Annotated in this window: 93 protein-coding genes, 2 tRNA genes, 7 pseudogenes and 1 riboswitch; of the genes and pseudogenes, 42 read left to right on the forward strand and 60 right to left on the reverse strand. The window is 70.9% G+C overall.

Annotated elements, in window-relative coordinates; translation table 11 throughout:
- Positions 1–77 precede the first annotated feature (77 nt).
- The 4 genes and pseudogenes from ACGF8B_RS12275 to ACGF8B_RS12290 all read right to left on the reverse strand — a co-directional run bounded on the left by ACGF8B_RS12275 (position 78) and on the right by ACGF8B_RS12290 (position 3,470).
- A complete protein-coding gene (locus tag ACGF8B_RS12275; RefSeq protein ID WP_392737254.1) occupies positions 78–911 on the reverse strand; it encodes an MFS transporter in 834 nt (277 codons plus the stop codon).
- Positions 912–1,341: 430 nt separating this feature from the next.
- Positions 1,342–2,243 (reverse strand): annotated as a pseudogene (locus ACGF8B_RS12280) (transposase family protein).
- 192 nt (positions 2,244–2,435) lie between these two features.
- Positions 2,436–2,834, reverse strand: coding sequence for a hypothetical protein (locus ACGF8B_RS12285; RefSeq protein WP_392737256.1), 399 nt, complete (start codon positions 2,832–2,834; stop codon positions 2,436–2,438).
- Positions 2,835–2,933: 99 nt separating this feature from the next.
- A complete protein-coding gene (locus tag ACGF8B_RS12290) occupies positions 2,934–3,470 on the reverse strand; it encodes a hypothetical protein (protein WP_392737258.1) in 537 nt (178 codons plus the stop codon).
- 415 nt (positions 3,471–3,885) lie between these two features.
- Here ACGF8B_RS12290 and ACGF8B_RS12295 point away from each other — a divergent pair.
- Positions 3,886–4,620 (forward strand): annotated as a pseudogene (locus ACGF8B_RS12295) (tyrosine-type recombinase/integrase); the annotation flags it as partial.
- Between the two features lie 110 nt (positions 4,621–4,730).
- Here ACGF8B_RS12295 and ACGF8B_RS12300 read toward each other — a convergent pair.
- Together ACGF8B_RS12300 and ACGF8B_RS12305 are read right to left on the reverse strand one after the other, a co-directional pair.
- Positions 4,731–4,804: transfer RNA gene (locus tag ACGF8B_RS12300), tRNA-Pro, on the reverse strand.
- 49 nt (positions 4,805–4,853) lie between these two features.
- Positions 4,854–7,487, reverse strand: a pseudogene (locus ACGF8B_RS12305) (ATP-binding protein).
- 108 nt (positions 7,488–7,595) lie between these two features.
- On the opposite strand from ACGF8B_RS12305, the gene ACGF8B_RS12310 reads away from it, so the two are divergent.
- Together ACGF8B_RS12310 and ACGF8B_RS12315 are read left to right on the forward strand one after the other, a co-directional pair.
- Positions 7,596–8,129: a DUF309 domain-containing protein gene (locus tag ACGF8B_RS12310; protein ID WP_392737260.1), complete on the forward strand. Its 534-nt coding sequence runs from the start codon at positions 7,596–7,598 to the stop codon at positions 8,127–8,129.
- A 280-nt stretch (positions 8,130–8,409) separates the two neighbouring features.
- Positions 8,410–8,892, forward strand: coding sequence for a hypothetical protein (locus ACGF8B_RS12315; RefSeq protein WP_392737262.1), 483 nt, complete (start codon positions 8,410–8,412; stop codon positions 8,890–8,892).
- 7 nt (positions 8,893–8,899) lie between these two features.
- On the opposite strand, the gene ACGF8B_RS12320 is transcribed toward ACGF8B_RS12315, so the two are convergent.
- The 3 genes from ACGF8B_RS12320 to ACGF8B_RS12330 are packed head-to-tail and all read right to left on the reverse strand — an operon-like array spanning position 8,900 to position 13,009.
- A complete protein-coding gene (locus ACGF8B_RS12320) occupies positions 8,900–10,135 on the reverse strand; it encodes an NAD(P)/FAD-dependent oxidoreductase (RefSeq protein ID WP_392737264.1) in 1,236 nt (411 codons plus the stop codon).
- Positions 10,132–11,556, reverse strand: coding sequence for an NAD(P)/FAD-dependent oxidoreductase (locus ACGF8B_RS12325; RefSeq protein ID WP_392737436.1), 1,425 nt, complete (start codon positions 11,554–11,556; stop codon positions 10,132–10,134). Before ACGF8B_RS12325 ends, ACGF8B_RS12320 begins: the two co-directional genes overlap by 4 nt.
- 19 nt (positions 11,557–11,575) lie before the next feature.
- Entirely contained in the window at positions 11,576–13,009 is a 1,434-nt protein-coding gene (locus ACGF8B_RS12330; RefSeq protein ID WP_392737266.1) for an FGGY family carbohydrate kinase, read from the reverse strand.
- A gap of 443 nt (positions 13,010–13,452) precedes the next feature.
- Here ACGF8B_RS12330 and ACGF8B_RS12335 point away from each other — a divergent pair, with 443 nt between their 5' ends.
- Together ACGF8B_RS12335 and ACGF8B_RS12340 are read left to right on the forward strand one after the other, a co-directional pair.
- On the forward strand, positions 13,453–14,460 hold the full coding sequence (locus tag ACGF8B_RS12335) for a hypothetical protein (protein WP_392737268.1): 1,008 nt from the start codon (positions 13,453–13,455) through the stop codon (positions 14,458–14,460).
- A 140-nt stretch (positions 14,461–14,600) separates the two neighbouring features.
- Entirely contained in the window at positions 14,601–16,130 is a 1,530-nt protein-coding gene (locus tag ACGF8B_RS12340) for an amino acid permease (RefSeq protein WP_392737270.1), read from the forward strand.
- A gap of 102 nt (positions 16,131–16,232) precedes the next feature.
- On the opposite strand, the gene ACGF8B_RS12345 is transcribed toward ACGF8B_RS12340, so the two are convergent.
- The 3 genes from ACGF8B_RS12345 to ACGF8B_RS12355 are packed head-to-tail and all read right to left on the reverse strand — an operon-like array spanning position 16,233 to position 20,043.
- A complete protein-coding gene (locus tag ACGF8B_RS12345; protein WP_392737272.1) occupies positions 16,233–17,540 on the reverse strand; it encodes an MFS transporter in 1,308 nt (435 codons plus the stop codon).
- Positions 17,513–18,118, reverse strand: a complete 606-nt coding sequence (locus ACGF8B_RS12350; RefSeq protein WP_392737274.1) for a DUF5825 family protein — start codon at positions 18,116–18,118, stop codon at positions 17,513–17,515. Before ACGF8B_RS12350 ends, ACGF8B_RS12345 begins: the two co-directional genes overlap by 28 nt.
- Positions 18,115–20,043, reverse strand: coding sequence for a RiPP maturation radical SAM C-methyltransferase (locus ACGF8B_RS12355; RefSeq protein ID WP_392737275.1), 1,929 nt, complete (start codon positions 20,041–20,043; stop codon positions 18,115–18,117). The genes ACGF8B_RS12350 and ACGF8B_RS12355 overlap by 4 nt, the downstream gene beginning before the upstream one ends.
- Positions 20,044–20,414: 371 nt before the next feature.
- On the opposite strand from ACGF8B_RS12355, the gene ACGF8B_RS12360 reads away from it, so the two are divergent.
- From ACGF8B_RS12360 to ACGF8B_RS12385, 6 genes are all read left to right on the forward strand, one after another.
- Entirely contained in the window at positions 20,415–21,575 is a 1,161-nt protein-coding gene (locus ACGF8B_RS12360; protein ID WP_392737277.1) for a substrate-binding domain-containing protein, read from the forward strand.
- A gap of 103 nt (positions 21,576–21,678) precedes the next feature.
- Entirely contained in the window at positions 21,679–23,040 is a 1,362-nt protein-coding gene (locus tag ACGF8B_RS12365) for an ABC transporter substrate-binding protein (protein ID WP_392737279.1), read from the forward strand.
- A gap of 87 nt (positions 23,041–23,127) precedes the next feature.
- Entirely contained in the window at positions 23,128–24,147 is a 1,020-nt protein-coding gene (locus tag ACGF8B_RS12370; protein WP_392737281.1) for a carbohydrate ABC transporter permease, read from the forward strand.
- The gene (locus ACGF8B_RS12375) at positions 24,144–25,016 is read left to right on the forward strand and encodes a carbohydrate ABC transporter permease (RefSeq protein ID WP_392737283.1); all 873 of its coding nucleotides are present in this window, start codon (positions 24,144–24,146) and stop codon (positions 25,014–25,016) included. The genes ACGF8B_RS12370 and ACGF8B_RS12375 overlap by 4 nt, the downstream gene beginning before the upstream one ends.
- Before the next feature lie 41 nt (positions 25,017–25,057).
- Positions 25,058–26,107, forward strand: a complete 1,050-nt coding sequence (locus ACGF8B_RS12380; protein ID WP_392737285.1) for a hydroxyacid dehydrogenase — start codon at positions 25,058–25,060, stop codon at positions 26,105–26,107.
- A complete protein-coding gene (locus ACGF8B_RS12385; RefSeq protein ID WP_392737287.1) occupies positions 26,104–28,005 on the forward strand; it encodes a DUF2264 domain-containing protein in 1,902 nt (633 codons plus the stop codon). Before ACGF8B_RS12380 ends, ACGF8B_RS12385 begins: the two co-directional genes overlap by 4 nt.
- 69 nt (positions 28,006–28,074) lie before the next feature.
- On the opposite strand, the gene ACGF8B_RS12390 is transcribed toward ACGF8B_RS12385, so the two are convergent.
- The 6 genes from ACGF8B_RS12390 to ACGF8B_RS12415 form a co-directional block, all read right to left on the reverse strand.
- Positions 28,075–28,707, reverse strand: coding sequence for a lactate utilization protein C (locus ACGF8B_RS12390; protein WP_392737289.1), 633 nt, complete (start codon positions 28,705–28,707; stop codon positions 28,075–28,077).
- Positions 28,704–30,248 carry a lactate utilization protein B gene (locus ACGF8B_RS12395; protein ID WP_392737291.1) on the reverse strand — a complete coding sequence of 515 codons (1,545 nt, stop codon included), beginning with the start codon at positions 30,246–30,248 and terminating at the stop codon, positions 28,704–28,706. The genes ACGF8B_RS12390 and ACGF8B_RS12395 overlap by 4 nt, the downstream gene beginning before the upstream one ends.
- The gene (locus ACGF8B_RS12400) at positions 30,245–31,012 is read right to left on the reverse strand and encodes a (Fe-S)-binding protein (RefSeq protein WP_392737293.1); all 768 of its coding nucleotides are present in this window, start codon (positions 31,010–31,012) and stop codon (positions 30,245–30,247) included. Before ACGF8B_RS12400 ends, ACGF8B_RS12395 begins: the two co-directional genes overlap by 4 nt.
- A 178-nt stretch (positions 31,013–31,190) precedes the next feature.
- Positions 31,191–31,937, reverse strand: a complete 747-nt coding sequence (locus ACGF8B_RS12405) for a FadR/GntR family transcriptional regulator (protein ID WP_392737295.1) — start codon at positions 31,935–31,937, stop codon at positions 31,191–31,193.
- A 155-nt stretch (positions 31,938–32,092) separates the two neighbouring features.
- Entirely contained in the window at positions 32,093–33,139 is a 1,047-nt protein-coding gene (locus ACGF8B_RS12410) for a S66 peptidase family protein (protein WP_392737297.1), read from the reverse strand.
- A 93-nt stretch (positions 33,140–33,232) separates the two neighbouring features.
- Positions 33,233–34,012, reverse strand: coding sequence for a crotonase/enoyl-CoA hydratase family protein (locus ACGF8B_RS12415; protein WP_392737298.1), 780 nt, complete (start codon positions 34,010–34,012; stop codon positions 33,233–33,235).
- A gap of 119 nt (positions 34,013–34,131) precedes the next feature.
- Here ACGF8B_RS12415 and ACGF8B_RS12420 point away from each other — a divergent pair, with 119 nt between their 5' ends.
- Positions 34,132–35,010 (forward strand): DUF2510 domain-containing protein, encoded by an 879-nt coding sequence (locus ACGF8B_RS12420; RefSeq protein WP_392737438.1) that lies wholly within the window; start codon positions 34,132–34,134, stop codon positions 35,008–35,010.
- Between the two features lie 129 nt (positions 35,011–35,139).
- Positions 35,140–35,466 (forward strand): hypothetical protein, encoded by a 327-nt coding sequence (locus ACGF8B_RS12425; RefSeq protein ID WP_392737300.1) that lies wholly within the window; start codon positions 35,140–35,142, stop codon positions 35,464–35,466.
- Positions 35,467–35,501: 35 nt separating this feature from the next.
- Here ACGF8B_RS12425 and ACGF8B_RS12430 read toward each other — a convergent pair whose 3' ends face one another.
- Positions 35,502–36,134: a class I SAM-dependent methyltransferase gene (locus tag ACGF8B_RS12430; protein ID WP_392737301.1), complete on the reverse strand. Its 633-nt coding sequence runs from the start codon at positions 36,132–36,134 to the stop codon at positions 35,502–35,504.
- Positions 36,135–36,602: 468 nt separating this feature from the next.
- Between ACGF8B_RS12430 and fusA the strand changes: the two genes are divergently transcribed.
- A complete protein-coding gene (gene fusA / locus ACGF8B_RS12435) occupies positions 36,603–38,699 on the forward strand; it encodes an elongation factor G (RefSeq protein ID WP_392737303.1) in 2,097 nt (698 codons plus the stop codon).
- Between the two features lie 57 nt (positions 38,700–38,756).
- On the opposite strand, the gene ACGF8B_RS12440 is transcribed toward fusA, so the two are convergent.
- The 6 genes from ACGF8B_RS12440 to ACGF8B_RS12465 all read right to left on the reverse strand — a co-directional run bounded on the left by ACGF8B_RS12440 (position 38,757) and on the right by ACGF8B_RS12465 (position 46,802).
- The gene (locus ACGF8B_RS12440) at positions 38,757–41,402 is read right to left on the reverse strand and encodes an ABC transporter substrate-binding protein (protein ID WP_392737305.1); all 2,646 of its coding nucleotides are present in this window, start codon (positions 41,400–41,402) and stop codon (positions 38,757–38,759) included.
- A 178-nt stretch (positions 41,403–41,580) separates the two neighbouring features.
- On the reverse strand, positions 41,581–42,363 hold the full coding sequence (locus ACGF8B_RS12445) for an ABC transporter ATP-binding protein (protein ID WP_392737307.1): 783 nt from the start codon (positions 42,361–42,363) through the stop codon (positions 41,581–41,583).
- A complete protein-coding gene (locus ACGF8B_RS12450) occupies positions 42,360–43,343 on the reverse strand; it encodes an ABC transporter ATP-binding protein (RefSeq protein ID WP_392737309.1) in 984 nt (327 codons plus the stop codon). Before ACGF8B_RS12450 ends, ACGF8B_RS12445 begins: the two co-directional genes overlap by 4 nt.
- A 5-nt stretch (positions 43,344–43,348) precedes the next feature.
- Positions 43,349–44,218 (reverse strand): ABC transporter permease, encoded by an 870-nt coding sequence (locus ACGF8B_RS12455; protein WP_392737311.1) that lies wholly within the window; start codon positions 44,216–44,218, stop codon positions 43,349–43,351.
- A complete protein-coding gene (locus tag ACGF8B_RS12460) occupies positions 44,215–45,168 on the reverse strand; it encodes an ABC transporter permease (protein WP_392737313.1) in 954 nt (317 codons plus the stop codon). Before ACGF8B_RS12460 ends, ACGF8B_RS12455 begins: the two co-directional genes overlap by 4 nt.
- Positions 45,165–46,802 carry an ABC transporter substrate-binding protein gene (locus tag ACGF8B_RS12465; RefSeq protein WP_392737314.1) on the reverse strand — a complete coding sequence of 546 codons (1,638 nt, stop codon included), beginning with the start codon at positions 46,800–46,802 and terminating at the stop codon, positions 45,165–45,167. Before ACGF8B_RS12465 ends, ACGF8B_RS12460 begins: the two co-directional genes overlap by 4 nt.
- 141 nt (positions 46,803–46,943) lie before the next feature.
- On the opposite strand from ACGF8B_RS12465, the gene ACGF8B_RS12470 reads away from it, so the two are divergent.
- Positions 46,944–48,065 carry a LacI family DNA-binding transcriptional regulator gene (locus ACGF8B_RS12470; protein ID WP_392737316.1) on the forward strand — a complete coding sequence of 374 codons (1,122 nt, stop codon included), beginning with the start codon at positions 46,944–46,946 and terminating at the stop codon, positions 48,063–48,065.
- Here ACGF8B_RS12470 and ACGF8B_RS12475 read toward each other — a convergent pair.
- On the reverse strand, positions 48,032–49,666 hold the full coding sequence (locus tag ACGF8B_RS12475) for an amidohydrolase (RefSeq protein WP_392737318.1): 1,635 nt from the start codon (positions 49,664–49,666) through the stop codon (positions 48,032–48,034). The two genes, ACGF8B_RS12470 and ACGF8B_RS12475, sit on opposite strands and share 34 nt — an antisense overlap.
- 101 nt (positions 49,667–49,767) lie before the next feature.
- On the opposite strand from ACGF8B_RS12475, the gene ACGF8B_RS12480 reads away from it, so the two are divergent.
- Both ACGF8B_RS12480 and ACGF8B_RS12485 read left to right on the forward strand, forming a co-directional pair.
- On the forward strand, positions 49,768–50,472 hold the full coding sequence (locus ACGF8B_RS12480; protein ID WP_392737319.1) for a TetR/AcrR family transcriptional regulator: 705 nt from the start codon (positions 49,768–49,770) through the stop codon (positions 50,470–50,472).
- 154 nt (positions 50,473–50,626) lie between these two features.
- Positions 50,627–52,015 (forward strand): NAD(P)/FAD-dependent oxidoreductase, encoded by a 1,389-nt coding sequence (locus tag ACGF8B_RS12485; RefSeq protein ID WP_392737321.1) that lies wholly within the window; start codon positions 50,627–50,629, stop codon positions 52,013–52,015.
- Positions 52,016–52,123: 108 nt separating this feature from the next.
- Here the strand turns inward: ACGF8B_RS12485 and ACGF8B_RS12490 are convergent, their stop codons facing one another.
- From ACGF8B_RS12490 to ACGF8B_RS12505, 4 genes are all read right to left on the reverse strand, one after another.
- A complete protein-coding gene (locus tag ACGF8B_RS12490; RefSeq protein ID WP_392737323.1) occupies positions 52,124–53,632 on the reverse strand; it encodes a DUF4246 domain-containing protein in 1,509 nt (502 codons plus the stop codon).
- Positions 53,629–53,916 carry a hypothetical protein gene (locus ACGF8B_RS12495; RefSeq protein WP_392737324.1) on the reverse strand — a complete coding sequence of 96 codons (288 nt, stop codon included), beginning with the start codon at positions 53,914–53,916 and terminating at the stop codon, positions 53,629–53,631. The genes ACGF8B_RS12490 and ACGF8B_RS12495 overlap by 4 nt, the downstream gene beginning before the upstream one ends.
- Positions 53,913–54,086, reverse strand: a complete 174-nt coding sequence (locus tag ACGF8B_RS12500) for a hypothetical protein (protein ID WP_392737326.1) — start codon at positions 54,084–54,086, stop codon at positions 53,913–53,915. The genes ACGF8B_RS12495 and ACGF8B_RS12500 overlap by 4 nt, the downstream gene beginning before the upstream one ends.
- Before the next feature lie 76 nt (positions 54,087–54,162).
- On the reverse strand, positions 54,163–56,460 hold the full coding sequence (locus ACGF8B_RS12505) for an ATP-binding cassette domain-containing protein (protein ID WP_392737328.1): 2,298 nt from the start codon (positions 56,458–56,460) through the stop codon (positions 54,163–54,165).
- Between the two features lie 465 nt (positions 56,461–56,925).
- Here ACGF8B_RS12505 and ACGF8B_RS12510 point away from each other — a divergent pair, with 465 nt between their 5' ends.
- The 3 genes from ACGF8B_RS12510 to ACGF8B_RS12520 all read left to right on the forward strand — a co-directional run bounded on the left by ACGF8B_RS12510 (position 56,926) and on the right by ACGF8B_RS12520 (position 59,032).
- Positions 56,926–57,384: a MarR family winged helix-turn-helix transcriptional regulator gene (locus ACGF8B_RS12510; protein ID WP_392737330.1), complete on the forward strand. Its 459-nt coding sequence runs from the start codon at positions 56,926–56,928 to the stop codon at positions 57,382–57,384.
- Between the two features lie 400 nt (positions 57,385–57,784).
- On the forward strand, positions 57,785–58,483 hold the full coding sequence (locus tag ACGF8B_RS12515) for a hypothetical protein (protein WP_392737332.1): 699 nt from the start codon (positions 57,785–57,787) through the stop codon (positions 58,481–58,483).
- 27 nt (positions 58,484–58,510) lie between these two features.
- A complete protein-coding gene (locus tag ACGF8B_RS12520; RefSeq protein WP_392737333.1) occupies positions 58,511–59,032 on the forward strand; it encodes a hypothetical protein in 522 nt (173 codons plus the stop codon).
- 525 nt (positions 59,033–59,557) lie between these two features.
- Here ACGF8B_RS12520 and ACGF8B_RS12525 read toward each other — a convergent pair.
- The 5 genes and pseudogenes from ACGF8B_RS12525 to ACGF8B_RS12545 all read right to left on the reverse strand — a co-directional run bounded on the left by ACGF8B_RS12525 (position 59,558) and on the right by ACGF8B_RS12545 (position 63,104).
- Positions 59,558–60,550 (reverse strand): Dyp-type peroxidase domain-containing protein, encoded by a 993-nt coding sequence (locus tag ACGF8B_RS12525; RefSeq protein ID WP_392737335.1) that lies wholly within the window; start codon positions 60,548–60,550, stop codon positions 59,558–59,560.
- Positions 60,551–60,948: 398 nt separating this feature from the next.
- Positions 60,949–61,395 carry a DUF3710 domain-containing protein gene (locus ACGF8B_RS12530; RefSeq protein ID WP_392737337.1) on the reverse strand — a complete coding sequence of 149 codons (447 nt, stop codon included), beginning with the start codon at positions 61,393–61,395 and terminating at the stop codon, positions 60,949–60,951.
- 236 nt (positions 61,396–61,631) lie between these two features.
- Positions 61,632–61,976 carry a hypothetical protein gene (locus ACGF8B_RS12535; RefSeq protein ID WP_392737338.1) on the reverse strand — a complete coding sequence of 115 codons (345 nt, stop codon included), beginning with the start codon at positions 61,974–61,976 and terminating at the stop codon, positions 61,632–61,634.
- A 262-nt stretch (positions 61,977–62,238) separates the two neighbouring features.
- Positions 62,239–62,323: pseudogene (locus tag ACGF8B_RS12540) on the reverse strand (hypothetical protein); the annotation flags it as partial.
- 163 nt (positions 62,324–62,486) lie between these two features.
- Positions 62,487–63,104 (reverse strand): TetR/AcrR family transcriptional regulator, encoded by a 618-nt coding sequence (locus tag ACGF8B_RS12545; protein ID WP_392737339.1) that lies wholly within the window; start codon positions 63,102–63,104, stop codon positions 62,487–62,489.
- Positions 63,105–63,171: 67 nt separating this feature from the next.
- Between ACGF8B_RS12545 and ACGF8B_RS12550 the strand changes: the two genes are divergently transcribed.
- Both ACGF8B_RS12550 and ACGF8B_RS12555 read left to right on the forward strand, forming a co-directional pair.
- Positions 63,172–64,434 carry a beta-ketoacyl-[acyl-carrier-protein] synthase family protein gene (locus ACGF8B_RS12550; protein WP_392737440.1) on the forward strand — a complete coding sequence of 421 codons (1,263 nt, stop codon included), beginning with the start codon at positions 63,172–63,174 and terminating at the stop codon, positions 64,432–64,434.
- Positions 64,431–65,432, forward strand: a pseudogene (locus ACGF8B_RS12555) (IS481 family transposase). Before ACGF8B_RS12550 ends, ACGF8B_RS12555 begins: the two are co-directional and overlap by 4 nt.
- A 217-nt stretch (positions 65,433–65,649) precedes the next feature.
- Here the strand turns inward: ACGF8B_RS12555 and ACGF8B_RS12560 are convergent.
- A pseudogene (locus tag ACGF8B_RS12560) lies at positions 65,650–65,715 on the reverse strand (hypothetical protein); the annotation flags it as partial.
- 574 nt (positions 65,716–66,289) lie between these two features.
- Positions 66,290–67,042, reverse strand: a complete 753-nt coding sequence (locus ACGF8B_RS12565) for a hypothetical protein (protein WP_392737341.1) — start codon at positions 67,040–67,042, stop codon at positions 66,290–66,292.
- A gap of 258 nt (positions 67,043–67,300) precedes the next feature.
- On the opposite strand from ACGF8B_RS12565, the pseudogene ACGF8B_RS12570 reads away from it, so the two are divergent.
- Positions 67,301–67,777 (forward strand): annotated as a pseudogene (locus tag ACGF8B_RS12570) (tyrosine-type recombinase/integrase); the annotation flags it as partial.
- Positions 67,778–67,887: 110 nt separating this feature from the next.
- Here the strand turns inward: ACGF8B_RS12570 and ACGF8B_RS12575 are convergent.
- Positions 67,888–67,961 (reverse strand) — tRNA-Pro (locus ACGF8B_RS12575).
- Positions 67,962–68,087: 126 nt separating this feature from the next.
- Between ACGF8B_RS12575 and ACGF8B_RS12580 the strand changes: the two genes are divergently transcribed.
- Both ACGF8B_RS12580 and ACGF8B_RS12585 read left to right on the forward strand, forming a co-directional pair.
- Positions 68,088–68,789, forward strand: a complete 702-nt coding sequence (locus ACGF8B_RS12580; protein WP_392737343.1) for a transketolase — start codon at positions 68,088–68,090, stop codon at positions 68,787–68,789.
- A gap of 54 nt (positions 68,790–68,843) precedes the next feature.
- Complete coding sequence (locus tag ACGF8B_RS12585; protein WP_392737344.1) at positions 68,844–69,746, forward strand: transketolase family protein; 903 nt, start codon at positions 68,844–68,846, stop codon at positions 69,744–69,746.
- A 498-nt stretch (positions 69,747–70,244) separates the two neighbouring features.
- Here the strand turns inward: ACGF8B_RS12585 and ACGF8B_RS12590 are convergent, their stop codons facing one another.
- From ACGF8B_RS12590 to ACGF8B_RS12610, 5 genes are all read right to left on the reverse strand, one after another.
- Positions 70,245–72,461 (reverse strand): right-handed parallel beta-helix repeat-containing protein, encoded by a 2,217-nt coding sequence (locus ACGF8B_RS12590; protein WP_392737346.1) that lies wholly within the window; start codon positions 72,459–72,461, stop codon positions 70,245–70,247.
- On the reverse strand, positions 72,458–73,924 hold the full coding sequence (locus ACGF8B_RS12595; protein ID WP_392737348.1) for a M1 family metallopeptidase: 1,467 nt from the start codon (positions 73,922–73,924) through the stop codon (positions 72,458–72,460). Before ACGF8B_RS12595 ends, ACGF8B_RS12590 begins: the two co-directional genes overlap by 4 nt.
- Positions 73,921–75,594, reverse strand: a complete 1,674-nt coding sequence (locus ACGF8B_RS12600) for an extracellular solute-binding protein (protein WP_392737350.1) — start codon at positions 75,592–75,594, stop codon at positions 73,921–73,923. Before ACGF8B_RS12600 ends, ACGF8B_RS12595 begins: the two co-directional genes overlap by 4 nt.
- A gap of 59 nt (positions 75,595–75,653) precedes the next feature.
- Positions 75,654–76,514, reverse strand: coding sequence for a carbohydrate ABC transporter permease (locus ACGF8B_RS12605; protein WP_124720602.1), 861 nt, complete (start codon positions 76,512–76,514; stop codon positions 75,654–75,656).
- An 82-nt stretch (positions 76,515–76,596) separates the two neighbouring features.
- Positions 76,597–77,610 carry an ABC transporter permease gene (locus tag ACGF8B_RS12610; protein ID WP_392737352.1) on the reverse strand — a complete coding sequence of 338 codons (1,014 nt, stop codon included), beginning with the start codon at positions 77,608–77,610 and terminating at the stop codon, positions 76,597–76,599.
- Positions 77,611–77,949: 339 nt separating this feature from the next.
- On the opposite strand from ACGF8B_RS12610, the gene ACGF8B_RS12615 reads away from it, so the two are divergent.
- From ACGF8B_RS12615 to ACGF8B_RS12635, 5 genes are all read left to right on the forward strand, one after another.
- The gene (locus ACGF8B_RS12615) at positions 77,950–78,936 is read left to right on the forward strand and encodes a hydroxyacid dehydrogenase (protein ID WP_392737354.1); all 987 of its coding nucleotides are present in this window, start codon (positions 77,950–77,952) and stop codon (positions 78,934–78,936) included.
- 148 nt (positions 78,937–79,084) lie between these two features.
- Positions 79,085–80,179, forward strand: a complete 1,095-nt coding sequence (locus ACGF8B_RS12620) for a LacI family DNA-binding transcriptional regulator (RefSeq protein ID WP_392737356.1) — start codon at positions 79,085–79,087, stop codon at positions 80,177–80,179.
- Between the two features lie 156 nt (positions 80,180–80,335).
- On the forward strand, positions 80,336–81,736 hold the full coding sequence (locus tag ACGF8B_RS12625; RefSeq protein ID WP_392737358.1) for a M60 family metallopeptidase: 1,401 nt from the start codon (positions 80,336–80,338) through the stop codon (positions 81,734–81,736).
- 23 nt (positions 81,737–81,759) lie between these two features.
- On the forward strand, positions 81,760–84,204 hold the full coding sequence (locus ACGF8B_RS12630; protein ID WP_392737359.1) for a polysaccharide lyase 8 family protein: 2,445 nt from the start codon (positions 81,760–81,762) through the stop codon (positions 84,202–84,204).
- Between the two features lie 36 nt (positions 84,205–84,240).
- On the forward strand, positions 84,241–86,151 hold the full coding sequence (locus ACGF8B_RS12635) for a DUF2264 domain-containing protein (RefSeq protein WP_392737361.1): 1,911 nt from the start codon (positions 84,241–84,243) through the stop codon (positions 86,149–86,151).
- Here ACGF8B_RS12635 and ACGF8B_RS12640 read toward each other — a convergent pair whose 3' ends face one another.
- From ACGF8B_RS12640 to ACGF8B_RS12670, 7 genes are all read right to left on the reverse strand, one after another.
- On the reverse strand, positions 86,152–86,715 hold the full coding sequence (locus ACGF8B_RS12640; RefSeq protein WP_342279766.1) for a GAF domain-containing protein: 564 nt from the start codon (positions 86,713–86,715) through the stop codon (positions 86,152–86,154).
- Between the two features lie 20 nt (positions 86,716–86,735).
- Complete coding sequence (locus tag ACGF8B_RS12645; RefSeq protein ID WP_392737442.1) at positions 86,736–87,329, reverse strand: ATP/GTP-binding protein; 594 nt, start codon at positions 87,327–87,329, stop codon at positions 86,736–86,738.
- A gap of 316 nt (positions 87,330–87,645) precedes the next feature.
- Positions 87,646–88,017, reverse strand: a complete 372-nt coding sequence (locus ACGF8B_RS12650; protein WP_124720608.1) for a DUF742 domain-containing protein — start codon at positions 88,015–88,017, stop codon at positions 87,646–87,648.
- A 2-nt stretch (positions 88,018–88,019) separates the two neighbouring features.
- Complete coding sequence (locus tag ACGF8B_RS12655) at positions 88,020–88,454, reverse strand: roadblock/LC7 domain-containing protein (protein WP_392737363.1); 435 nt, start codon at positions 88,452–88,454, stop codon at positions 88,020–88,022.
- 7 nt (positions 88,455–88,461) lie between these two features.
- Positions 88,462–90,456, reverse strand: coding sequence for an ATP-binding protein (locus ACGF8B_RS12660; RefSeq protein WP_392737365.1), 1,995 nt, complete (start codon positions 90,454–90,456; stop codon positions 88,462–88,464).
- Positions 90,457–90,890: 434 nt separating this feature from the next.
- Positions 90,891–92,138, reverse strand: coding sequence for an MBL fold metallo-hydrolase (locus ACGF8B_RS12665; RefSeq protein ID WP_392737367.1), 1,248 nt, complete (start codon positions 92,136–92,138; stop codon positions 90,891–90,893).
- A gap of 98 nt (positions 92,139–92,236) precedes the next feature.
- Complete coding sequence (locus tag ACGF8B_RS12670) at positions 92,237–92,677, reverse strand: PPOX class F420-dependent oxidoreductase (RefSeq protein ID WP_392737369.1); 441 nt, start codon at positions 92,675–92,677, stop codon at positions 92,237–92,239.
- 161 nt (positions 92,678–92,838) lie between these two features.
- Between ACGF8B_RS12670 and ACGF8B_RS12675 the strand changes: the two genes are divergently transcribed.
- From ACGF8B_RS12675 to ACGF8B_RS12695, 5 genes are all read left to right on the forward strand, one after another.
- Positions 92,839–93,402, forward strand: coding sequence for a carboxymuconolactone decarboxylase family protein (locus ACGF8B_RS12675; protein ID WP_392737371.1), 564 nt, complete (start codon positions 92,839–92,841; stop codon positions 93,400–93,402).
- Positions 93,403–93,562: 160 nt separating this feature from the next.
- Positions 93,563–93,808 (forward strand): hypothetical protein, encoded by a 246-nt coding sequence (locus tag ACGF8B_RS12680; protein WP_392737372.1) that lies wholly within the window; start codon positions 93,563–93,565, stop codon positions 93,806–93,808.
- Positions 93,809–93,873: 65 nt separating this feature from the next.
- Positions 93,874–94,071, forward strand: a complete 198-nt coding sequence (locus ACGF8B_RS12685) for a hypothetical protein (RefSeq protein ID WP_392737374.1) — start codon at positions 93,874–93,876, stop codon at positions 94,069–94,071.
- A gap of 14 nt (positions 94,072–94,085) precedes the next feature.
- Positions 94,086–94,697 (forward strand): hypothetical protein, encoded by a 612-nt coding sequence (locus ACGF8B_RS12690; RefSeq protein ID WP_392737376.1) that lies wholly within the window; start codon positions 94,086–94,088, stop codon positions 94,695–94,697.
- Between the two features lie 135 nt (positions 94,698–94,832).
- The gene (locus tag ACGF8B_RS12695; RefSeq protein WP_259932004.1) at positions 94,833–95,423 is read left to right on the forward strand and encodes a TetR/AcrR family transcriptional regulator; all 591 of its coding nucleotides are present in this window, start codon (positions 94,833–94,835) and stop codon (positions 95,421–95,423) included.
- Positions 95,424–95,502: 79 nt separating this feature from the next.
- Here ACGF8B_RS12695 and ACGF8B_RS12700 read toward each other — a convergent pair whose 3' ends face one another.
- Together ACGF8B_RS12700 and ACGF8B_RS12705 are read right to left on the reverse strand one after the other, a co-directional pair.
- Positions 95,503–96,504 carry a DUF6745 domain-containing protein gene (locus ACGF8B_RS12700; protein ID WP_392737378.1) on the reverse strand — a complete coding sequence of 334 codons (1,002 nt, stop codon included), beginning with the start codon at positions 96,502–96,504 and terminating at the stop codon, positions 95,503–95,505.
- A 126-nt stretch (positions 96,505–96,630) separates the two neighbouring features.
- On the reverse strand, positions 96,631–96,957 hold the full coding sequence (locus ACGF8B_RS12705) for a hypothetical protein (protein ID WP_392737379.1): 327 nt from the start codon (positions 96,955–96,957) through the stop codon (positions 96,631–96,633).
- Positions 96,958–97,149: 192 nt separating this feature from the next.
- Here ACGF8B_RS12705 and ACGF8B_RS12710 point away from each other — a divergent pair, with 192 nt between their 5' ends.
- The 6 genes from ACGF8B_RS12710 to ACGF8B_RS12735 all read left to right on the forward strand — a co-directional run bounded on the left by ACGF8B_RS12710 (position 97,150) and on the right by ACGF8B_RS12735 (position 103,409).
- On the forward strand, positions 97,150–98,106 hold the full coding sequence (locus ACGF8B_RS12710; protein ID WP_392737381.1) for an STM4015 family protein: 957 nt from the start codon (positions 97,150–97,152) through the stop codon (positions 98,104–98,106).
- A 6-nt stretch (positions 98,107–98,112) separates the two neighbouring features.
- Positions 98,113–99,084: an STM4015 family protein gene (locus ACGF8B_RS12715; RefSeq protein ID WP_392737382.1), complete on the forward strand. Its 972-nt coding sequence runs from the start codon at positions 98,113–98,115 to the stop codon at positions 99,082–99,084.
- A complete protein-coding gene (locus ACGF8B_RS12720) occupies positions 99,065–100,219 on the forward strand; it encodes an STM4014 family protein (protein ID WP_392737384.1) in 1,155 nt (384 codons plus the stop codon). Before ACGF8B_RS12715 ends, ACGF8B_RS12720 begins: the two co-directional genes overlap by 20 nt.
- A 127-nt stretch (positions 100,220–100,346) precedes the next feature.
- A complete protein-coding gene (locus ACGF8B_RS12725) occupies positions 100,347–101,162 on the forward strand; it encodes an STM4013/SEN3800 family hydrolase (RefSeq protein WP_392737444.1) in 816 nt (271 codons plus the stop codon).
- Complete coding sequence (locus ACGF8B_RS12730) at positions 101,159–102,523, forward strand: STM4012 family radical SAM protein (RefSeq protein WP_392737386.1); 1,365 nt, start codon at positions 101,159–101,161, stop codon at positions 102,521–102,523. Before ACGF8B_RS12725 ends, ACGF8B_RS12730 begins: the two co-directional genes overlap by 4 nt.
- A 7-nt stretch (positions 102,524–102,530) precedes the next feature.
- On the forward strand, positions 102,531–103,409 hold the full coding sequence (locus ACGF8B_RS12735) for an STM4011 family radical SAM protein (RefSeq protein ID WP_392737387.1): 879 nt from the start codon (positions 102,531–102,533) through the stop codon (positions 103,407–103,409).
- Positions 103,410–103,662: 253 nt separating this feature from the next.
- On the opposite strand, the gene ACGF8B_RS12740 is transcribed toward ACGF8B_RS12735, so the two are convergent.
- From ACGF8B_RS12740 to ACGF8B_RS12750, 3 genes are all read right to left on the reverse strand, one after another.
- Positions 103,663–104,508, reverse strand: a complete 846-nt coding sequence (locus ACGF8B_RS12740) for an SGNH/GDSL hydrolase family protein (RefSeq protein ID WP_392737389.1) — start codon at positions 104,506–104,508, stop codon at positions 103,663–103,665.
- A gap of 188 nt (positions 104,509–104,696) precedes the next feature.
- Positions 104,697–105,638: a peptidoglycan DD-metalloendopeptidase family protein gene (locus tag ACGF8B_RS12745; protein ID WP_392737391.1), complete on the reverse strand. Its 942-nt coding sequence runs from the start codon at positions 105,636–105,638 to the stop codon at positions 104,697–104,699.
- A 3-nt stretch (positions 105,639–105,641) separates the two neighbouring features.
- Positions 105,642–105,798, reverse strand: a riboswitch (cyclic di-AMP (ydaO/yuaA leader).
- A gap of 295 nt (positions 105,799–106,093) precedes the next feature.
- The gene (locus ACGF8B_RS12750) at positions 106,094–108,190 is read right to left on the reverse strand and encodes an alpha-galactosidase (protein ID WP_392737392.1); all 2,097 of its coding nucleotides are present in this window, start codon (positions 108,188–108,190) and stop codon (positions 106,094–106,096) included.
- A gap of 225 nt (positions 108,191–108,415) precedes the next feature.
- On the opposite strand from ACGF8B_RS12750, the gene ACGF8B_RS12755 reads away from it, so the two are divergent.
- A complete protein-coding gene (locus tag ACGF8B_RS12755) occupies positions 108,416–109,231 on the forward strand; it encodes a tyrosine-protein phosphatase (protein ID WP_392737394.1) in 816 nt (271 codons plus the stop codon).
- A gap of 235 nt (positions 109,232–109,466) precedes the next feature.
- Here the strand turns inward: ACGF8B_RS12755 and ACGF8B_RS12760 are convergent, their stop codons facing one another.
- From ACGF8B_RS12760 to ACGF8B_RS12780, 5 genes are all read right to left on the reverse strand, one after another.
- Positions 109,467–109,634: a DUF6126 family protein gene (locus tag ACGF8B_RS12760; RefSeq protein ID WP_164495316.1), complete on the reverse strand. Its 168-nt coding sequence runs from the start codon at positions 109,632–109,634 to the stop codon at positions 109,467–109,469.
- A 33-nt stretch (positions 109,635–109,667) separates the two neighbouring features.
- Positions 109,668–110,276 (reverse strand): helix-turn-helix domain-containing protein, encoded by a 609-nt coding sequence (locus ACGF8B_RS12765; protein WP_392737395.1) that lies wholly within the window; start codon positions 110,274–110,276, stop codon positions 109,668–109,670.
- 90 nt (positions 110,277–110,366) lie between these two features.
- A complete protein-coding gene (locus tag ACGF8B_RS12770) occupies positions 110,367–111,764 on the reverse strand; it encodes an aspartate aminotransferase family protein (protein ID WP_392737397.1) in 1,398 nt (465 codons plus the stop codon).
- On the reverse strand, positions 111,761–113,662 hold the full coding sequence (gene dxs, locus ACGF8B_RS12775) for a 1-deoxy-D-xylulose-5-phosphate synthase (protein WP_392737399.1): 1,902 nt from the start codon (positions 113,660–113,662) through the stop codon (positions 111,761–111,763). The genes ACGF8B_RS12770 and dxs overlap by 4 nt, the downstream gene beginning before the upstream one ends.
- Positions 113,663–113,688: 26 nt before the next feature.
- Positions 113,689–113,943: flavodoxin-dependent (E)-4-hydroxy-3-methylbut-2-enyl-diphosphate synthase (locus tag ACGF8B_RS12780; RefSeq protein WP_392737400.1), on the reverse strand; the 255-nt coding region annotated here is incomplete at its 5' end.

Consider the following 113,943-nt stretch of genomic DNA (forward strand, 5'->3'; position numbering starts at 1 on the left):
GGCCCCCCCCCCCCCCCCGGGGGGGGGGGGGGGGCCCCCCGGGGGGCGCCCCCCCCCCCCCCCGGGGGGCACGAAGGTCACCCGGTCTGTTCCTGCAGGTCCGCTGCGGGAGCCGGCGCGGGCATGCGCCAGGCCACGACCGCACCGGTCACGAGCCCCACGGCGGCCAGCAGGGTGGCGACCAGGAACGGATCGAGGGAGTGCAGGGTCGGAGCGAACCCGATCCCGACGCAGACTGCCACCCCGGCCAGCGCGCCAGGGGCCACCCATGCGGGCGTTCCGGGTTCACCGGCCTCGACCACACCGAAGATGAACAGCAGCGGGCAGGCGGTCAGCAACAGCGCGCCGAGAAGGTCCAGCCGTGGGGCGTCCTTGGCCACGGGCCGGTCCCCCTCGACCAGGAAGACAGCGGCCAACAGCACGACCAGGACGAACGGAACCGAGACCAGGAAGATCCACCGCCACCCCAGGTGGGCGGTGACGATTCCGGACAGGACGAATCCGAGCACGAGACCGCAGCTGGCCACCGCCGCCCACACGCTCAGGGCCCGCGACCGACGCGGACCTTCGGGGAACATCAGCACGATGGCGGCCATCGCAGCGGGCAGCGCGATGGCCTCACCGGCGCCCTGCAACAGGCGCGCGACCACCAACAGGGAAAACGTAGGGGCCAGGCCCGCCAGCAGCGACGCGGCGCCGAACAGGCCGGTGCCGAGCAGCAGCACGCGCCGCCGCCCGAGCAGATCGCCCAGCCGGCCACCGAGCATCAGCCCCCCACCACCGGTGACCGTGTACCCGACCACAACCCACGTCAGAGCGTGCCCGTCAACACCGAAGTCGGCGCCGATCGAGGGCAGAGCGATGTTGACCACGGTCACGTCGACCGCAATGAAGAACTGCAGCATGGACACCGCGCACAGCACCAACCATGCACGTGCAGAGGACGGGCTGTGCCCGCGTGAAGAAAGGATGCCTGAGAACATCAGGTGCTCCGTCGCTCAGAGGAAGCTCTGAGCAGCACGAACGTGCCGCTCCGGTCCGATCACGAAGCGGCTGGACATCCAGAAAGAGAGTGAGTCGAGCGCCCCGCCGCTAGCGGGACGTCCTGATCACTGCGGCGCAAGCGGCCGCGCACGAAGCAGCAGACATGCCGTGAACGCTACCAGGGAGGAGGCACCCGGATCAGGCATCCGCCTGATGCCTCATGCCCCCACTTGTAGGCCCGTTCGCCAGAGCTTCCTGGGCACGGGGATCTCGTCGTCGCGGAGCACCTATCCGCGCGATCTCTAACGAGTTGGTGCGCGATAGCGGGTGAGGCGTTTTCCCTGGTCGCGGCCGATTTCAGGCTGCAGTAGTTCGGGCGGAGACGAGGCCGGCGATGGCCTGGTAGGTGGCGGGCAGCGTCTCGCGTCGGTGAGTCCAGCGGATCAGTTGTTTCCAGCGTTTGTGATCGGCGAGGGCGTGCTCGACGGTGATGCGTTTCGAGGAGTGCCGGTGGCGGGCCAGTAGGCGGGCTTCAAGGACCTCGGGTGGGCTGATCTTGTTGCCCTTCCTCGGCGGAGTGACGGCCCGGCCGGGGTGATCGCGGCGGAGCCCGAGATAGCCGTCGTCCAGCAGAACCTCGACATCGCGAAAGTGCTGGAAGCAGATACCGATGCCTTCGTTGCGCGCGGCGGTCGCATCATGCATCCGACCAGGCCGCAGAGCATCGGTCCATAAGGTGCAGCCCTGTTGGTCGGCGATGACAGTGGCCTTCATCGTGTTCAGTTTCTTCCTGCCGGAGACGAACGCTCGTCGTCCGCCGCGGCCGGCAGGCGGCCGGCGGACCTGGATCTCGGTGGCGTCCAGACGCAGCTCGACGCCCTCGGCCCGGGCATAGGCGAAGACATCAGTCAGTGTCCGAAGACGCAGGCCAGGGCGGTCGGGAACCGCGCACCCCCGCTCGGCAAGGAGGGTGCGTATCTCCCCGATCGCGCGGGTGATGGTGGAGCGGTCCACACCGTAGAGCAGTCCTAGGGCAGCGTGCGGCAGATGAATGAGGGTCGCCGTCAACCGGTCGATGAACACCAGTTGATGCCGGGCGCCCGCACCAGCTGCCCGCCGCCGGGACCCGCCACGTGCCGCGTGACGGCGGCCTTCGACACCGGCCAGCCATGGTTCGGCCAACTCCTGGACCAGGCAGGCGAGATGACGCTGAGAGATCCCGTGAACACTCGACGCAAGAGAACCGACCGCTTGACCATGATCGCCACACCCGGTGACCGTCTGACCAGACCTTCCGTCACCGTCAGACATCGGAGCCTGACGTGAAGCCGGTGCAGCCCGGACGCACGGTATCCCTCCGTTCCGGATACCGCGCGCCGGTGCGCGTGGCACCGTGGGGCGCCGCCCGGCATCCGTTGCAGCGGCAACCGCCCCGCCGCAGACGATCGTGCTCAGCTGCACGATCCGTACGGTGCACGCGCTCCGGAACTGCTCGGCAGCGCACGAACGTTTGACGGCTCGGCCAAGACATCGCGAAGCCGCTCGATCTCCATCCTCTGGGCAGCGATCTGCGACAGAGCCCGCTCCCGGAAGTCAGTGAGCCCATCGATCTGCGAGTCGCGCTCGGCGAGGCGCTTCTTCAGCCCGGAGACTTGTTCCTTGAGGCGCTCGATCTGTGCCGCCCGCGGGTCCGGAATCACGCCCGTTTCCCGAAGCCCGGCCAGCCGTCGCTCGAACTCATCCGCCAGGTGTTGGTAGGGGCCGAGCCGCGGCGAGCCGTCGCGGTTCTTCTTGGGGTAGAAGCCGGTGCGGGCAACCCGGCCTGGGTCGCGAGGGTCTTGATGTCGCACTTGCCGCCCGAGGGAACGTCACCGGCGAGGAGCCGGCCCATGACGTGCCGAATGGCCGTCTCGTTGTTCCGCCGGGTCTCGTCGCTGATGCGGGCCATGTCATGCCCCGGTTCCGGAGAGGGCATCGATCTCGGCCAGCGCCCTTTCGTCGCACGCGAGTTCCGTCCTCAGCCGAGCCTTCTCCGTCCGCTGTGCGCGTCCGATGGTGGCGATGAAGAGCTTCTTGCTTTCGGCGCTGGCCGCCCACACGGAACGGTGCCCGGCATGGTGGGTGGCCTGGGGGCACCGCGCTGAATCGCACATGCCGATCAAGGGCTCTGTCGCCCCGCGGGCGTGGGCCCCTGCGAGCTTGAGGCACAGCGCCTTGGACGGATCGAGGAACCAACAGTAGTTCGCCGGCCCCAGGCGCAGGGACTGGGCCGGCTTGGCGAGCAGGTTCGTCACCTCCTGGTCGCTGCGTTTGATGTTCGGCGCCCCGGAGGAATCCAGCTGTTCGTCGACGAACGCGAAGAAAGCCAGGAGGTCACCGGCGCCGGGCCCGGCCGGCTGGATACCGTTCTGGTAGTCGTGGAATGCGTCCAGGGCGACGCGCATCTTGTGCTCTCGCTCCTCTTGGCCGAACTCGGCCATCAGCACCGACTGGGCCCCACCGGGGCGGTCCTCCGGTGGAGTCGGGTATTGGAACTGTCCGAATGCTCTGGGCACGATGAGCCCTTGGCATGACCGTCAGGGCGTGTGAAGCAGCCGGGCCTCTCAACCTCACGTGAGATGCAGCCGTCGCTATGGCAGATCTTCTTGTGGAGGGTCCAGAGCATGGTTGCGGGCAAGTGCAATCGCATGTCCCGTCCCACGAGCTCGCATCTGAGGGCGCGGATACCCTTCACGTTCCGTCCGGTATCTCAGTATCCGGTAGATGTCCTCAACTGTGAGGATTTCAGGTGCCTCTGGATCGCCGAAGGCAAGCACGTCGATGAGTTGTTGAGTGAAGATCGGCATGCCTCCGCCGTCAACGAATGACGCACTACTCGCTCCAGCGGAGGCGAGAAGGTAGGTACTGAAGGTGAACCCTGCCCGGGTGACTGGCTGGCAGAAACTCTACAAGCAGGCCGAGGACGAACTCCTCGACTCGCGCGCGCTGACTCTGCCCCACTGGGAGACGCTCGTCGCACTGGCCGACGCACTCGTGGCCGCCTCCCACGACCAGTACCGCGGCTGGGGAGACGCGGTCATCTTCGCCGCGTGCACCGCCGCACGGATCGGAGAGATCTCAGGCTGCCGCGTCGGAGACATCGACACCACCCAGTGGATCTGGACCGTGCGGCGTCAGACCACGCCCGCGCCCGGTGCGCTGACCGATAAAGGCACCAAGGGTGAGCGGGCCCGCAAGGTTCCTATCGTCGAGGAGATCCGCCCCCTCGTCGCCCAGCGCGTCCTGTCTGCCGGCCCCAATCCGGCCGCCCGCCTGTTCACGGGCCCGTGAGGCGGACGTATCTCCACCGCCGTCCTGCGCGACGCGACCCACTGGGACGACGTGGTCACCAATCTCGGCTACGAGCATCTGCGCCGCCATGACCTCCGGCACACCGGACTGACCTGGTTCGCCGACGCCGGGGTCCAAGTACACGTCCTCCGCAGAATCGCCGGCCACGGTTCGCCGACCACCACCCAGCGCTACCTGCACCCGGACGTTCACAAGATCACGGCCGCCGGGGCGGCGCTCTCGGCCCACTTCAACGTGCTGCGCGCACCGCGCTCGCTGCCGAGCCCCATCGCCATGACTCGCTGACCCGGTCAAGGGCGCCGGACCTCCAACCGGTCCCCAACTGGTCCCCGAAAATGATCAAGGGCCGGTTTCGGATTGCTCCGAAACCGGCCCTGATCTGCGACTGTCTCCAGTCGGGACGACAGGATTTGAACCTGCGACCCCTTGACCCCCAGTCAAGTGCGCTACCAAGCTGCGCCACGTCCCGATGCGGTTCCCCCGGTGTTCCCCGGCGGGCTCGCAGGACAAACATTACCTCACTCCGAGGACCGGATCGACGCCCGTGCCTGGTGGGCGCGGTTTGCCAGGGACTCCGCACCGCATGCGGTGGCCAGTTTGTGGGCCCGGGCCAGTTCGCGCGGTGAGCGGATCGCGATGCCGTAGTCGACGAGGGCCAGCGCGTGTTCGTACGCGGACGGGGATGCCTCCAGGTGGCGGACCGACTCGGCCAGCAGGTGGGTGGCGTCCTCGGGGGCGGCGAACAGGGCGACACAGCGCAGGGCCTCACCGATCGCGGTGTCCGTACCGAAGCGCTCGGCGTGCACCCGGGCCGTGGCGGCGAGTTGGGCGGCGCGGGCCGGGTCCTCCTCGGCCAGGGCCCGGGCCAGGTCGCCGGCCCAGGGTGCCCACACGCCGTTGAACCTGCCCCGGGGTTCGAGGGCCTGGCCGGCCGCTTCGAGTTCGACGACGGCTTCCTTCGTACGGCCTTCGGCCAGCAGCAGCCGACCGCGTACGCACGGGCCGTCGGGCAGCACCATCGCGCTCGGGTAGGGCGCGCCGAAGGCGTAGCGGTCGGCGATCTCGCGGGCCTCGGTGACCCGGCCGCGGGCGACCAGGGTGTCGATGAGCAGGCAGGCCGCGTCCCAGTGGACCGGAAGTCCGCTGCCGACGCGGTCGGCGAGGCGCAGTCCTTCGCGCAGGAAGCCCTCGGCCTCGGCGAGACGTCCGCGTCGGCGGTGGACCAGTCCGAGCAGGGTGTGCGCGAACGCGAGGTGCGCGCCGCTCCAGCCGGAGATCTCGAAGGCGCGGACGGCCTCGCCGAAGAGCTGCTCGGCCCGGTCGAGCTGGTCGGTGAAGGCGTAGGTGATGCCGACGAGGGTCGGCAGTTCGAAGCCCCACTCCGAGTCGGTCCAGCCCAGGCCCCGGGCGGGGTGGCCGTCGACCAGGGCGCGTTCGCAGAGGTCGACGATCAGCTGGGAGTTCTCGCCGCGCAGCATGGCGTCGAAGGCGCGGAGCGTGAGCAGGGCGCGCTCGGCGTTGTCGCGGCCCTGCAGATGGTCGGCGTTCCGGGCGAGGCGGCCGGATCGGCCGGGCCCGTCCTCCTCGCCCGCCTGCATGCCCTCCCAGAGGAAGTGGGCCGCCTGGAGCCGCATCAGGCCGGGGCCCGGGGCGGTGCGGGCGGCCTCCGCGGCGAGGGCGCTCGCCGCTTCCTTGAGCTGGTTGTTGTGCGAGTGCGCGGCCGCGAGCCGGTAGGTGGCGTCGACCCGCTGGTCGACGTCGAGTCCGGGCATGTCGAGGGCGTCGCGCAGGTGCTGGACGGTGGTGGCCGGGGAGCTGAGCAGGGTGGCGCAGCCCAGTTCGTACAGCAGGGTGGCCTTCACGCGTTGGCGCGGTGGTTCCTGCAGGGCGCGTTCGAGGCAGCGGCGGGCGGCTTCCGGGGCGCCGACGGCGAGGTGCTGTTTGGCCGCTTCGCGGAGCTGCTCGACCAGCTCCTGGTCGTCGTCCGGGTGCACTTCGAGCAGGTGGCGGGAGGCCGCCGCGGGGCCGAGCCCCGCGCGGGTGATCGCCCAGGCGGCGCGGCCGTGCATGGCGGTGCGGGTGGCCGGCGGGATGGACCGGTACACCGCGCTCGCGATGAGCGGGTGGACGAACTCCAGCGGATCGAAGCCGGTGACGATACGGGCCTCGCGCAGCCGCGCCGTGCAGTCGGCGGCCTCCGCGGAGCTCATGCCGGCCAGGGTGGCGGCGAGGTCCTGGGAGATGTCGGTGCCGAGGACGGCGGCGGCCCAGGCGAACCGGTTGGCATTGGTGCCGAGTCGTTCGAGCCGGGCCACGAGGCCGCTGCCGCGGGCCGAGGCGCCGAGCTCGCGCAGCAGTCCGGCCGACTCCTCCAGCGGTGCCAGTTCGCGGTCCTGGACCTTGGCGACGAGTTCGACGGCCTCTTAGGGATTGCCGCCGGTGACGGCCCAGACCTCGCGGCAGAACGGGTCGTCGGCGTGTTCACCGAGGGCCGCGCGGACCAGTTCCGCGGTGGCGTCGGGGGTGAGTGCGCGCAGCGCGACCCGGACCTGGGAGGGGTGGGAGCTGCCCGGTCCGCTCTCCTTCTGCCGCGCGGCCAGCTCCTCCGGCCGGTGTGCCTGGACCACCAGGACGGGCAGTTCACCGAGGCGGGCGGTGAACGAGGCGAGCCAGGCGAGGGATTCGCCGTCCGCCCAGTGCGCGTCGTCGATGATGAGCAGGAGCGGACGGTGGCTCAGCCGGGACGCGAGCCGGGCCACGACGAAGTCGAGGCCGTCGCGGACACCCTGCGGGTCGGGCTGCGGGCCGGTCGGCTCGGCCAGTCCGAGGGCGGGTGCGGCGATCTCGTACCAGGACCCGAACAGGGCCCGCACCTCGTCGGGCGGAAACCGGTCGAGCGCGGGTTGCAGGAGTTGGCGCACGACGTGGAACGGGACGGAGGTGACCGTTTCGCCGCCTCTCGCGGACCAGACGGTGCAGCGGTCGGCGGCGATCGTCTGGATCTCGGCGAGCAGCGCGGTCTTGCCGATGCCTGCCTCGCCGCTGAAGATCAGCAGCCCGCCGACGGCCTGGGCGCCGCAAAGGGCGTCCACGGCTTGTGTGGCGGCGGCGAGTTCCGGTTCGCGCTCGTACAGCGGCCGGGACGGCTTCATGCCTACCCTCCCCAGGGTGGTACGGATGGCTTTCGACACTAGTCGTGTCCGGGGGTCCACGGACAGTGGTTCGGACAGTTCGCCGCAGGTGCGGGGCACAATCATGGCGTGGAAGAGACTGGCAGGGACCGCGACATCGAGGGGCGTGCGCGCAACGCCCGCCCGCGCGACGGGCTGGGACGCCCCCTTCCCTACGGGGCTCCGGGGGTCGAACGGCAGCCGGAGGGGGTGGTGCGTACCCCGCGGGAGACGGTGCGCGAGGCGCAGCGGCTGCTGGACGCGGGAAAGCCGTTCCATGCGCACGAGGTGTTCGAGGACGCGTGGAAGTCGGGCCCGGTGGCGGAGCGGGAGTTGTGGCGCGGTCTCGCGCAACTGGCCGTGGGGCTGACCCATGCCGCCCGGGGCAACGCGACGGGCGGGGCCCGGCTGCTGCGGCGCGGGGCGGCGGCACTCGCGGAGTTCGCCGGGGCCCGGCCGTACGGGATCGGCGTCGACGGGCTGATCGGCTGGGCCGGGGAGCTGGCGGGGCGGGTGGAGGCGGCTGACAGTGCGGCCGGTGGCGGGGCGGCGCGGGGCGGCGTGCGTGGCAGGCCGGTCGACGCGATCGCCGAGGCGCCGCGTCTGGTGCCCCCGGCGCGCTAAGGGCTGTCCCTCAGTTCCTGGTGGAACAGCGCGCGGCGTCGGATGCGGTGCATCGCAAGGCGGAGGGACGCCCGAATATCTGGATACATGCGGGCGTTCCGACAACGCGGCGAGGTGCCGTGGCTGTCGTCGCACGCCCGCCAGGAATTGCCGGACAGCCCTTAGCCGGATCGTGGCGCCGAGGACCGGAATGCGGCGCGCACCGGAGCGGTGTCATATTGCGCCGCCTGTCACCCGGAGCGGTGAACAGGGTCGCCCGTACCCATTACGATCGCGCGTCATGAGCACTTCTGACCAGGACCAGGCCGTGGGCACCCCGATACCCGTCCCCGAGGCCGGTCCCGAGGCCGGTTCCAAGGCCGGTTCCAAGGCCGAGCACAAGGCCGGGACCCGGACCGAGACCGAAACCGAGAACGAGACTGTCGCGGAGACGGAGACGGAGACGGGAGGAGGGACGGAGAAGGGGGCAGAGACGGAGCCGGCGGCGGACGAGGAGAACGAGGGCCGGAAGCTGACGCCGCGCCAGGCGAGACGGCTGCGGGTGGTTCTCTCCTCGGTCGGCATGGCCGCGATGGCGGTGGTCCTCGCGCTGCGGATCGCCAGCCGGTCGTCCGTCCTGGTGGTCGGGGTGTACGGGCTCGCGCTGATCCTGTGCGGGATCGTGATCGAGCTGAGCCGCAACGGCCGTACCCGGCTCGGCAGTTGGCTGCTGGCCGTCGGCCTGGTCGCGGCGATCGGCTCGGACTGGCTGCTCATTCCCTGACGTACGGTCAACGCACCGAGATCCGTACGGTCCCGCCCTGCGGATCGGCCCGGTCGAGCCAGTCGCCGCGCAGGTGGAACGGGCGGTCCGGGACGGCGGGCAGCAACAGCCGCTGCCGGTGGAGCTCCCGGCCGTCCTGGCGTACGACGAGCAGCGGCGCGGTGAGTGGCCGGTCGGTGCGCAGGGTGAGACGGCCCCGGAGCGGGAGGTCGCCGGCCGGACCGACGAGGTTCGGGGCGATCCACCGCAGCGGGGAGCCGACCGCGATGGCCGGCCGGCCGGTGGGCCATTCTCCGGCTGCCAGGTGGCGGAGCACGGGCGCGGCGACGGCCCGGCCCTCGGCGAGGGCGACGCCCGCGCTCTCCACGCCGTGCAGCAGGTTGCCGACGGCGAAGACTCCGGTGCGGTCCGTGCGGTGGGACGCGTCGTACGCGGGGCCGCGGGTGCCGGGGTCGAGGGTGATGTCGCCGCGCCGGGCCAGTTCGTGATCGGGGATCCAGTCGCCGGTGAAGACGACGGTGTCGCAGCGCAGGGTCGCGGTCCGGCCGTCGTGGTGGCGCACCAGGACTCCGGTGAGCCGTTCCCGGCCGGTCAGGGCGGTGACGGTGGTGCGGCCGAGGACCGGGGCCCGCTCGCCGGTCCGGGCCAGGGTGGCGAGCCGGGGAACCGGCCGGTCACCGACCATGGCGACGACGTCCACGCCCGCGATGCGCAGCGTGTCGGCCGCGGCACGGCCGATGGGCCCGGCGCCGACGACGACGGCCCGGGTGCCGATGCGTTGCCGGTACAGGTGGACGGCCTGCTGGAGCTCGCCGGTGGTGTAGACGCCGGGCGGACGGCTGCCGGGGACCAGGCGGGCGCTGCGCGGGCGTTCGCGGGCGCCGGTGGCCAGGATCACCGCGCGGGCGGTGATCCGTTCGAGGCCGGTGGGTGCGGTGGTGTCCACGGTCAGCGGTCCGGCCCAGCCGGTGACGGTGACACCGGTGCGCAGGACGGCTCCGGCGCGTTCGGCGGCGGCCACGCAGCTCTGGGCGTACGCGGGCCCGGTCGCGCCTCCCCGGCCGATGGTGAGGCCGCCGAATCCGCCGTGCCGGCAGTGGCGGGGGATGCCGCCCGCGACCTGTTCGCGTTCCAGGATCTCGACCCGGCCCGCGCCGGACGCGGCGAGTTCGGCCCCGGCGCCGAGGCCGGCCGGGCCGCCCCCGACGATCAGTACGTCGACGGTCCGCTCACGGCGGGTCATGACCGGGCCTCCTCGAAGAGCGCGCGGACCGCGGCCCCGCAGTAGAACCCCTGGCAGCGGCCGTTCCCGGCTCTCGTCCTGCGCCGCAGACCGCCCGGGGAGTGCGGCGGCACCGGGCCGGCCAGGGCGTCCCTGATCTCGCCCGCGGAGACCCGTTCGCAGTGGCAGACCAGCGTGCCGTACGCGGGATCCGCCGCGATGCGTTCGGCGTCCTGGTACGGGCGCGGGAAGGCCTCGCCGAGGTTGGGCATGGTGACGGGCGGCAGTTCGGACGGAGTGCCGAGGGCGAGGCCCGATTCCCCGAGCAGTTCGACGACGTGTGCGGCGATCGCCATCGAGGCGGTGAGTCCGGTGGAGCGGATGCCGCCGACGGTGATCCACCGCCGCTCCGGCCTGGACCGGATGCGGTAGTCCTCCTGGCCGGTCGCGGCACGGAGTCCGGCGTAGACGGCGGTGACTTCCTCGTCGAGCAGTGCGGGCAGGATGCGGCGGCCCTTCTCGCGGAGCAGGGCGATCGCCTCGGCGGTCGATCCGGTGGCGGTCTTGTCGTCGAGGTCCTCGGCGGTGGGGCCGAGCAGCACATTGCCGAAGACGGTCGGTGCGACCAGTACGCCCTTGCCTGCGGCGGTGGGCACCGGCAGCAGGATGTGGTCGACGAGATCGCGGGCGAGCTTGTCGAAGACGATGAGCTGGCCGCGTCGCGGGGTGACGGTGAAGTCGTCGTGGCCGGGTTCCCGGTCGAGTTCGTCGGCGTGGAGTCCGGCGGCGTTGATCAGGTGGCGGGTGCGCAGCGGTCCCCGGGTGGTGGTGAGGGTGTGGACCTCGTCGTCGCTGTCGATGTGCCGCACCCGGCAGTTGAGGTGCAGATGGACTCCGGCGCGCACGGCCTGGGTGGCGTAGGCCAGTGGGGTGGTCCAGGGGCAGATGATGCTCTCGTCGGGGACTTCGAGCGCGCCGAGGGCGCCCGGTCCCAGGCGGGGTTCGCGGGCACGCAGTTCCGCCGCGTCCAGGAGGCGTGCCGCGTGGTAGCCGTTCCGCTCCGCCTTGGCCGACAGGGCCGGCAGTGCGGCCAGTTGCTCCTCGTCCCAGGCGACGAGCAGGGCTCCCACGCGTTCGACGGGGATGCCGGTCTCGGCAGCGTACGCGCGCAGGCTGTGCTGTCCCTCGCGTACGAGCCGGGCTTCCAGGGAGCCCGGTACGGCGTCGAAACCGGTGTGCAGGATGGCCGTGTTGGCCTTGGAGGTGCCGTTGCCGATGTCGTCGGAGGCGTCCAGGAGTGCGGTGCGCAGCCGGTAGCGGGCCAGTTCGCGGGCGATGGCGGTGCCGACGACGCCCGCGCCGACGACGGTCACGTCGTAGGGCGGGGCACCGGGCGGCTCGGCGGCGGTGAGTTCACCGGCCGTGGTGACCGTGAGGGGCATCGGGTCGCTCTCGTACGTCTCAGGCATGGTCCAGCAGGGTCCGTACGGCGGCCCGGAACCCGGCGAGCCGTTCGGCCGCCTCGTCGGCGCCGATCCGGGGCTCGTACACGGCGGCGGGCTTCCAGTCGGGCAGGGCCTGCCGGACGGGGAGTCGCGGGTCGAGGCCGAGCCGGGCGACGGCTCCGACGCCGAGTGCGGTGACGTCGGGCAGCGCGGACACCTCTACGGGCCGTTGCAGCAGGTCGGCCTGGGTCTGCATGAGGAGTGCGGAGCGGGTCAGGCCGCCGTCGACGCGGAGCGAGGTCAGTGGTGAGCCGAGATCGGTGGCTGCCGCCTCGGTGAGTTCGACCACCTGGGCCGCGATGCCTTCGCACAGGGCGCGCACCAGATGGCCGCGGGTGGTGCCGAGGCCGAGGCCGGTCACCGATCCGCGCAGGTCACCGCGCCACCAGGGGGCGGCGAGGCCGGCGAGTGCCGGTACGAAGGTGACGCCGCCGGAGTCGGGTACGGACGCGCCGACCGGATCGAGGTCGGCCGCGCCGGAGATCATCCCCAGGCCGGTGAGCCAGTCGACGGCGGACGCGGCGGTGTAGACCTGCCCGTCGAGGCAGTAGCTCGTACGGCCGCCGAGCCGCCAGGCGACGCAGCTGACCAGTCCGGTGGAGCCGCGGCGCGGGGCGGGCCCGGTCTGGGCGAGCAGGAAGGCACCCGTTCCGTAGGTGCATTTGGCGTTGCCCGGATCCAGCGCGTTCTGGGCGAGCAGGGCGGCCTGCTGGTCGACGAGCAGTCCGGTCAGCGGGAGTTCGCCGCCGAAGGCGGTCGTCGTGCCGACCGTGCTGTCGCAGTCGACGACGTCGGGCAGGTTCTCGTCACCGAGGCCGAACAATTCCAGGGCCCGGGGCGACCAGCCGGCCCGGTCGAGGTCGAGCAGTTGAGTGCGGCCCGCCGTGGCCACATCGGTGACGAACGCGCCGGTCAGCTGGTGGACGAGCCAGGAGTCGCTGGTGGTGACGACGCCCTCGCGGGTGAGTTCCCGGCGGATCCAGGCCATCTTCGGGGCGGCGAAGTACGGGTCGAGCGGCAGCCCGGTGAGAGCGGTCAACTCCTCGTCGTGCGAGGCGAGTTCGGTACAGATCGAGGCGGCACGCCGGTCCTGCCAGACGATCGCGTCGGTGAGCGGCCGTCCGGTTTCCCGGTCCCAGGCGAGCACCGTCTCGCCCTGGTTGGCGAGGCCGACCGCGACCACGGGTTCGGCGGCTTCCCGTAACGCCCGGCGGCCCGCCTCGACGACCGAGCCGAGCAGTTCGGCGGGGTCGGCCTCGACCGCTCCCCCGGCGCCGTGCCGTGGCCTCACCGGCACGGAAGCGGAACCGATCACACCGCGTTCGGGGCAGATCACCAGAGCCTTCGTCCCCGACGTGCCCTGGTCCACGGCGAGTACCGGGCCTGTCATCGACTCTCCAGCGGTGCGGAAGCTCTGCGGCTTGAACGGAATCGTGATCACTGAACTCGCCGCCCAGAGTGGTGCAGACCACCGCGTACGTCAAGGGCCGTCCGGGACGCGACCGGAACAACCGGTACATCTTTCAACGTCCTGGTGAATCAGCGGACTTGAGTAAGATCCGCGAATCGGTCCGGGGTTCGGAGTGACTGGCCTTACACTCACCGCCGAGCAACAACCGGACGCTTCAGGGCAGTTCGTTTTTCAACAGACTGCTTCACCCCCCACGTCCTTGAGGATTGATGAGACCGACACCCTGCCCCGAGCCCCCGACCACCGGCGCCCAGGCCTTCCGCAGCTGCACGGGCTCCACGCCACCAACGGGTTGCGTGACGTGCTGAGGAGATCTCCCGACCGTCGTGTGCCGACCTGTCGCCCAGGGGCAGGACGAGTCCATGGCCAACAGTGATTTCCGGCCGGTCTACCACCCGGCCGGCCATGACAACGATCTGCGGGTCGCGTTACAGGACTTGCGCACCGGGCGCTGGATGTCCATGCGCAATCTGCTGGAGAGCACGCCGGACTGGACCCTGTGGACCCAGCGCACCCAGGTGCTCGGTGCGGTCGCCGCCGGTTCGGACGCGGTGCAGGCCTGGCTGGCCGAGGACCCCCGGAGCACCGCCGCGGCGGTGATGCACGCGCGGGTCGTCGTCGAACGGGCGGTACGCGCCCACCGCGAGACCCACCACCGGGCCCAGGAGCTGTGGTCGGAGGCCTGGCAGGCGTGCCGGACGGCGGCGAACGCCTCGCCCGCGGACCCGGTGCCCTGGGTGTGCCTGCTCGCCCTGTCCCAGCTGGACGAACACCAGCAGCTGGAGGAGCACCGGCTGCACCCGCCGGGGCCGATGCTCTTCCCCGGCCCGTGGGGACTGCTGGCCGAGGCCGACAAGCGCGATCCGTGCAATCGCGAGGCCTACCACCGGATGCTCCAGTTCGTGTACGCGCGAAAGGCCGGCGGATCGCTCTCGGAGGCCGTCAACTTCGTCCAGTGGGCCGCCTCCGCGGCACCGGACGGCTCCGCGCTGCACGTACTGCCGCTGTATGTGCGGGTCGAGCGCTACCGACGCGAGCAGGGCCACGAGAAGGCCCTCGACCTGCACTGGGTCACCGAGGACGCGGAGCGGGACGCGGCCCGCGCGCTGGAGCTCTGGTTCCGTCGCACACCGCCGCTCTCGCACTCCCTGCTCGATCTCAACCATCTGGCCCACGCCCTGTGGGGAGCCCTTCAATTCGCCGAAGCCGCATCGGTGTTCGAGGAACTCGGCCCCTATTTCACCTCGGTTCCCTGGGCGTACCGCACACGTGGCCGCAAGGGCCCCGGAGACGCGGAGGACGTGTTCCTGCGCGCCCGCGGCCGCTGCCTCTCCGTCTCCCGCGACCCCGGACGGGGGACGCAGCGCTGAGCGACGGCACCGCGGTGCCGCGTCTCCACCCCGCCCCGAACCGATCCCCGTCCGCCCCTTCACATCCGCTCACGGATCACAACCAGCCCACGGATCACGGCCGTCCCACGGCTCACAACCCGCTCACGGAGGTTCTCCCGATGTCCATATCCACCCCGACCCAGTCCGGCGCGGAGGCGACCCCGCCGAAGGACGAGGAGGAGCGGCTGCGCGAACTCGGCTATCAGCCGGTGCTCGCCCGCCGGATGGGGGGCTTCGGCAACTTCGCCATCAGCTTCTCCGTCATCTCGATCCTGTCCGGCTGCATGACCCTGTACGGCTTCGGCATGTCGACCGGTGGTCCGGCGGTGATGCTCTGGGGCTGGGCCGGTGTCGGACTCTTCGTGCTCTGTGTCGGCATGGCGCTCGCCGAGGTCACCAGCGCCTACCCGACCTCGGGAGCGCTGTACTACATGGCCGACCGGCTCGGCGGCCGCAAGTGGGGCTGGTACACCGGCTGGCTGAATCTGCTCGGTCTGCTGGGTGCGATCGCGGGCATCGACTACGGTGCGGCGCTGTTCACCGGCGCGCTGATGAACCTCCAGTGGGGATTCACCCCCACACCGGGCAAGACAATGATCATCTTTGTCTGCATCCTGCTGCTGCACGCCGTGCTGAACCTCTTCGGTGTCCGCCTCGTCAGCGTGCTCAACTCCATCAGCGTGTGGTGGCATCTCGCCGGTGTCGCGGTGATCGTCACCGTGCTGGCGGTCGTGCCCTCGCACCACCAGTCGCCGTCGTTCGTCTTCACCGAGTTCGTCAATGACACCGGCTGGCACAATCCGCTGTACGTGGCGGCGATCGGTCTGCTGCTCGCTCAGTACACCTTCTGCGGTTACGACGCCTCGGCCCACCTGTCGGAGGAGACGTCGAACGCCTCCGTGACGGCGGCCAAGGGCATCGTCCGCGCGATCTGGGTCTCCTGGATCGCCGGCTTCGTGCTGCTGGCCGGGCTGACCTTCGCCATCCAGGACTACGCGGGCACCCAGGAGAGTGCCACCGGGGTGCCACCGGCCCAGATCCTGATCGACGCGCTGGGCACCTCCGGGGCCACCGCGATGCTGCTGATCGTGATCGCGGCGCAGCTGTTCTGCGGCAACGCCGAGGTCGCCGCCGCGAGCCGGATGGTGTTCGCGTTCAGCCGGGACAACGCCCTGCCGGGTTCGGCGCTGTGGCGCAAGGTGAGTGCGCGCACCCAGACGCCGGTCAACGCGGTGTGGCTGTCGGTCGTCGTCGCCGGCCTGCTCGCACTGCCCTCGCTGTACTCCGCCACCGCGTACGGTGCGGTGACCGCGATCAACGTCATCGGCATCACGCCCGCCTACGCGATCCCGATCTTCCTGAAGCTGCGTGCCGGCAGCCGGTTCGAACGCGGGCCGTGGCACCTGGGCGGCTGGAGCAGGCCGATCGGCTGGATCGCCGTGGTGTGGGTCGCGATCGTGACCGTGCTGTTCCTGCTCCCGCAGTCCTCCCCGGTGACGGTCGACTCGATGAACTACGCGTCGATCGCGCTGATCGCGGTGCTGCTCCTGGCCACCGTGTGGTGGTTCGTCGCCCGCCGTTCGTACAGCACTCCTTCGGCGTACGGGAACGCCCGCGAGCAGGCGGAGATCGAGGAAGGCATCGTCTGATCCGGCCCGATTCCCGCCGGCCCTTCCGGAGCCGCCCGCCCGACAGGCGGTGGCCCGGGAGGGCCGCGTGCGTGGTGGAGCCTTCTCCCGCCGCGTACGGCGTTACGGCAGCCAGAGGCAGGCGGCGGCCAGGAGCGCCACCGTCGCCCCGCCGGTGAGCACCGGCACACTGCCCAGCCAGGCGGCGAGCGCACCGCCGCCGAGCGCACCGATCGGCACCGTACCGATGAGCGCGGCCTGCAGGACCCCGGCGACGCGGCCCTGGAGTTCCGGCGGTGTGATCAGCTGCTGGGTGGTGGTCATGGAGATGGCCCAGACCGTGGCCGCGAGACCGAAGACGAACTGGTATGCCAGCAGCGCCGGGAACCCCGGGCCCAGGGATGCGCCCGGGATCAGGAAGATCGCGAGGGCGGCCACCACGGCACAGATCCGGGTCGCCCCGGCCAGCCCGATGGTGGCGGCGAACCGGCCGGCCAGCAGCACTCCGAGTACGGTGGCGACGCTGAACGCGGCGTAGACCGTCCCCAACTGCCAGGCGGGCAGCCCGAGATCACGGGTGGCATAGAGCACGAAGAGCGCGTCGGCGGCTCCGCTGCCGAGATTGAACCCGGCTCCCGCGAGCACCTGCCGGCGCAGCAGCCGCTCACCGCGCACCACTTCGAGTCCGGCACGCAGCGCGGCCGTGCGGGACTCCTTCTCGCGACGGGCCTGCTGGACCGGGGAGTTGAGGGTCACGGGCAGACCGAGGAGCAGCAGCGCCTCGATCCCGTACGCCGCGCAGGCGGCCAGCAGGGCGGTGGAGGCCCCGGTCAGGCCCACCAGGACACCGCCGAGGGCGGGGCCGCCGATCTGCCCGGTGGTACGGGCTCCGGTCAGCGCGGAGTTGGCGGAGAGCAGCTGCTCGGGGTGCACCACCCGGGGCAGTGCCGCCTGGAGGGCGACGGCCAGCATGGAGGTCAGTGCGCCGGACGCGGTCGCCACCAGGTACAGCTGGGGCAGCCCGAGCCGTCCGAGTGCGTCCGCCAGGGGTACGGAGCCGACGACCAGCACCTGAAGAACGGTGAGGAGCACGGTCAGTCCGCGCAGCCGGGCCCGGTCGACCAGTACCCCGGCGAACGGGCTGAGCAGCGCACCGGGGAGGTAGCTCAGCGCCATCAGTGCGGAGGCGCCGAAGGGTCCCGCCCCCAGCCGGGTGACGGCGAGCAGCGCGAGCGCCAGGGTGGTGACCTGCCGCCCGACGGAGCTGGCGATCTGCTCCCCGCACAGCAGCGCGAACGGCCGGTGGCGCAGCAGCGCGCGCCCGGCCCGCCGGGGCTGCCCGGTGCCGGGGGGACGGGTACGGGCGGGAGGGGGCGGCGGGCCGGGCTGCTGCTCCATCCCGTTCAGATGTCGGTGCAGGGGACGGGCCACCGGCGGATGCGTGGCGGCAGGGCCACCGCCCAGCCGTCGGTCACCCGGGCGAGGCGCTCGGCCGCCAGCAGCTCCACCGCTTCCCGGCCGACGGCGTCCAGCGCGGCCACGGCGGTGGGGGCCTGGACGGTGCGGAAGGCGGCGAGCAGATCGGGGTCGTCGATCGTGAAGCGGGCCGCGGCCGTCGGCTCCCGGCGGTCCATGACGGTGACGAAGTCCGGTCCGCGCCGGTGGTAGAGCTGCCCGTAGGCGTGGCGCTCCCGCCATCCGGTGAGCTCCGCCGGCTCGCCGGGCAGGGGGCCGGGGGCCGGGAGGTGGCGCAGCAGACCGGCCGTCCGGGCCACCTCGTGCGCGGGCCCGGTGAACAGCGGGTCGTCGGTCGCCGGAAGCCAGTGCACCACGAGGTCGTGGCTCTGGCACTCGCGCAGGAACCGGACCGCTTCCGCCGCCGGGCGCCCGCCCGCCCCCAGCCGCAGCGGTTCACCGACCGTCACCAGCCGTCCGCGGATCCGGTACGGCACCCACCCGGCCGGCAGGGCGGGCGCGGTGCGGGTCGGGGGTGCGGGCAGGGGGCTCATCCGGTGGCCTTCTCTCCGTTGTCCGGCGTGCCCGATGCCACGCCGACCGTCCCGTCCGGCGTCCGGGCGCGCTCGACCGACCGGACCGGTACGTGCCAGGTGGGCAGCGACACGCAGGAGCGCCCGTCGTCGAAGAGGAGTCCCAGCGTGACCGCTTCGCCGAGCCACGCGTCCAGCTCCGCCCCGGTCGGCCGGTGCCCGTCGGCAGTGAGCAGCCGGTGCAGTGCGCTCCGGGTGCGGCCCGCTTCCAGGTGGCGCAGGGCGGCGGCGTGCCAGCCGGTCAGCCGGTGGGTGCGGGGCGGCCAGCCGTGACGCCGGTCGTGGACGAGGAGCGGCCCGTCGTCGGTGGGCTGTTCCAGGACCAGGGTCGAGGTGGGATGGCCGGTGTACCAGTCGCGGGCCGCGGCCTTCAGCCGCGCCTCGGTCCCGCCGCCGATCCCGGCGGGCGGGGTGTCGAAGAGGTAGACCAGATCGGCCAGTTGGTCCTCGGGCAGGTCGTAGACATGGCGGTACATCCCGGCGGGCCGGCGTTGTGGGAAGCCGAGCGCGGGGTTGGCGAAGTTGGGGCTGAACCGTTCCAGCTGGATGCGGTGGGCGCCGCCGGGCGGCTGGAGGTGGACGAGCGCCGGCATCTGGTCGATGACGGGGGCGTAGTCCTGGTCGGTCTCCCCCGGGAAGCCGTACAGGTAGTTCCAGGAGCAGGTGAGCGAGTGGTTCTCGCACTCGCGCAGGGTCCGGATGTTGCGGGCCCCGCTGACGCCCTTGTCCATGAGGTCCAGAGCCCTGTTGCTGAGGCTCTCGATGCCGGGCTGGATGTGGACCGAGCCGGCTCGGGCGAGCAGTTCCAGCTGCTCGGCGGTGAGGTTGGACTTGACCTCGTAGTGCATGCGCAGGTCCCAGTCGCTGTCGGCGGCGAGCGGGAGGAAGTCCTTGAAGTACGCCATGTCGATGATGTTGTCGACCGTGACGATGTCCAGAATGCGGTGGCGCCGCACCAGTCGGTCGACCTCGTCCCAGAGCCGGTTTCCGGGTTTGGCCCGGAAGGTCATCGCCGAGCCGTTGAGCCCGCAGAAGGTACAGTGGTGCTTCTCGCCCCACCAGCAGCCCCGGGCCCCCTCCACCACCAGTTTCGGGTGGACGTACTCCGCGACCGGGGAGGCGTCGATGGCCCGCTGCCAGAGGTCGTAGTCGGGCGAGGGGATGTCGGCGGGTGCGACGGTGCGCCGGGACTCCTCGTTGGCGCGCGACTCCTGACCGTCCCACCAGCAGAGTCCGGGGACGTCGGCGGGCGCGGTGCCCGCGTCGATGTGGGTGAGCAGGGCGGGCAGAGCGTACTCCCCCTCGCCGCGCACCACATGGTCGACGAAGCGGTGGTTGCGGTGCAGCGCGTGGCCCATCGGGCCGTCGCAGTTGCTTCCGCCGAACACCACGGTCAGTCCGGGGCGGCGTCGTTTGAGCTCCGCCGCGAGCGCCAGCGAGGAGATGTTCTGCATGAACGTGGAGGTGAAGCCCACGACATCGGGGGCGTCGGCGAGTATCGCGCCCGCGCTCTCCTCGACGAACTCCGCCGCGTGGACGCGCATCGCGGTCGCGGTGGAGATGTCGGTCCCGCGCCGTGCGGCGTACTCCTTGAGCTGTGCCACACCCCATTCGGGGTCGTTGTACAGGACGCCGGAGAACACCCAGTCCCCGAGTCCGTCGAAGATCGATTCGCTGCCGACCGCGACATGGTCACCGGGGCGCAACGCCCCCTTCGAGCGTTCCAGCAGGAATTCCGCCCAGCGCAGGGAGCCGTGGAACTCGCGCACCTCGTCGTCCGGCCGGGTCCGGTCCAGCAGCGCGTGCAGCAGTCCCACCTGGAGCGAGGGCAGTTCGATCGGCTGCCAGGGCATGGTCACCAGATGTATTCGCACTGAGCCTCCCACGGCACGGTGACGGACGCCGGGCCGCGCCCGGCGTCCGCCCTTCTCGTCACTGTCCCGCCGAACCGGAGCGTTCCGGTTCAGCGCGTCGGACGTTTCTCGATCGTCTGCCGTTCGCGGTTCTTCGCCTCTTCCTCGCGGACCACGACCTTCTTGATCTCCATGTGCCCCTCCCCTCGGCGTGCGGCCTCAAGTCCGTTGACGTTAGGTCGCGTTGTGACGCAGTGGCAAGGGTGCCCACTGGGGCCCGTGGGGCGTATGTGGCGGTCCGCAGGGCCGGCCGGCCGGAGCCCGATCGCTATGCTGCGTGCCGAGCGCTCACCGGAAGCGCTCAAACGAACAGTGCGCGGCGGTACGGCGAGGGGGCCAGCAGCATGCGGGAGCCGGTTGAACTCAGGCGGCAGCGGATCCTGTCGGTGGTGGAGTCGCGCGGCGCCGTCAAGGTCAGCGCGCTCGCGGCCGAGCTCGATGTCTCGGTGGTCACGGTCCGGCGGGACGTGGAGGAGCTGGCCCGGGACGGGCGGCTGCGCCGCGGGCACGGGGTGGCCCGTCCGGTCCGGGAGCCGGTCCCGACCGCCGCGGTCCCGGCGGCCCGGGGCGAGGAGCCGGGCGGGGACGCCGGGGCGGTCGCCCTGGTCGTCCCGGAGCGGCACACGTACCTGTACGAGACGCTGCACGGCGCCCGCTCCGTCCTGGAGGAGTCCGGGATCCGGATCGCCCTGCACATCGCGCCGCCGTCGGCCGGTGCCGAACGTCCACTGGTGGAAAGGGCGCTCGCGGACGGGGCGCGCGGGCTGCTGATCGCGCCCCGCTGGCGCAGCGCCCGCTCGGAGGAGCTGGACTACGGCTGGCTCGCGAACGTGGGGGTGCCGACCGTGCTGATGGAGCGGCGGCCCCGGCCGGGCAGCGCGCTGCACGCCCTGGACTCCGTCTGTTCCGATCACTGGTACGGGATCCATCTCGCCGTGGACCATCTGGTGTCGCTGGGGCACCGCCGTATCGTGCTGGCCGCCCGGGACGACAGTCCGACGGCACGCAGCATCCGTACCGCGTTCGCCGAGATCGCGGCGGCCCGTCCCGAGGTGGCTCAGTGGTCGGTGGTGCTGAGCTCCCCGCAGGCCGTGCCGGGCCGGGACGCCCCCGCCCCGGCGGAGCCCCGCGGTCCCGCCGGGGCGGGCGACAGCCCCGCCGTGCTCGACCTCGCCGCGCTGCTGCGGGAGCGGGGCGTGACGGGCGCCGTGCTGCACGGCGACGTGGACGCGCTGATGCTGGTGCAGCGGCTGGCGGAGAGCGGTGTCGAGGTACCCCGGGACTGTTCGGTGGTGGCGTACGACGATGTGGTGGCGGCGCTCGGCAGCCCGCCGCTGACGGCGGTGGCGCCGCCGAAGGCGGAGATCGGGCGGGCGGCCGCCGAGCTGCTGCTCCACCGGCTGGCGGGCGGATCGGGCACGAGTGGTCCGGTGCGCCGCACGGAGCTGCTGCCCACGCTGAAGGTACGGGGATCGGCCCAGGAACCGCCCCGCTCCACCGACTGATCGTTTGACCGTTTTAATTTTCTTCTGAGCGATCTATTGACCAAGTAACGATCAGCCGATCAGGATTCCCCGTGAGCCGTTTCAGCAGCCGCGGGAGGCGCACATGCCCGGACGACAGAGCCGTCGATCCGTGCTCGCCACGATCGCCGCCCTGCCGTCGGCAGGTGCGCTCGGCGCCTGCGGCGGCGGGCCCTCGGGGGCGGTTGCCGCGCGCAACACCGGCACCACGGCAGCCGGCGGCGGCCGGCGCCCCACCCGCATCACCTTCTGGTCCGCGCTGCGCGGCAGCCAGGACGTGGTGGACGCGTTCAACCGCACCCACGACACCGTCCAGGTCGACTTCCAGCAGGTCCCGGCGGGCTCGATGGGCGGGTACGCCAAGCTCAGCAACGCCGCCCGGGCGGGCAACGCCCCGGACGTCGCGACGATCGAGTACCCCCAGATCCCCGGCTTCGCCATCGACGGGGTCGCCCGGGACATCACCGGCCTGGTCGGCGACCGGCTGCGCGCCGCGCTGCTGCCGCAGGCCCTCGGCCTGACCACCTTCGACCGGCGGGTCTTCGGCGTGCCGCTGGACGTCGAGCCGATGGTGATACACTACCGCAGCGACCTGTTCGCCGAGTACGGCCTGCCGGTCCCGCGCACCTGGGCGGAGTTCGAGGACGTGGCCCGGACCGTGCGCCGCAAGGCTCCCGGCCGCCGCCTGACGGCCTTCGCCACGGACGGCGCCCCGCAGTTCGCCTCGTTCGCCTGGCAGGCCGGTGCCCAGTGGTTCGACACCCGGGCGGGCGCCTGGAACGTGTCGTTCGCCGACGCGCCGAGCCGCCGCGTCGCCGCGTACTGGCAGCGGCTGATCGACCAGGACCTGGTCGTCGTGAACGCGGTCGACGGCCGGCAGTACGACGCCCAGCTCGGCAGCGGCCAGGTCCTCACCCGGCTCAGCGGTGCCTGGGACGCCGGGGCGCAGATGAACGCCCGGCCCGCGCAGAAGGGGAAGTGGGCCGTCGCGCCGCTGCCCCAGTGGAGCCCGTCCGCCGCCGTGCTCGGCACCCACGGCGGGTCCACCTTCGCGGTCACCTCCGGCAGCAGGCACCCGGAGGCCGCCATGGAGTTCATCGAGTGGCAGGTCTCGCACCCCGACGCGCTGCGCGCCCGGCTCGCCGGCGGCACCAGCAGCCAGTACCCGGCCGTCCCCGGGCTCGTGGCCGTCGGCCGGAAGGCCTTCGACCGCGGCTACTACAACGGGCAGGACATCTACGCGCTCTTCGAGCGGGAGGCGCACAAGATCCGGGACGGCTGGACCTGGGGACCGCGGATGTCCGCCTCTCAGAAGGTGATGCAGGACGGCTTCGCCCGGGTGGGCGGCGGCCGGGGCTCGGTGATCGACGCCGTGCGCGCGACCCAGCGGGGCACCATGCCGGACCTCAGGGCCCTGGGTCTCGCCACCACCGAGCACAGCACCTGATCGTGCCCCGTCCCCTATACCGTCCCCCGTTCCGGCAGCAGTCCTTCCAGCAGCAGCCCTTCCAGCAGCAGAGAGGCAGGTGACACCGTGTCCAGCCACCTCACCACCCCCGCTCCCGCCCCCACGCGTCCGCCCGCGCACCCCTCGGGGACCGCCGGGGAACAACAACCGTCGGCCGCCGGACCGGCGCGCCGCGCCCTCAGGCACGCCAGGCGCCGGGAACTCGGCGCGTGCGGCGCCCTGATGACCCCCTTCTTCATCCTTCTCGTGACGGTCTTCCTGATCCCCGTCGGAACGGCCCTGTGGCTCAGCTTCTTCGGCGCCGACCAGCCCGGTCTCGGCTTCGGCCCGGAGCGCACCGTCTTCGTCGGGCTGCGCAGCTACACCGCCGTGCTGACCGACCCGACGTTCATCGGCGGGCTGGGCACCGTGGTCCTGTACTGCCTGATCTACATCCCGCTGATGGTGACCGGCGCCCTCGCGCTCGCCCTGCTGCTGGACTCCGGGGTGGTACGGCTGCGGTCGTGGGCCCAGCTCGGGCTGTTCCTGCCGCACGCGGTGCCCGGCATCATCGCGGCCGTCATCTGGCTGTACCTGTACACCCCGGGGCTCAGCCCGGTGATCGACCTGCTGGCCGGGGCCGACATCACCGTCGACTTCCTCGGTGTGCACACCGTCCTGCCGTCGATCGTGAACATCGCGCTGTGGAGCAATCTCGGCTACAACATGGTCGTCTTCTACGCGGCCCTCCAGGCCGTGCCGCGCGAGGTGATCGAGGCGTCGGTGGTCGACGGCGCGGGTCCGGTCCGTACCGCGCTCCAGGTGAAGGCGCCGCTGGTGCGTTCGTCGATCGTGATGGTCACGATGTTCACCCTGGTCTTCGCCCTTCAACTGTTCACCGAGCCGATGCTGCTGAGCCAGGCCACACCGATGATCAGCTCTCGGTACTCGCCCAGCATGTACATCTACGACGCGGCGTTCACCCGTAACAACTACGGCCTCGCCGCGGCCGCCTCGGTCGTCCTGCTCGTCTGCACGATCGCGCTCTCCTACGGCGTCACCCGCTGGTCCAACCGTGCGGGGGCACCCGGGGAGGACACCCGGTGAGCGCGCCCTCCACCCGGACCGCCGCCGCGCGGCGGCCCCGGCTCCTCGGCCGCGCCGTCGTCAACCTCGTCGTCGGCGTCTCGGTGCTGTACACACTGCTGCCCGTGCTGTGGCTGGTCCTCGCCGCCTCGAAGGACCGCGACGCGCTGTTCGGCAGCGATGTGCTGTCGCTGGACCACTTCTCCTTCGGACAGAACCTGAAGGACCTGTTCGCGATGGACGGCGGACTGTACGGGCGCTGGTACGGAAACAGCCTGCTGTACGCGGTGCTGGGCGCCGCGGTCGGCGCGATGGTGAGCATCGCCTGCGGGTACGCCTTCGACAAGTACCGCTTCGCGCACAAGGAGAAGCTGTTCGCGCTGGTGCTGGCCGCGGTGATGGTGCCGCAGACCGTGCTCGCGCTGCCGCTGTACCTGATGGCGTCCGGCACCGGCCTCGTCAACACCTTCTGGTCGGTCTTCGTCCCGGTGCTCTTCAACCCGTTCGGGGTCTACCTCGGCCGGATCTTCAGCCGGGGGTACGTGCCGGACGAGGTGCTGGAGGCGGCGCGGCTGGACGGCGCCGGCGAGCTGGCCGCCTACTTCCGGGTCGCCCTGCGGATGCTGGGGCCGGGCCTGGTGACCGTCTTCCTCTTCCAGCTCACGGCGATCTGGAACAACTTCTTCCTGCCGATGGTGATGCTCTCCGACCAGCACCTGTATCCGGTCAGCCTCGGTCTCTACACGTGGAACAGCGCCGCCGTCGTCTCGCCCGAGTACTACCCCGTCGTGATCATGGGTTCGCTCCTCGCGGTCCTGCCGTTGATCCTCGCCTTCGCCCTGCTCCAGCGTTTCTGGAAGTCGGGGCTCACCGCGGGTGCCGTGAAATGACCGGACCACCGCCACCGTCCCGTCCCGCTGCCAGGAGAAAGATGCCCAGGACCAGCCCCGACCTTTCCCGAGCTCGCCCCACCCGGAACCGGCCGCGCACCGCCGTGGCCATGAAGCCGGCCGCCGCGACCGCGCTCCTCGATGCCCGGTCCCTGGCCGCGCTCGACGAGGTCTGCGATCTCGCGGACCTCCCCGCCCTCGACGACTTCGCCACCGACCGGGCCCGCGCCGTACTGGCGGACGTGGAGATCCTGGTCACCGGCTGGGGCTGCCCGCCCCTGGACGCGGCCGCCCTGGCCGCGGCCCCGCGGCTGCGGGCGGTCGTCCACACCGCGGGCAGCGTCCGCGGACACATCACCGAGGAGTGCTGGGACCGCGGTATCGAGGTGTCGTCGGCGGCCGCCGCCAACGCCCTGCCGGTGGCCGAGTACACCGTCGCGATGATCCTGCTCTCCGGCAAACGGGTCCTGGAACGGGCCCGCGAGTACCGCGCGGTGCGCCGCCGCGACAACTGGCTCGCCACGCCCGCCCGGGTCGGGAACCACGGCCGCACCGTCGGCATCCTGTCCGCCTCGATGATCGGCCGGCGCGTCATCGAACTGCTGCGCCCCTACGACCTGCCCGTCCTGCTGCACGATCCGTACGTCACCGACGCGCAGGCCGCGGCGCTCGGTGTGCGGCCGGTCGGCCTCGCGGAACTCTTCGCGCAGAGCGACGTGGTGAGCGTCCACACCCCGCTGCTGCCGTCCACCCGCGGGCTCGTCGACCGTGGGCTGCTCACCTCGATGCGCCCGGACGCCGTGCTGATCAACACAGCGCGGGGCGCCGTGGTGGACCAGGACGCGCTCACCGACGTACTCCGGCAGGACCGGATCCGGGCGATCCTCGACGTCACCGATCCCGATCCACTGCCCACCGCACACCCCCTCTGGGACTGCGACAACGCTCTGATCACCCCGCACCTCGCGGGCTCGCAGGGCAATGAATGGCAACGACTGGTCGGCCTCGCGGTCGGCGAGGTCGACCGCTGGGCCGCGGGCGACGGTTTCGCCCATCCCGTACGACGCGAAAGGCTGGCATTCCTCGCATGACCGCTCCGCATCCGATCTCACCCATCGAACTCCCGGCGGACGACCGGGGGTCGAGCCCGTACACCGGCTACACCCGCGCGCACTGGGAGGCCGCCGCCGACGGGCTGCTCCGGGCCGCCTGGCAGTGGGCCACCCCGGGCGGCGCCCTGCTGGACCTGCCGGGCCGGCCGTCCGCGTCCGGTGTGCGTTCCGACGGTCTGGAGGGCTACGCGCGCACCTTCCTCGCCGCCGCCTTCCGGGTGGCGGGCGCGGAGGGCAAGGACCCGCACGGCTGGCTGGACCGGTACGCCGACGGGCTCGCGGCGGGTACCCGTACCCCCGGCCGTGACGACGCCGAGTCCTGGCCGCTGATCCGCGACCACACGGTCTTCGGCCAGCCCATGGTCGAGTCCGCCTCGGTGGCGATAGGTCTGCGGCTGACCCGGCCGTGGCTCTGGGACCGGCTGGACGCCGGGGTCCAGGACCGGACCGAGGAGTGGCTGCGCGACGCGCTGCGGCACGTCCCCTCCCCCAACAACTGGTACCTCTTCCCCTACTCCGTGGCCGGGTTCCTGGAGTCCGTGGGCCGTGGCGACGCGGAGACGGCACGGGCCAAGCAGCGGGCCCTCGATCTGCTGGAGGGCTGGTACCGGGGCGACGGCTGGTACGCGGACGGCGACGGCCGGGCCTTCGACCACTACAACGGCTGGGCACTGCACCTCTACCCGGTGCTGGACGCGCATCTGTCGGGCGACGCCGGACTGTCCGCGCACTACGGAGCCCGGCTGCGCGAGCACCTGGAGGGCTTCTCGCTGCTGTTCGGCGGCGACGGCGCGCCGATCCACTTCGGCCGCTCGCTGACCTACCGTTTCGCGGCGGCCTCGTCGGTGGCGCTCGGCGCCCTCAGCGGGCACACCCCGCTCACTCCCGGCGCCTCGCGGCGGGTGATCAACGGATCGCTGCGCTACTTCCTGGAGCGGGGCGCGACCGGTACGGACGGGCTGCTGAACCTGGGCTGGCACGGCCCGCACGAGGCTTCGCTGCAGAACTACTCGGCGCCCGCCTCGCCGTACTGGGCGTCCAAGGCCTTCGTCTCGCTGCTCGCCCCGGAAGGCCATCCGCTGTGGACGGCGACCGAGGAGCCCGCGCCGAGCGAGGGCCCCGACCGGGTGCTCGCACTGCCCGCGCCGGGGCTGCTCGTCCAGACCACCCGCGCGGACGGGGTCGTACGGCTGCACAACCACGGCAGTGACCATGTGCGCCCGCACGAGGGCGAGTCGGGTGTGCAGGACGACCCGCTGTACAGCCGCCAGTCGTACTCGACGGTGACCGGCCCCACCTCGCGGGGGAACACGGCGGACAACCACCTGGCCGTGGTCGTCGCCGGGGTCCGCAGCGGTCGCCGGGTCATCCGCGCGCTGGGCGCCGGCGGGGGCGACGGCTGGGGCTGGGCCGCCTCCTGGCACCGCCCGGTGTTCACGTCGGGCTCGCCGATGGTGCCGGGGCTGCGGGTGGAGAGCGTCACCGCGGTGCGCGGGCGGTACGAGCTGCGGGTGCACCGGGTGCTCGGCGCGCCGGACGGGGCGCGGGTGGAGCAGACGGGCTGGGCGACCGGCCGCGACGACGCCCTGACCTCCGAGCTGTACGGCCTGCATGGCTGGGAGTCCCGGGACGAGGTACGGGCTCCGCAGGGCACCGCGTACACGCCCTGGGCGGTGGTGCCCCGGCTGTCCGCGTCCGCGACGGGCTCGGTGGTGCTGGTGGCGCTGGCCTCGCTGACCGCGGAGCCCGACGCGGCGCCGATCGACTCCGTGGTCGACGCGGTGTCGGTGGACGGGGACGCCGTGGAGGTCCGCTGGGCCGAGGACGGGACGACGACGCGTATCGGCTTCGAGCCGGTGACGGTCACGCACGGCTGAGCAACGGGGTGCGCGGCGCGGGGATCCCCCGGTGACCGCCGCGCACCCCGCCCGCCGGGGGGCCGGCCCTCAGGCGTCCGTCCTGATCACCACGGCCAGGGTGCGCGGACCGTGCACGCCCTCCACCCGCTCCAGCTCGATGTCGGAGGTGGCCGAGGGGCCGCTGATCAGCGTCGTCGGCCGCTGCGGCACCAGCCGTGCCACGGCTTCCGGCACACCGGCCTCGACCGTCGACAGATCGACGACGCAGACGTGCAGATCGGGGACCAGGGAAAGCGCCCGCCGGCCCTGGTCGGGCGAGCCGTCCAGGAAGATGGTGCCGGTCTCGGCGCAGCTGACGGCCGAGGCGGTGACGACCCCGTCCAACGCGTCGAGCCGGGGCGCCGGGATGTCGGCGGAGTCCCGCTGGACCTCGCCGTCGTACCCGCCGAGCCAGTCGGCGTCGAGCCCGGCCGGCACGCCGATCCGCCGTGCCCCGCGCTCCCGCAGCACCTCGGTGACGACGTGTGCGGTGCGGTCGGCGGTGCAGGTGTGGACGGTGGCCCGGTAGTCGACGAGCCGGTCGGTGAAGAGGGCCAGGCGTTCGTCGTCGGGGAGGGTGCGGCCGGTGCGGTAGCCGCGCGGGACGGCGATGGCGGGGGCGGGGGCGAGGGAGAGGGCGTCCTTGATCCTGCCCAGCACCGTTTCGCGAGCGGTCGTCACTTCTCCTCCTCGTTCTTCTTCCGGTTCTGCTCGTACTCGCCCGCGGCGGCCCGCATCGTCGCGGTGCCCTCGGCCGATGCCAGCCAGGAGCGGAAGGTCTGCTTCGGCGGGACCTCGGTGTCCCGGCTCTCGCTCCAGCCGTCGAACGGCGGCGGGAGATGCGAGATCTTCCCGTCCCGCCCGCCGATGACGCGGCCGATGCCCGCCCCCTTCTGCGCGGTGGTGAAGAGCTTCGGATGTTTCATGACGGTGGCCGCTGCCTTCATGGCCAGCTTCTCCGCCGTGGTACCGGACTGCTCGGTGTGCTGGTGGCGCAGTTCGACCAGGAGCGACGGAATGTCGATCTTGACCGGGCAGGCGTCGAAACAGGCGCCGCAGAGGCTGGAGGCGTACGGCAGCGAGCTGTTGGGGTCGTTCCTGGCCGCGTGCATCCCGGCGAGCTGCGGGGTGAGGACGGCGCCGATCGGTCCGGGGTACGTCGATCCGTACGCGTGGCCGCCGGCCCGTTCGTACACCGGGCAGACGTTGAGACAGGCCGAGCAGCGGATGCAGTTGAGGGCCTCGCGTCCGATCCGGTCGGCGAGCGCCGCGGTGCGGCCGTTGTCGAGCAGGACCAGATGGAATTCCTGCGGTCCGTCGCCCGGCGTCACCCCGGTCCACATCGAGGTGTACGGGTTCATCCGCTCGCCGGTGGAGGAGCGCGGCAGCAACTGGAGGAACACTTCGAGGTCCTGATGGCGCGGCAGCACCTTCTCGATGCCCATGACGGTGATCAGGGTGTCGGGCATCGTCAGACACATGCGGCCGTTGCCCTCGGACTCCACGACGGCGAGCGTTCCGGTCTCGGCGATGCCGAAGTTCGCCCCGGAGACCGCCACCTTGGTCGTCATGAACTTCTCGCGCAGGTAGGCGCGGGCGGCGGCGGCGAGATGCGCGGGCACGTTGTCCAGGTCCGGGTCCACGCCCGGGATCTCCTTGAGGAAGATCTGCCGGATCTCGTCGCGGTTGCGGTGGATCGCGGGCACCAGGATGTGCGACGGCTTGTCGTGCGCGAGCTGGACGATCAGTTCGGCGAGGTCGGTCTCGTACGGGGTGATGCCGACGGATTCGAGGTGTTCGTTGAGGCCGATCTCCTGGGTGGCCATCGACTTGACCTTGATGACGTCGCTGCTGCCCGTCGCCCTGACCAGCCGGGCGACGATCTCGTTGGCCTCGACGCCGTCGCGCGCCCAGTGGACGGTGCCGCCGCGCTCGGTGACGTTCCGCTCCAGCTGCTCCAGGAGTTCGGGGAGCCGGTTCATGGTGTCGGTCTTGATGGCCGAACCCGCCTCGCGCAGCGCTTCCCAGTCGGGCAGTTCGCCGGTGACGTGGAGGCGTTTGGCGCGGATGGTGCGGGTGGCCCGGCCGAGGTTGCGGCGCAGTTGTTCGTTGCGCAGTTCGTCGTGGGCGGCCTCGGGGAACTTCCGGTCGCCGCGCAGGTTGCCCGTTCCGTACGGGGAGCGGGGCGGGGTCGCTGGCATGCCGAGGAAGGTGCTGCTCATCGGACGGCCTCCGTGGGGACGTACGGCGAGGTGCGGGTGGCGGAGAGGATCTGGGCGAGGTGCAGGGTGCGGGTGCCGGACCTGATGCGGGAGAGGCCGCCGCCGATGTGCATCAGACAGGACGAGTCGCCCGCGGTGCAGACATCGGCCCCGGTGGTGGCGATGTTGCGCATCTTGTCCTGGAGCATCGCGGTCGACGTCTCGGCGTTCTTGACGGCGAAGGTACCGCCGAAGCCGCAGCAGGAGTCGGCTTCGGGGAGTTCGACGAGGTCGATGGAGTCGACGGCGCGGAGCAGCCTCAGCGGCTTGTCGCCGACGCGCAACATGCGCAGGGAGTGACAGGTGGGGTGGTACGTCACCCGGTGCGGGAAGTACGCGCCGACGTCGCCCGCGTCCAGGACGTCCACGAGGAACTCCGACAGCTCGTACGTCTTGGCCTTGACGGTGGCGACGCCCGCTCGCAGCGCCGCGTCCCCGTACCGTTCGGCGACGATCTCGTGCTGATGGCGGACCGAGCCCGCGCACGATCCGGACGGCATCACGACGGCGTCGATCGAGGCGTCGCCGAACTGGTCGGCGAAGTTCCGGACCAGGGGGACGGGTTCGCGCTGGTATCCGGTGTTGACGTGCATCTGACCGCAGCAGGTCTGCCCCGGCGGGAACACCACGTCGTGGCCCAGGCGGGCGAGCAGGACCGCGGTCGATTTCACCGCCTCGGGGAAGAGCGTGTCTCCCAGACAGGTGGCGAAGAGTCCGATGCGCATGGGGGTCTCTCCGATCGCTTCTCCATTTTTATGGTCCGACCATACTAGCCTCGGTCCGGACCATGAGAAATGCACGCCGGGACACACGGGGCCACGAGCTGCCGAGCATGCACCTGACAATCACTTGGCCACGGCCGCACGACTCCGGTCCGTCCGGCCGGAGCCGTGCCTGGACGTGTCAGGAATCCCCTCGCGCCCGCTCGGAATTCTCGTCGACCAGCGTGCCGTGGAGGCTGCGGATGTGCTTCTCGACCAGGTCGGCGGCGCTCGCGCCCTCGCCCGCGCGCACCAGCCTCAGCAACTCGGTGTGCTCGGCGTTGAGCGCGGCGGCCGTGGCCGGCCAGTCCTCGGCCTCCTCCAGCGCGCGCAGGATCAGCGGTCGCACCGACTCACGGACGGCGGAGGTGAGCGTGGAGGTCAGTTCGTTGCCGGAGCTGCGGGCGATGTGCACATGGAACCGGGTGTCCAGATCGTTGAACTCCAGGACCTGAACGCCCGGCTCCGCCATGCGTACGACCAGCGTCTCCGCCTCGTCGAGGTCCTGCGGTGAGGCGTTGCGCGCGGCCGCCTCGAAGCTGGACCGCTCCAGCACGACGCGCGCCTCCAGGACGTCCTCCAGGCTGTAGCTGCCCAGCGCGAAGTGCAGCCGCAGCAGCCGCCCGAGCGCGTCGTCGGGGTGGCGCACGATCCGCGCCCCGGCGTCGGGCCCCCGGCCCGGCTGTGCGACCAGTACGCCGATGGTCTCCAGCACCCGCAGCGCCTCGCGCAGCGCGGACCGGCTGACCCCGAGCACCGGCGCTAGCTCGCGCTCGGGCGGCAGTCGGTCGCCCGCTCGCAGCTCACCGGCGAAGACCCGCTGCTCGATGCTCTGAAGCACCAGCTCATGCGTACGGGACTGCCGTACGGGTTGCCATTCGACGGGCATCCGCCACCCCTTGCCCCGGCCGGAATCGTCCGGTCGCCCTCGTCTCTGCCGCTGGATCTTCAACTATGTCACACACCGCATATGGTCGGACCAAAGACGATCCCTGCCCGGCACTCCCGGCAGGCGTTCGTGGGTCCGGGCCGGGCGAGGCCCGTTCAGTAGGTGACGACGATGCGGCGCCCCACTCCGTCCACCTCGATCCGGCCGCCGAACGGAATGATCTGCTGCGGGTCGGTGTGACCGAGGTCGACATCGAGGACGGCCATGGTCCCGGGGGCGTACTCGTCCAGTGCCCGCAGCACCGCCTTCCGCTGCTCCGTGCGGTACCGCTCCCCCTCCTCGGCGCCGAGCGGCTTCTCGAACGACCAGTTCTTGGCCCGGGCCATGAGGAGGGCGGGGAACTGCCGGAGCAGCCCGCGCTCCCCCATGTTCCGCAGGATCCGGTAGACCTCGTCGGCCGACGGCATCTCCTCGCTCGTTTCGAGGAACAGCACCCGTCCCGCGTATTCGTCCACCGGCCGGATCTCGCGATCGGCCATGAGCAGCCAGGAAAGGATCTCCAGATTCCCGCCCCAACTCGCGCCCCGCACGTTCCGGCCGTCGGCGTTGTGCCAGATCCAGCCGCCGCAGGGCAGCATCGGGGGCTCGGAGTCGAAGGTGCGCGGGTCCTCCCACCGGCCGTTCTCCCCGTTGGACTCCTTGGACGGGGTGAGCTCGAAGTCGCCCCGGGTGAAGAGGGCGGCGCGCAGGGAGTCCGCGGTCAGCGGGTGCATCGCGCCGGGACGCCCCAGTTCGACCATGACCGTTCCGCCGTGGTAGCCGACGATGTCCAGATTCTCCAGGTACACCAACAGGTTCGTGCAGTCGCTGTACCCGAAGAACGGCTTGGGGTTGGCGCGCAGGAGTTCGCGGTCCAGGTGCGGCAGCACGGTGATCTGGTCGTCGCCGCCGATGCTGGAGATCACGGCCTTGATGCCGGGGTCGGCGAACGCCGCGTGGATGTCGGCCGCGCGTTCCTGCGGGGTGGCGCCCATCTTCCGCGTCGTCGGGTACTCCACCGGTTCGAGGCCGAAGTCCTCCCGGAGCCTGCGCAGCCCCAGTTCATGGGGCAGCGGCAGGATGCCGGGAAGACCGGAGGCGGGGGACAGCACGGCGACGCGGTCGCCGGGCCGGGGCTTGTCGGGGTACGTGTGGGTCGACATCCGCCGAGCCTAAGGGCCGGGAGCTGGGGCGTCGCCACGATTTCCCGGCCCGGCCGCCGGAGGACCGGGCGGCAGACACCGCGACGAGGGCCGTCACCCGTCGAAGGATCCGTGGCGGCCCGCGCCGCCCCCGAAACGTTCGACCCCGGCCCGCGTCTCTCCCGCCGTCAGCGGCACCAGGCCGTGCCGGTACTCCTGGGCCAGCGCCTCCGGTTCGCCCAGCCCGTGCTGCTCGCGCACCGAGAGCCGGTCGTGGCGCAGACACAACTGCGGGAAGGCGGCGATCTCGTGGGCGAGCCGCTCCGCCGCGCCGCGTGCCTCGCCCGGTGGCACGATCCGGTTGGCGAGCCCGATGGCGTACGCCTCGGTCGCCGGGACGGGCCGCCCGGTGAGGATCAGGTCCATGGCCCGGCTCTCGCCGATCAGCCTCGGCAGCCGCACCGTTCCCCCGTCCACCAACGGCACACCCCAACGGCGGCAGAACACCCCGAACACCGCGTCGTCCTCCACCACCCGGAGATCGCACCAGAGGGCGAGCTCCAGCCCACCGGCCACGGCGTGGCCGGAGACCGCCGCGATGACGGGCTTGCTCAGGTGCATACGGGTCGGCCCCATCGGCCCGTCGCCGTCGGCCCGGACCTCGTTGCCCCGCTCCGTACCGATGCCCTTCAGGTCGGCACCCGAGCAGAACGTACCGCCCTCGCCCCACAGCACGGCGACGCACGCGTCCGGATCGGCATCGAACTCCCGGAAGGCATCGGCCAGTTGCCGGGCGGTGGGCCCGTCCACGGCATTGCGGACCCCGGGCCGCCCGAGGATCACGGTGAACACCGGCCCATCGCGCTCGATCCGTACCACTGCTTCTTCACTCATCGTTCGGCCTCCCACTTGGACGGCGGACGGGCCCGCCACCTCATCGGTCCGGATCGATCCGGCACAGCTGATTCATGCGATTCTCACGCAGTCGTTCTACGGTGGGGCGCGTGACCCAGATGAGCCCGCCCGGCTGGCACCCAGACCCCGGGTATACAGGAATCGGCCCCGTCCACGAACGCTGGTGGGACGGCACCCGGTGGACCGACCAGCTCCGTGTGCCGCCCGCCGCGGTCCGGCGCCGCCGGATGCGCGTCGCACTGGGCGTCACCGCCGCGGTGGTGGTCCTCGCCGCCGTCGGGGGCGGCGTCTTCCTGCTGTCGGACAAGTCCGGCGACGACAACGAGCGCGCTGCCGCGGCCCCGTCCGCCCCGCCCTCGGACTCGCCCCGTCGTGGTCCGGGCGCGCCGGGAGGCGGCGGCGGGAGCGGTGCCCCCGAGCAGCAGCTGCCGGGGACCGAGGACGGCTACGCCACGGACCTGACCAGCGGGATCAGCCTGCCGGTTCCGGACGGCTGGAAGGGCAGCTCCGGGATCGCCGGCGCGGGTGTGACCACGGGCGACTACCCGTGTCCCGGTGACACGTCCGAGAAGTGTGTGCGCGGCGGGGTGTTCTCCATGCCCGCGAAGGGCCTGAAGCTCGACACCACGACGGCGAAGGACACGGCGGTGAAGGACATCTCCGCCAACGCCACGGAGTCGTACGGCGAGAAGATCTACGGCGGCATCACCTCGCACGAGGAACTCAAGTCCGGCCCGGTGACCGTGGCCGGTGAACAGGGCTACCTGGTGCGCTGGAAGGTGGTGACGAAGAACGGCGACGACGGGTACGTCCAGTCGCTGGCCTTCCCGTCGCCCCGCTCGAAGGACCTGCTGATCGTGGTGCGGTCCGGCTTCGACGTCGATTCCAAGGCGCCCGCGCTCTCCGTCATGGACGACATCACCAAGGGCATCAAGGCCGCGTCGGCAACGGGCTCCGGCCCCGGCACCACGGCGTAGGGCACGGCCCGACCGGGCGAAGGGCCCTGGGCGGCCCGCCTTCGTACACCCGGGTGTGAGTACGAGGGCGGGCCGGGCTGAGTACGTCGACCGATCCACCGGCGGGCGATCGCTGGTCGAATGACGGTCATGCCTTCCGACGCACCGTCCCGCCCCCGCATCCAGCACGTCGCCGGCGCCGGCACGACGCTGGCGCTGTCACTGGCCCCGCTGGTGATCGGCGTGCTGCTCGCCAAGTCCATGGCGGCGGATCCGATGACTCCGGTGAACGCGCTGGTCACCCGGGGCGGGCAGCCCGTACCCATCTCGCCCGCGCAGTGGCGCGGCTGCGGCCGGCAGGTCCTGCGCAGGTGGAAGGGCCCGCTGAAGGCGGGCAGGCATCCCGTCGCTCTGGTGCGGCGGTGCCCCGGGGTCCGGCGTACCCGCCGCCCGGGAGAGCTGCCGGCCGAGCGCTGAGCGAGCGGCGGGCCCGGCGCCCGGGCGGCCGGGTATCAGGCCCGTCGGCAGTGCAGGAACAACTGGGGCTCGGCCACCGCCGCTTCGTACTCCGGAGTGAACAGGGTGCTCTGCTCCCACAGCACCGAGAGGCCGGCCGCGGTGACCAGGTCGGTGAACTCCTCCGGGCCGAAGCTCGTCGCCCGCACGTCGTGCCCCATGAAGACGACGTCGAAGTCCTCCACGTCCAACGGCACCGTGGCGACGACCAGATGACCGCCGGGAACCAGAAGCCGGCCGAGCTTCCGCAGGAGCCGGAACTGGTCGTCGCGGGACATCTGGAGCAGTGAGAAGTACGCGCAGACCGCGTCGAAACTCTCATCCTCCAGGGCGAGTTCACGGATGTCGGCGCATTCGAACCTGGCGTCGGGGACCTGCCGGGCCGCCAGGTCGACCATGCCGGGCGAGACGTCCACCCCCAGCACCTCATGGCCTGCCCCGGTGAGGGTCTGCGCGGTCGGCCGCCCCGTTCCGCTGCCGACGTCCAGGATCCGGCTGTGCGGTGCGAGATCACCCAGCAACCGCTGCAACGAGGCGTGGTGGGCGGCGGATCCGGCGAACGCCCGCTCGTAGTCGGCGCCCAGCGCGTCGAACACCGCGGCGGCAGCGCGGCCCTGGTCTCCGTCCATCGATGTGGTCCCTTCCCCAAGCGCCGTCCCGTGCGGTTCCCCGAGGATCGTTTCATCATTGGCCGGCGCCCACAACGCCGGCCTGCGGGCACCAGGGCCGCGAAATCCGGTTTCCTGCCGCCCGCCCGTTTCCTACACTCATCACGAATCGCGCGCCACAACGGCATGTGACGCGCACCGTGACCAGTGAGGGGAGACCCGCCGTGCGCCACCGCACCGCTGTTGTCGTTCCCTCGTCGCGGTACGAGGTGATCCTGGTGTCTTCGTGCGCCCGGTGCGGGCTGCGCGGCCCGCACCGGTCCCCCGCGACGGACAACTGACCTCGCAGCGCCCGGCGTCGATTCGGCCGGGCGATCACCCGCCGGTGTGACACACCGTCGCGGAGGTCCGTACCCGGCCCGATCGCAGGCCGGTTCGTCCGGGAATCGCGCCCTCCCGTTCCGGAAGAATTCCGAAAGGCCATGGGCCGTGCGTACCGAACTGCACCGTCGACCCACCAGTCCGCCGACCGACGTCCGTAACCTGGGCATCCTCGCCCATGTCGACGCCGGCAAGACCACCGTCACCGAGCGGATCCTCTATCTCACCGGCGCCGTCCACAAACAGGGCGAGGTCCACGACGGGACGACCGTCACCGACTTCGACTCCCAGGAACGCGACCGCGGGATCACCATCTTCGCCGCCGCGGTGAGCTGTTCGTGGGACGGTCACCGGATCAACCTGATCGATACCCCGGGCCATGTCGACTTCTCCGACGAGGTGGAGCGCTCGCTGCGGGTGCTCGACGGCGCGATCGCGGTGTTCGACGCCGTCGCCGGCGTCGAACCGCAGAGCGAGTCGGTGTGGCGGCAGGCCGACCGGCACGGGGTGCCCCGGATCGCCTTCGTCAACAAGCTGGACCGCGCCGGGGCCGACCTCGACACGGCGGTCGCGTCGATCAGGGACCGGCTGCACACCGTCCCACTGGTGGTCCAGCTGCCGATCGGGAGCGAGGACGGCTTCGGCGGAGTGGTGGATCTGCTGCGCATGCGGGCGCTGCTCTGGGCCGACGACGGCGCGTTCGAGGAGGGGCCGGTGCCCGAGGCGCTGCGCGAGGAGGCGCTGCGGCGCAGGCGGCTGCTGGAGGAGACGGCGGCGGAGCTCCATCCGGCGGCGCTGGAGGAGTTCTGTGCGCGGTCCTCGGTCCGTGAGCAGACGCTGCGGGCCGCGCTCCGCGACCTGACCCGTACCGGCGAAGGTGTCGTGGTGCTGTGCGGTTCGGCCTACCGCAACCGCGGCATCGAGCCGCTCCTGGAGGCCGTGGTGGCCTACCTGCCCTCGCCGCTGGACGTGCCGCCGGTGCGCGGCACCCTGGACGGCGCGGTGCAGGAGCGGCCCGCCGATCCGGCGGCGCCGTTCGCCGCCCTGGTGTTCAAGGTGAATTCGACGGCCACCGGCCGGCTGACCTGTCTGCGGGTGTATTCGGGAACGATCCGGAAGGGGGACACGGTGCTGGACGCGGGCGCGCGGCGCCACGAACGCGTCGGGCGGATCCTGCGCGTACAGGCCGGCCGGCACACGGACGTCGACACGGCGGTGGCCGGGGACATCGTCGCGGTGATCGGGCTGAAGGCGGCCCGCGCGGGGGCCACCCTGTGCGCGCCCGCGGCGCCGCTGGTCCTCGAACCGCCCACCGCGGCCGAACCGGTCGTCTCGGTGGCGGTCGAGGCCCGCAGGCGCACGGACACCGAACGCCTGGTGACGGCGCTGGCGCGGCTGGTCGAGGAGGATCCCTCGCTGGTGGTCCGCACCGACCCCGAGACCGGGCAGACGGTGCTGTCGGGAATGGGGGAACTGCATCTGGAGGTCGCGGTGGAGAAGATCCGGCGTGCGCACGAGCTGGAGATCGGTGTCGGCAGGCCGCAGGTGGCGTACCGGGAGACGGTCGTCCGCGGGGTGTCCGGGCTGGTGTACCGGCATGTGAAACAGGACGGTGGCGCCGGGCAGTTCGCTCATGTCGTCATCGACACGGAGCCGTTGGGGTCCACCGGTGACGGCGGTGCGGACGACGGGCCCGGCTTCGTGTTCCGGTCGACCGTCGTCGGTGGCCGGGTGCCGCAGGAGTATGTGCGGGCGGTGGAGGCCGGCTGCCGGGACGCGCTGGCCGAGGGGCCGCTCGGCGGGCATCCGGTGACCGGGCTGCGGGTCACCCTGACCGACGGAGCCACCCACTCCAAGGACTCCTCGGAGATGGCGTTCCGCACGGCCGGCCGGTTCGCGCTCCGTGCGGCGTTGCGGGCGGGCGCGATGGTGCTGCTGGAGCCGGTGGCCGAGGTCACCGTCACCGTGCCCGACGACGCCGTGGGCGGGGTCCTCGGCGATCTGGCCGCGAGACGCGGCCGGGTCTCCGGCTCGACCGCGCGGGCCGGCACCGCGGTGATCACGGCGACCGTGCCGCTGGCCGAGCTGTTCGGCTACGCGACCCGGCTGCGCGGCCGGACCCGGGGCCGGGGAACGTTCACCACCCGCCCCACCGGCTACGCTCCGGCGCCGAACCCGGTCTTCCCCGGGACAGCGGCCGGGTGACGACCGTGCCGGCCCCTCCCGTCCGCGGGCGGGGCCGGTCCGGCCGCACGCGGCGGTCTACGGATGCGCCGGGATCACGCAGTCGTCGTCCCGCGCGGGTGCGCGCCCGGTCGGCCAGGCCACTCCCTCGAACGTCAGCCGCTTCGAGCCGGGTTCGAGATGGACCACGGACAGGGCCTTGTTGTACGGGTTGCCCGCGTTGGTGAGGCAGATCCAGCCGCCGGCTCCGCGCACCCTCAGATCGGCGTTGAGCTTCCCGAGATCCTTGCGGATCCGGTCGGCCGAGGGCACTTCCCGGCCACTGGTGTGGACCGCTCGCGCCAGTGCCCTGGAGGCGGTGAGGACGACGTCGTACGTCACGATGGTGCGCCCGTCGTCGAGGTACACGTCGCCGATGGCCCCGGCCTGGTCCGTGATGCTCTGCCGCAGTGCGTCCATCGCGTCCGCGGCCTCCCTGAGGTACAGCGGCGGCTGCTGTCCCTTGTGCTTCGGGTCCTGCTGCCACTTCCGCAGCTCTATGGACCACGCGTCGGGGTGTGCCGGGGCGGCGTAACGGATGGTGACGGACGGTTTGCCGGATCCGGGGTCGCCCTGGAGCAGGGCGCGGTGCCGGTCGTCGAGGCGCTGGTCGAGAGTGGTGGCGTCGGAGCCGGTGATCACCGTGTACGACTTCTTCTCGCGGCAGTAGGTGGTGGCCAGCTTGTTGACGAAGAGTTTCAGATGGAGGGCGCGGCCCGCGAAGTAGATGACGTGGGCGTTGGAGCGGCAGATGTTTCCCGCGAAGTCCTCGAACTCGTTGGGGGTGACGCCCGCCTCCTCGACGCCCGGGGACTCGAAGCGCATGTCCTGGACCCCGCCCTGTGTCTTGCCCGCTCTGGCCTCGGCGAAGGCGTCCCGCAATGAACGGTTGTAGTCGTCGCCGGGCCGGTCGTCGGTGACCAGGGCGGTCTCCGCCCCGGCGAGAGCGGGGTCGAAGGCGAGAAGTGCGCGGGCCTGGTCCTTCGTGGTGGAGACGGCGCGGGCGAGCCCGGGGAAGGGAACCGTTTCCTTCCCTTCGGGGTTGGAGAAGTCGTCGGCCGTCACCACACTGGCGACAGCCGGGAGCTTCAGCGTGTTGGTCACGTACGCGAGGGCTTCCTTGGTCTTCGTCACGCTGAGGTTGAACCCGACGACGGCCCGCAGATCGGGTTCCTGGCGCTGGAGTTGGTCGACCGTCCTGCGCCATTGCCCGTAGCCCTTGCCCGGGTTGGCGAGGACGAGGCGGACGGGCGGCTTCGCGGAATCCACGCCGTTCGCTCCGGCCTGGGCCAGATAGGCGCCCTGGATCTCGCTGAGGATCTGGCGCCGGACCGCCGGGTTGTCCGACTCCATGGGGATGAGCAGGGCGACGGTGGCGTGCTTCGCCGCGGTGACCGCCTTGTTCTGTTCCGCGATCCGCGCGAAGACCTCGGGCATCCCGTCGTAGCCGGGCATGAACACGCCCCTGCCGTCGGAGACGCCGAGGCACTCCTCGCCGTGCACCTGAAGTCCGGTGCCGCAGCTCTCGGGCTCGCGGAAGAAGCCGTAGTAGGTGCCCAGTCCGGCCGCGGCGAGCGCCAGTGCCGTGGCCACGGCGGTCACCGGCCCCAGGATCCGGCGACCGGGCCGGCGGCCGGGCCGCGGGTCGGGCACGTCGTCCAGGGTGACCTGGACCAGGCGGCTGGGCAGTGGGGTACGGCCGCCCCGGCTCCGTTCCTCGGCGACCCGGACCCGCTCGCCGAAGCGCTCCTCGATCGCCTCCGCGAGGGCGGCCGACGCGGTGGCGGGCTTGGCGCCCTCCGCGGGCGTGGCCCCGCCGGGCTGCGAGGTGGTGACGACCACGGGATACACACGAAGCGCGCGGGACTCCCCGTCGTACGCCTCCATGAGTCTGTCCCGGATGACCCGCCGCACGTCCACGGTGTCCACGTCCGGCAGCAGGAGCACGGGGCGGCGGGCCCGGTTGAGACGGCGGACGGCACCGTAGTGCGCGTCGATGTCGGCGAGCAGGGCCTCGACGAGCAGCAGCTGTTTCGCCGCCGCGGGCTCGCTGCGCAGCCGTTCCAGCTCTTCACAGACGGCCTCGAAGGTGCGCTGCCGGGGAAAGCGCCGGGTGCCGTACCAGCGGACGGTCCGGTGGTGCGGGAACCTGAGTGCGTTGACGACCTTCAGGAGCAGGCCGACCAGTCCCCCGCCCATGCGTTCAGTGACGTACGGGTCGTCCAGGAGGGGGTTCAGCCGGGGGCGCAGCTCGGGCAGGGTCTGCCGGCGTTCCTCGGTGATCGCCTCCCTGATCTGCCGCTTCAGGTCACCGATCCGGCGCGGGTGGGACTGGGTCGCGACGGGCTGCCATTCGTAGAGCGCCGTACGGGCTGCCGCGAAGCGCGGGAACACTATGGGCAGGCCGTGCGCCACCCGGCCGCCGTAGCCGCACCCCTCGGTCATCGCCTGCAGCTGCTCGACGACCAGGCCCTCCTCGCCCCGGCCGGTCGGGACATCGCTCGGATTGTTGACCGGCACGACGCCCCGGTAGTTCCTGAGCAGCGCACCGAGCCACTGCCTGACGGGGGCGGGCGCGCCCTCGACCTGAACGACGAGCGCACCGTATCTGCGCTCGAAGCGCACCCGCTTGCGGGTGAAACGTTCCCTGAAGGTCAACTGCGCCAGGACATCGTCCAGCCCCATCCGTACTCCCGATTTCGGACGGCTAATCGGCGATCACTATAGTGTCAAGTGGGCTGGGGGAAACGGTAGTTGGAGATACGGCTCCGTCAGCCTCCGCGGTCGTTCGGGCCGGCCGGCGGGACCGCGCGCACGACGGTCCCGCACCACGGTGTCGTCGGTCCCCCGCCCGGGCCCGCCCTCAGCGTTCTCCGCCCGGCGGACCGCCGCGCCTGGGCACCGAGCTCAACAGCAGCCGGGTGTACGGGTGTTCCGGTGCGTCGAGCACCCGGTCCACGGGGCCCGACTCCATCACCGCGCCCGACCTGAGTACGAGCACCTCGTCCGCGATGTGCCGGACGACCGCCAGGTCGTGGGTCACGAAGAGATAGCCGATCCCGGCCTCGCCACGGATCTCACGCAGCAGTTCGAGGATCTGGGCCTGGATCGACACGTCGAGCGCGGCGACCGCCTCGTCCAGGATCAGCACCCGGGGCTCCACCGCGAGCGCTCGCGCGATCGCCACGCGCTGGCGCTGCCCGCCGGACAGCCCGCGCGGCAGGGCCGCCGACTCGCGGGACCCCAGCCCGACCTGGTCGAGGAGTTCGGCGACCCGGGCCCGGCGCGCGGTCCCGTCCAGACCGGTGTGGAGCCGCAGCACCTCGTCCAGGCAGCCGCTGACCGTCACCCGCGGATCGAGGGAGAGATAGGGGTCCTGGAAGACCATCTGGACCGACCGCGCCCGGGCGAGCCGTTCGGCGCGGCCGCGGGCACGGGCCAAACGGTCCCGGCCGTCCAGCCGGACCGTGCCGCCGTCCGGGCGCTCCAGGCCCACGAGCATGCGCACCGTCGTCGTCTTGCCGCTGCCGGACTCGCCGACGATCGCGAGCGATCCGCCCGGCGGGAGTGTGAACGACACTCCGTCGACCGCGGTGTGCTGCCCGTACCGCTTGCGCAGCCCCTCGACCACCAGTCCTTTCGTCACAGTGTGATTCCTTCCTCGGCGCGGTGGCACGCGGCCAGGCCCTCGCCGTGCTCGGCCGGTTCGGGCCGTTCCTCGGTGCAGCGCGGCACCGCGTGCGGGCAGCGGGCGGCGAAGGCGCAGCCGGGCGGGTCCTCGGCCAGCGAGAGGGGCCGGCCCGGGATGGGGCGCGGCGCCGGGGCGCCTGCCTCGATGCGTGGGGTGGAGGCGAGGAGTCCCGCCGTGTAGGGGTGGCGGGGCCGGTCGAAGAGCTCGTCGGTGGAGCGGGTCTCGACGATCCGGCCGGCGTACATCACGTACACCCGGTCGCAGATCGCCGAGGCAAGTTCCAGGTCGTGGGTGACGAAGAGCATGCCGGTGCCGCGCTCGGCACGCAGCCGGGCCAGGATCGCGATCACCTCGGCCTGCGTGGTGACGTCCAGCGCGGTGGTGGGTTCGTCGGCGAGGAGCAGGGCCGGCTCGGCGGCGAGGGCCGCGGCGATGACGACCCGCTGGAGCATTCCGCCGGAGAACTGGTGCGGGAAGCGGCGCAGGGCGCCCCGGGGGTCGCGGATGCCGACGGCTTCGAGGAGCTCAAGGGCGCGCGCGGTGGCCCGGTCGGCCGGGGTGCCCGAGGCCCGCAGCCCCTCGGTGAGGAAGTCGCCCACCCTGCGCAGCGGGTTGACGGAGGCGCGCGGGTCCTGGAAGACCATGGCGACCTCGCGGGCCCGCAGCGTGGCCAGTTCCTTCGGGCGCATGCTCAGCACGTCGCGTCCGGAGACCCGGACCTGCCCGCTGGTGCGGGCGCCCCGGGGAAGCAGTCCGAGGACGCTGCGGCAGGCGACCGACTTGCCGGAGCCCGACTCACCGACCAGGCCGACGGTCTCCCCGGGCCGTACGGTCAGGCTCACCCCGTCCAGGAGGGGACGGACCGCCCGGCCGTCCGGGAGCCTCACCCCGAGTCCGTCGATCTCCAGGACGGGCGTGGTCGACGTCGTGGTCATGGCGTTCACCTCTCCCGCCGCGCGATGCGGTCGGCGAGTCCCTCGCCGACGATTCCGAACGCGACGACCGCGAGCACGATGCACGTGGACGGCGCGAGCGTCGGGAGCATCGCGCCCTGCAGGACGGCCCCCTGACCCTCGTTGATCATGGCGCCCCAGTCGGCGGTCGGCGGCTGGACGCCGAAGCCGAGGAAGGACAGTGCCGCGAGGTCCATCAGCGCGTACCCGAAGTTCATCGCGGACTGGGCGAGGACGGTCGGTGCGATGTTCGGCAGGAGGTGGCGGACGCAGACCGTCCAGCCGGACCAGCCCTGCACCACGTACGCCTCGATGTACGGCCGCTCCTTCTCCTGCCGGGCGATGCCGCGCACCAGCCGCCCCACGTACGGGGTGTAGGCGACGGCCATGGCGATGACGGGTGCGGTCATGCCGGAGCCGACGACGGAGACGAGGAGAATGGCGAGCAGCAGTCCCGGGATCGCGAAGACGAGGTCCATCGAGCGCGACAGGATCGCGTCCGCCCAGCCGCCCCGCCAGGCGGCCACCACGCCGAGCAGCATGCCGAGCAGAGTGGAGACGGCGACCACCAGCAGCGGTCCGAGCAGCCCGGTGCGGGCGCCGTGGACGACCCGGGAGAGGATGTCGCGCCCCGACTGGTCGGTGCCCAGGAGGTGGTCGCCGGTGGTGCCGACGAGGCTCGCGGAGAGGTCGAGCGCCTCGGGGTCGTACGGGGCGAGGACGGGTGCGAGCACGGCGACCAGGACGAGCGCGGCGAGCACCGCGACCGAGACCGCGAACAGCGGTCCCTGGCCGAGGAGGCGCAGCCCGCGCAGGCCCGGCCTGCGGTACGGCACCGAGGTGAGGGTGGTGGTCATGAGGAACCTTCCCCGGGAGAGAGACGGGGGTCCATGAGCGGGGCGAGCAGGTCGACCGCGAGGTTGACGAGCACGAAGACCGCCACGCTGAGCAGGGTGATCGCCTGGACCACGGCGAAGTCCTGGGCGGTGACCGACTGCACCAGCAGCGATCCGAGCCCGGGCACGTCGAAGGCGGTCTCGACGATCGAGGTGCTGATGAGCAGTCCGGCGAGCATGGTGCCGCCGACGGTGACGACCGGGCCGAGCGCGTTGCGCAGCACGTGCCGGCGGACCACCGTCCGGCCGGCCACGCCCCGGGCGCGTGCCACCTCGACGTGCTCGCGGCCGAGTTCGTCGAGCATCGCGGAGCGGGTGACCCGGGCCAGCAGGCCCGCGAAGGTCAGGGCGAGGGCGAAGGCCGGAAGGGTGAGCTGGTGGAGCCGGGCTCCCAGCCCCGCCGCGGCGCCGCCGCCCGGCCCGGGGAACCAGCCGAGCTGGACCGAGAAGAGGGAGACGAGCACGATCGCGGTGACGAAGGACGGGGTGGCGGTGGCCACGCCCGTGCCGATCAGCACCGCCCGGTCGAGGAGGCCGGGGCGCAGCGCCGCGAGAATTCCGGCGCTCACCCCGAGGGCTGCGACGAGCAGGGCCGCGTAGCCGACGAGGAGCGCGGTGCCGGGCAGCCGGGAGCCGAGGAGTGCGGTGACGTCCTGGTGGTACTGGGCGGAGCGGCCGAGGTCGCCGCTCAGGACGTCGCCGAGCCACTTGCCGTACTGCGTCACGAGGGGGTCGTCGAGGTGGTGCTCGGCGCGCAGGGCCGCCACGGCCTCGGGGGTGGCGGGGCGGCCGTGGAGCAGGAAGGTCACGGGGTCGCCGGGGGCCAGGTGGATCGTGCCGAAGACCACGAGGGAGGTCACGAACAGCACCGCGGCCATGCCCAGCAGCCGTCCGGCGAGGAAGCGGGTCATTTCTGTGCGGCCCCGATCGTCGCGGCCCACGGGTAGTAGAGCTGGGCGATGCCGGTGGGGGCGCCGGTGATCCGCTTGCCGAGGAAGACCGAGTACGGCGCCTCGTACACGGGGATGATGGGCAGCTCGCGCATGGCGATCTCCTGGAGCTTCGCGGTGAGTTCGGCGCGCCTGCCCGGGTCCGGCTCGGAGTTGGCCCGGTCGAACGCGGCGTCGAAGCCGGCGTCGGACCAGTTGCCGTAGTTCCCGAAGTCACCGGTGCGCAGGTACTGGTAGAACTCCAGCGGGTCCGGCGTGTTGTCGTAACCGTTGGTGATGACCAGGTCGAGCCCCTGACGGGCCTTCGGGTCGACGAAGATGCTGCTGTACGCGTCGGGGGCGACGCTCTTCAGCTCGACGTCCAGGCCGATCTGGCGGCCGGCCGCCTGCACCGCGTTGGCCACCACGCTGATCTCGGGCGCGAGCGAGCTGGTCACGACGGTGATCGAGCGGCCTTCGGCACCGGCCTCCCGGATGAGTTTCCTGGCGCCCTCGATGTCGTGGGCGGGCTCGGGCAGCGTGTCGTACAGGGTGGCGGTCTTCTCCGGGACGAGCGCCCAGGCGCCGCGCGCGGCGGGGGCCTTGGCGGGGACGCCGACGCCGCCGGCCGCCGCCTTGATGATGTTCTTGCGGTCGAGTGCCATGGACAGGGCCTTGCGGACCTTGAGGTCGCCGAGCGGGCCGTGGAAGTCCAGGACGGCGAGGTCCGCGGCCGCGGTGTTGGGGCCGAAGACGACCGAGCCCTTGCCGCTGCTGCGCAGTTGGGCGAGAGAGGTGGAGGGAATCATGTAGCCGCCGTCGGCGGTGCCGGACAGGAAGGCGTTGGAGCGGGCGGACGCGTCCTCGATGAAGGTGAACTTCACGGACCGGGACTTCGGGGCGAGCTTCTTGTCCCAGTACGCCGGGTTCTTGCGCAGTGTGATGCTGTCGCCCTGGGCCCACTTGTCCAGGGCGAAGGGGCCGGTGCAGTTCAGTCGGCCCTTCGGGGTGCCGTAGTCCTTGCCCTCCTCGGCGAGGGAGGCGGCGCTCACGACAGTTCCGGGAGAGGCGGCCATGAGTTCGTGGAAGAGGATGTCGGGCTTGTCCAGGCGGATCGTCACCTCCAGAGGGCCGGTCCTCTCCACGGAGTGGACGTTCTTGAAGGACGAACCCCAGGGGGAGCCGGTGGCCGGATCCATCTGCCGCTTGAGGGAGGCGACGACGTCGTCCGCGGTCATCGTGGTGCCGTCGTGGAACTTCACGCCGGGCCGCAGGGTGTAGACGAGGGTGCGCGGATCGGGCTGCGCCCACTTGACCGCGAGGCCGGGCTCGATCCTCAGGTCGGGGGTGACCCGCAGCAGCTGCTCGCAGACGTTGGCGAGCACGGTGTTCGGCGGGTAGTCGTACGCGAGGGCGTAGTCGAGGGTGTACGGCTCGGCGTACAGGGACCAGGTGAAGGAGTCCAGGGCGCCCCGGGCGGGCGGTGAAGTCGGGGTGACCTCGTAGTCGGCACCGCCGCCGGCGCCGGCCTGGGGCCGGGTGGCGCCGGAGCAGGCGGCGAGGGACGCCGCGAGCACGGCGGTACAGGCGAATGTGATGAATCTGGGCATGCGCATGCAGACCCACCCCTTTACGGGTGTAGTGACGGGCACTGGGGGATGGAGCGAGTATTGATGCGGGAACGTTCCCGCACAAGGCTTGGGCCGACTTTGCGGGAACGGTTTTGCAGAGGTCGGGGGGATGGCAGCATCGCTCCCATGACTGAAGCTCCAGGGCACGGCGGGCCGCCCTCGCCGCAGAAGCGGCAACCACCCCCGCGGCCGGGGCGGACCGCGCCGCCCGCCCCGCGCGTCCGTCTCGTCGATGTGGCACGCGAGGCGGGCCTGTCCAAGACCACCGTCTCGGCGGCGCTCAACGGCACCGGCAGGCTCTCCCCCGAAGTGCGGGAGCGGGCCCGCGAGACCGCGCGTGCGATGGGCTACCGGCCCAACGCCACCGCACGCCAGCTGCGCGCGGGACGGGCCCGGCTGATCGGGTACGTGGTCGGTGAACTGGCCGACACCCCCTGGACCTTCCTGGAGTCGCCGTACTTCGCCCGGCTCACCGGCGCCACCGCCGCCACCGCGCTCGGGCGCGGCTACGCGGTGGTGCTGCTGCCCGCCGGCTCCCTGCAGAGCGAGTGGTCCGCGCTGCCGCTGGACGCCGTGATCGTCGCCGACCCCGTCGCCGACGACCGGATCGTGGACGACCTGCTCGCCGCCCGCATCCCGGTCTTCAGCGACCGGTCCGTGGAGGACCGGCCGGAGGCCCACTGGGTGGACGTCGACGCGGCCGCCGCCGTCCAGCAGACCCTGGACCACTTCCTGGCCCAGGGCGCCCGGCGTCCCGCCCTCGTCGTCCCCGACAGCACCACCCGCTTCCACCGCGAGGTGTTCGCCGCGCACCACGACTGGTGTACGGCACACGGGCTGCCGGAACTGGCCGTGCGCGCCGCGGAACCGGGCAACGGACCGGTCGTCCGGGCCGTCGAGACCGCCCTGACGGCCGGGCCGGAGCGCCCCGACGCCCTGTTGCTGGTCGCCGAGGCCAGCCCGCCCCTCGTTCTGGACACGGCCCGCCGCCTCGGTTTCGACGTCCCCGGCGACCTGCTCCTCGCCTGTGTCAGCGAGGACGAGGCCGCCGTGCACACCGGGCCGCCGGTGACCACGCTCAGCCTGCGTCCCGACGCGGTCGCCGAGGCCGGGATCGAACTCCTGGTGGCCGTTCTGGAGCACGGGCAGAGGGAGACCGGCGGGGTGCTCGTACCGGTCCGCCTGGACGTACGCGCCTCCTCGGTACGGCACCCTCAGCCGCCGTGCACCAGTTCGCCGCCCACATAGGTGCGCTCCACCCGGGCCTCGGCGATCTCCTCCGGGGGTGCCGCCAGGATGTCCCGGTCCAGCACCACGAGGTCGGCCAGGTTGCCGGGCAGGAGACTGCCGGCGTCGTCGAGCCGGTTCACGTGCGAGGAACCGGCGGTGTAGGCGGCGATCGCCGAGAGGAGGTCGACGCGCTGTCCGGGCAGGAATACCCGGTCGTCGTCGGACCCAGGCTCGCGGCGGTTCACGGCGACGTGGATGCCCGCGAGCGGATCCGGGCTGGAGACCGGCCAGTCGCTGCCCGCGGCGAGCGTCGCCCCGGACCGCAGCAGACCACCGAAGGGATACTGCCAGGCGGCGCGTTCGGGGCCCAGGAACGGGATGGTCAGCTCGTCCATCTGCGGCTCGTGCGCCGCCCACAGCGGCTGGATGTTCGCGATGGCACCGAGCGCCGCGAACCGGGGCAGGTCGTCGGGGTGGACGACCTGGAGATGGGCCAGGTGGTGCCGGTTGCCGCGCCGGCCGTTGGCGGCCACGGCGGCCCCGATCGCGTCGAGCGCCTCGCGTACCGCACGGTCACCGAGCGCGTGGAAGTGGACCTGGAAGTCCAGGGCGTCCAGCGCCGTCACATGGCCGCGCAGTGCCTGCGGATCGACGAAGCTCAGCCCGCTGTTCGCCGTGGCGCAGCCGCAGCCGTCCAGGTACGGGGTGGTCAGCGCGGCCGTGAAGTTCTCCGCGATCCCGTCCTGCATGATCTTCACCGACCCGGCCCGGAACCGTCCGTACGTCAACTCCTCGCGACGGCTGACCAGTTCGGGGATCTGCTCGGCACCACGCTCCCGGTCCCACCACAGCGCACCCGACACCCGGGCGGTCAGCGAACCGTCCCGCGCGGCGGCCAGATAGGCCCCCGAGGGGTCCGCCATGCCGTTGAAGGAGCCGAGCAGCGCGTCCTGCCAGCCGGTGATCCCGAGCGAGTGCAGCAGCTTCTGCGCCCGCAGCAGACCCGCGAGCCGGTCCGCCGGGGTGCTCGCCGGCACCAGCCGCGACACCAGGGCCGTGGCGCCCTCCTGGAGCATGCCGCTCGGAAAGCCGTCCGCCTCCCGCTCGATCCGTCCGTCGGCGGGGTCCGGGGTGGCGGCGGACAGGCCCGCCAGTTCGAGGGCCCGGGTGTTGGCCCATGCCCCGTGATGGTCCCGGTTCGCGAGCAGCACCGGCCGGTCCGGCACCACCGAGTCCAGCAGCCGACGGGTCGGCAGCCCGCCCGCGAAGCTCTCCATCGACCAGCCGCCGCCGGTGATCCACTCCCGCTCGGGGTGCGTGTCCGCGTAGTCCCGGATCCGCTCCAGGTACGCACCGGCGTCGACGATCTCGGTCAGATCGCACTCGGCCAGCTCGCTCCCCCCGCCCACCGCGTGGACGTGGGAGTCCTGGAAGCCGGGCAGCAGCAGCTTCCCCGTGAGGTCCACCACCTCCGTTCCGGGCCCGATCAGTTCCCGTACCTCGTCGTGGCCGACGGCCGTGATCCGCTCCCCGCGGACCGCGAGCGAACTCGCCCGGGTACGGGCCGGATCCATGGTGAGGACGGGGCCTTCGGTGAAGACCAGATCGGCGTGGGGCATGCGTCGGCTCCCTTGCGTTCGGATGCGCTGGACGGGTGACGGGCGTCATGGAAGCCCGCCGGCCGTTTACACGTCAATGGCGTTGACGTAAGGTCCCGGCCATGTCCGAACGTGTGGTGCCCGAAGGCCGTAGACAGCGCAGCCGCCCGACCAAACAGGGCGCCGTCCTCTCCGAACGGCTCATCGTCGAGACCGCGTTGCGCCTCGTAGAGCAGCACGGCGCCGGTGCCCTCTCGGTACGGAGACTCGGCGCCGCACTCGGCGCCGACCCCACCGCTCTCTACCGCTACTTCCGCAACACCGACGCGCTGCTCCTCGCCCTCGCCGACGAGCTCATCGGCCGCGCCCAGGAGGGCTGGACGGCCACCGGCGCCTGGCGGGAGGACCTGCGCTCGATGGGGCTGCGCATCCACGCCTCGTATCTCACCCAGCCCCAGGCCGCGCTGCTCGCCGCGCACCGGACCACCGGCCGCCCGCACGAGACCCGGGCCGTCGAGACCATCCTCGGGATCCTTCGCGACGGGGGCTTCCCCGACGCCCTGGCCGTGCGGATCTACCACTCCTTCGTCGACCAGGCGCTCGCCTTCGCCGCACAGGACGCCGCCGCGTCGGCCCGGCCCCCGCTGGCGGCGGCGGACGCCGAGGTCTGGCACGCCGTCTACGGCCGCCTCCCCGCCGACACCCACCCGAACATCGCGGCGACCTATCCCCTGCTGGCCGCCGACATGCGCGACAGCGGCTACCCGTTCGCCCTGGAGCTGACGCTGATGGCCGCGGCGGCTCTGCACCCGGACGCGGGTCGGTAGCGGCCGGAGGGGGCAGGCCCGTGACGGTCCGAAAGGACGGTGGAGCTCGCTTATGTCAACAGCATTGACCTTGTCCGGCGTGTCAGGTTCTCATGGGCGGCACCTCGGAAGGAGCCCCCGCGCCCGGGCTCCTCCACCACGCGAAGGAAGCCCCATGGACCCCCTGCTCTCACTCCGGGACGCCGCTTCGACCCCGTTCTGGCTCGACGATCCACGCAGCCCCGGGGCCACCCCCACCCTCGTCGGTTCCACCACCTGTGACCTGCTGGTCGTCGGCGGCGGCTACACCGGCCTGTGGACCGCCCTGATCGCCAAGGAGCGCGATCCCTCCGCCGATGTCGTCCTCGTCGAGGCCGACCTGGCCGGCGGCGCCGCCTCGGGTCGCAACGGCGGCTTCTGCGAGTCGAGCCTCACCCATGGACTCGCCAATGGGCTCGCCCGCTGGCCCGGCCAGATCGGCACCCTCGAACGCCTCGGCCGCGCGAACCTCAGCGCCATGGAGGACACCCTCGCGCGCCACTCCATCGACTGCGACTGGGAGCGCACCGGCTCCCTCGTCGTCGCCACCGAGCCCCACCAGGTCGCGTGGCTCGCCGAGGAGGCCGAGACGGCCGCCCGGTACGGCTCCACGACCACCGTCCTGGACGCCGACGCCACCCGCGCCGAGATCGACTCCCCGACCTTCCTCGGCGCCGTCTGGAACAAGAGCGACGTCGCCATGGTCAACCCGGCACGGCTCGCCTGGGGCCTGAAGCGCGCTTGCCTCGACCTCGGCGTCCGCATCCACGAGCACACTCCGGCCCTCTCCCTGGACGAGCACGGCGCCGTCGTCTCCGTGCGCACCCCCTTCGGCCGGATCACCACCCACCGGGTCGCCCTCGCCACCAACGCCTACCCCTCCCTGGTCCGCCGCCACCGCATGTACACCGTCCCCGTGTACGACTACGCGCTGATGACCGAGCCGCTCGGCGATCAGCAGCTCACATCGCTGGGCTGGCGCAACCGGCAGGGCTGGGCCGACCCGGCCAACCACTTCCACTACGTGCGGATCTCCGCCGACAACCGGATCCTGTGGGGCGGATACGACGTCGTGCACCACAGCCGGGTCCGCGCCGAGCACGACCGGCGCCCCGAGACGTACGCCACCCTGGCGCGCCAGTTCTTCCGCACCTTCCCGCAGCTGGAGGGCATCCGCTTCAGCCACGCGTGGGGCGGCGCCATCGACACCAGTACCCGCTTCTGCGCCTTCTTCGACACCAGTCACCACGGCAAGGTCGCCTACGCCGCCGGCTTCACCGGACTCGGGGTGGGCGCCACCCGCTTCGGCGCCGAAGTGATGCTGGATCTGCTGGCCGGCGAGTACACCGAACGCACCGCCCTCGACCTCGTACGCCGCAAGCCGCTGCCCTTCCCGCCCGAGCCGGTCCGCTCGCTCGGCATCGGCCTCACCCAGCGCTCCCTCGCCCGCGCCGACCGCAACGAGGGCCGACGCGACCTGTGGCTGCGCACCCTGGACCGCCTCGGCCTGGGCTTCGGCAGCTGACGCCCGCACGCCCCGTTCCGGCAGACGCGAGAGGCCGTTCCCCCATGGTGGGAGAACGGCCTCCTGTTCCTGTTTCCGCCCGGTCGGGACGACGGGGGCGGAAGAGGCTCAGTGCTCGCAGAGAGAGAACTCTCGCTCGTAGAGCTGATCGTTGTGTTCGTCGACGAAGAACTTGCGCTCCCGCATGAGCTGTTCGCGGTAGTTCTGAGCCTGTTCAAGCGTCATGGTCGAGGTCTCGGACCACGGTTGCTGAGGTGGCACATCGGATGTCGAGACGATCCTTTCCAACGGGTCGACCAGGAAGAACGCAAGGATCTTGCGGTGTCCCGGGCGGGTGGGGTCCACGAGGCGGAACGAGCCGACGCGGTGTTGCAGGATGTTCGGGAACGCCAGGCACCGACCCGCCGGCGTCGATGCCGAGCCCAGCATCTGGTTCAGCGCGTCTTCGTCCTCCAGGCCGTAGACCTCACGCAGACCGTTGTCGTCGTTCTGTTCGTAGTGCGGGTCGTCGAGTGCGGCCCGGAAGCTCAGCCGGCTTTCGGTGATGTTCTCGCTGTCCCAGTAGTAGATGCCGGTCGAGACGATCCGCTCGTTCAGCATCCCCTCGACATGCCAGGAACCGCCCGGGTACTCGGGCTTGTCCGGGGTGAGATGAACGGTGGCGATCTTGACGATGACCTGGAGCCGGCGGCCGCGCAGGTCGACCCGCGCGGATTCGTCCGGCGACTCGGACGGGGTGAAGGCCGGGGCGTCCGGGACGACCGGGCGGCGGTTCTCCCACCAGTCGTCCAGGGCCGATTCCCATGCGCCGACGGCTTCTGCGTGGGCCGCGTCGTCACTGTAGGAAGACTTGTCCGGAAACTCCGGTTCCGAGTGGTACCACCCGTACGGGTCGGCCTCGATCCGCAGGGGTCGCGGGTGGCGCAGATCGGTGAGCACGTTCTCCAGCAGCGGGCGCATGCGGGCGAACAACTCCGGCAGGACGCGGGCCAGTTCGCGATGGGTCTCGGGGTGGACGTTGTTGACGTACGAACGGAAGGCGACATCGCCGTCGTCACTGACGTCGACATCCGTGGGCAGCCACTGGAAATTCTCCGAGAACTCGTACTTCGAGTAGCGGTCCGTCGGGTTCCGCCAAGCCCGCTCGGGCGCGCCGCTCGTCTCTCGCACCAGGCAGAACAGTGAGGGATGAACCAGGTCCAGTACCTGACCGTCGGACCCGGGGTGCCAGTCCCGTTCCGCTTCGGGGACGTGTTCCAGAACCCGAACCGCCTCGCGCAGCCGGGATCCGAGCTCGTCGTCGACCAGTGTGTCCGACTGCCACACCCCGTCGACGGCGGACACCTCGATACCGGTTCGCCCGTCCCGCGACGAGGCGTAGTGCCCGAGTTCGGCAAGCACATATCGAACCTGCGCCTCGGTGAGGCCCTGGGCGAGGGCTTCTTGCGTCCACCTGGCGACGATGTCGGCGTCGTTCATCTTGTCGAACCATGCCGGCTTCGACCGAATGTGTGCGCTGCACTGCATCATCTGCAGCTCCCGCAGCGTTCGCGGGGTCGCGAACGCTGCGGAACGGGAAGCGTGGAAGGGCAGCGGAAAAGCAGTCAGGCCGGTCAATTCTCGTGGTCCCTACAGTCGGCGTGCGGTGGCGGGAAGGATAGCCCGGCAAACCGACACCGCAGCCGCGGATTCTGTCCGCCGGCTGCGAGGGAGAGCTCGGGGAAGCGGGCGAGGAGAGCCGGGAGGGCGATCTTGGCCGCCGGCCCGGTGAGCGGGCGCCGATGCAGTAGGTGGACGCCGTGACCGAAGGCGAGGTGCACCTTGTCCTCCCGATCCATCGCGAAACTGTCGGGCGCCGCGTGGACGCCGGGGTCCCGGCCGTGCTCGGCGAAGCTGATCACGATGGGGTCGCCCTTGCCCACAACGAAGCACTCGTCGAGGTCGATGTCGCGAGGTCGATGTCGGCGGTGGCGGTGGCGGTGGCGGCGTACCGGAGCGGCAGGTGCGTGATCGGCGCGTGCAGGCGCAGGTGCGTGATCGGCGCGCGCAGGTGCAGGGTCTCCTCGACCACGTCGTCCCAGCGGGGGCCGTGCGATCCCGGTGGCCAACCGCGTTCGTGCGAATGTGTGCCTGGAACGGCGGGCGGGTCAGTGCCGTGCGGTGGCCCGTGCGAGGTCCTTTCTGAGGTAGTCGGCGGTGAACGAGCCCCGGGCGGTGGTCAGTTGTTCCGGGGTTCCTTCGAAGACGACGCGGCCGCCGTGCCGGCCGGCGCCGGGGCCTAGGTCGATGATCCAGTCGGCGTGCTTGATCACGTCCAGGTCGTGCTCGATCACGACGACGGTGTTGCCGCCGTCGACGAGCCGGTCGAGAAGGGCGAGCAGTGTGTCGACGTCCGCCATGTGCAGACCGGTCGTCGGCTCGTCAAAGATGTGGAGGCCGCCGGACTCGTGCAGCCGGCCGGCGAGCTTGAGGCGTTGCCGTTCGCCGCCGGACAGGGTGGACAACGGCTGCCCGAGGGTGAGGTAGGGAAGTCCGACCTCCCGGAGCGGCACCAGTCTGCTCAGCACGGTGCGTTCGGTGAAGTGGTCGAGTGCCTCCTCGACGGTGAGGTTCAGGGTCTCGACGATGTCGCGGCCGTGCAGGCGGTGGTCGAGGACTTCGTCCCGGTAGCGCCGGCCCCGGCAGACTTCGCAGATCGTGGTGACGGGGTCCAGGAAGGCGAGGTCGTTCTCGATGACGCCGCGGCCGTTGCACTTGGGGCAGCCGCCGGTGGAGTTGAAGCTGAACATTCCCGCGTCGACCCCGTTGGCACGGGCGAACAGCTTGCGGATGGTGTCCATGACGTTCACGTGGGTGGCCGGTGTCGAGCGCGGCGAGATGCCGATCGCCGACTGGTCCACGACGACCGCGTCCGGGTGACGGGCGGCGAGGACGCCGGAGACCAGGGTGCTCTTGCCCGAGCCGGCGACGCCGGTGACCGCGGTGAGGGCACCGGTCGGGATGTCGACAGTGATGTCCTTGAGGTTGTGCAGGGCGGCCCCGGTGACGGTGAGGCATCCGGTGGGTCTGCGCGGTGTCCGGTCGAGCCCGGACACGGTGCGCAGGCGCCGCCCGGTGAGGGAGCCGCAGGAGCGCAGTTGCTCGGCCGTGCCCTCGAAGACGACCTCTCCGCCGTGGGTCCCGGCGCCCGGTCCCATGTCGACGACGTGGTCGGCGATGGCGATGACCTGCCGGTCGTGCTCGACGACCAGGACGGTGTTGCCCTTGTCCCGCAGTTCCACGAGCAGTTCGTTGAGCCGGTGCACGTCGCGGGGGTGCAGTCCGACGCTGGGTTCGTCGAAGATGTACGTCACGTCGGTGAGGCTGCTGCCGAGGTGGCGCACGATCTTCAGCCTCCGCCCCTCCCCGCCCGACACGGTGGACGTCTCGCGGTCAAGGCTGAGGTAGCCGAGGCCCACCGCCTCGATGCGGCGCAGTACGGCGAGGGCCGCGGTCGCCACGGGCTTGGCAACGGGGTCGTCGAGGGTGGCAAGCACCTCGACGAGTTCGCGGATCTCCATGGCCGTGTAGTCGGCGATGTTGTGCGCACCGATCCTGGAGCCCCGGGCCGCGGCGTTGAGCCGGGCTCCCCCGCACTCCGGGCACGGGCCCTCGGTGACGACCCGGGCCACGGCCTCCCGGTCGCGGTCGCTCAGGGTGTGCGCGTCGCGTTTGAGGTAGCGGCGGGTGAAGCGGGCGACCACTCCCTCGTACTCGTTCCTGTGGACGCCGTGCCGGCTGCGGCGGTCGACTCGGAACCCGCCGCCGTACAGGAAGAGTTCGCGCTCCTGATCGGTGAAGCGCGCCAGTGGTTTGTCGGGGTCGAAGAGGCCTGATTCCGCGTACAGCTGCCATTGGGCGGTGCCGACCGCGAACGAGGGGAAGGCGATGGCGCCCTCGTTCAGTGTTCGGCTCCCGTCGAGCAGCCGGTGCAGGTCCACCGTCGTGACGCGGCCCAGCCCTTCGCAGTTCTCGCACATGCCGTGCGGGTCGTTGAAGGAGTAGAGGTTCGACGGGCCGACGGAGGGTTTCCCGAACCGCGAGAAGAGCACCCGCAGAACGGGGTGCACCTCGGTCATGGTGCCGACCGTCGAGCGCGAATTACCGCCGATGGGCCTCTGATCGACGACGATGGCGGTGGACAGGTTCTCCATCACTTCGGCGCGCGGGCGCTCGTACCGGGGCAGCCGGTTGCGCACGTACCAGGGGAATGTCTCGTTGAGCTGGCGCTGCGATTCGACTGCGATCGTGGAGAAGACGACCGAGGACTTTCCGGAGCCGGATACGCCGGTGAATACGGTGATCTTCCCCTTGGGGATGGTCAGCGAGATCTTCTTGAGGTTGTTCTCCCGGACGCCACCGAGAACGATGTCGCCGCCGAATCGCGCGTTCGTCCCGCCCGCCATGGTTCACAACCTCCACCCGCCGCACCGGCACCGTTTCCGTCACACTACGCCAATTGATTTCCCGATGGCAATCATAAGCCGGCATCGCTCGGCCTGTTCGGCTTGTTCGGCCTGTTCGGCATTGCTCGGCCTGTTCGGCATTGCTCGACCGTTGGTTTCCACAGCTCCGCCCCCCTGCGCGCCCGGGGCAGCCCCGCGAGGCCCGCACCGGCCGGGGCGAAGCTCTGCCGGCTGCCGGGCACGGGCGACGTGATCGCGCTGTGCGGTCCCCGTTTCTCGGGATGCAATTCCATCCGGAGTCCGCCCTCAGCCGCTCCGGGGGCGGACGCCCCGGAATGGGGCGGCTCGTTCCCCCGCCGAGAAGCCGGTTATGCTTGCGTAATTTCCATCTGGAAACCAAACAGGGGTGCATCGGACATCACAGCGACCCCGGCCCACCGTGTCCGCCTCAGAAGGAGCTCACCGATGACGGACCCAGACGCTGTCCACGCACAGCTCAGCCCGCCCTCCGAGCTGGAGGACGCGCTGTCCCATCTGCAGTGCGTCCTGGTCGCCCGGCGCACCGCGACCAACCCCGAGGGCATCAACTGGCAGCAGTACGACGTCCTGGAGACGCTCCGTATCCGCGGTGCGATGAACCCCTCGCGGCTCAGCGAGTCCCTGGGGGTGTCACGGCAGACCGCGTCCAAGGCGCTGCGCGTCCTGAAGGACCTGGAGCTGATCGAGCAGGCGGCGCTCGGTGAGGACAAGCGGGAGCACACGACGTCGCTGACCCCGAAGGGACACGCCTTCCTGGCCGGTGCCGCGCGCAGTCGGCAGGAGAACGTCCGGGCCGCCGTGGAGGTGCTCTCGCCCGGCGAGCAGGCCCTGTTCACCGAGATGTGCCAGAAGGTCGCCGACTCGATCGACACCCTGCTGCATTGAGCGACGCCCTCCACTGATCCCCGGTGGACCGGCGCACGGCGGTGGCCGGTGGCACCACGGGCGAAGGAGTACGGAATGCCCGAGGGCCGGATTCGGATGTCTCCGAATCCGGCCCTGATCTGCGACTGTCTCCAGTCGGGACGACAGGATTTGAACCTGCGGCCCCTTGCCCCCCAGGAGTGAGGGTCAAGGACATCTACTGGATACAGCAGACCTAATTCGGGCACGCGTTGTTCATGGAAGCATGCATCGTGCACCACCGCGCGTACCGTGTGGTCCCCAACTGGTCCCCAGGATCACCGTCCTGGCGGTGAGGATCGCTCTGGCATCTCTGGTCACTGCAGGGCGGAGAGGGCATATTGACCGGCGGACTGTCCGTGCCCGCGCATAGCCTGCCGACATGTCCTCGACTCGCGATGAGCTTCGCCATGTCATGCTCGGTTCCCTCTTTACACCCGAGGTTCCCCTGGGGTCGACCCGGGACATCCTCATCACCTGCCACGTCTCGGCGACAGGCAAGGGCAAGCTCCACGGAAGCCCCGAGTGCCGCACGCTGCGGTCAGCCGCCTCCGTGAACCAGATCGACGTCCCCTTCGGCGAAGCCGTGGCGCGGCTCTGCCCGAGCTGTCGCTGGCCTCTGCCCACAAACAGCCTCATCCTGCCGCTCGGCGCCGCTGCGAGCGAGGTGGATTCACTCGCCATCCGGCTCGACCGGGAGTCCAAGGACGAGGAGGACCTCAAGGCCGAGCGTGACGCCGCCATCGCCCTCGCCGCCGGCGAGTACCCGCCCCGCGCTACCGAATCCGGCGACGAGGCGGAGAAAGACGACGACGAGGCCGGGCGCGACGAGGAATGGGAGCGATACGACCGCGCCCGCAACTTCCGCTCCCGACGTCACGAGCACTGGCGTCGGCTGCACTCCTACCTGACACGGAGCAACGAGGCCGTGTCCGAGTACCCCTTCCTCGCCCCCTGGGCCGATGGTCTGCAGAGTCGCCTCGCCACGGCCCTCGACGAGGAGCGTCGGGCCTTCGCGGCCCTCGTGCAGCCGATCCGCCTGCTGGAAGCGGCTGCCGTGCGTATCCTGCCCGAGCCGTAGTTCTCCGCAGACCCCGGCTTCGCCGGGTTGGGAGCGGAGGCGGAGAAGACCTTCCGGCGAGCGTGGTACGAGTGGAGTCGGCGAGCCATCTGGTCCTGGCGCCGCCTGGAAGATCAGGACTTCTCGGTCTACACCGTCGTCAGCGACGCCTTCGGACGTCGCCGTAAGGGAAAGCCCGAGGCCCACGCCGCCTTCCGCCGACTCACTGCCGACTGGATCCGCCAGGCACGCGAAGAAGCCGGCCGCCCCGTCAGTACGCCATGGCAGCTGGTGGCGGTGAAGGCGCCCGCCCTCGTCCGGACCCACCACAGCGAGCCGGAACGCGACCCCCTCACCCTGTGGGAAGCAGCGGTCATCGCCACCTACCACGTGGCCTTCAACCGGAAAGCCGGCACCACAGCGCTGCTCGTTCCCCACCTTGTCGCCGAGCAACTGCTCGCATGCGCCTCCGACGACATGCCGGTACAGCACCTGGCTCGCGACGGCGGCGCGCTACCCGCAGAGGTGCTGCTCGATCAGTGGGACCACGCGGGGCTTAACCTCTCATGACCGCCTCTCACGTACTCAGGGGAGCCGAGCAGACGGCCAACCGTGCGGGCCGGACCGCACGTCTGCGACCACCACGCCCCGGGACGCGCGAAAGGCCGCCCTCCCACGGATGAGAGAACGGCCTCCGACCTGCGAAAAGCATGGCCGAGATGGCAGGGTTCGAACCTGCGCCCCCTTGACCTCCAGCGGGCCCTCTCGGCCCTGAGGCGGTCGCGCATCACGTCTGCCCGCCCCAATCGTGGGTGGGCCGCTACTCCACCGCGCGTAGAAGATCGGGGCTCACGACGTTCCCACCGGCAGCACGCCGGTTGTCAGTGGTGTGGGAGAGAACCCTTGCGTGGCGACTTTCCCTGAGACCGAACGCTATATCCAGTTCCTGCTAGAGCAGTTGGCGGGCCGCAACGAGCACCATGTGTTCGAGCAGATCGTGTTTCAGATTGCGCTGCGCAGGCTGAGCAGCAACATCGTGCCGGCCACCGGTCCGGTAAGTGCTGGCGGGTACCAGGGACGTGATGCCGAGTCGTACTACACAAACCTGCCACACGAGCTGCCTGGGGCGGGCGGGTTCGTCGGGCGTGCCACCACGGAGCCCCTGGGTCCTGGCGGCATCCGTGCAGAAGCCGCCGTTGGACGGGAAGATCCGCGACGACCTGAAGTCGATCTGCAGCCGAGGCGAACCCGTGCGCAAGGTGGCCTTCTTCGCGGTGCACGAAATCCCGGTGGCGGCACGGCACCGGCTGCAGCAACACGCGCGGGATACCTACGACGTCGCCCTGGACGTGTTCGACGGGCAGGCTCCTCGCCGTCATGACCGTCGAAACCCTGCTCAGCACGAAGAAGCTCAGAGGCTGCCCATAACTCGTGGTCGGTCCAGCACTCGTCTTCGTCCGGCTCCCTATACGACCGCAAATGACATAGCAGGCCCCAGCGGCCGTCGCGGCGGCGCCCGATGATGCGCTCCTGTTCGCGGACGGAGTCCTTGTCCCACAGCTCGGTCGCGAGCCGGACGATCCGCACGACTTGGTAGCTGCCGCCCACGGCCCAGTCGGGCTCGCCCTGGCCGCTGCGCACGACGGCCCGATCGGCCGTCTCCCGATCGGTTCCCGGGTTCCCGAATCCCTCAGTGAAGTGGAACGGATTGCAGGCGAGCCCCTTGCCGCCCTCGACCCGGTTCCCGGCCCGGAACCCGTCGACCTGCCACCGCACACGCCACCCGGTGGCCCGCCCCACTACCTGCTCGGCAGCCTCCCGCACTGCCTTCTCGTCATCACCGGCGACCTGCACGAGCACGTCCCCGTGCGACTGGGCGGGGTCGAGCAGATCCCCGGCGAAGGACGGCATCTCCTTCAGCAGACGAGGCCCCCGCTCCCCTCCGGCGAACAGCCCGCTCCCCAACCCGAGCCAGGCATCGACACCGTCCCCGTCCACCGCCGCGACCAACCGCCGCAACCGGACCAGGGCGCCCTTCCACTCCGCGGCCTTCCATCCGGACGTTCCACCGGCCAGATCAAGAGCCATCACGCGCGAGCGGCCAGCCAGCAATACCCCTCGCAGATAAGCCAATGACCGCGCGGGGCCGGTGGAGCTACGGAACGGTGTCTGAAGGACCGAGGCATTCGCCGCGACCACACCGGCCCCGCCAAGACAGCCACCGCTGCCGCCCCCAGCAACACACCTCTTCTGCTTTTCACGCTCGTGCTCCCGTCCCGCCCCACTCCGGAGCCTCCTCTAAATCACCGCACAGGAAACAAAACGAGGAATTTGCGCACCCTACGGAATCCATTAATTATTCCCATGACTGAATCCTCGCGTCACCCAACAGGCGAGCACAATCCAATTACATTACCATCCTGGACGAAGGGTATCCACTGACGACCACGGTTGCCAAAAATGTTCCATAGGCCCAAACATTTCCACTACCCGAAACGGCCCCCATCGCCGCCCACAATGGCTCTCAGCATCCAGCCGGGGCCGTCGCTTCCGAGAACCCTGACATCCCTGGTCACCGGCTGGCCGGATTCTGTCACCCTAGGGACGGAAGCTCTAATTTCAACACCCGCTCTATCCGTCCACTCTTTCACCTCACCCGCCTGAGCCCGTATACCGATAATCATGTCCGCCCGAACAGCGTCCCAGGAAGCACTTGAATTGGCGCGATACGCTTGGAGTTGAGGGGCGGTGTCGCCTTGCACCAGCGTAACGGCCAGATTTTCCCCATCGGCCTCAATGGGGTGAACCGCCATGTCTGCCGACACGGGGACCCGAATCCCGCCCATGTCGATCAGAGCGAGATCGGATACATCAATCTCTTCTATATCCCACGGACCAGATTCTGCGCCTCTCCTAATAATATCGCCCTGCAACGATTCTCGACATGCCTCGACCGCCGCCGAAAGTAGGTCGTCCGCACTTTCTTGAGATGCATATTCCTCGCCGAGAAGAGCGGAAAGAAATTTCGCATTGCCAACCGCAACAGTGCGTGTTCTGGTCGCCCACGGTGAGGCCTAACGGCGCTGCCCCGCTGAACAGGCTCCAGCGGGGCAGTAACTTGGATCATTCGACTACGGAATATTCTCCATGGTTCCGAGTCTACAGGCCCTCAGTTTTCAGCCATTTCCGGTTTATCCGCCGCGTTGAAGAACTCATCCAGCAGACCAAAGAGCACCGCCACCATCTGTTCATCCTGCTCAGGAGTGAAGTATCTGATATCCGGCACTGCGCCATCGCGATATACCTCACAGAGCACGAGAAGAGGCCAGAAAAGCTCCGACCTCCCCTTCCGCCGAGGTAGTAGCCAGCTATGGAATTCCTTCAGGAAGTAGTGCCCCGAACCCAGCTCGTACCCCGAAAGGAACGCGCAGGTTCCTTCATAGGTTCGCCGCATTACATAGATGCCGTGATGCTTTTTCAGCTCGGGAAGGAATTCATACAACGGCTCACTCACGACTAGAATCCAAAATCAATGTCGTCTCCACAGCCGAAGCGTTTCTTGAATTCGTCAACACTAATTCCCCTCGGCGCCCATTGGTCGTAGACCTTCCCGTCTCTGACCACCACAGTGTGATGAAACCAACTCTCATCGAGTTCTGGAGTGCCAGGCCCCTTAGGTCGATACGGGCCCATGGGGAGCCTTTTCCCACCCGGACCGTGGAATGTGAAAATGTCGCCGCCATTCTTGGCCACATTCTTGGCAGCCCACTCATCGCAGCCCGCATCGTGAACTGGAACCGGCGTCTCGCCCGCCAGCACATAGTACGTATGCAGGTCATCAACGGTGAGGTTGTAGACCTTCGTTGACTGGACCCGGTACTTAGCTGTTGCTGGCAAGCAGGTTCTTGACGCCTTGCTTTAGCCGCACCAGTGGAGTTGCGTCGACGACGACCACGCCGGCCGCGACAAGGCCACCATCGCGCGGGAACCGCGCACGTCGCCGCCGTGGGCCCGTTCGGCTGAGCTAGGCGGGCCCGGATTCGTCGTAGATGGTCAATGCTCCGGCGAGGTCGAGCTCGGCGGCAGTGCCGTGTACCCCGGCTCGAACGAGCAGCACTGCGCCGAGCGCGGTGCTCCAGAACGTCCTGACCTCCATGCTGAGCGGCCGTCGGGTGCTCCAGCTGCGGTTGTCGATGAGCTGGCTCACGAAGCGCTCGGACTGCCGGAACAGCAACTGGAGGTGCCGATCGACCACGCTGGCGAGTTCAGGCTTGGAGATCGCGGCGGCGAGCGCTCGCGCGACTGACGGAAGCGACGGCATGGCCAGTACAGCGCGGGCGATGTTGCGCCGGAAGGTCGCCGCGTCGGGGGCCTGACGGCCGACGCGTTCAGCCCGTCGGGCGTCGTGCAGCAGACCGAGGAAGGCGGCGTGCACGAGCAGCGAGTCCTTGGAGCCGAAGTAGTAGGTGACCTGATTGGGGAAGACGCCTGCCGCGTTCGCGATCTCCGCGACGCTCACCTCGGCACCGGGCCGCTCCGTGCAGAGCTCTGCGGTTGCCTCAATCAGCCGGTGTCTCGTCGCGCGACCACGGTCGCGTGACCGAGCCGAGGTCGACCGGACTGCGGGTTGCTTCTTCGCCATGGCCAAATTGTATGTGATACAACATGAGCTCGTTCGTTTGTATCGCATACAAGAAAGGTCCAAGGGCATGCACGGGACTGAAGTCGTCGTGACCGGACTCGGCGCGATCACGCCACTCGGTGGAGACGTGGAATCCACCTGGGACGCCCTGCTTGCCGGCGAGTCCGGCATCCGCGGCGGCGCCCTACCCGGCCACGAGGACGTAGGCCTTCCCGACACCATTGCGGGGACGATGGCGATCGACCCAGCCGAGTCACTGCTGCCGGCGCAGGCCAGGCGGCTCGACCGCTCACAGCAGGCAGCCTTCACCGCGGCGGCCGAAGCCTGGGCCGATGCCGGTGCCCCGCAGGTGGACCCGGACCGGCTCGCATCGGCGATCGGCACGGGGATCGGGGGCGTACGGACGCTGCTGAAGGAAGACGACGCACTGGAGGCGGCCGGGGCGCGACGTGTCTCGCCACGCACGGTCCCGATGCTCATGCCCAATGCGGCGGCAGCGCTGATCAGTATCGAATACGGCGCACGGGCCGGGGTCTACACGCCCGTCTCGGCGTGCTCTTCCGGTGCCGAGGCGATCGCCTTGGGGGCCAGGCTCATCCGTGCCGGCGAGGCGGACGTGGTCATCGCGGGTGGAACCGAGGCCGCGATCACCCCGATCACCGTCGCCGGCTTCGCCCAGGCACAAGCACTGTCGCGATACACCGCGGAACCCGCCTCAGCCTCCCGGCCGTTCGCCCCGGACCGCAGCGGATTCGTCCTCAGCGAAGGCGCCGCCGTCGTAGTGCTGGAAAGCGCCGAACACGCCGGCGCCCGAGGCGCGCGCGTCCACGCGGTCCTCGCGGGCGCCGGCATCGCCGCCGACGCTCACCACATCACGGCGCCCGCTCCCGACGGCTCCGGTCAGATCTCGGCCATGCGGAAGGCTCTCGCGCAAGCCGGCTTGGCTCCCGAGCAGATCAGCCACATCAACGCCCACGCCACCGGAACTCCGGTCGGCGACATCGCCGAGGCGCGCGCGATCGGGGAGGTCTTCGGCCGCGCCACCGTGACAGCCCCCAAGGCGGCGCTCGGCCATCTCTTCGGCGCCGCCGGCGCAATCGAGGCGCTCATCGCCGTCCTCAGTGTGAAGCACGGCGTCATCCCGCCGACCCGCAACCTCACCGCGGCCGGCGTGGCGTCCGACATCGACCTCGATGTCGTCGCGGAGCGACGAGACGTCCCCCAGGAAGCCGTGCTCAGCAACTCTTTCGGCTTCGGTGGGCAGAACGTCTCACTCATCGTCACCGGCGCACGGCACCATGCGCCCCATACCACCTCGACCACATCATGACCCACGCGAACGCACCATTGTCCGTGGAGGGTCGCCGCCGATTGATCGAGCGTTGCAAGACTCGTCCGATCGCGCACGTAGCCGCAGAGATGGGGATTTCCCGAGCAACGGCGTCGAAGTGGGTGAACCGGCACCGGCGACACGGCGAACACGGGTTGGTCGATCGCAGCTCGACGCCGCACCATCAGCCGAGTGCGACACCAGTCGACGTGGTCACACATATCGAGGAGATGCGGCGTGCCCACAAGTGGTCGGCCACCCGCATCGTCCACGAGCTCGCCGTCGACGGGATTCTGATCTCGCGCCGTACGGTCACCCGCCACCTGGCCGCCCTCGGTCTGAACCGACGGAAGTTCATCGACCCCAACGGCGAGACCAACCGAGAGCCGCAGACGATCACTGCTCGACGGCCCGGCCACATGGTGCACGTCGACGTGAAGAAGGCCGGCCGGATCCCCGACGGTGGTGGCTGGCGCATCCACGGTCGCGGAAGTCAACAGGCAAAGGCAGTTCAGCGCCGCAAGGGCAAGAGCGAGCGTGGCGGCTACGTGTACCTCCATTCCGCCATCGACGGGTACTCCAGGCTCGCCTACACCGAAGAGCTCCCTGACGAGAAGGCGGCCACTGCCGTCGCGTTTCTTCACCGGGCGCGAGTCTGGTTCGCTGCCCACGGCATCACCCACATCGAGCGAGTCGTGACCGACAACGGCGCCTGCTACCGCGCTGACGCATTCGCTCGGGCCCTGCTCGGGTCACGCCACCAGCGGATCACCCCGTACACGCCTCGACACAACGGGAAGGTGGAGAGATACAACCGCATCCTTGCCGAGGAGTTCCTCTACGCCCGCGCATGGCTATCCGAAGACCAGCGTCGAGAAGCACTCGCGATCTGAAACATCCACTACAACTTCCACCGCCCCCACAGCGCCGCTGACGGAGAACCTCCTGCGTCGCGGCTACGCCAAGGCGTCGGTAATGTCCTGGCCTCCTACAGCTAGACATCGGGTTCGGTTCCTCGGGCATCCGCTCATGGTCCCAGGTGCGAATCCGCCCTTCTGTGAGGGGCCAACACAACGAGACGTACTTCAAGAACCGACAGCCGACCGCTGACTGACGTACCGCGATGCGAATCTTGGAACCAGCTCCCACGATCCGGTGCACGTACTTACGTGGAGTGAACGCAGGATCGGCGTGCCCGAGCCGGTCCGCGAGTGTGTACACGTCTACCCCGCCGTTGATCATCATTGACGCGTACAGGTGTCGGAGGGCGTGCGTCATCATGTCGCGGGACTTCTCCCAGCGTCGTCCCTTTGCGTTGGGGTCACGTGGCTTGGTGAGGCCGGCCGCCGCCAGAGCAGGCTTCCAGCGGTAGGAGTTGAACCAATTCGACTGAATGGCAGTCTTCTACAAGGGGCGCCGCCTTTGCTGCCCCATGGTCGGGTCACCTCGACGGGCGGGTGCTTCTCCATGTGCTCGCGCAGGGGGATGGCCGCGTCGTCGGTCAGTTCGACCCACCGGTCCTTCGGGTCCTCGTCGTCTCCGCCCTTGGGGAGGGCGTATGCCAGGAACGAGCCGTCGTGTACTACGTGCCGTTGCACGTGCACCATCGGGCCGTCCGGATGTGCCCAGTCGATTGTTGCCAGAGGGCTGGACCTACGACAGCGCTACAGGGCGGCCGCCGACTGACGCGAGGCAACAGAAAGTGTTCTTGATCGGCCGGACCGGTTCCGCACTCAGCAGCAGGCGGACCGCCACCGGTCTCAGCGAAGATATGGAGCTACGCGACCAACAACCGGCGAAGTCCACGAGACGTGGACTACAGCGCCAAGTCCGCCTCAACTGCTTCGGCTGTCCGTCACCAGTTTCGATGATCCTCCACGAGGTTGGCGATGAGCGCGAGCAGCGCGTCGGCCCGGGAGCGGTCCTCCTGCTGAGTGCGCAGGGCCTGGTCGGTGGCCCTGAGCCGGGCCAGGGCGGCCGGTTTGCCGTCCATCACGTCGTCGATCAGCGGCTCAGTGATCAGGTCCAGGCACTCGGTGAGCAGCCGTCGGGTAGCGGGGAGCGGCGGGTTGGGGTCGGGGGCTGCGAACACCTGAGTCAGGTAACGCGCCGGATCCGTGAGACTCCAGCCGACGACGGTGCCGTGCTGGACGAGGAGGGTCACATCGGGGGCGATGTTGATGCGGGCCTCCAGCGGCTCGTTGAGGACGTCGCGGTCGCGCAGACTGGTCAGCACGGTGTCCCCGGGAGTGCGGTGCAGCACCTCGCACGTCTCCAGCCGGAAGTCCCGGACTTCGTCCGCGCGGAGCCCACCCGGGCGTACTGCGGGCAGGGGGATGACGCGGGCGGGGTCCTCGACGTAAGCGGACTCCGCCGGCATTTGGAACTCGGCACCGGCCAGTTTCCGGCTGTCCGGGTCGAACCGGAGGACGTCGGGCGTTTCCCACAACTGTTCCTGACTGCCGAAAGTGGCCAGGAGGAACTGCTCACGTTGCTTCACGTCCGTGTAGTACGCGATGTCCACGGAGTTGCCCGAGAAACGGGGAACGATGGGCAGCGGATCGGCTGTCACCGTCGCGTGCCAGTCGTTGCCGAAGGTCAATCTCATCGTCACTTTTCCCTCAATCGTTCCGCGGGGGGCATGAATCCGCCGTTTCCCGGGATTCTTCCCTCCACGATGTCCCTGTCAGTGATCGGCGCACCCGGGTCCGTGGCCTCGCCGCCCAGTGCCTTCGCACCGGAGAAACCCTTGGTGCCCGACGGACCGTATGCCGTGATGGCCTGGCCGGCTTGGGAACCCGGCCCATGGGTCACGACGACATCCTCGCCCTGCCGGAAGATGAGCTTTCCGGCGGTGCCCGACGACTGGACCGTGCGGCGTCAGACCACACCCGCGCCCGGCGGACTGACCGACAAGGGCATCAAGGGCAAGCGGGCCCGCAAGGTTCCCATCGTCGAGGAGATCCGCCCCCTCGTCGCCCAGCGCGTCCTGTCCGCCGGCCCCAATCCGGACGCCCGCCCGTTCACGGGCCCGCGAGGCGGACGCATCTCCACCGCCGTCCTGCGCGACGCCACACACTGGGACAACGTGGTCACCAAGCTCGGCTACGAGCATCTGCGCCGCCACGACCTCCGACACACCGGACTGACCTGGTTCGCCGACGCCGGGGTCCAAGTACACGTGCTCCGCAGAATCGCCGGCCACGGTTCGCTGACCACCACCCAGCGCTACCTGCACCCGGACGTCCACGAGATCACGGCCGCCGGGGCGGCGCTCTCGGCCCACTTCAACGTGCTGCGCGCACCGCGCTCACTGCCGAGCCCCATCGTCATGACCCGCTGACCCGGTCAAGGACGCCGGACCTCCAGCCGGTCCCCAACTGGTCCCCAAAAATGATCAAGGGCCGGTTTCGGATTGCTCCGAAACCGGCCCTGATCTGCGACTGTCTCCAGTCGGGACGACAGGATTTGAACCTGCGACCCCTTGACCCCCAGTCAAGTGCGCTACCAAGCTGCGCCACGTCCCGATGCCCGTCTGACCTGGGGTTTCCCCCTGGCTGAACGCGCATGAGAACAATACCGCACTCGGGCGGGTGGTCACGAACGCCTTTGCCGCTTGACCTCGACCACGCTTGATGTTCAACGCTGGTTCCATGACGAACACCACCGCCGCACCGGCGCGCGACCACCGTGACATGTACCGCCTGATGAGCCTGATGACCGGGGCCGAGAAGCACGGCCCCGCGGCTACCTCCACTCTCGACGTCCTGTGGGTGCTGTACGACCGGGTACTGCGGGTGACGCCGGACACCGTCGACGCGCCCGACCGCGATCGGTTCCTGCTGTCCAAGGGGCACGGGCCGATGGCGTACTACGCGGTGCTGGCGGCGCACGGGTTCTTCGGCGAGGAGCTGCTGGCGGGGTTCGGGTCGTACGGATCCCCGCTCGGGCACCATCCGGACCGGATGCTGGTGCCGGGGGCCGAGATCGGCAGCGGGTCGCTGGGGCACGGGTTGCCACTGGCCGTGGGAAGTGTGCTCGGGCTGCGGGCGCAGGGGCTCACCGACCCCAAGGTGTGGGTGCTGATCGGCGATGCCGAGCTGGACGAGGGCAGCAATCACGAGGCGCTCGCCTACGCGGGCCCGGCCGGGCTGGAGCAGCTGCACACCGTGGTGATCGACAACGCTTCGGCCTCGTACACCCGGCCGGGCGGGATCGCGGCCCGGTTCGAGGCGGCGGGCTGGTCGGTCGCCTCCGTCGACGGGCGGGACCACGAGGCACTGTACGCGGCCTTCACCGCGCCGCACCCCGGGCGGCCCCGGGCCGTGGTCGCGCACGTCGACCCCAAGCCCTGAACACCCGGCGAAAGACCGAGGGCACCCGTACACAACACGAGAGGGACACTTCAGATGGACACGATGCGTGACCGCTTCATCGCCACCACGTCGCAGCTGCTGGACGAGGACCCGCGCCTCGCCCTGGTCCTGGCCGAGATCAGCCGGGACGGCTTCGGCCCCGCCGCGCGGGCCCATCCGGACCGCGTCGTCAATGTGGGGATCAGGGAGCAGCTGCTGATCGGGGCGGGCGCCGGGATGGCGCTCACCGGGCTGCGGCCGATCGTGCACACCTTCGCCAGTTTTCTGGTGGAGCGGCCGTTCGAGCAGGTGAAGCTGGACTTCGGCCACCAGGGAGTGGGCGGGGTGCTGGTGAGCGCCGGAGGCTCGTACGACTGGCCTGCCGGTGGGTTCACCCACATGTCGCCGGGCGATGTCGCGCTGCTGGACACACTCGACGGCTGGACGGTCCATGTGCCGGGCCACCCGGACGAGGCCGAGGAACTGCTGCGGCAGGCCGCGGCCGGGGACGGCCGGGTGTACGTACGGCTGTCGGTGCAGTCCAACGAGAAGGCGCGGCCGGTCGGCGCGGGGGCCGGGTTCACCGCGGTGCGGGAGGGGACGGGCGGGGTGGTGATCGCGGTCGGGCCGATGCTCGGCAATGTGCTCGCCGCGACCGAGGGGCTCGATGTGACAGTGCTGTACGCGACGACGGTACGGCCGTTCGACGCGGCCGGGCTGCGGCGGGCGGTGGCTGATCACGGGTCCGCCGATGTGGTGATCGTCGAGCCGTATCTGGCCGGCACCTCGACCGCTGCCGCCAATGACGCGCTCGCCGAGCTGCCGCACCGCGTGCTGGGGCTGGGTGTGGGGCGGGCCGAGCTGCGCAAGTACGGGGAGATGGACGAGCACCTCGCCGCACACGGGCTGGACGCGCGGGGGCTGCGGGAGCGGATCGGCGGATTCCTCCGCCGCTGATCCGGGTGGAGCCGGGCGGGGTGCTCCGGGGCCGTGTCCACGATTGCGACCCGGCGGGGCGAGGGCCGGGCCAGTTCCCGCACGGCCGGTTCACTCGCCTTCGACAGGTCCGGCAACCTCCACGCGACGACCGGGGACACGCCGATCCGTTCGCCCTCGGACGACTTCAACCCGATCGAGCGGGCATGCGGCCGCCTGTCGGCCGCGATGGGCGAGGACATGATCACGCCGGCCTTGCGGGAGCGTCCGGCGGGACGACGGGACGACGGGGCGACGGGGCGACGGGGCGACGGGCCAGGATGGTGCGGGTGGCCGGCGAGGTGGTGGTGCGGGAGAGCACGGCGACGCCGCCGCCGGTGGTGTGACCGGCGGCGGCGCTGCGTTGCGCTGTGCTGTGCTGTAGTGCGGGTGCGCTGTGATGTGTTGTGTTGTGTATGCGTTGCGCTGTGCCGCTCCTCGGCGGGCCGGTCGGGGCGGTCCGGCGGCGCGGCGGAGACGTTACGGGTGGACCAGCACCTGGGACAGTGCCACGCGGCCGGTGCCGGATGTCACGATCCGCACCGTACGGGTGCGGCTGTCCAGGTCAAGGACCGTCGGGCGCAGTGCCTTCCCGCTGACGTGGATCGTTGCGTCGTCCGTGACCACGTCGAAGTCGGCAGTCGTGGAGGAGGAGTTGTTCCAGATCTCGATCTGGCGGATCCGCCGCTCGGTGCCCAGGTCGACCTGCCACCAGGCGCCCGCCTCGGACAGGGTGCGGGTGTCCGTGTTGGTGTCGCCGTCCAGGGCGAGTGCCGCGTCCGCCGTGCCCTCGGTGGAGGACTGGGTGGCGGTGCCGGTGCGGGCCAGGTCGGTGCGCAGTTGCTCGACGGGCCCGCCGTGGGCGCCCGCCCGGCTCGCGACGGCGAGCGCCTCGGCCGGCAGCCGGTCCAGGCCGGTGAGGTTGTCCGTCATGACCGAGCCGTTGCCGCCGAGTGCCGGCGCCGCGGTGTCGGTCCAGTTGCCCCGGGCGGTGTTCTCGATGCCGTAGTCCGCCCAGTTGGAGACCCACTTGTACCCGATCCGGGTGATGACGTTGCGTTCGACGCGGATGTGCGAGGACTGCTCGTCGAGGTAGATGCCGTTGCCGTCGCGCTCGGTGTTGCCGAAGGCGGAGCGGTTGATGTAGTTGCCGGAGAGGACCGTGCCGGGCTGGGCGCCCTGGGTGTAGATGGCCCCGCCGTCGTGCTGCTCCCGGGCGACCTCCATGACGTCGGTGATCCGGTTGCCGGTCACCTTGTTGTCGCGCAGGACGGACTTCTGCGACTCGGGCTGGTTCCAGCCCCAGCCGACCGAGATCCCGGAGTACGGGAGGTGGTCCAGGCTGTTGTGGTCGATGGTCAGCCCGGCCTCGTACCCGGCCCAGATGCCCACCGAGTCGGTGTACTCGACGCCGGAGCGGGTGATGGTGTTGTACGCGACGGTGTTCCGCTCCCCCGCGAGCGCCGCCGACGGCATCGGCTCGGTGTCACCCACGTAGACGGCGCCCGAGGACAGGTCGGTGAAGGACGAGCGGGTGACGGAGCTGTCCTTGGTGCCCGCTTCGAGGATCGCGCCCGCTCCGCCGAGCCGGCTGAACCGGCCGTTCTCGATGCTGATGTGCTGTCCGCCGCGGACGGTCACGGCCGCGGCGGGCTTGGTGTAGAAGCGGCCGGCGTGGTCGACGGGGCCGGTGGCTCCGGTCAGGGTGAGACCGGCCTGCATGCCCGCGTAGCCCTCGTCGGTGCCCGGCTGACGGTACGCCGCGTACGCGAAGCCGATCCCGCTGACGGTGACGTCATGGGCGCCGTCGACGACGAGCAGTTGTTCGGTGTGCGGGGTGACGGCCTGTGCGCGGCGCATGTTCTCGCCCTTGCGCGGCAGGTAGGTGACGGTGCGGTCCTTCGAGTTCCAGACGAACTCGCCCGGTCGGTCGAGGAGTTCGGGGGCGTTCTCGAAGAAGGCGACGCCGCTGTAGCGGGTGGAGTCGACCGTGGTGGAGTCCCAGGCCGGGCCGGTGCGATCGGTGCCGCTCGCCGAGTTGGTCCAGCAGGGCTGGGCGAAGGTCATGACATCGCCGTTCACGGCCGCGATCCGGCAGTGGTAGTTGCGCCAGCGGACCCGGATGACGGCTTCGGCGTCGGTGGGGCGCTGCCACGCGGCGATGCCCGTCGCCACCGCGCCGGTCATGCCGGTCTTCGTGGCGTCGCAGGTGCTCGCCGCGCAGGCCTCACCGCGGGCCGGGGTGGCGCGCCTGCCGTCGACGAAGAGCTGGCGGGGGGTGACGCCGGCCGGGACTCCGGCGGTCCAGGTGCCGTCGGCGTTCTGCCGCCAGCCGGTGATGTCCCGTCCGCCGGAGAGGACGGGGCGGGCGCCGGGGGCCGCGCTCCAGGTGACGGTGCGGCCGTCCTTCCCCGAGTCGGCGGCGCCGAGCCTGAGCGGCTCGTCGAGCTTGTACGTGCCGTTCTTGAGCAGGACCCGGACGTCGCGCCCGGTCTCTGCGCGGGCCCGGTCGCGGGCGCCCTCGGGGGTGCAGGGGCGGGCGACCGTACAGGAACCGCCGTGTCCGTCCGGAGCCGCGTACAGGGTGCGGGTGCCCGGTGCGGCCTGGGCGGTGGGAGCGGCGAGAAGTGCGGCCAGGATGGCGGCGGTGGCGGCAGCGGCGGTTCCTCGTACGGTGTTCAGGGGGCGGCGGTTCACGCGGAGGCCTTCCAGTCGGGGTGGCCGGGCATGGGCGGGTTCACGGCTCCGAAGAGCCAGTCGCGCAGGAACGGGTCGAGGGAGGAGTCGCGGGTGACGTCGACGGTGTGCCGGATGAACGCCTCGCTGGTGTAGGTGGAGTCCTTGAAGCGCTTCACCCACTCGCGCATGACCTTGTCGAACTTCCGCTGACCGATCCGGAGGCGGAGGGCGTACAGGACCAGGGCGCCGCCGTCGTAGATGTTGGTGCCGCCGAGCGCCTTGGGCAGTCCGGGCGGGCCGTCGGCGGCGCGGACCGCGTCGAGCTTCTCGTACGTCGCCTTCATCTTGTCCTCGAAGACCGACCAGCCGCGTTCCTCGCCGTACAGGCCGGCGTAGTACACGGCGGGGCCCTCGTTGAGCCAGGCCTGCTGCCAGTCGTCGGGGGTGACCGAGTCACCGAACCACTGGTGGACCAGTTCGTGGACCATGGTGGTCTCGTACCCCGGCCGGCCGTCGGCGTTGGGCTTGAACCAGTTGGTGGAGAACAGGGAGAGGGTCTGGTTCTCCAGGGCGTCGGTGTAGCCGTCGTAGATGTGGACGCCGTAGACGGAGAACGGGTAGCGGCCGAACTTCGCCTCCAGCCAGGCCAGATGGTCCGCGGTCCGGGCGACGATCGGGCCGTACTTGTCCTCCTGGCCCTGCGGGACGATGTGGCGCAGAGGCAGTCCGCGGTGGCCGGTGCCGTAAAGGTAGGTGCCCTTGACGACGGCGATGCCGATGAGTTCGGTCGCCATGCGCTCGCGGAGGGCGAAGTGCCAGACGGTGGAGCCGTCGGCGCGCGGGGTCCTGTGGAGGAGTTCACCGTTGGCGGCGGCGACGTAGCCCTGCGGGGCGCTGATGTGGAAGGTCCACGTCGCCTTGTCGGACGGGGTGTCGTTGCAGGGCAGGAAGGTGTCGGCGCGGGAGGACTGGGCGGCCGACGCGAAGCCGCCGTCGGTGCCGAACTTCCAGCCGGTCAGGCCGAGTCGGGGTGCCTTGCCGTTGCCCCGGTAGCGGACTTCGGTGGTGAACGCCTGTCCGTCGTGGAGCGGTCGGGCGGGAGTGACGGTGAGTTCCTGGCCGCTCTGGCCCGGCGAGAGCACCCAGGTCGCGGGGCGGCCGGCGACGGTGACGGAGTCGATGGTGTGTCCGTCGGTGTCCAGGTTGAACGCGGAGAGGTCCTGGGTGGCCTTGGCGTTGATCCGCACCACGGCGGTGAAGTCGTAGGTGACCGGGGTGAAGTCGAAGGTCAGGTCGTAGTGGACGACCTGGTAGCCGCCGTTGCCGAGGGTCGGGAACAGCGGGTCGCCGACACCGTCCGAGCCGGGCTTCGGGTCGAAGCCGTGCGACCGGGCGGAGGCGGGCGAGCCGAGGGACGGTACGGCGACGGCCGCGGCCACCGCCGCGCCGCCGAGCTTCAGGGCCGAGCGTCGGGTCGTCACTTCTTCCCCTTCTGGAAGGCTTCCTCGAACTCTCCGCGGGCCTGCTCGCCGCCCTTGGCCAGGTAGTCCTTGACGAGCTGGTCGTAGGCGGACATGGGCTTGCGGCCCGCGATGATGTCCTTGAGCGCGTCCTGCTTGAACGTGTAGAGGCTGCCGGAGCCCTTCGAGTCCCAGGTGGGCGAGGAGTACTGCAGGGTCGGGTCCTGCTCCATGATCGGAATCATCTTGGTGAAGGCGTCGTGGACGTGGCGGACGCCCTGTTCCGAGTCGGCGCTGAAGATGGCGGGGACGGCGGAGGCCATGAACTTCCACGGCACGGTGACGTCCTGGGTGCCCTGCTTGGTGAGGGCCGGGTTGCCCTTGGCGTCGCGGGTGAAGTCCGTGCCCTCGACCCCGTAGTTGATGAGCGTGTACTCCTGACTGCCGAACGGGGAGGCGGCGAAGTCGGCGAGGGCCAGAACCTCCTTGACCCGGTCCCCGGACGCCTTCTTGACGTGGGTGTTCTCCAGCTTGACGTTGTCCATCCAGGCGATGGCGTCCTTGCCGAACGGGACGAAGGGGCGCGGGTCGTACTTCTTGTCGATCGCCTGCATGGAGGCGATGTAGCCGACGCCGGGTGCCAGGTAGGTGGGCATGCCGTCGTAGACGTAGGCGCCCTTGCCGTTCTTGAACATGTCCGTGTACTGGGCCTTCTGCGCCCCGGACATCTGGAGGGTGCCCGGGTAGAAGCAACCGGCCTTGTACAGGAGCCGGGCAGTCTCCACCGCCTTGCGGAACTCCGGCGTCTCCAGGTCGGTGGTGAACTTTCCGGTCTTGGCGTCGAGGCGCCAGTAGTAGGGCGCCCCCGCGGACATCGCGAGCATGGTGGTGGCGCCCGCGATGATGGCGTACTGGTCCTTCTTGGGGCGGGTGAGCTCCTTGCAGACCTCGACGAACCTGTCGAGGTCGGAGATCTGGGCGAGGTCGGTGACGCCGACCTCTTCGAACAGGTCGTGGCGGTAGACGCCGGCGCCGCCGGTTCCGGTGCGGGCGATCGGGATGCCGTACAGCTTCCCGCCGAAGATGGCGGCCTGCCAGGCGCCCTTGGGGATCGCGGCCAGGTTGGGATAGTCCTTGATCTTGTCCCCGGCCAGGTGCGGCGTCAGATCGGCGCACTTGGCCTGGAGGAAGGCCGCCTTGTTGTCGACGCCGCCCACCTCCGGGTACATGAAGAGATCGGGCAGGCTGTCGCTCGCGACCATCGTGGAGAACTTGGTGCCGTAGTCGTCGGCGGGCACGGCGGTGATGTTCACCTGGCCGCCGAGGAGCGTCTCGATCTCCTGCCAGGCGGCGTTCTTGCCGCGGGCGGGCGGCGGCGGGGAGAAGGTCTCCATCGTCGCGCCGATCGGCTTCGCCCCCTTGAGCGGGGTGCCCTTCGTGGCGCGCAGCGGCTTGGCCGGGTAGCTGAAGAAGCCCTGCGGAACGCCGGCCGCGGTGCCCGCGAGATCGGGGTTGAGGCCGATGTTGCGGACCGCGGTCTCCGGGAGCAGCGAGGCGCTCTTGGCCTCCGCCTTCGCGGTCGTGCCGCCGTCGCCGCAGGCGGCGAGCAGCGGGGCGGCGGCCAGTCCCAGACCGACGCCCGCACCCATGCGGAACAGTGCTCGGCGATTGATGGGGGTGGAGCTCGACACCTGAATCTCCTTGGGAGAGGGGAAGGAAGGAGTGGGGGGCGGTGTGGCGGTGGCCGCGCTCAGCCCTTGACGGCGCCTGTGAGCACGCCCTTGGTGAAGTAGCGCTGGAGGAACGGGTAGACGCAGAGGATCGGCACGACGGCGATGACCAGGACCGCCATCTGCACGGCCTGCTGCGGGGCGAGCACCTCGCCCGCCGAGGCGGCGTTCAGGCTCTGGCCCTGGAGCACGTAGGTGCGCAGCACCATCGGCAACGGCCACTTGTCGGAGTCGTTGAGGTACAGCAGCGAGTTGAAGAAGGCGTTCCAGTACGTCACCGCGTAGAAGAGGCTGATCACGGCGAGGACGGCCTTGGACAGCGGCAGCACGATCCGCACCAGGATGCGGAAGTCGCCGGCCCCGTCGACCTTCGCGGCGTCGTACAGCTCGTCCGGCAGATTCATGAAGAAGGACCGCAGGACGACCAGGTTGAACGCGCTGACCAGAGTGGGCATGACGAGCGCCGCGTAGGTGTCGTACAGGCCCAGGCCCTTGACCAGCAGGAAGTTCGGGATGATGCCCGCGTTGAAGAGCATCGTGAACAGGGCCGTCATCAGGATGAAGCGGGAGCCGGTGACATCGCGGCGGGAGAGACCGTACGCCATGCCCACGGTGACCAGGAGGCTGGCGAGGGTGCCGAGGACCGTGATGCCGACGGAGACGATCAGCGCGCGGGTGACGACCCCGCCGGTGAAGATGGTGCGGTAGGCGTCCAGGGTGGGGTGGTCGGGCCACAGGACGAGGCCGGAGCTCTTGATGATGTCGGTCTGCGAGGCGAAGCTCGTACCGATGACGCCGACCAGCGGGTAGGCGACGGCGAGGACGACCACGACGACGGCTATCGCCTTGGCGGTCTGTCCGATGCGGGTGGGCCGTTCCATCCACGGAGGCCGTCCGTCCGACTTCCGTACGGGAGCGGGCGGGGGCGCCGGTGCGGTGGATTCCGTAGTGGCGCGCGTCTTCTCAGCGGTCAGCACCGCGGTACACCCCTTCGTGGCCGAGTCGGTGGGCGAACTTGTTCGCGCCCAGGACGAGTGCGGTGCCGATGACCGCCTTGACGAGTCCGACGGCGGCGGCGACGCCCCAGTCGTTGTCCTTGATGCCGTGGTAGTAGACGTAGGTGTCGAGGACCTCACCGGCGTCCGGACCGACCGCGTCGCGCTGGAGCAGGATCTGCTCGAAGCCGACGGAGAGGATCTGTCCGAGGTTGAGGATCAGCAGCAGGATGAGCACGGGGGCGATGCCCGGCAGGGTCACGTGCCACAGGCGGCGTCGTGGTCCGGCGCCGTCGATGGCGGCGGCCTCGTACTGCTGCTTGTCGATGTTGAGCAGCGCGGCGAGGATGATGATCGTGCCCCAGCCGGCGTCCTTCCAGGCCACCTGGAGGGTCAGCAGCCAGGGGAAGGCGTCGGGGTCGCTCATCATGTCGTAGCGCGGCAGCCCCATTCCCCCGAGGACGTCGGGCAGGAGCCCGGCACCGCCCAGGATCTGCTGGAAGATCGAGACGATGATGACCCAGCCGATGAAGTGCGGCAGATAGACGACGCTCTGTACGAACCGCCTGATCCGGTCGCTGGCGATGCTGTTGAGCAGTAGGGCCAGGGCGATCGGGATCGGGAAGAAGAACACCAGCTGGACGAGGGCGATCTCCAGGGTGTTGAACGTCGCGGACCAGAAGGCCGGCTCGGCGAACGCCGCGGAGAAGTTGGCGAACCCCACCCAGACGCTGTGCATGTAGCCGAGGTACGGCTGGTAGTCCTGGAACGCCACGACGTAGCCGAGCAGCGGTACGTAGTGGAATACGACGAAGTACAGCAGTCCGGGCAGGGTGAGCAGCAACATCACCCGGTCCCGCTTGATCCGCTGCCAGAGGCTCGGCCGGTGCTGTGCGTCGACGGCCCCGGCGGCGGGCGGGGAGGGTGTTTCAGCCTTCTGCCGCCGCTTCTCCCGCGGCAACGGGGGTGCTGTTTCAGCCATGGTGCGTCCTGTTCGGCTGGGTGGCGCGTGGTGAGCCTTCTGGGGCCGCAAGTTAGTAAGCGGTTAACCCAAGCGTCAAGAGATCCGGGCAAAAGTCGTTGAGTCGCGATGTACCGGCGACTGAATCCAGTACCTCGAAACCATAAATAAGGCATGGAACCGGACAGTTGAAACGGACGAGAGCTTGACGGTCGACCATCACGCTCCCTAGCGTGCCGGTCATTCCATAGAACGCGATTACTGTCCGGAGGCAGGGTGCGAACCACCGAAGAGGCACCGGCACATCCCGGTAGCGATGCCGCGACACCGTCCCCGCGACGGCCGCGCACGCTCCTGGTCATGAGCCCCGGGCTGCTCGACGACGTCTTTCCGCCACCGGTCCGGGCCCGCCTGGAAGAGACCGCCGACCTGCGGAACCCGTCCGTGATCAGCGAGTTCGACTCCCCGGAGGCCTCGGCCGCTCTGAGCTCGGCGGAGGTGCTGCTCACCGGCTGGGGCTGCCCACCCGTCGATGCCGAACTGCTGGACCGGGCGCCCGCGCTGCGTGCCGTGATCCATGCGGCCGGCACGGTGAAAACGTTTCTGTCCCCGGTTGCGTTCGATCGCGGGATCGTCGTCTCGTCGGCCGCCGCCGCCAACGCGGTGCCGGTCGCCGAGTTCACCCTGGCGGCGATCATCATGGGCGCCAAGCGGGTGTTCCCGCTGGCCGGGCTCTTCCGCACCCGGCGCACCCACCGCACCGGCGCCGACCTCGACCGGCAGCACTGGCTCGGCACGCACGGGCTGACCATCGGTGTGGTCGGGGCCTCCCGGATCGGCCGCCGGGTCATCGAACTGCTCCGGGTGCTCGACGCCGAGGTGCTGCTCCACGACCCCTACGTCGATGCGGCCGAGGCGAAGCTGCTCGGCGTCACGCCGACCGACCTCGACACCCTGGTGGCGACCAGCGACGTGGTGACCGTGCACGCCCCGGACACCGCGGAGACCCGCGGGATGATCGACGCCCGGCGGATCGGCCTGATGCGGCCCGGCACTCTGCTCGTCAACACCGCGCGCGGCCGGCTGGTGGACACCGAGGCGCTGACCGGGCACCTGGTCAGCGGACGGCTGGACGCGGTCCTCGATGTGACGTCGCCCGAACCGCTGCCGGACGGCCACCCGCTGTGGGACCTGCCCAACGTCTTCCTCACCCCGCACCTGGCGGGCGCCCAGGGCAACGAGGTGGGACGGCTGGGGGCGCTCGCGGTGGACGAGCTGGTCCGGTACGCGCACGGCACACCGTTCGACCACCCGGTGCACCGGGACGACCTGGGGAGGATCGCGTGAGTGCCGCCGCCCGTGCGGGCACGAAGTCCACAGCCTGCGCTTTCGGCCGACGCGGCGGGCGTACGTGATGGGCGGCGCGACGGGGCGGCGTCCGCCCGGAGGGGCACTAGGCTCGGCGTCACACAACAGCCACCAGGGGGTGAGCCGGATGCGCCGGCAGAGCACAGCCGCGGACGGACAACGGCGGGCGACGGTCACCGACGTCGCACGGCGCGCAGGCGTCTCGACGGCCACGGTCTCCCGCGTACTGAACCGCAACTACCCGGTCGCCGAGGCGACCCGGGAGCGGGTCGAGTCCGCGATGCGCGAGCTGGGCTATGTCGTCAACGCGCACGCCCGCGCCCTGGCCGGCGTCTCCAACCGCACCGTCGGGATCATCGTCAACGAGGTCATCGACCCGTTCTACGCCTACATCGCGCGCGGTGTGGAGCGGGAGGCCGCGCTCGGCGGACGGCTCTGCCTGGTCTGCTGCACCCAGGGCGACCCGCAGCGGGAGCTGGCCTTCATCGATCTGATGCACGAGCGCCGGGCGGACGCGGTGGTCGTGGTCGGCGGCTCCATCGCGGACCGGGGCTACACCACCGAGCTGGCCCGCCGGGCACGCGAGCTGGACGCGGGCGGATCGAAGCTGGTGCTGTGCGGCAGGCCGCCACTGGGCGAGCAGGCCCCGACCGTCGCGGTCGAGTACGACAACGAGGGCGGCGCCTTCGCCATCACCGACCACCTGCTGATGCAGGGCCACGAACGGATCCTCTACCTCGGCGGCCCGCCCAAGCTCTCCACCACCCGCGACCGGCTGGCCGGACACCAGCGGGCGCTGCTGCTGCGCGGCATCGACGCGGATCCCGATCTGGTCCGCCCCGGCGCCTTCAGCCGCAACTTCGGCTACCGGAAGATGGCCGAAGTGCTGCGGGACGGGACCGGCTTCACCGCTGTCTTCGCCGCCAACGACATGGTGGCGGCGGGCGCCGCGCAGGCGCTGGAGGAGGCCGGGATCCAGGTGCCGAAGGACGTGTCCCTGGTGGGGTACGACGACATCCCGGTGGCCCAGGAGCTGCGACCGCGGCTGACCACCGTCCACGTCCCGCTGGAGGAGATGGGACGCCAGGCCGTACGGCTGGCCGTGAGCGGCGGGGACGAGGACGACTGGCGCGAACCCACCACGGGGGCGCTGCGGCTCGGAACCCACATCGTGGTACGCGATTCCGTTGCGCCGAGGGCCGGCCGCTCCACCCGGAAGTGACCGGTTACTTCCCACCTGTCCACAGTCGACCATAGTAAATCGCAGTAACTTCGTACCCCCTCTTGCCTCTGAATAGCAACCGCTTACATGCTGGCGCCGAGCAGCACCGTTCCGCACGCTTCCGCCCCTCACTCGTTTTCGCAGGGAGAGTTCCGCATGCGCATGCCCACAGACTCCGCCGGCTCCTCCACCGCTCCCTCCGCCGCCTCCGCCACCGTCGGCCGGCGCTCCGTTCTCGCCGCGGCCGCCGGGGCCGGGGCGGCGATCGCGCTCGGCGCCGCCTCCGGAACTGCCCGGGCCGCCACCCCCGCAACCGCCCAGGGGCACCCGGCGGGCCCCCCGGTCAGGCTGACCGTGACCGCCCGGCCCGCCGCCGAGGCCGAACGGCTGCGGCTCGGACAGGCCCTGCGGGGTTCGGAGTTCCAGCCCACCGGCCTGTACGTCCCGGCCGGCGTGCCCCTCTCGCTCACCGTCCAGCCGCACGACGGTCTGCTGCCCACGCTCTGGATCGGCGCCTGGGACTACTACGGTGAGATCACCGAGCCCCGCAGCCATCCGCTGACCGCCGGGGCGAACACGGTCACCGACCCGCACGGCGGCCCGGTCTACCTCACCCTGACCGGGCGCGGCGAGCGGGCCGGTGTGGTGGTCCGCTCCGGTGCCGTCCCCATGCCGGTCTTCACGCTGGGGCACACCTCGGAGGCCGGCTACCAGCGGCAGCTGGACACGCTCACCGCGTCGCCGTACGTCGAACTGCACGCGCCGCACACGATCATGACGCTCTCTCGCGAGGGCGCGCTGCTGTACCGCGACGAGGACCACGCCGCGCTGCTCGGCCTGGTCGAGACGATCATCGACTCGCATGCCCGGATCAGCGGCCTGGACGGCTCCAGGCCGGTGCACCGGCGCAAGGCCGGGCCGTACCACTTCACCGAGGTCAGCAAGGTGCCCACCGGGGTCGGCGCCTACGCCACACACGGCTACAACGGCTTCCCGCGCGCCTACCTCGACCGGGCCACCACCGTGGAGGGACTGCGCACCCGGGGCTGGGGCCTTTACCACGAACTCGGCCATCTCCACCAGCAGATGGCGTACAAGCCGGGCGGCCTGACCGAGGTCACGGTCAACATCTACTCGCTGGCCGCGCAGCGCACCCTGAAGCAGCCGTCCAACCTCCTCACCGTCGACCCGAAGACGGGACTCACCTACTTCCAGTCGGCGCGGCAGAAGTTCGGCACGGCAGGTCTGACGTACGAGAAGTCCTTCGGCGCGTACGAGAAGCTCGTCCCGTTGCGCCAGCTGGAGCTCGCGTTCGGCGACGACTTCTGGCCCCGGATGCACAAGCTGGTCCGCGAGGAGAACCCGCAGTCCGACTACACCGAGAACGACAAGCGCTACCGGGCCCTCGCGACCTGCTCCAGCCGGGTGGCGGGCTACGACCTCACCGACTTCTTCGTGAACACCTGGGCGTTCCCCATCGACGCCACGGGCCGTGCCGAGCTGGCCGCGCTGAACCTTCCGAAGCCGCCCGTCGACCCGTCCACACTGGCCGACTGACCGCAGAGACAAGGGAGTTCACCGTGAACCTCAGCAGACGCACCCTGCTCGCGGCGACCGGCGCCACCGCCGTGACGGCCGCGACAGCCGTGCCGGCCGTCATGACAACGGCCGGCACGGCGCACGCCGCACCTCTCGCGGACGCGTCCATCGGTGCCGGTGCCGCACCCGCCGGCTTCGACACACTGCTCAAGCGCGCCGAATCGCTGCTCACCGGTGGTGGATTCGACCCGGCCGACCCCGACTTCACCGACGCGGTATCGGCCCTGGACACCACGGCCGGGGACCTGTGGGACACCCTCGACCGCGGCGCCGGCCGCACCGCGCTCTGGCCCGACCTCGTCCCGCTCACCGACCCGGGCAACTTCGGCCAGAGCTACACCCGGCTGCGCACCCTCGCGACCGCCTGGGCCACCGAGGGCACCTCCCTCGCCGGGAACGCGCAGGTGGCGGACGCCCTCGTCGCCGCACTGCGCTTCACCCACGACACCGCGTACAACCCGGCCAGGCGCGAGACAGGAAACTGGTGGTTCTGGGAGATCGGCGCCCCGCGTGCGCTGATGGACTGCTCCGTCGTCCTGCGCGACCGGCTCCCCGCGACCGACCTGGCGGACTATCTCGCGGTCGTCGACCGTTTCTGCCCGGACGCGGACCGCCGCACCAACTCCCCCGCACTCCCCGAGACCGGGGCGAACCGCACCGACAAGGCCGTCATCGTGGCGTTGCGCGGGCTGCTGGGACAGGACCCGGCCAAGCTCGCCTCGGCCCGCGACGCACTCTCCGACGTACGCGACTCCGGCCGCAACAGCCTTTTCCGGTACACGAGTTCGGGTGACGGCTTCTACGAGGACGGCTCATTCGTCCAGCACGACGTGGTGGCCTACACCGGTTCGTACGGCATCGTGCTGCTCAGCGGCACGGCGTATCTGCTGGCCCTGCTGGCGGGGTCCGAGTGGGCGGTGGCCGACCCGAGGGTCTCGGTGATGTACGACGCCGTGGAGCGGACCTTCGCACCGGTGATCTTCGACGGGCTGATGATGGACTCGGTGCGCGGCCGGGCGATCTCCCGGGAGCGCGCCGGTGACCACCGAGACGGTGCGACGGCCCTGGCGGCGATCCTGCTGCTGGCGTCCGGAGCGCCCGCCGAGTACGCCACGCGCTGGCGGACGCTGGTGAAGGGCTGGCTGAGCCGCAACCGCACCACCCCCTTCGAGGGACTCGCGACGCTGCCCCAACTCGCCCTGGCCAAGGCCGTCCTGGACGACCGGACCGTCCCGGCCGGACCACGCTCCACCGGCAGCCGGGTCTTCGCGGACATGGACCGTGTCGTGCACCGCCGCCCCGGCTGGGCCTGCGCCCTGTCGCTCTCGTCGAAGCGGATCTCGGCGTACGAGGCGGGCAACGGCGAGAATCTGCACGGCTGGTACACCGGCGACGGCATGACGTATCTGTACGACGGCGACGATCTGGGGCAGTTCAACGACGGCTTCTGGCCGACCGTCGATCCGTACCGCCTGCCCGGCACCACGGTCGACACCCGGCAGCGGACCGATCTCGGCACGGGCTCCGGCACCTCCACCTACCGTCCGGCCAACAACGTCGCGGGCGGTGCCGTGCTGGACGGCCGGTACGGGGCCGCCGCGATGGAGGTGATCGGCGGCCAGGGCACCACTCTGCGGACCAGGAAGTCGTGGTTCCTGCTGGACAACGCGGTGATCGCGCTCGGCGCGGGCATCACGGCGAGCGACGGCCGGCCGGTCGAGACCATCGTCGAGAACCGCAATCTGGGTGCGGACGGACGGCACCGGCTGCTGGTCGACGGCGTCCGCCAGCCCGTCGAGCAGGGCTGGAGCGGCACGTTCGGCCAGGCCCGGTGGGCGCATGTCGAGGGAGTGGGCGGCTATGTGTTCCCCGGCAAAACCGCGCTGCACGCCCTGCGCGAACAGCGCACCGGCACCTGGCGGGCCATCGACACGGGGGCGGACACGGGCGGCAGTACCGACCCCGTCACCCGCCGCTATCTGACGCTCTGGACGGACCACGGCGCCTCGCCCACCGACGCCCGCTACGCCTATGTGCTGCTGCCCGGCGCATCGGCCGCGGCGACCGCGGTCTGGTCGGCGTCCCGGCCGGTCCGGATCCTCGCCGACGACAGCGCCGCGCAGGCGGTGGAGGTGCGCCGGGCGGGGCTGACCGCGGTGAACTTCTGGGGCGCCGGAACAGTCGCCGGAATCACCTCGTCGGGCCCGGCATCGGTACTGGTGCGGCGCCACGGCCCGCGCATCCGGGTCGCGGTCGCCGACCCGGGCCGCACGCTCACCACACTCTCGGTCGAACTGCCCTTCCGGGTGAGGGCAGTGGCGACGGCCGATGACTCGGTGAGCCTCGTACCCGGCCGCAGACCCGTGCTCACCGTCGCCGTCGGTGGCTCCCGCGGCCACACCCACCGAGCCGAACTCGTCCCTTAGCCCACCCCCGCATCACCCACGAGGAGCAGCACCACCATGTCCGTCGCACCGCATCTGCACCTGCCGCCGCCCGACCGGCTCCTGTCGTCACGTACCGGCTGGACCCGGGCCCACTGGGAGGCGACCGCCGACCGGATGCTGGACGCGCTGGTGCCGTACGCGACCCCCGGCTTCGCCCAGTACCGGCTGCCCGGCCGCGGCAGCTGGTCGGGGGTCGTCTCGGACGGTCTCGAAGGCTTCGCCCGGTCGTTCCTGCTCGCCGCCTGCCGGATCGCGGGCGCGGGCGGGGCGGTCGACCCCGCGCTGATCGAGCGGTACGCGGCGGGGCTGACCGCCGGCACCGATCCCCGGAGCGGGGAGGCGTGGCCGAAGCTGACGGACTGTTCGCAGCAGATGGTGGAGGCGGCGTCGGTCGCGGTGGCGCTGCACGAGACCCGGCCGTGGATCTGGGACCGGCTGGACGCCCGGGTGCAGGAGCGGGTCGTCGACTGGTTCTCGGGGTTCGTCGGCGGGCGCACCTGGGACAACAACTGGCGGCTCTTCCAGGTGGTGTCCGAGCAGTTCCTCGCCTCGGTCGGCGCACCGTACAGCCGCTCGGACATCGAGTCGAACCTGGACAGGATCGAGGACTGGTACGTCGGTGACGGCTGGTACACCGACGGGGACGGCCGGAACTTCGACTACTACATCGGCTGGGCGATGCATCTGTACCCGTTGCTCTGGTCGCGGATGGCGGGCGCCGACGACGGCGGCCGGACGGAGGTCTACCGGCAGCGGCTGCGCAGGTTCCTGGAGGACTATCCGCACTTCTTCGGCTCCGACGGCGCCCCCGTCCACCAGGGCCGTTCGCTGACGTACCGGTTCGCAGCCCTGGCACCGGTGTGGATGGGGGCGCTGGCCGACTGCACCCCGCTGGCGCCGGGGCTCACCCGCCGGCTCGCCTCCGGCACGATGCGGCACTTCGCGGAGCGCGGTGTGCCGGACGAGCGGGGGCTGCTGACGCTCGGCTGGTACGACACGTTCCTGCCGAGCACCCAGCCGTACTCCGGTCCAGCCTCGCCGTACTGGGCGAGCAAGGGCTTCCTCGGGCTGCTGCTGCCGGCCGACCACGAGGTGTGGACGGCGCGCGAACTCCCGCTCCCGATCGAGGAGTCCGACCAGTACACCGCGCTGCCGGCCACCGGGTGGCTGCTGCACGGCACCCGTGACGACGGCATCGTCCGGCTGGTCAATCACGGCAGCGACCACAATCCGCCGTTCGACGAGGCGGCCGACCCGGCCGAGGGCACACACGATCCGCACTACGCCCGGTTCGGGTACTCGACGGCGACGGCACCCGAGGCCGCCCCGCACGCCGTGGCCCGTTCCATCGACGGCCATCTGGCGCTGCTGGCACCGGACGGCACCCCGTCGCCGCGCAGCCGGATCCATCCGCTGCGCTGCGAGGACCGCGTCGCGGCGTCCTGGTACGCGGCGCGGCTGCCCGGCGACGACCATCCGTACCGGATCGAGACGACGAGTGTGCTGCACGGTCCGTGGGAGATCCGGGTGCACCGGGTAGAGGCGCCCGAGGGGGCGGTGGTGCGTGAGGGCGGTCACGCGGTCGCGCATGCGCGGAGCCCGTTCGCCCTGTCGGGCCCCGACTGGGCACTCGCCCGCACGGCCGACGGTCTGAGCAGCGCCCTGATCGCGCTGCACGGCTGGGACGGCGGGGCGGAAGGGGCCGCGGTGGCACGCGATGTCCAGTCCAACGCGTACGGACCGCATTCGGCGATTCCGTACCTTCGCAGCGGGCCGCACCCCGGCGGGCGGAGCATCCATGTCTCGCTGGTCGCCCTCTCCCGGGACGCCGTGCACCCGGAGGCGCTGCGCGATGCGGTGCGGGTGCGTGCGGGTGCGGACTCGGTGGTGCTGACCTTCGTGGACGGTACGACGGTCGAGGTCTGATCAGATTCCGATGCCGTTGCCCTCCCGCTGGTCGATGTGCCCGACCAGCTCCATCGCCAGGGACTTGATCGTGTCGAGCCCCTCCCTGCCCCACGGGCGGGGCACGGTGTCGACCGCGCAGACGGCGCCCAGGGCGATGCCCGTGCGGTCGATGAGGGGTGCGCCGAGGTAGGAGCGGATGCCTATCTCGTCGACCACCGGGTTTCCGGCGAACCGCGGGTAGTCGCAGACGTCCTCCAGGACGAGCGCCTTGCGCCGTACGACGACATGCGGGCAGTAGCCGCGATCGAGCGCCACATACCGGCCGCTGCGGCTGCTGCCCGCGGCGGCGGCACCGAGATCGGACCCCTTGTGCGTGCCGGCCGGGGTGTGCAGACCGGCGAAGAACTGCCGGTTGCCGTCGATGAAGTTGACCATCGAGAAGGGCACCTCGGTCACCTCGGCCACCCGGTCGGCGAAGGCGTCGAAGTTGTCGAACGAGGCGTCGGAGCGCTCGCCGAGCCCGAGTGTCCTCAGCCGCCGGGTGCGGACCAGGGCATCGCCGTCGACGGGCGTGAGCAGCATGCGGCCGTTGTGGTTCCGGATCACGGGCGGGCTCCGAAGCCGGTCAACGGGGCCGGGGCCGAGGTGGCGTTGATCAGGTGCTGGACCAGTGTGACCAGGGCCCCCGTGCCCGAGCTGGCGATCCGGGCGTCGCAGAGCACCACCGGGACGTCCGGGCCGAGGTCGAGCGCGGCCCGGATCTCCTCCGGTGCGTAGCGGTAGGCGCCGTCGAACTCGTTGACCGCGACGATGAATCCGATACCGCGCCGCTCGAAGAAGTCGACGGCGGCGAAGCACTCGGCGAGCCTGCGGGTGTCCGCGATCACGACGGCTCCCAGCGCGCCCTGGGAGAGTTCGTCCCACATGAACCAGAAGCGTTCCTGGCCCGGGGTGCCGAACAGATAGAGCACGTGCTGCTCGTCGAGGGTGATGCGGCCGAAGTCCATCGCCACGGTGGTGGCGGTCTTGGACTCGATCCCTTCGAGACTGTCGGTCGCGGCGCTGACCTGGGTCAGCAGCTCTTCCGTGCTGAGCGGTGCGATCTCGCTGACCGCACCGACGAACGTCGTCTTGCCGACCCCGAACCCGCCGGCCACCAGCACCTTGAGCGCGACGGGAAACCCCTCAGAGCCCATGGGACCGCCGACGTCGCCGCCGGGATCGCCGTGCCCCGGCTCGGGCTCGTGGCTCGGAGCATCGTCATGGCCCTGGGTACCGCTGTGGTCCAGGGTGCCGCCGTAACTCCGTGCTTCCCCGTAGCCGTGCACATCCCCGTGGTTCCCCGGGTGCCCGTAGCTCTCCGGGCCGCCGTATCCCTCGGACCGGCCGTGGGTTGCGTGGCTCCCCTGACTTCCGTGGGCTGCCCGTGCTGCCCGGGTTCCGTGGCTTTCGTGACTTCCGAAACCTTCGGGGCTTGCGTTGTCGTCGTACGCGGCAAAGCTGCCGAAGCCGTCAGAGCTGTCGTCGTAAGCCATCGAGCACTGCCTCCAGCAGAGATCGGTCGGTGGGCATGTCGTGGAAGGCGGGTGGGTGCGCGGTCACAGCCCCGCAGTCGACCAGGTCGGAGACGAGCACCTTGGTGACGACCGCGGGCAGCCGCAGATGTGCGGCGATCTCGGCCACCGAGGTGGGGCCGCCGCACAGCCCCAGCGCGACGGAGTGCTCGGGACCCAGATGCGTCTGCGGCTCGGTCCCCGTGGCCATGATCAGGGAGAGCAGATCGAGCACGGTCGTGGGGCGGGTCCGGCCGTTGCTCACGGTGTACGGGCGGATCAGCCGGCCGGCCGCGTCGTCGAGCAGTGGCCCGTCCTGCGGGACCGACACCCTCACAGCCCCATGGCGCCCGGTGTCCCGGCCGCTTGTCTGACAGGCGTCATCAGATAGGGCCGGACACTCTTGACCAGCATCGTCATCTCGTAGCCGAGCACCGCCGCGTCGGCCTCGCGGCCGGCGAGCACGGCGAGACAGGTGCCGGAACCGGCGGTGGAGACGAACAGCAGGGTCGAGTCGAGCTCGACCACCACCTGCCGTACCTCGCCGCTGTCGCCGAAGCGCGCACCCGCGCTGCGGCCGAGCGAGTACAGACCGGCGGCCAGCGCGGCCATGTGGTCGGCGCTGTCGGCGTCCATGCCATGAAGGGATTTCACCAGCCCGTCGGCGGAGAGGAGAACCGCGCTGCGTGTGTACGGGACGCGCTGGACCAGTCCGCCCAGCAGCCAGTCGAGGTCCGAGACCTGACCGGACGGCATATCGGTCGCCATGGTGCATCTACTCCTTGGAGGTGTTCGTTTCGAGGGGTTCGTCGACCGGGGCCGCGTCCTGGGCCGGGCCCGAGGGGTACGGGGTGGCGGTCCCGGTGAGTCCGCGTACCGGCAGCGGTTCGAGCGGGACGCCGGGCTGCCAGGCCTGCGGGTCCGCCGCCGCCCCGGGGCCCGTCTCCGTTTCCGGGGCGGTGTCGGCCTCGGCTTCGCTGCGGGCCTCGGCGAGTTCGATGCCGCGCCGGAAGGCCGCCATGAGTCCCGGGTCGTGCAGGGCCTGTTCGTCGTCGCTGCGCGGGGCGGGTGCCTCCCTGAGCTGCGGGACCAGGTGCTCCTGGTTGGCGCGCCTGGGCAGTTGTGGCCGGCCCATGGTGCCGCGCACGACTCCGGGTTCGCGGTGCGGGGCGTCGGGGACGCCGTCCGCGATCCGGAATCCGGGGACGGCCTCGGCCGGGGTGGGCCGGTCGGGGCGCTCGGCCCGCAGCGGGAGCGGTGGGGCCTCGCCCCGACTGCCCTGGCCGCCCTGTCCCTGCTGCGGCGGCTGGTGCAGGCGCAGTGGCTGGCTGGGGACGTAGGGCTGGCGGACGGTGTTCGTCTGCGGCCCCGGCGCGGTGCCCGGACCGGGGTTCAGGCCCGTGTTCGGCGCCGGGTCGGGGTTCAGGCCCGGCGCCGGGGCCGGCATGTGGTGGCCGGCCCTCGCGCCCTCGGCCGGTGGGCGGTGTACGGGGCCCGGGGGCGGGACCGGGGCCGAGCCGCCCTCGGCCGGAGCGTCCCCGTCCACGCCGAGCAGGGACTGCGGGAGGACGAGTACGGCCTGTGTGCCGCCGTAGATGTTGCTCTGCAACCGGACGGCGATGCCGTGCCGGCGGGCCAGCGAAGCAACGACGAACAGCCCGATCCGGCCGTCCTGGAGCAGATGGGCCACATTGACCTGGTCGGGGTCGGCGAGCAGGGCGTTCATCCGCTTCTGCTCGTTGCCCGGCATGCCGAGCCCCCGGTCCTCCACCTCCAGGGCCAGTCCGGCGGTGACCTGCTGGGCGCGCAGCAGCACCTGGGTGTGCGGGGCGGAGAAAACGGTCGCGTTCTCCACCAGTTCGGCCAGCAGGTGGATCACGTCCGCCACGGCGTGGCCGCGCAGTGTGCCGGCGATCGGCGGCACGAGCTTGACCCGTGGGTACTGCTCGACCTCGGCGATCGCCGAGCGCAGGACCTCGGTCATGGTGACCGGGTTGCTCCACTGCCGCCGGGAGACGGCGCCGCCGAGGACCGCGAGATTCTCGGCGTGCCGGCGGATGCGGGTGGCGAGATGGTCGACGTGGAAGAGGCCCTTGAGCAGATCGGGGTCCTCGACCTCGTGCTCCAGCTCGTCGAGCAGCTGGATCTCGCGGTGCACCAGCGACTGGAGCCGGCGGGCGAGATTGACGAAGACCTCGACCTTCTGGTCCTCGCCGGAGTTGTCGGAGAGCCGGGACGCCTGGACGACCGCGGCCACGGCGGCCTCCTGCTGGCGGCCGAGTTCCTGGGCGAGCAGTTCGAAGGCGTCGCTGCCGGGCGCCGAGGGTGGCGCGGGCCTGCGCGCGGACACCGGTTCGCCGTTGCGGAGCTGTTCCACCACCCGCTGCAGTTCGGCCTGGCCCTGGGCGCTGGTACGGCGGAGCGCCAGACAGCGTCCGAAGACGGTGGTGGCGACGCGGTTGGCGGCGAGGTACGCGGCCAGGACCGCGGAGAGCGCCAGCGCCCCGGCGACGCCCAGCGCGATCCAGAGTTCGCCGGAGAGCCGGGCGCCGGAGCGGGCGGTGAAGATGACGGCTGCGGCTCCGCTCAGTACCGCCACGACGGTCGGCAGTACCGCGGTGCGCAGGAGTTGAGGGCGTATACGCGCCTCGGGGGACGGCTGGGCGGCGCGCGGCCTGGCCGTGGCCGAGTGGGAACGGGCACCGGGTCGGCCGTGCCGTCCGCCCTCTCGGCGTTCCGGTCGCGCTTCGGGTGCGCGAAGTTGAGACATCATTGTCCTCGGTACGTGGGGCACCAGGAATCGGCGTTCATGCGGTGGCACCTACGGTGGTCGGTCAGGCTCGGTTCATCGGTCGGGCAGGCTCGAAAGTTATGAGCCCACCGTTGATCACCGGCCACACACGGTAGTCGTCAATCACGCGAGTGCGGCGGGCAGTTGTCGAACTTGCCCGCCATCCGTCCCGCTCTGGTATGACCGCTCGTACAAGAGACCGATTACTCCGCATTGACACCTGACCGGCCGACACCCGAATGGCCGATCGGAATGAGCCCATGAGCACACGAAACGGCTCGGCCCGTCCGGTCGTGCCGGACGGGCCGAGCCGTCTGAAATGTGCCGCGCGTGTCCCGTACGCGGCGGTCCGGATGCCGTTCCCGTACCGCCGGGTCGGCCGGCCGCGAGCCGTACGCCGCGATCGGGGGGTGCTACGCCGTCGGCGCCACCTCGGCGTGGCCGGCCTCCGCCGCCGCGTCGTCCGGCGCCCGGCCCGTACCGCCGGCCGGGTCGGTCGACAGATCCGTGATCCGGGCCGCCGCCGCGGGCCGCTGCTCGACCGGCTGCGGTGCCACCGCGCGCCACCAGGGCTCGGCGGGAACGGTCCGCGCGGTGGGCTCGAAGGGTTCGCCGGGCAGCGGCAGCGCGACGCGGGCGCCCGCGTCCTGTGCGGCGGCGAGGGTGCCCTCGCCCGGCTCGGCCCACGGGTGCGGGGCGAGGTTGAAGGTGGCCCAGTGGATCGGCAGCATCGCCCCGAGCGGCTCGCCGCCCTGGAGGTCCAGATGGGCCTGCATGCCCTCGGCCGGGGTCATGTGGATGTCCGGCCAGTACTCGGAGTAGGCGCCGATCTGGATCATCGTCGCGTCGAACGGGCCGTGTTCGGCGCCGATGTCCTTGAAGCCCGGGAAATAGCCGGTGTCGCCGCTGTGGTAGATCCGGTGCTCGGGGCCGGCGACGGCCCAGGACGCCCAGAGGGTGTGCTGCTGGTTGCGCAGGCCGCGTCCGCAGAAGTGCCGCGCCGGGGTGGCGGTCAGGCTGATCCCGGCGATCTTCGTCGTCTCGTTCCAGTCGAGCTCGCGCAACCGGTCGGGGGACACGCCCCACCGCTCCAGGTGGGCGCCGACCCCCAGCGGGACGGCGAACACCGTGCCGGTACCGGCGAGCGCGCGGATCGTCGGCAGATCGAGGTGGTCGTAGTGGTCGTGGGAGATCACCACCGCGTCCACCGGGCCGAGGGCGGCCAGCGGCAGCGGCACCGGGTGCAGCCGCTTGGGCCCGGCGAAGGCGAAGGGCGAACAGCGCTCGCCCCACACCGGGTCGAAGAGCACCCGACGGCCGTCGATCTCGGCGAGCACACTGGAATGGCCCATCCAGGTGAGCCGCAGCCCCGTGGCCGGGGTCTCGGCGAGGTCCGCGTAGGTGGTGGCGTGGACGGGCACGGTGCCGACCGGGGCCCTGCGTACCCGCTCCTCCTTGCGGAAGTAGACCTTCGCGAACTCCAGGGTGGATCCGGACGGCCTGGTCCGCGCCCCCACCGGATTCCGGAAGACGCCGTCGGCGAAGTTGGGCGAGCGGCGGATGCGCTCCATGCGGGCACCACCCGGGTCTGCGCCGAATGCGGCGGGGCGCAGCGAACGCAGCCGGGTGCGGAGCGGAGGCAAGGGGTCGGCGCCGGTCAATGCATCTCCTGGGGAAATCGGTGTCGTCTCATTATGGGCGGGGGTACCACGGTGCGAGAGCGGAGCGTCCGGGGAAGCGGCGGCCGGAGCGGGCCGGGTCAGCCACGCGGCTGCCCGTACACGTGCTCGATACGCAGTCGCAGCACGATGCGCCGGTCCCGGACCATCGCGCTGCGGTAGTCGTCCCAGTCCGGGTGCTCGCCCCGGAGGTCGCGGTAGAGCGCGACGAGCTCCTCGACCGTCGCGTCGTGGGGATCGGCGGCGACCGGGGACAGCTCGGCGGTGGCGTCCACGGCCGTCCACGCCCAGCGGTCGGCACTGGTGACGTGGTAGCCGGCCCGGGGGTCGCGGCGGAGGTTCTTCGTCTTCGCCCGGTCCTCGGTGACCGAGACGCGGACGATGCGCTCCCGGCGGTAGTAGAAGTGGTTGACGTTGGACAGCTGGGGCCTGCCGTCCCGCCTCAGTGTCACGAGCACTCCGCCGTTCTCCTCGGCGAGCAGTCCGAGCAGTGCTTCCTGCCGTGCGTCGATTGCCGTCATGCCGGATCCAACGTCCGTACCCCCCGCAGGATTCCGGAACCGGCCGGACCGCCGTGTCACATCCGGGGCCCCCGCGTACGTCGCACCGGTGGAAACCGCCCGTCCGGCGGTGTCCGCAAGGCCGCCGGACGGCACCCGAGCCGTTTCGAAGGAGACCGGCCATGACCGCCCGAATCCCGCTCGACCCGCCCCGCACCCTCCTCTTCCGCGCCGTTTCCTGGTACTCGAACCGGACGTACGGCAAGGTCATCGACCCGCTCCGGGCCGCCGCCCATCACACCGGGGTGCTGTGGGCCGGTGCCCGTTTCGAGCTGTCGGTGGGGCGCTGGAAGAAGCTGGACCCGCAGCTCAAGGCGCTGGCCGTGATGTCGGCCGCGGCCACCGTCGGCTGCGGCTGGTGCATGGACTTCGGCTACTGGGAGAACCACCGGCACGGCATGGACCCGCGCAAGCTGCGCGATGTGCCGGTGTGGCGGGAGAGCGAGGTGTACACCCCGCTGGAGCGGGACGTCCTGGAGTACGCGGAGGCGATGAGCCTCACCCCGCCGGAGGTCGGTGACGAGCCGGCCGGGCGGCTGCGGACCGCGCTCGGCGAGGCGGCCTTCGTGGAGCTGACGACGATGGTCGCGGTGGAGAACATGCGCTCCCGGACCAATTCCGCCCTCGGGCTGACCAGTCAGGGCTTCAAGGACCGGTGCGAGGTGGAGCGTCCCGCCGGCCGCTGACCCGGCGGCACGGCCGGAGTTTCCGACCCGGTTCCCCGGTCGGTGCGGCGGGTAGCTACCATGGCAGCTACCCGCCGGTCCGCACCCGGCTCCGATCTGCCATGTTCCTGACAGTCTCACCTCACCACCCCCTGAGAACCCGCGAGTTCACGAGGTGAGAATGAGACGGACCAGATGGATGGCGCTCTGCGCCACCGCGCTCGCCACCGCCCTTGCCGGTGGAACACTGCCCGCTGCCGCCGATGCCGCCCCCGCCTTCGCCGATCCGTCCGCACCCCCGGCAACGGCCGGCCGGGGCGGCACCGTCACCCTGCTGACCGGAGATGTGGTGACGTACTTCGGTCATGGCAACGGCGTGCAGATCAGCTCGATCGTGCCGGGAGCCGGGCGTGAGGGCATGGGCTGACGCTCTTCCAGCAGACGACCCGCTACCGCCCGCCGGCGGAGCAGACGCTGCACTTCTCCCCCGGTGTGGAGTGGACCACGGCGACCTTCCACTACCAGTACGGCATCGGCGACCGGGTCTATCCGCTCGGCACCCTCGTCGGCACGCCCACCGTGTACCGCGCGGGCGGTGACTACCGGGACGACTGGATGTCCGCGCCCTCAACCCGGCGCTCGGGAGACAGGCCGGAGCCGCCCAGGTGGTCAGGGAGGGCGACAGACTGAGGGTGGGCCTTGCGGTGTTCTCCGACGCGGCCTGGCACCGGGCCGAGACCGCGCCGGGCGCGGACAGCGGGAGCACGCTCCTCGCGGACGACAGCGGAAAGGTGCTGGCCCGCAATGCCGCGCCGGGCCGCGCCACGTTCGACCTGCCGCGACGGCAGGGCTGGTACCGGCTGACCGTCGATGCCACCCGTACGTCGCCCGACCCGGTGACCTGGATGCTCGGGACCAGGGTGACCAGCGAATGGCGGCTGCGCTCCGGCCACGAGGGGCGAGCCGCCCCGGCCCGGTTGCTGGACCTCGACTACCGGCTCCCGCTCACCGGTGAGAACGCTGCCGATCCCGGAAAGCCGCTCGGCTACACGGTCGGTCTCACCGCGCAGGGGGAGCGGCGGACGTTGCCCATCGCCTCACTGAAGGTCTGGTACGCCACCGACGGCACCGGCTGGAAGCCGGCCCCGGCGGCCCGTGGCACCGACGGACGCTGGAAGGTCACCGTGCCGGCGCTCGGGACAGCCAAGGTCGATCTGCGATCCACCGTCACGGACGCCTCGGGTGCGTCGCTGACCGAGACGCTCACCGACGCGTACGACTCCGGTTGTGCCGACATCTGGTGCTCCCCACGCTGACGGCCCGGTCCGGCATCGCGAGTGCCGTTCGGACAAGCTGAGCAAGAGGGGCGGGGCCGTGCGCGGCTCCGCCCCCGCTCTTCCCGTGATTGGCATATTCGCTAGGGTGGCGCCGTGGCGAGAGTGCGGTTGAGCGTGGCGGAACGACGTGAAGAGCTCCTGTGCGCTGCCATCGAACAGATCGAGGTACGGGGGGTCTCGGCGGTCCGGATCGCCGATGTGGCCGCCGTGCTCGGCGTCAGCAACGCACTCGTGCTCTACCACTTCTCGACCAAGGAGAAGCTGGTCGCGGCCGCCTTCGCCCATGCCGCCGAGGCGGACCTCGCCCAGCTGCGCAAGGTGCTGGGCCGCCGCACCAGCGCGGTGCGGCGGCTGCGCGCCGCCGTCCGCTGGTACGCGCCGACCGGGCAGGCCAAGGGGTGGCGGCTGTGGATCGAGGGCTGGGCCGCCTCGCTGCGCGACCCGGCGCTGCGCAATGTGGCCGGCGACCTCGACCAGCAGTGGAAGGCGGAGTTGGCCGAGGTCATCGAGGAGGGCGCCGCCGCCGGTGAGTTCCACTGCGACGACCCGATGTCCGCGGCCTGGCGGTTGACCGCCCTGCTGGACGGCCTGGCCGTCCAGACGACGTCGTACGCGGGCCCGCTCTCCCGGGCCACGATGCTGGCCTGGACCGACGAGGCACTCGCCCGCGAACTCGGCATCGACCACGAGGCACTGACGGCCTGACTCCGGCCCGCCCCGGCCGGTGGGTCGTCGCGCGGTTCCTCGGCCGCGTGGCCCCGGCCGGCGGACCGTCCGGCGGCGCTCAGGTCTGACGCACGGGCGCGTACGCGTTGCCGTCGAGTCCGAAGGTCCAGGCCACACCGGCCTTGGCGGTCCGGGTGCCGGGCGGCACCCGCAGCCAGTAGACACGGTGCGTGCCGTCAGGCTCGGGAGTGGAGTTGACCACCTCGACCATCACCACGTCCTCGTCGCCGTCCAGCGCGATCCGCCACAGGACACCCGTCTCGTCACGGTGCACCGGCTCCGCGCCGGATTCGGTGAGGTAACGGTCGTAGCCGTAGAACTCCAGCATCACGCGGCGCAGTTCCGCGTTCTCCTCCTCGCGTATCCGCTTCGGAGTCAGGGAGCTCAGCTCTTCCAGGAACTCCGCGGGCACCGGCATGCCGCGCCAGGCGTAGAGGGCGAAGCCGTCCCGGTAGGCGAGCGCCGGGCCGTCCCCGCGGTCGAGCCGGCCCGCCTCGTCCCGGTACAGCGCCTCCGGCCGCTCGCTGATCACCACGGCACGCTCGTAGGGCCACCACCAGCCCGCGTGCCTGGCCACTTCCGCCAGGCCGTCGAGGCGGTCGCCCCGGCCGTCGAAGGCGGCGAGCCACGCCGCGTCGTGCTGGCCCAGCACCGCGTCGAGCAGCACCAGCCGGACGCCGGACTCGTCCTCGGGGCGATTCGAGAGGTCCGCGACGACACCGGCCCGGATCCGGTCGGCGAGCGCCGCGGTGGTCTCCCAGAGCTGGGCACCGGTGGCGGACCACAGCGCGGACCAGCCCGCCGGGCCCAGTTCGTCGTACATCCGGCGGCGCTCCTGCGCCCAGGGCCGGGTCCGTATCTCGTCACGCACCGAACGCCCGGCGTCCACGAGCTTCTCCACGGCCTCCACCGCGGCCCTGGGCGAGTCGACCCAGACGATCCGCTCCGGCTCGGCGAGTCCTGCGCTGCGGTAGGCGAGCCGCAGCCCCTCCTCGGCCGCGGCCCGGTCGGCCGCGCCTGTCGCCGCTGCCACGGCCCGCCATGAGTCCACGTACTGCATCGGTCTTCCCCGTCCCCAGTGTTCTGTGTGTTGTGTCTTGTGCGTACTGCGTCGACGGCGGCGCGCTGTGCGCCGCCGGACATCCGGTCCTCTGCCCGGTCTTCTGCCGCCGGGCCCCGCCCGCCGTCAGTCCGCGACGATGCGGACCGCCCCCGGCGTGTACTCCCGCTGGCGCACCACGCGGTACCAGCCCTTCGACAGCGGCATCGTCGCGTGCTCCTCGTGCACCACCCGTCCGCCCTCGGGGAGATGGAGCAGCATCGGCCCGAACACCCCCGCCTCCCGCATCAGCCTGCCCGGCCCCTGCACTGCGTGGGCATGCCCCGTGACCTCGCCCAGCGCGAGGACCATGCGCCCCCGGCCGTCCCTCGGCTCACCCGGCGCGTCCACGAGATGCGCGGGCACCGCGGACTCCTCCAACGACACGATCAGTACATCGCCCTGCCGGTACACAGACGTCTCCCCTCGATGGCCGCACCCGCTGTGCCGGCCACGCAGAAAACGCTACGGGGCAGGTCTGACAATCGGCCGGCGGGCGACCGGACCGGGCGGGCCCGTCGCGGTGGTCCCGGTCGCGCCGTTGTCAGTGCGGCTTGATAAACCTTGGGAACATCAGCCGTCCCCCAGTACCAGGAGCTCAGGGTCATGTCCGGTGTGGACCATCTGCACGAGTTGCTCGGCCTTCCCGCTGTCGATTTCCAGCACGCGTCGGGGGAGGCGCCCGTGCAGGCCGCCGATGCGGCAGCCTGGCGCATCTCGGTCGATCCGTACGACGACGATGCCGAGACGACCTGGGAGGAAGCCTTCAAGGCGTTCCTGGAGACGGTCGACCCGGCGGGGGTCCGGGCGCTGATCGTCGGTCAGTGGGGTGAGGCGTACGAGGTGAAGTCGTCGTACGCGATCGATCTGATCATCGCCGCGGCGGACCGGCTGACCTCGCTGGAGGCCGTCTTCGTCGGCGACATGACCTCCGAGGAGAACGAGATCTCCTGGATCGAGCAGTCGGATGTCACGGCGCTGCTCAACGCCTTCCCCGACCTGCTGGAACTGGGTGTGCGCGGCGGCACCGACCTGGTCTTCTCGCCCTCGAAGCACGAGCGGCTGCGTGCGCTGACCATCGAGACCGGCGGGCTGCCCGTCGGCGTGATCCGCGGCATTCTGGACAGCGAGCTGCCGGCGCTGGAGCGGCTCGACCTGTGGCTCGGTGTCTCCGCCTACGGGGGCGACACCGATGTGGCCGACCTGGCCCCGCTGCTCTCCGGCACCCGCTTCCCCCGGCTCACCCATCTCGGTCTGCGCAACAGCGAGGTGCAGAACGAGATCGCGGCGGCGGTGGCCTCCGCCCCGGTCGTCGCGCAGCTTCGCGTCCTGGACCTGTCGAACGGCACCATGGGCGACGAGGGCGCGGCGGCGCTGCTGGACGGCCAGCCGCTCACCCATCTCGAAAAGCTCGATCTGTACCACCACTTCATGACCGAGCCGATGGAAAGCCGGATCGTGCGGGCGCTGGAGCCGCACGGCGTGCGGGTCGATGTGTCGGAGCGCGAGACGCCCTGGGGCAACCGCGGCGTCGAAGGCCGCTACACCTCGGTCTCGGAGTGAGGCGCGATGACTGACATCGAGCATCCCGACACGTTCCACGGCCTGCCGGTCCATACCCTTCCCGGCCCCGGTCGGGCCTCCGGCGGCACGCTCCCGGACACCGGTTCGGTCGCGTGGCGGCTGGAGAGCGCCTGGCAGGGCGATCTGACGTTCGGCACGCTGTGGCAGCACTTCGTCGACACGGTCGACACCACCCGGGTGCGGGCCCTGCTGATCGGCCCCTGGTGGCAGGAGGAGTACGAGTCCTTCGCCCCGGTGCTGGATCTGCTGGTCGCTCACGCCGACCGTTTCCCGGCCCTGCGCGCGCTCTTCCTCGCCGATGTCGTCAGCGAGGAATGCGAACTGTCATGGCTGGAGATGTGCGACATCACCCCGGTGGTCGAGGCGTTCGGCGAGCTGGAGGAGCTGGCGGTACGCGGGGGCGGTGAGCAGAGCGGCGACCGCCCGTCGCTCGGTCTGCGACCGGTGCGGCACAAGTCGCTCAGGTCGCTGAAGTTCGAGTCCGGCGGGCTGCCGTCCGGTCTCGTGCGGGCGATCGGCGCCTCCGAACTGCCCGCGCTGGAGCGCCTCGAACTCTGGCTCGGTGTCACCGAGTACGGCGGTGACACCACGGTCGCGGACCTCGCTCCGCTGCTGTCCGGCGCGACGTTCCCCGCCCTGCGTCATCTGGGGCTGCAGAACAGCGAGATCCAGGACGAGATCGCGGCCGCCGTGGCCTCCGCGCCGGTCGTCGCCCGGCTGGAGTCGCTCTCCCTCTCGATGGGGACACTGGGCGACGAGGGTGCCGAGGCGCTGCTCTCGGGCCAGCCGCTCACCCATCTCGTCTCGTTGGATCTGCACCACCACTACATGAGCGACCCGTTGGTGGACCGTCTGCGGCAACTCCTGGGGCCGGACCGGGTGAACGGTGAGGTCGACGAGGTCGAGTACTGGGACCCGGAAGAGGACGACGACCGCTATGTCGCCGTCAGCGAGTAGTACGGCGGGCCCGGCGCCGCGCTTCGCCGTCGTGGGTGTGCCCGGCAACCGCCGGGTCACGCTCTTCCAGGACGCCGTGCGCGCCGCCGGGCTGCCCGCGGCGCGCGTCGTGCCCTGGCTGGAGGTCCTGCGCGGTGGCGTCTCCTTCCTGCCCGGCGAGACGGTGCGGATGGACTCCCCCGGTGAGGACACCGAGGTGGAGCGGCTGCTCCGCACCGTCGGGGATCCGGCCAGGGTCGAGGGGACCGCCCGCTGGTACGCCGGGTTCACCTCGGCCGTGCGGACGGTGGCGCGGGCGGCGGCGGCCGCCGGTGCCGGGCTGCTCGACGATCCCGACGATGTCGCGGTGCTGTTCGACAAGCGGCTCTGCCATGCCGTGCTGGACGGTGCCGGGGTCCCGGTCCCGGCGTCACCGACCTCGGGGGCCGCGGCCCCCGTGGTGCGGGACTGGGCGGACGTACGCGGACGGATGGCGGACCACGGCATGTCCAGGGTCTTCGTGAAGCTCGCGCACGGCTCGTCCGCCTCGGGGGTGCTGGCCGTGGAGACGGCAGGTCCGGGCCGCATCAGGGCCACCACATCGGTGGAGCGCGACGCGTCCGGCCGGCTCTTCAATTCCCTGCGGGTGCGCCGCATCACGGCGGAGCCGGAGATCGCGGCGATCGTCGACGCGCTCGCGCCCGACGGGCTGCACATCGAGCGCTGGCTGCCCAAGGCGACCCGGCACGGCCGGGCGACGGACCTGCGGGTCGTGGTGGTGGCGGGCCGGGCCACCCACGCCGTGGTGCGCACCAGCCACTCCCCCATGACCAATCTTCACCTCGGCGGTGAGCGCGGCGACCTCGAAGCCGTCCGCTCGGCCGTCGAGGCGGCGGGCGGCAGCTGGAGCGAGGCCCTGGCGGTGTGCGAACGGGCGGCCGCCTGCTTCCCGGACACTCTCTGCGTGGGCGTCGATCTGCTGCCCTCGACCGGCTGGCGGCGCTTCGCCGTCGGCGAGGTCAACGCCTTCGGTGACCTGCTGCCGCGCCTGACCGGGCTTCCCGGCAGCGGTGCCGAGGGACTGGACACGTACGCGGCGCAGGTCGCCGCCGTACAGAACAGAGCAAGGAACAACCGTGCAACCGCCACCGCCTGACACCGCGCCCGCCCCCGCGGGCTCCCGGAACCCGTACCCGAACGAGCCGGGCGCCGACGCGCCGGGCATGAACGGGCCGGACGTGAACGGACCGGACGCCGACGAACCGCGCGCGGGTGAGCCGGACATGAGCGGGATCGTGGGCAGCCACGACCTGCTGCTCGTCACCCTCGACACACTGCGCCACGACGTGGCGGTGGAGCTCGCCGCCGAAGGGCGCATTCCCCATCTGGCGCGTCATCTGCCGGGTGGTGTCTGGGAGAAGCGGCATGCGCCGGGCAGCTTCACCTACGCCTCCCACCAGGCGATCTTCGCGGGGTTCCTGCCGACACCGGCCGGGCCAGGACCGCACCCCCGGCTGTTCGCGGCGCGCTTCGCGGGCAGTGAGTCGACCGCCCCGGGCACCTTCGTCTTCGACACACCGGACCTGCTCTCCGGCCTCGCCGGCGTGGGCTACCGCACGGTGTGCATCGGCGGCGTCGGCTTCTTCAACCGGCGGCCGCCGCTCGGCTCGGTACTGCCGGGCATGTTCCAGGAGAGCCACTGGGAGCCGGAGTTCGGCGTGGCCTCGCCCACCTCCTTCGAGGCACAGGTGACGCGCGCCGAGCAGATCGTCGCCGGACTCCCGGCGGAACAGCGGCTGTTCCTCTTCGTCAATGTGTCCGCCCTGCACCAGCCCAACTGGTTCCACCGGCCGGGCGCCACCCGCGAGGCGGGCGACTCCCGCGCCACCCATGCCGCGGCCCTGGAGTACGTCGACGCCCACATCGGCAGGCTCTTCGCCGCCGCGAGCAGCCGCCGCCGCTGTTTCGCCATCGTCTGCTCGGACCACGGCACGGCGTACGGGGACGACGGCTACACCGGGCACCGGCTCGGTCACGAGTCCGTCTGGACCGTTCCGTACGCGCACTTCTTCCTGGACCCGGGGGCCACCGCACCATGAGCCGCACCACGACCGCCGCACCGGCCGTCCGGCCGTACCAGAGCTATGTGTACGCCTACCCGCACAAGACCGCCTACCGGCCGCTCGCCGACCGGCCGGACCTGCGCGGGCTGTGGGCGGGCGAGTGCAAGGACGCGCTCTCGCTCTACCTCCACATACCGTTCTGCGAGGTCCGCTGCGGCTTCTGCAATCTCTTCACCCGGATCGGTGCTCCCGACGAGCTGACGACCCGGTACCTCGACGCGCTGGACCGGCAGGCCACCGCCGTCCGGGACGCGCTGGGTGACGACGGGCCGGTACGGTTCGCCGCGGCCGCGTTCGGCGGGGGCACGCCCACGTTCCTGACCGCCGCGGAGCTGGAGCGGCTCTGCGACATCGCGGAGAAGCGGATGGGCGCCGATCTGCGGTCCGTGCCGCTCTCGGTCGAGACCTCGCCGTCGACCGCGACGGCCGACCGGTTGGCCGTTCTCGCCGACCGGGGGACGACCAGGATCAGCATCGGGGTGCAGAGCTTCGTCGAGGCCGAGGCGCGGGCCGCCGTACGCCCGCAGCGGCGGGCCGACGTGGAGGCCGCGCTGGACCGGATACGCGATGCCCGCATCCCGGTCCTCAACATCGACCTGATCTACGGCATCGACGGCCAGACCGAGGACAGCTGGCGCACCTCGCTGGACGCGGCGCTCGGCTGGCGGCCGGAGGAGCTGTACCTCTACCCGTTGTACGTGCGTCCGCTGACCGGGCTGGGACGGCTCGGTGCCGACGGCGAGACCGCGGCCGACGCGGCCTGGGACGAACAGCGGCTGCGGCTGTACCGCGCGGGCCGGGACCACCTCCTGGCGCACGGCTACGAGCAGGTCTCGATGCGGATGTTCCGCCGCGCCGACGCCCCGCGGGCGGACGGCCCCGACGACTACGCCTGCCAGACCGACGGCATGATCGGCCTGGGCTGCGGCGCCCGCTCGTACACCACCGCGCTGCACTACTCCTTCGACTACGCGGTGGAGATGCGGGAGGTGCGGGCGATCATCGACGGATACACCGCCACCGAGGACTTCTCGCGCGCGGAGGTCGGGCGGTACGTCGACGGCGACGAGGCTCGCCGGCGTCACCTCCTCCAGTCGGTGCTCCAGGCCGAGGGACTGCCGCTGGCCGACTACCGGGAGCGGTTCGGCTCCTCGCCGGCCGACGACTTCCCCCTCAATCTGGCCCGGTTCGAGGCGCGCGGCTGGCTCGACGCGTCGGCCGGGGCGTCCGGACTGCTGCGGCTCTCCCCCGAGGGCCTCGCCCACTCCGACGCGCTGGGCCCGGAGCTCTTCTCCCCCGGTGTACGCGCCGCGATGGCCGCGTACGAGCTGAAGTGAGTACCCCATGGACCTGACGATCCTCTACCGCGGGCCGCTCTCCTCGTGCGACTACGACTGTCCGTACTGCCCGTTCGCCAAGCGGCGCGACAGCCGGGAGCAGCTGCGCGCCGACCGGGCCGCGCTGGAACGGTTCACGGCGTGGGCCGCGGCGCAGACCGGTGACCGGATCTCGGTGCTGTTCACCCCGTGGGGCGAGGGCCTGGTCCGCTCCTGGTACCGCCGTGCGCTGGTCGAGCTCGCGCGATTGCCGCACATCCGGCGCGTGGCGATCCAGACCAACATCAGCAGTCGTACGGGCTGGCTGGCCGAGGCCGGTGAGGCCGGCCGCGAGAAGATCGCGCTGTGGTGCACGTACCACCCGGGGCAGACGCCGTACGAGCGCTTCCTCACCAAGTGCGAGGAGCTGTCCGCGCTCGGCATCCGGCACAGTGTCGGTGTGGTCGGGCTCGACGACCATCTCGACGAGGCGCGACGGCTGCGCGCCGCGCTGCCGGACGAGGTCTATCTCTGGGTGAACGCGGCGGAGGGCCACACGTATTCGGACGAGGAGGCGGAACGCTGGACGGCCGTCGACCCGCTCTTCCCGTACAGCCGGCATCCGCACCGGTCGGCGGGGCTGCCCTGCCGGACCGGTGAGTCGGTCATCTCGGTGGACGGTGACGGCACCGTGCGGCGCTGCCATTTCGTCCCGGCGGAGCTGGGGAATCTCTATGACGGGAGCTACCGGCGGGCGCTCGGTCCGCGCGCCTGTCCGCTGGCGGTCTGCGACTGCCACATCGGTTATGTGCACCTGGAGACGCTGCCGTTGTACGACGTCTTCGCCGGCGGGGTGCTGGAGCGGATCCCGGCGGCTGTGCCGCCGTCGCTCGCCGGACCGGCCTGAGTCTCAGGCGGGCCGGGCGGGCGACGGCACCACGGACCCGGACGCCGTCCAGGGCATGTCGTCCGGATCATGCCGGGCTCGCGTGCCCCGGTGCCGCGCCTCGCACCGCCGCGTTGTCGTCGGTCGCCGACGCGCCTTCCCCGGGCTCCCGGCTCCGCTCGGACAGGGGAGACCCCACCGGCTCCCTCCTCCGCCTCGCGACGCGCGGCGCCGGACCCCGCTCCCCGATCCGGCCCGATCCGGACGAAGGACCCTAGAGCGGCAGGAGGTCCGGGCGCTTCGCTTCGACGTGGTCTCCGGAGGACTCGCCGCGCAGCCGCCGGCCGATCCACGGAACCAGGTACTCGCGCGCCCAGTGGATGTCGTCGCGCCGTACTTCGAGGGTGCCGCGCTCCGCCTGCGGCGGCCATTCCTGGTCGGGGTCGGCCGGTACGTCGAGGCCGAGGACCTGGGCGGCGCGCAGCGCGACCCTGGTGTGCCCCTCGGGCGAAAGGTGGAGCCGGTCGTCGTCCCAGGCGCGCCGGTCCTGGACGGACCGCAGCGACCACAGGTCCAGGACCGGGCAGTCGTAGCGGTCGGCGATGGCCCGTACATGGGCGGTGTACGTGGCGATCTTGCCGCGCAGATGGCGCAGCACGGGAATGCCACGGGTGTCGAAGCCGGTGGTGACCATGACCGTGCCGACCGCGCCGGTCAGCTCGGCGACCGCGCGCTCGAAGCGCTCGGCCACGTCGTCGGGGTCGGTGCCCGGCCGGATGATGTCGTTGCCGCCCGCGCAGAAGCTCACCAGGTCGGGTGCGAGCTCCTTGGCGCGCGGCACCTGCTCCTCGACGATCTGGTCGAGGAGGCGTCCTCGTACGGCGAGATTGGCGTACCTGAAATTCCCGTGCGCGGAACCTTCCGTGCCGGTCGCCGCATCGGGGTCCGGGAGCTGGTCCGCGAGGAGTACCGCGAAACGGTCCGCCCAGCCGACGAATGTCCCGTCCGGGCCGGGGTCGCCGACTCCCTCGGTGAAGCTGTCGCCGATAGCCGCGTACGACCCGATGACGCCCTGTCGGTTGTTGACGCCACGTTGATTTTTTCTCGAATCGTCTGCCACAAACGCTTATCCTGCACTGCCGAATGTGACCTACGCGACCGTAATATGGGGTTGACGGGTGGTGAGATAGGCCACCCGGTCAGTTTTTGGTAAAGGGGGAATAAGTGAAGGGGCGGTGCGCCGCCGCGCACCGCCCCTTCCGTGTCACTCGGATCATGCCCGGTGATTCAGCTGCCCGGCCGTTCGGCTCAGACGGAGACGCCGTGCGAGGCCAGGAAGGCGATCGGGTCGATGTCCGAACCGTACGCCGGGCCCGTGCGGACCTCGAAGTGCAGGTGCGGGCCGGTGGCGTTGCCGGTGGCACCGGAGAGGCCGAGCTGCTGACCGGCGCTCACGGCCTGCCCCGCGGAGACGGAGACGGAGGACAGGTGGCCGTACTGCGAGTAGTGGCCGTCGGCGTGCTTGATGACGACCTGGTTGCCGTACGCGCCGCCCCAGCCGGCGGTGACGACGGTGCCGGAGGTGATGGACTTGACGCTGGTGCCGGTGGCGACGGGGAAGTCGATGCCGGTGTGGCTACCGCTGGACCAGTTGGAGCCGGAGGCGCGGTAACCGGTGGTGTGGTTGCCCGGGACCGGGTGGACGTAGCCGGAGGCGCTGCTCCGGGTGGCGGCCGGGGCGGAGGCCGGGGCCTCGGTCTGCGGGGCCTTGGTCTCCGGGGCGGACGAGGTCTTGGCCGGGGCGGACTTCTCGGTGACGGAGGGCGCCTTCGACGGGAGGGACGAGCCGGTGCCGGCGCCGGTGGGCGCGACGTCGCCGGCGGCCTTGGCGCCGAGGGTCAGCTTCATGCCCGGGAAGATCAGGCCGGGGTTCTCGCCGACGACCTCGCGGTTGTCCTGGTACAGCTGCTGCCAGCCGCCCTTGACCTGGTGCTCGGCGGCGATCTTCGACAGGTAGTCGCCGGAGACGACGGAGTACGTCGTGGTGGCGGCCTGCTTCTGCGTGACCGGAGCGGCGTGCGTGGCGGCGGCCGGCTGCGGCGCGGCGGCCGGGACGGACTGCTCCGCGGCCTGGGCACCGGTGGCACCGAGCAGCGGCAGGGCGACGACGGCGCCGCCGGCGCTGACCGCGGCGACGCCACGGGCGATGGTGCTGAGCTTCGGACGGCGGTGCTTACCCGATATGGGCATGGCGTATTTCCTCTCCGGCGCCTGCGAGGTGAGCTGTCGGGTTCGGGCTGGAGATGCCCGGCCGCGCTGAGCGCGACTTCACCCCGAGCCGGCCGGATTTCTCCGGCCGGCGGCTTACCTGGTTCCCCCGCTCCTGCCACGCGATGAGTGGATGTGAATTCCGGGCGGCGGCAGGATTAGGCGGTCCGTCCGGATTGCGGTGACCGTAAGCGAGTCGGGACGGCGAGAACAAGCCATGGGTTCCATGCCGGATTCCGCTCCGGGAAATCGGCGCGGAATTCCGGTCACACTCCGTGGATTATGGATCTTGGAATTCCGCGCCGCGCACGGATTACCCGACTCGCCCGTCACCACACACCGTCACGGATATGATCCCGCTCACGAGGCAACCCTCATGTCCCCCATAAGCAGGCCATATTCAGACAAAAGCCTGAATTGCGGACATAAGGTATTCATCATCCGCGTCGGAGCCTCAGCACCCGTGCGTCGAGATCACCGCGAAGTCCGGTGTGCAGCCCCTGGTGCAGCAGCGTCGAACCGTGGTGCACCACCCCGGTGTCCAGGCAGGTGTAGGTCGCCTCCGGGTCGAGCCCGCGCAGTCGCAGGGCCGGGGACCGCTCCCCGTACCGCTGCGCCTCCAGCCACATCAGGACGACGGCGTCGTCCCCGTGGACGTACTGGATCGCGCTGAGTCCGCCGCGCGGTGCACGCAGCCGGTAGAGCGCGCCCTGCTGCACGACGGGCCGGATCTCCTTGTAGAGCTCCACCCAGGTCCGGGCCTCGGTCAGCTCCTCCTCGCTCCATTCGGTGAGGTCCCCGCCGACCCCGAGCACTCCGGCCATCGCGCTCACGAACCGGAAGCGCAGCGAGCTGACCCTGCCGTTGAGCTGGTGGTTCGGGCTGTCCGTGACCCAGGCGGCCATCACCCGCGCGGGGTGGAGGTGCCCGAAGCCCTCCTGGATGGCGAGCCGGTCGAGCGGGTCGGTGTTGTCGGAGGTCCACACCTGGTCGGTGCGGGACATGATCCCCAGGTCGACCCGGCCGCCGCCACCCGAGCAGGACTCGAACGCGACCGTGGGATGCGCGGCCCTGAGCCGGTCGATCAGCGCGTACAGGCCCTCCACGTGCTCGACCCAGAGCTTCTGCGGGTACTCCTCGCCCGGCCAGCCCGCATCGGTGAAGCAGCGGTTGAAATCCCATTTCACATAGTCGATGGGCGTGCCGGAGAGCAGTGCGTCCAGCTGCTCCCAGAGATATGCCCGCACATCGGGGCGGGCCAGATTGAGCACCAGCTGGTTGCGGTACTCCGTACGCGCCCGCCCGGGGAAGTGCTGCACCCAATCCGGATGGGCGCGATAGAGATCACTGTCGGCATTGACCATTTCCGGTTCGACCCAGATGCCGAACTGCATGCCGAGCCCGTGCACTTCGTCGGCGAGCGGCTTCAGCCCACCGGGGAAGCGGTCCGGATTCGGCGTCCAGTCCCCGAGCCCGGCCCGGTCGCTGGTCCGCTGCCCGAACCACGCGTCGTCCACGACGAACAGCTCGACGCCCATCGCGGCGGCCCGCTCGGCGAGGACCCGCTGCTGGTCCAGTGAGATGTCGAAGCCCGTCGCCTCCCAGGAGTTGTAGAGCACCGGCCGCGGGTTCTGCGCATCGGGGATCACATGGGCCAGCTGCCAGGCGTGCCAGGCGCGGCTCGCCCCGCCGAACCCCTGCCCGCTCCACAGCCCGGCGAAGACGGGCGTGGTGTACGACTCCCCCGGTGCCAGCCGGAGCAGACCGGAGTCGTCGTACCCGGCGCCGCCGGTGATCTGCACGAGCCCGTCGGGCAGCCGCTGCACGGAGATCCGCCACGATCCGGACCAGCCGAGCGCGCAGCCGTACACCTCGCCGCTCTCCTCGGTGGCGGCACCGTCGGCGTCCAGCGCGACCCACGGCAGGAACTGGTGGCCGGTGTGGCCGCGCCTGCTGGAGACGACGCTCTCGCCGTGAAGCAGCTCGGCCCGTTCAAGCCGCGATTCCGCCGCCCAGCGCCCGTGCAGCCGGCTCAGCCGCCAGCCGTCGCGGGCCGGCAGCGACCAGGCGGCCGCGTCTGCGCGCAGCAGCTCCAGCGGCGGGCCGTCCGGTCCGGCGTGGGCGACGGTGGCCCAGCGTTCCACGACATCGGAGTCGTCCCGCATCCGGTAGTGCAGGGTCAGGGCGAGCCGGTGCACGGAGTCGGTGAAGCCGATCCGCAGTTCGTCCCCGTCCGCCTCGGCGGCGTCGAAGGCCCACTCGGTGCCGCGGACCTGCGGGGTACGTACCGAGAGTGCCGGGCGCACGAACCTGGGGCCGCCCTCGACCGGATACTCCTCCCGGCCGTCGAGGTGGGACTCGAAGCCCCTGAAGTCCAGTTCCGGGGCCGCGGCCAGCGCCTCGGCCGCGGCGAGGGTGATCCTCGGCCCCCAGTGCAGATGGACCAGCTCGTCCTGCCCGGTCAGTCGCAGTGCGTAGCTGCTGCTCGCCCCTGTGAGCAGCCAGGTCCGGCCGGTGTTGCTCGTCTCGATCATCGCATCCCCACATTCCAACAGTTCCGCACATCATCGACCAACGAAGGGGTGTGAGCAACGGTTCGGCCAGGAATTCGCCGCGCGGATTCGCCTCGGGGGCACCGGAGTTCGCCCGGGTATCGACAGGGAAAGGCCGAGATGATTGCCTGAGGAATCAATGTCGTATCGTCGCAGGAGTGGCCTCGCCTGCGACTCGCGCCGGCACCAGACACTCCAGGAGTCACCGTGACGCAGCAGCTGCCGCAGATCCCGTCGACGGAACCCGAGCTGGCGGGCGTCCGCAACTTCCGCGACGTGGGCGGGCTGCCCACCGCGGACGGGCGACAGGTGCGGCACGGACGGCTCTTCCGCAGTGGTCACCTCGCGCACGCCACCGCCGAGGACGCCTCGTTCCTGGGCGGTCTCGGTCTGCACACGGTCTTCGACTTCCGCAACGCCGCCGACCGCAGGCTCGACGGGCTGGACGTGGAGCTGCCCGGCGTGCGAAGCGTGAACATCCCGCTCTCCGATCCGGCGGACGGCTCGGAGTTCTGGCACATGGTCCGCAACGGCGACGTCGAGCAACTGCGCTCGATCCTCGGCGACGGCAAGGGATCGAACCGGATGATCGCCTCGTACCGCTCGATCATCCGGGACCGCACCGCCGAGCACAGCCGGGTGCTGCACGCCCTGGCCGAGGACAGTGTTCCGGCCCTGATGCACTGTGCGGCGGGCAAGGACCGGGCCGGGCTGTCGATCGCGGTGTCACTGCTCGCCGTCGGCGTCGAGCCCGAGGCCATCGAGGCCGACTACCTGAAGTCCAACGACGCCCACCGCCGCTACCGGGTGCAGCGCAGCGACACCTCGGCGGACGGCATGTCGGCCGAGGTGATGGAGCTGCTGAACCCGCTGTTCGGCGCCCACGCCGATTACCTCGCCGCGGCCTTCGCGACCATCGAGGAGACCTGGGGCAGCACGGACCGCTACTTCTCCGAGGGCCTGAAGCTCGCCCCCGAGACCCGGGACCGGCTGCGCGACCGGCTCCTGGACGAGGCCCGCTGAGGGCTGTCCCGCACTTCCTGGCGGAACAGCGCGCGGCGTCGAACGCGGTGCGTCGCAAGGCGGAGGGGCACCCGAATACTGAATGTATCCGGGCGTTCCGACAACGCGGCGAGGCGCCGTGGCCGTCGTCGTGCGCCCGCCAGGAAGTGCGGGACAGCCCTCAGGGCCTCTCGTCCGGATCATGCCGGGCTCGCGCGCCCCGGTGCTCGATCCGGACGGATGACGCCGGGCGCGGTCAGCCCTTGCCCGCCACCGCGAAGAGCAGGTAGAGGAAGGCCGCGAAGATGTGTCCGGCGATGAGGTAGGCGAACAGCCTGATCACCACGCCGCGCGGAAACTTCCGCTCCTGGGCCTCGTAGTTCTTCTTCGAACCCAGCGGGTCGAAGTTCTCCGAATCGGACATGACGGTCCTCTCTGGCGACCGGTGGAGCCGGTCTCAGCGACGGTGGATGCCGCTGCCGAGGCACAGCTCGGCGGCGGGGCTCTGCATCAGGGTGTGGACGAAGAGCAGTTCGGCACCGCCGCGGTCGACGGCCGTGATCCGGTGCGGGGTGAGCGAGTCGAAGTGCGCGCTGTCTCCGGGCGCGAGGTCGTGCACGGTGTCCCCGAGCCAGACCCGGAGGTGCCCGGCGAGCACGTACAGCCATTCCTCGCCGGGATGGACGCGCACGAGGTCGCCCTGGGCGCCGTGCGGGACGCGAACGCGGAGCGCCTGCATGGCCCGGCCGGAGCCGCCGGCCTGCCGGTACATCCAGCCGTCCGCCTCGGCTCCCTCGAACGTCCCGCCGCGGATGATCGCGTCACGTTCGGGGGGTGTCTCGCCGAGCAGCTCGGAGACCGTCGTACCGTAGATCCTGGCAAGACCGAGCAGCATCGGCAGCGAAGGCTGGCGACGGCCCGTTTCGAGCCGGGAGAGATGGGCGGGCGAGAGCCCCGCCCGCTGAGCGGCGGTCTCCAGGGTGAGACCACGGCTCCGGCGCAGATCGCGCAAGCGTGGCGCGATCCCGGGCAGCTCGTCGGCCGCCCCTCCGTCTGGAGGATTCATGTACCCATTGGGCCAAAAGCCTGCCTGAGAGGCAAATTTCTTGCCTCTCAGGCAAAAGCACTCCGGACCGGCAAGGGCCCGCAGCCCCGCTCAGCGGTTGGCGACGGCCTGTTTCACCAGTGTCCTGCCGAAGTCCCACATCAGTCCACCGCCGCTGTGGGCGTCGTCCATCACCGCGATGAACGCCGTGACGAACCGGTCGACGTCCGCCTCGTCGATCACCAGCGGCGGAATCAGCTTGATCACTTCCAGATGGTCGCCCGAGACCTGGGTGAGGATGCGGTGCTTCTGGAGCAGCGGCACCACCACCATCTGCGCGAAGAGCCCCTTGCGGGCCGCCTGGAGCATGGTCCAGCGGCTGCGCAGCTTGAGGGACGACGGCCGGCCGAACTCGATGCCGGTCATCAGCCCTCGCCCGCGTACCTCGTGCAGCAGCTCGTAGCGGTCGACCAGCGCGGTCAGCCGGTCGCGCAGCAGATCACCGATGCGTCGCGCATGTGCGACGGTCTCCTCGTCCTCCATCACCGCGAGGACCGCGAGCCCGGCCGCCATCGCCTGGGCGTTGGAGCCGAAGCTCGCGGAGTGCACCAGGACCCGGTCCATCGACGAGTAGACGCGACGGAAGATCCAGTCCTTGCCCAGGGTCGCCCCGACCGGCACATAGCCGCCGGAGAGGGCCTTGGCGACACAGACCAGATCGGGCTCCACGCCCTCCTCGTGCTGGTACGCATAGAAGTCGCCGGTGCGGCCCAGACCGGTCTGCACCTCGTCGGCGATGAGCAGGGCCTTGTGCTTGTGCAGCAGCTCCTGCGCGGCCCGCAGGAAGCCGGGCGGCGCGGCGTGGACGCCCTTGCCCTGGATCGGCTCGACGACCAGCGCCGCCACGTCGCCGCGCTTCAGCTCGCGTCGCAGGGCGTCGAGATCGCCGAGTGCGATGGCGGTGTCCGGCAGCAGGGGCGCGAAGCCGTCCCGGAAGCCGTCCTCCCCGTTGACCGAGAGGGAGCCGGTCGTCAGCCCGTGGAAGGCGTGGGTGCAGTAGAGGATTCTGGGCCGGCCGGTGGCGTAGCGGGCGAATTTCAGGGCCGTCTCGACCGCCTCGGTGCCGCTGTTGCCGAAGAAGACCCGGTCCAGGTGCGGGCTGTGCGCGAGCAGCCGCTCGGCCAGCAGTCCCGGCAGCGGCTGGCAGTCGAAGCGGGTCAGGTCGGCGAGCGAGGCGTCCAGTACGTCGTGCAGCGCCTTGCGTACGACGGGGTGGTGCCGGCCCAGGCCCATCACGCCGAACCCGGCGAGCATGTCGAGGTAGTCGTTGCCGTCCGCGTCCCAGAAGTGTGCGCCCTCGGCCCGCTCGTAGACCTTGTCGAAGCCGATGGTGTGGAGCATCCGCGGCAGTTGGTGATTGAGGTGCCTGGTGTGCAGCTCGTAGCGTTCGGCGCCGCGCTCCGCGAGGAGCCGCGCCAGGTCGAAGCCCTTGGGCCCGTCGTCCTTCATGCCCCGCTCTCCTCGGTCCTTGTCGCCGCCTCGCCGGCGGCCAGTGCGGCACTGATCCGGCCGGCGATCTCGACCGGGGTGAGCCCGATGTCGGCCAGCACCTCGGCACGCTTGCCGTGCGCGAGGAACTGCTCGGGGATGCCGAAGGTGCGCAGTGGTACGTCGACCCCGGCGTCCCGCAGCGCCTGCCCCACCGCCGAGCCGACGCCACCCGCCCGGCTGTTGTCCTCGACGACGGCGACCAGCCGGTGTCGTCCGGCCAGCGGCGGCAGTGCCTCGTCGACCGGCTTGACCCAACGCGGGTCGACGACGGTGCAGCGGATCCCGGCACCGGCCAGCAGATCGGCGGCCTTCAGACAGACCGGGGCGAGCACGCCGACGGCCACGAGCAGCACATCCGCGTCCTGCGACCGGTGCAGCACGTCCATGGCGCCGATCCGGCCGACGGCCGGGACCGGCTCCCCCACCGGCTCCTTGGGGAACCGGATCACGGTGGGTGCGTCGTCGACGTCGACGGCCTCGCGGAGCTGGGACCGGAGCTGGTCGGCGTCGCGAGGGGCGGCGATCCGCAGCCCGGGGACGACCTGGAGCAGGGACATGTCCCACATGCCGTTGTGCGAGGGCCCGTCGGGTCCGGTGACCCCGGCCCGGTCGAGGACGAAGGTCACCCCGCACCGGTGCAGCGCGACGTCCATCAGCAGTTGGTCGAAGGCCCGGTTGAGGAAGGTGGCGTAGACGGCGACGACCGGGTGCAGTCCGCCGGTGGCCAGCCCGGCCGCGGACACGGCGGCGTGCTGCTCGGCGATGCCGACGTCCCAGACCCGGTCGGGGAAGGCCTCGGCGAACTTCGTCAGCCCGACGGGGTGCAGCATCGCCGCCGTGATCGCCACGACGTCGGCCCGCTCCGCGCCGATCCTGGCGATCTCGTCGCCGAACACCGACGTCCAGGAGGGCCCGCCGGCCGGGGCGAGCGGGGCACAGGTCAGCGGGTCCATCGCCCCGACGGTGTGGAAGCGGTCGGCCTCGTCCAGGAGGGCGGGCGGATAGCCGCGGCCCTTCTCGGTGAGGCAGTGCACCAGCACCGGACCGTGGAAGCGTTTCGCCCGGTGCAGGGCGGATTCGACGGCGGCGATGTCGTGGCCGTCGATCGGCCCCATGTACTTGAGCCCGAGGTCCTCGAACATGCCCTGCGGGGCGAAGGCGTCCTTGAACCCCTTCTTCGCCCCGTGCAGCGACTCGTACAGCGGCTGTCCGATGACGGGGGTCTGCCGGAGCACGTCCTTGCCCCAGGAGAGGAAGCGTTCGTAGCCGTCGGTGGTGCGGAGGGTGGCGAGGTGATCGGCGAGGCCACCGATCGTGGGTCCGTAGGAACGCTCGTTGTCGTTCACCACGATGATCAGCGGGCGGTCCCTGGCGGCGGCGATGTTGTTGAGCGCCTCCCAGGCCATCCCGCCGGTGAGGGCTCCGTCACCGGTGACGGCCACGACATGGTCGCTCCGTCCCAGCACCTGGTGGGCCTTGGCGAGGCCGTCGGCCCAGCCGAGCACCGTCGAGGCGTGCGAGTTCTCGATGACGTCGTGCGCGGACTCCTCGCGGGAGGGGTAGCCGGACAGGCCCCCCTTGCCGCGCAGCTTGGAGAAGTCCTGCCGCCCGGTGAGCAGCTTGTGCACATAGCTCTGGTGGCCGGTGTCCCAGAGGATGCGGTCCACGGGCGAGTCGAAGGCCCGGTGCAGGGCGATGGACAGTTCCACCACTCCGAGGTTGGGCCCCAGGTGCCCGCCGGTCCTGGCCACCGCCTGAATGAGGAACTGCCTGATGTCCCGGGCGAGTTCGTCGAGTTGTGCTTCGTTCAGCGCCTTGAGATCGTGCGGCCCCCGGATACTCTCCAGAATCGTCACGCTCGGGCCCCCTCTCTGGTTCTGTTTCAGCTCACGGTGACGGTGGGAGCCCCCGACCGCGTACCCGGCCCGTCCATGCCCTCGGCGATCTTCAGGGCTTCCTCGATCAGCGTCTCGACGATCCTCGACTCGGGCACCGTCTTGATGACCTCGCCCTTCACGAAGATCTGTCCCTTGCCGTTGCCCGACGCCACACCCAGATCGGCCTCACGGGCCTCACCCGGACCGTTGACGACACAGCCCATCACGGCCACCCGCAACGGCACCTCCATGCCCTCCAG

The organism is Streptomyces sp. NPDC047917, from assembly GCF_043204345.1.
Taxonomy (GTDB): Bacteria; Actinomycetota; Actinomycetes; order Streptomycetales; family Streptomycetaceae; genus Streptomyces; species Streptomyces sanglieri.

What these genes read in the sequence shown, in the direction of transcription:
- ACGF8B_RS12315 (WP_392737262.1), top strand. Translation starts at nt 8,410, where the DNA reads ATGAGCACTTCTGACCAGGACCAGGCCGTGGGCACCCCGATACCCGTC.
- ACGF8B_RS12320 (WP_392737264.1), bottom strand. Translation starts at nt 10,135, where the DNA reads ATGACCCGCCGTGAGCGGACCGTCGACGTACTGATCGTCGGGGGCGGC.
- ACGF8B_RS12325 (WP_392737436.1), bottom strand. Translation starts at nt 11,556, where the DNA reads ATGCCCCTCACGGTCACCACGGCCGGTGAACTCACCGCCGCCGAGCCG.
- ACGF8B_RS12330 (WP_392737266.1), bottom strand. Translation starts at nt 13,009, where the DNA reads ATGACAGGCCCGGTACTCGCCGTGGACCAGGGCACGTCGGGGACGAAG.
- ACGF8B_RS12335 (WP_392737268.1), top strand. Translation starts at nt 13,453, where the DNA reads ATGGCCAACAGTGATTTCCGGCCGGTCTACCACCCGGCCGGCCATGAC.
- ACGF8B_RS12340 (WP_392737270.1), top strand. Translation starts at nt 14,601, where the DNA reads ATGTCCATATCCACCCCGACCCAGTCCGGCGCGGAGGCGACCCCGCCG.
- ACGF8B_RS12350 (WP_392737274.1), bottom strand. Translation starts at nt 18,118, where the DNA reads ATGAGCCCCCTGCCCGCACCCCCGACCCGCACCGCGCCCGCCCTGCCG.
- ACGF8B_RS12360 (WP_392737277.1), top strand. Translation starts at nt 20,415, where the DNA reads ATGCGGGAGCCGGTTGAACTCAGGCGGCAGCGGATCCTGTCGGTGGTG.
- ACGF8B_RS12365 (WP_392737279.1), top strand. Translation starts at nt 21,679, where the DNA reads ATGCCCGGACGACAGAGCCGTCGATCCGTGCTCGCCACGATCGCCGCC.
- ACGF8B_RS12380 (WP_392737285.1), top strand. Translation starts at nt 25,058, where the DNA reads ATGCCCAGGACCAGCCCCGACCTTTCCCGAGCTCGCCCCACCCGGAAC.
- ACGF8B_RS12385 (WP_392737287.1), top strand. Translation starts at nt 26,104, where the DNA reads ATGACCGCTCCGCATCCGATCTCACCCATCGAACTCCCGGCGGACGAC.
- ACGF8B_RS12395 (WP_392737291.1), bottom strand. Translation starts at nt 30,248, where the DNA reads ATGAGCAGCACCTTCCTCGGCATGCCAGCGACCCCGCCCCGCTCCCCG.
- ACGF8B_RS12400 (WP_392737293.1), bottom strand. Translation starts at nt 31,012, where the DNA reads ATGCGCATCGGACTCTTCGCCACCTGTCTGGGAGACACGCTCTTCCCC.
- ACGF8B_RS12405 (WP_392737295.1), bottom strand. Translation starts at nt 31,937, where the DNA reads ATGCCCGTCGAATGGCAACCCGTACGGCAGTCCCGTACGCATGAGCTG.
- ACGF8B_RS12410 (WP_392737297.1), bottom strand. Translation starts at nt 33,139, where the DNA reads ATGTCGACCCACACGTACCCCGACAAGCCCCGGCCCGGCGACCGCGTC.
- ACGF8B_RS12415 (WP_392737298.1), bottom strand. Translation starts at nt 34,012, where the DNA reads ATGAGTGAAGAAGCAGTGGTACGGATCGAGCGCGATGGGCCGGTGTTC.
- ACGF8B_RS12420 (WP_392737438.1), top strand. Translation starts at nt 34,132, where the DNA reads ATGAGCCCGCCCGGCTGGCACCCAGACCCCGGGTATACAGGAATCGGC.
- ACGF8B_RS12425 (WP_392737300.1), top strand. Translation starts at nt 35,140, where the DNA reads ATGCCTTCCGACGCACCGTCCCGCCCCCGCATCCAGCACGTCGCCGGC.
- ACGF8B_RS12430 (WP_392737301.1), bottom strand. Translation starts at nt 36,134, where the DNA reads ATGGACGGAGACCAGGGCCGCGCTGCCGCCGCGGTGTTCGACGCGCTG.
- ACGF8B_RS12440 (WP_392737305.1), bottom strand. Translation starts at nt 41,402, where the DNA reads ATGGGGCTGGACGATGTCCTGGCGCAGTTGACCTTCAGGGAACGTTTC.
- ACGF8B_RS12450 (WP_392737309.1), bottom strand. Translation starts at nt 43,343, where the DNA reads ATGACCACGACGTCGACCACGCCCGTCCTGGAGATCGACGGACTCGGG.
- ACGF8B_RS12455 (WP_392737311.1), bottom strand. Translation starts at nt 44,218, where the DNA reads ATGACCACCACCCTCACCTCGGTGCCGTACCGCAGGCCGGGCCTGCGC.
- ACGF8B_RS12460 (WP_392737313.1), bottom strand. Translation starts at nt 45,168, where the DNA reads ATGACCCGCTTCCTCGCCGGACGGCTGCTGGGCATGGCCGCGGTGCTG.
- ACGF8B_RS12465 (WP_392737314.1), bottom strand. Translation starts at nt 46,802, where the DNA reads ATGCGCATGCCCAGATTCATCACATTCGCCTGTACCGCCGTGCTCGCG.
- ACGF8B_RS12470 (WP_392737316.1), top strand. Translation starts at nt 46,944, where the DNA reads ATGACTGAAGCTCCAGGGCACGGCGGGCCGCCCTCGCCGCAGAAGCGG.
- ACGF8B_RS12475 (WP_392737318.1), bottom strand. Translation starts at nt 49,666, where the DNA reads ATGCCCCACGCCGATCTGGTCTTCACCGAAGGCCCCGTCCTCACCATG.
- ACGF8B_RS12480 (WP_392737319.1), top strand. Translation starts at nt 49,768, where the DNA reads ATGTCCGAACGTGTGGTGCCCGAAGGCCGTAGACAGCGCAGCCGCCCG.
- ACGF8B_RS12485 (WP_392737321.1), top strand. Translation starts at nt 50,627, where the DNA reads ATGGACCCCCTGCTCTCACTCCGGGACGCCGCTTCGACCCCGTTCTGG.
- ACGF8B_RS12505 (WP_392737328.1), bottom strand. Translation starts at nt 56,460, where the DNA reads ATGGCGGGCGGGACGAACGCGCGATTCGGCGGCGACATCGTTCTCGGT.
- ACGF8B_RS12510 (WP_392737330.1), top strand. Translation starts at nt 56,926, where the DNA reads ATGACGGACCCAGACGCTGTCCACGCACAGCTCAGCCCGCCCTCCGAG.
- ACGF8B_RS12515 (WP_392737332.1), top strand. Translation starts at nt 57,785, where the DNA reads ATGTCCTCGACTCGCGATGAGCTTCGCCATGTCATGCTCGGTTCCCTC.
- ACGF8B_RS12525 (WP_392737335.1), bottom strand. Translation starts at nt 60,550, where the DNA reads ATGGCTCTTGATCTGGCCGGTGGAACGTCCGGATGGAAGGCCGCGGAG.
- ACGF8B_RS12545 (WP_392737339.1), bottom strand. Translation starts at nt 63,104, where the DNA reads ATGGCGAAGAAGCAACCCGCAGTCCGGTCGACCTCGGCTCGGTCACGC.
- ACGF8B_RS12550 (WP_392737440.1), top strand. Translation starts at nt 63,172, where the DNA reads ATGCACGGGACTGAAGTCGTCGTGACCGGACTCGGCGCGATCACGCCA.
- ACGF8B_RS12565 (WP_392737341.1), bottom strand. Translation starts at nt 67,042, where the DNA reads ATGAGATTGACCTTCGGCAACGACTGGCACGCGACGGTGACAGCCGAT.
- ACGF8B_RS12580 (WP_392737343.1), top strand. Translation starts at nt 68,088, where the DNA reads ATGACGAACACCACCGCCGCACCGGCGCGCGACCACCGTGACATGTAC.
- ACGF8B_RS12585 (WP_392737344.1), top strand. Translation starts at nt 68,844, where the DNA reads ATGGACACGATGCGTGACCGCTTCATCGCCACCACGTCGCAGCTGCTG.
- ACGF8B_RS12605 (WP_124720602.1), bottom strand. Translation starts at nt 76,514, where the DNA reads ATGGAACGGCCCACCCGCATCGGACAGACCGCCAAGGCGATAGCCGTC.
- ACGF8B_RS12610 (WP_392737352.1), bottom strand. Translation starts at nt 77,610, where the DNA reads ATGGCTGAAACAGCACCCCCGTTGCCGCGGGAGAAGCGGCGGCAGAAG.
- ACGF8B_RS12615 (WP_392737354.1), top strand. Translation starts at nt 77,950, where the DNA reads ATGAGCCCCGGGCTGCTCGACGACGTCTTTCCGCCACCGGTCCGGGCC.
- ACGF8B_RS12620 (WP_392737356.1), top strand. Translation starts at nt 79,085, where the DNA reads ATGCGCCGGCAGAGCACAGCCGCGGACGGACAACGGCGGGCGACGGTC.
- ACGF8B_RS12625 (WP_392737358.1), top strand. Translation starts at nt 80,336, where the DNA reads ATGCGCATGCCCACAGACTCCGCCGGCTCCTCCACCGCTCCCTCCGCC.
- ACGF8B_RS12635 (WP_392737361.1), top strand. Translation starts at nt 84,241, where the DNA reads ATGTCCGTCGCACCGCATCTGCACCTGCCGCCGCCCGACCGGCTCCTG.
- ACGF8B_RS12640 (WP_342279766.1), bottom strand. Translation starts at nt 86,715, where the DNA reads ATGCTGCTCACGCCCGTCGACGGCGATGCCCTGGTCCGCACCCGGCGG.
- ACGF8B_RS12645 (WP_392737442.1), bottom strand. Translation starts at nt 87,329, where the DNA reads ATGGGCTCTGAGGGGTTTCCCGTCGCGCTCAAGGTGCTGGTGGCCGGC.
- ACGF8B_RS12655 (WP_392737363.1), bottom strand. Translation starts at nt 88,454, where the DNA reads ATGGCGACCGATATGCCGTCCGGTCAGGTCTCGGACCTCGACTGGCTG.
- ACGF8B_RS12660 (WP_392737365.1), bottom strand. Translation starts at nt 90,456, where the DNA reads ATGTCTCAACTTCGCGCACCCGAAGCGCGACCGGAACGCCGAGAGGGC.
- ACGF8B_RS12670 (WP_392737369.1), bottom strand. Translation starts at nt 92,677, where the DNA reads ATGACGGCAATCGACGCACGGCAGGAAGCACTGCTCGGACTGCTCGCC.
- ACGF8B_RS12675 (WP_392737371.1), top strand. Translation starts at nt 92,839, where the DNA reads ATGACCGCCCGAATCCCGCTCGACCCGCCCCGCACCCTCCTCTTCCGC.
- ACGF8B_RS12680 (WP_392737372.1), top strand. Translation starts at nt 93,563, where the DNA reads ATGAGACGGACCAGATGGATGGCGCTCTGCGCCACCGCGCTCGCCACC.
- ACGF8B_RS12700 (WP_392737378.1), bottom strand. Translation starts at nt 96,504, where the DNA reads ATGCAGTACGTGGACTCATGGCGGGCCGTGGCAGCGGCGACAGGCGCG.
- ACGF8B_RS12710 (WP_392737381.1), top strand. Translation starts at nt 97,150, where the DNA reads ATGTCCGGTGTGGACCATCTGCACGAGTTGCTCGGCCTTCCCGCTGTC.
- ACGF8B_RS12715 (WP_392737382.1), top strand. Translation starts at nt 98,113, where the DNA reads ATGACTGACATCGAGCATCCCGACACGTTCCACGGCCTGCCGGTCCAT.
- ACGF8B_RS12720 (WP_392737384.1), top strand. Translation starts at nt 99,065, where the DNA reads ATGTCGCCGTCAGCGAGTAGTACGGCGGGCCCGGCGCCGCGCTTCGCC.
- ACGF8B_RS12725 (WP_392737444.1), top strand. Translation starts at nt 100,347, where the DNA reads ATGAGCGGGATCGTGGGCAGCCACGACCTGCTGCTCGTCACCCTCGAC.
- ACGF8B_RS12730 (WP_392737386.1), top strand. Translation starts at nt 101,159, where the DNA reads ATGAGCCGCACCACGACCGCCGCACCGGCCGTCCGGCCGTACCAGAGC.
- ACGF8B_RS12735 (WP_392737387.1), top strand. Translation starts at nt 102,531, where the DNA reads ATGGACCTGACGATCCTCTACCGCGGGCCGCTCTCCTCGTGCGACTAC.
- ACGF8B_RS12745 (WP_392737391.1), bottom strand. Translation starts at nt 105,638, where the DNA reads ATGCCCATATCGGGTAAGCACCGCCGTCCGAAGCTCAGCACCATCGCC.
- ACGF8B_RS12750 (WP_392737392.1), bottom strand. Translation starts at nt 108,190, where the DNA reads ATGATCGAGACGAGCAACACCGGCCGGACCTGGCTGCTCACAGGGGCG.
- ACGF8B_RS12760 (WP_164495316.1), bottom strand. Translation starts at nt 109,634, where the DNA reads ATGTCCGATTCGGAGAACTTCGACCCGCTGGGTTCGAAGAAGAACTAC.
- ACGF8B_RS12765 (WP_392737395.1), bottom strand. Translation starts at nt 110,276, where the DNA reads ATGAATCCTCCAGACGGAGGGGCGGCCGACGAGCTGCCCGGGATCGCG.
- ACGF8B_RS12770 (WP_392737397.1), bottom strand. Translation starts at nt 111,764, where the DNA reads ATGAAGGACGACGGGCCCAAGGGCTTCGACCTGGCGCGGCTCCTCGCG.